We start from the raw sequence: 99,644 nt of genomic DNA on the forward strand, positions 1-99,644 counted from the left end.
GTGGAAGAGAACGGCGAGAAGTTCATGCTGTTCTACGGCATGAGCTCCGAGTCGGCGATGAAGCGCCACGTCGGTGGCGTAGCGGAGTATCGCGCGGCTGAAGGGAAAACCGTCAAGCTGCCGCTGCGGGGCGAGGTGGAGTTTACCGTGCGCGATATCCTCGGCGGCCTGCGTTCCGCCTGCACCTACGTCGGCGCCGAGCGTCTGAAAGAGCTGACCAAGCGCACCACCTTTATCCGCGTGGCGGAGCAGGAAAACCGCGTCTTCGGCAGCAAATAAGCCGCAGCTTGCATTCGGGCGCCGCGCACCGCGGCGCCCGCTATCCTCTTCTTTATCCCAGCACGCTGCCCAGTTGAAAGATAGGCAGATACATGGCGATCACCAAAGCGCCGACAATCCCGCCCACCACCAGCATCAGCAGCGGCTCCAGCGTTTGCGCCAGCGTATCGGCCAGCTCGTGCGTCTGCCGTTCATACCACTGCGCCAACTTATCCAGCAAGGCGTCCAGCGAACCGGACTCCTCGCCCACCCGCACCAGCTGCCGGCACAGTGGCGGAAACAGCGGTTGCAGACCCAGGGCCTGATGAAACGCTTCGCCTTCGGCGATCTGCCGTTGCACCTGCTCCAGCGCCTGCCGGTACAGCAGATGATCCGCCGCCAGCGCCGCCGCGTTCAAGCCTTCCACCAGCGTCAGCCCCGCGCGTTGGGTCATGGTCAGGATACGAAACGTTTGGCTCAGCGCGCCGCCGTTCACCAGCCGGGCAATCAGCGGCAGGCGCAGCAAGGCGGCCTGTTCGCGTTGGCGCCACGGAGGGCGCGGATGCAACCAGCGGAAGTAGCCGAACAGCGACGCGCCGAGCAGCAGCGCCAAATAGGGGCCAACGGCGATCAGCAGCGCGGACAGCCCCAATAACCCTTGGGTAAACCAGGGCAGCGGCGCATCGAACGACTGATAAACCTTGGCAAATTCCGGCAGCACCATCACCAGCATCAGCACGCTGACCAGCAGCGCCACCGCACAGATGAAAAGGGGATACCGCAGCGCTTTGGTCACTTTGCGGCGCAGCAGGTGCTGAGCCTCCTGCTGTTGCGCCAACTGCAGGCAGCAGCGATCGAGGTTGCCGGTCAGTTCGCCGATGGCGATCAGTTGGCGATAGATCGGTGGAAAAACGCCTGGTTGCGCGGCAAGGCTTTCGGAGAGCGGCTGCCCTTCGCGCACCTGTTCTGCCAACAGGCGCAACAGGCAACGCCAGGCTGCCGAAGGGTGCTCTGCCGCCAGAAGCTGCAGCGTATTGACCAGCGGCAGCCCGGCCTGCAACAAGGTAGCGAGCTGGCGGGTGAAGTGGATTAAGGGTTCTCCGCGCCATTGGCCGGGCGTGACGCGTTTGCCGTGCCCGATCCGCCAAGGTTGCAGGCCTTGTTCGATCAGCAACCTGCTCACCTGCCGTTTTTCATCGCTCATCAATTCGCCGCGGCGTAAGGCGCCCTGAGCGTCGAAGGCCTGCCACAGAAACAACCGGCGCGCTTTCATGGCGTGGTTACGCCGAGCCGGACGACGTCGATGACGCGGTACAGTTCTTCCAGCGAGGTCGTACCTTCGGCGGCCAGCGCCAGACCCGCCTGCAGCAGCGAAAGCTGCCCCTGTTCGCGGGCGATATCCGCCAGCAGACTGGGAGCGGCGTTCGCCAGCAATGCTGCCTGAATTTCCGGCGTAATGGCCAACAGTTCATACACGCCGATGCGCCCATAGTAGCCGCCGAAGCAGTGCTCGCAGCCGTCGGCACGCCAGGCAGTCAGCGGTTCCGGCCAGATCGCGGTGGGAAAATGCGTCGGCTGGCTGTGCGGGTAGCGGCAGTGGCGACACAGCCTGCGCACCAGCCGCTGGGCGACGACCAGCTTTAGGCAGCCGGCAAGCAGGTAGCCGGGGATACCCATGTGCATCAGCCGCGTCAGGGTCTCGCCGGTGGAGTTGGTATGCAGCGTCGACAGTACCAGGTGGCCGGTTTGCGCGGCCTTGACCGCGATCTCGGCGGTTTCCGCATCGCGGATCTCGCCGATCATGATGACGTCCGGATCCTGGCGCAGCAGGGCGCGCAGCACTCGGGCGAAGCTCAGCTCGGTTTTGGCGTTGATCTGGGTCTGATTAACGCCGAACAGCGGGATCTCGACCGGATCCTCGACGCTGCACAGGTTGCTCTGCGCATCGTTCAACTGGCGCAGACCGCTGTACAGCGTCACCGTCTTGCCGCTGCCGGTCGGGCCAGTCACTAGGATCAACCCTTGCGGGCAGGCCAGCGCCGTCGCGTAGCGCGCCAGATCCGCCCGGCTCATGCCTAGCTGATCCAGCGGCAGTTCTTGTTGCTCGCTCTGCTGAATGCGCAGCACCACCTTTTCGCCGTGCAACGTCGGCAGGGTGGCGATACGCATGGCATAGCGCGCGCTGTCCAGCGTCAGGCTGAGCTGCCCGTCCTGAGGCTGACGGCGCTCGGCGATATCCAACTGGCCGAGGATCTTCAGCCGGGCGATGAGGCGCGCGGCCAGCTGCTGCGGCGGTGAGGCGAGGGTTTGCAGCACGCCGTCGATGCGCAGGCGAATGCGAAAATGTTGCCGAAAGGGCTCGAAGTGGATGTCCGAGGCGCGGCGCTGAATAGCCAGGCGCAGCGTCTGGTTGATGAACTGTACCACCGGCGCATCGCCGTCGTCGGGGTAGGCGATGTCGGTCGTGTCCTCTTCGGCCGTCAATGGCGCCGGGAGCGGCTCGTGGTGCTGGTTCAGCGCCATCTCCAGCCTGGCCGCCGGCCATTGTTCCAAATGGATGCGCTTGCCGGTGGCGAAACGCAGCGCCGCCAGCAGCCCCTGCGACGCTTCTTCGCTGAGCGCGACCGTCAGGGTGGTCGGGTCTTCGCTCAGCGCCAGCGCTTGATAGCGCCGGCACAGGGCGTGAACCTCTTCGCTGATTTGCGCGTTCATCGCCGTTACTCCGCCGCGTTGTCGAAGCGGAAGACTTCCTGGCACACCTCAACCAGCGTCGCGTTTTCGCTGCTGCACAGCCGGGTCCAGCGGGTCAGTCCATCGGCGTTCGACTTGGGGGTTAATGCCACCGCCAGGCCCTGCAGCGTTTGGCTGCCGGTCAGCGTGATCACGCCTTTGACGACTTTCACCCCGCTGACATAGCGCGATGTGCCGCCGGTGGGAATGCCTTTGCTGCCGGCCTCGCAGCCGGCGGGCGTGCCTTCGTCCAGCACGCACAGCTCGACCGCCATTTTATACGGCGCCATGGTTTGCAGCATGTCGGTCATCGCCGCTTTCTGGATGTAGCGCTGGTAGGCGGGAATGCCGATGGCGCTGAGGATGGCGATGATGGCGATCACCACCATCAGTTCTATCAGGGTAAAGCCGCGTTGCGTTTCCATGCGTTGTTTCCTCCATTGGGGTGTGGAAGACAACGGTAGCGGCTTGCTCGGGGGCACGGCGAGGGGCTTTTGCGCGTTTCTCGGCGCGCCTCCATCAGTAATGATGTGGTTTGCAGCGGTGAAAAAAACGGTGAGAGGGGGTTCGCAATTTTACGGTGACGCCCCCGGCGGCGGCCGGGGGCGAGGGGATCATTTGAAGCGCATCGACAGATCGAGTGCAGTGATGTGCTTAGTCAGCGCGCCGACCGAAATGTAATCTACGCCGGTGTCGGCGAAGGTGCGCAGCGTCTCACTGGTGACGTTGCCGGACACTTCCAGCTGGGCGCGGCCCTGGGTTTGGGCGACCGCCTGACGCATCATCTCGACGCTGAAGTTGTCCAGCATGATGATGTCGGCGCCGGCATCCAGCGCCTGCTGCAGTTCATCGAGCGATTCGACTTCCACTTCCACCGGCACGTCGGCGTGCAGCCAGAAGGCTTTTTCCACCGCGTTTTTGATCGAGCCGGAGGCGATGATGTGGTTTTCCTTGATCAGGAAGGCATCGGACAGCCCCAGCCGGTGGTTGCTCCCGCCCCCGCACAGCACGGCGTATTTCAGCGCGGTGCGCAGGCCGGGCAAGGTTTTGCGGGTATCGAGCAGGCGAGTCCGGGTCCCTTCCAGCAGGGCCACGTAGCGGCTGACCTCGGTCGCCACGCCGGAGAGCGTCTGCACGAAGTTCAGCGCGGTGCGCTCGCCGGTCAGCATCACCCGCGCCGGGCCGCGCAGCCGGCAGAGCGGTTGGTTCGGCGTCAGACGGTCGCCGTCCGCCACCAGCCACTCCACCTGCACCTGATTGCCCAACTGAATAAAGACTTCGTTCAGCCAGCGGCGGCCACAGAACACGCCGGCTTCGCGGGTGATGACGGTGGCTTCGGCCTGTTTGTCTGCCGGTAACAATTGCGCGGTAATATCGCGCCCGGCGTCGACTTCCCCCCCCAGGTCTTCGCGCAGCGCCTGGGCGACGGCATAGGGAATATCACTTTCAATTCGTTCAAGAAGCTCGGTGCGGCGACTGTCGGCACTGTAGCGGCGTGTCGGCATGGAAAACTCCGAAATGGACGGTTAGATCGTAGGGGAACATGCTACTCTGTTGCAGGAATAAGTACCACCGCAGAGAGGTGTCTGATGCAGTTGGAAAATGGCTGGATTGTCGGGGTGACGCGAGTGCTCTCGCCGCACTGCGATCGGCGCCCGGATGACGAGCCGCCCTCGCTGTTGGTCATCCACAACATCAGCTTGCCGCCCGGCGAATTCGGTGGCCCCTATATCGACCAGCTGTTCACCGGCACGCTCGACCCTGCGCAGCACCCTTATTTCGCCGATATCCATCAGCTGCGGGTGTCGGCGCATTGCCTGATTCGCCGCGGCGGAGAGATCGTGCAGTATGTGCCCTTCGACCAACGCGCCTGGCACGCGGGCGTTTCCCTGTATCAGGGGCGCGATCGGTGCAATGATTTCTCCATCGGCATCGAGCTGGAAGGGACTGACCAGTTGCCCTACACCGAGGCGCAATATCGCACGCTGCAGGCGGTCACCGTGCTGCTGGCCGAACATTACCCACCGCTGGCGGCCAATATCGCCGGGCATTGCGATATCGCCCCCGGCCGCAAGACCGATCCCGGGCCGGCGTTCGATTGGGATCGCTATCTGGCATCTCTGGAACAACGCGGCGCGCCCGCCGACGCTATGCTTGAGACAAGAAAAAGGGAGAGGAATCGCTAATGACGCTGTTTACGCTGTTGCTGGTTTTGGCCTGGGAACGCCTGTTCAAGCTGGGAGAGCACTGGCAGCTGGATCATCGCCTCGAAGTGGTATTTCAGCGGCTGCATCGGGTTTCGCTGGCGCAGACACTGGCGATGACCGCCGCCTGGATGGTGATCGTCTGGGGCGTTCTGTGGCTGTCGCACGGGCTGTTCTTCGGCGTGGTGACGCTGCTGCTGTGGATCGTCATCGATCTGCTGTGTGTCGGCGCCGGCATCAAGCGCAAACACTACCGCGCCTACCTGAAAGCGGCGCGGCAGGGTGATATCCACGCCAGCGATCAGATGGCGGAAGAGCTGGCGTTGATCCACGGCTTGCCGGTGGACTGCAGCGAAGAGCTGCGCCTGCGCGAGCTGCAAAACGCGCTGCTATGGATTAACTTCCGTTATTACCTGGCGCCGCTGTTCTGGTTCGTGGTCTTTGGGCCGTACGGGCCGATCGCGCTGGCGGGGTATGCCTTCCTGCGCGCCTATCAAACCTGGCTGGCGCGCCACAATACGCCGCTGGAGCGTTCGCAATCGGGCATCGATCACCTGTTGAACTGGCTGGACTGGATCCCGGTGCGTTTGGCCGGGGTGGCCTATGCGCTGTTCGGCCACGGCGAACGCGCGTTGCCGGCCTGGTTCGCCTCGCTGGGGGATCGGCATTCGTCGTCGTATCAGGTGCTGACGCGGCTGGCCCAGTTCTCGCTGGCGCGCGATCCGCATATGGATCCGGTGCAAACGCCGCGGGCGGCGGTGACGCTGGCGCGCAAGGTGACGATGATCATCGTGGTGGTGGTGGCGCTGTTGACCATTTACGGCACGCTGCTTTAAGCCGCAGAGAAAAACAAAACGGGCGCCGAGGCGCCCGTTTTGTTTGGCCATTCGGCCGGGATTACAGCTTGGCGAAGCAGCGACGCGCGGCGTCGATGGTGCGCTGGATGTCTTCCTTGCTGTGCGCCACGGACATGAAGCCCGCTTCGAAGGCGGACGGCGCCAGATACACCCCTTCTTCCAGCATCAGGTGGAAGAAACGCTTGAAGCGTTCCACGTCGCACTGCATCACGTCCTGGTAGCAGGTGACCGCCGGCGCGTCGGTGAAGAACAGGCCGAACATGCCGCCAACGTTGTTGACCACCAGCGGAATATTCTCCTCCTGCGCCGCGTGCAGCAGGCCAGCGGCCAGCATCTCGGTCAGTTCGGTCAGCGTCTGGTGCACGCCGACCTGTGAGACTTCGGTCAAACAAGCGTAGCCCGCCGCCATGGCGATCGGGTTGCCGGACAGGGTGCCGGCCTGGTAGACCGGGCCGGTGGGCGCCAGCGCGTCCATCACCTCGCGACGGCCGCCGAAGGCGCCCACCGGCATGCCGCCGCCGATGATTTTGCCGAGGCAGGTCAGATCCGGTTCGACGCCGTAATAGGATTGCGCGCCGGCCAGCGCGACGCGGAAGCCGGTCATCACTTCGTCGATGATCAAGAGCGCGCCGTACTTGTCGCACAGGGCGCGCAGGCCCGGCAGGAATTCTGGCAGCGGCGGCACGCAGTTCATGTTGCCGGCGACCGGCTCGACGATAATACAGGCGATCTCGGACGGGTACTGTTCGAAGGCGGCGCGCACCGAGTCCAGATCGTTATAGGTGCAGGTCAGAGTGTGCTTGGCGAAGTCGGCCGGCACGCCCGGTGAGTTCGGCTGGCCGAGGGTCAGCGCGCCGGAGCCGGCTTTCACCAGCAGGCAGTCGGCGTGGCCGTGATAGCAGCCTTCGAACTTGATGATTTTATCGCGGTTGGTGTAGCCGCGCGCCAGGCGGATGGCGCTCATGGTGGCTTCGGTGCCCGAGTTCACCATGCGCACCATATCCATCGTCGGCACCAGCTCGGTGACCAGCTGCGCCATTTTGACTTCCATCTCGGTCGGCGCGCCGAAGCTCAGGCCGCGCTGCGCCGCTTCGATCACCGCGTCGCGGATCGCCGGATGGTTATGCCCCAGCACCATCGGCCCCCAGGAACCGACATAGTCGATATAGGCCTTGCCGTCGGCATCGAACAGGTAAGCCCCGTCTGCCCGCTCGATAAACAGCGGCACACCGCCCACGCCGGTGAATGCACGCACCGGAGAGTTTACCCCGCCGGGGATCAACTGTTGCGCCTGGGCGTACAGACTTTCGGACTTGCTGTGTAGGCTCATAAATCGGCTCCTGGATTCTCTTTTGAATGATTTGACCGCGCTATTCTAGAGGAGAGCGCCGCGTTATGAAACGATCACAGTCAGATACCATTAACGGCAGCGTCCGCCGCCAGGTTGGGGTAGAATTATCGCCCTGCCTATTTGTATTACAAATTACCTGACGAATCACTCGCGATGACAGAATCACAATCACAGCCAGTCGGGACGTTGAGCCCGCGTCTGCGCCGCAGCGATGCGGTGCGTCAGTTTATTCGCCGCGATAAAACCCCGGTGGCGATCCTGGTGATGGCCGCGCTGGTGGGGGCGCTGGCCGGTTTGCTCGGCGTGGCCTTCGATAAAGCGGTGGAGTGGGTGCAGCAGCAGCGGTTGGCTTCGCTGGCGCAGGTCGCCGACTCCTGGCTTCTGGTGTGGCCCCTGGCGTTTATCCTGTCCGCCGCGCTGGCGGCGCTGGGCTATTACCTGGTACGGCGCTTTGCGCCTGAGGCGGGCGGCTCGGGCATTCCGGAAATCGAAGGCGCGCTGGAAGAGCTGCGGCCGGTACGCTGGTGGCGCGTGATCCCGGTAAAATTCATCGGCGGTATGGGCACCCTGGGGGCGGGCATGGTGCTGGGGCGCGAAGGGCCCACGGTGCAAATGGGCGGCAACGTCGGGCGAATGGTATTGGACGTGCTGCGCATTCGCGGCGCCGAGGCGCGTCATACGTTGCTGGCGACCGGGGCCGCCGCCGGGTTGTCCGCCGCGTTCAACGCGCCGCTGGCCGGCATCTTGTTCATCATCGAAGAGATGCGGCCGCAGTTCCGCTACAACCTGATCTCGATTAAAGCGGTGTTTATCGGCGTTATCATGTCGAGCGTGGTGTTCCAGCTGTTTAACGGCCAGGGGGCGGTGATCGCGGTCAACAAACTTTCTTCGGCGCCCATCAATACCCTGTGGCTCTATCTGGTGTTGGGGGCAATCTTCGGCGCGGTGGGCGTGGGGTTCAACGCGCTGATCTTCCGCACCCAAGACATGTTCGCGCGCCTGCACGGCGGCAGAATGCGCAATGTCTTGCTGATGGGCGGGCTGCTCGGCGGCGTGTGCGGCATTCTGGGGCTGATCCAGCCGGAGGCGGCGGGCGGCGGCTTTGGGCTGATCCCGATCGCCGCGGCGGGCAACTACAGCGTCGGCATGTTGATGTTTATCTTTATCACCCGCATCTTCACCACGCTGCTGTGCTTCGGTTCCGGCGCGCCGGGCGGCATCTTCGCGCCGATGCTGGCGTTGGGCACGCTGTTCGGCACCGCCTTCGGGCTGGCGGGGGCACATCTGTTCCCGCAGTACGGCATCGAGGCGGGCACCTTCGCCATCGCCGGCATGGGGGCGCTGTTCGCCGCCACGGTGCGCGCCCCGCTGACCGGCATCGTGCTGGTGCTGGAAATGACCGACAACTACCAGCTTATTTTACCGATGATCATTACCTGCCTCGGCGCCACGGTGGTGGCGCAGCTGCTCGGCGGCAAGCCGCTGTATTCGTCGATCCTGGCCCGCACGCTGCAAAAGCAGGAGGCGCAGCTGGCGCGGGAGGCGGCGCAGAAAACAAGTAAGGAAAATACAACAAATGCGGTGAATACTTGAACGCAACACTCAGGTATCGGATAATCGTTAATATTAATCAGGCAGCCATAGTCGCGATCTGATGCTGAACAATGTTGGGAGTAAAGAGTATGAGTGATCAAACGGCACTGCCCCTGCAATTTACCGAGGCAGCAGCAAACAAGGTTAAGTTCCTGATTGCTGACGAAGAAAACCCGAACCTGAAGTTGCGGGTTTACATTACCGGCGGCGGCTGCAGCGGATTCCAGTACGGCTTCACTTTTGACGACAAGGTCAACGATGGCGACATGACCATCGAGAAGCAGGGCGTGGCGCTGGTGGTCGATCCGATGAGCCTGCAGTATCTGGTCGGCGGTTCGGTGGACTACACCGAAGGGCTGGAAGGATCGCGCTTTGTGGTGACCAACCCGAATGCCAAAACCACCTGCGGTTGCGGTTCGTCGTTCAGCATCTGAGTTTGCCTGTCAGAACATCAACCCGCTCGCCTTACGGCCGGCGGGTTTTTTTATGCCTACCCTTCCACGAGAATGACTGCCGTGCCGTTCTCCTGCGCCGGACGGCCGCGAGTGATGCGCGGCTGCTCAGCGTTCGAGAATAAAGGCGGGCAGCTTGAGATGCCAGCGAATGGCCGCCAGCCGAATGGCCAGGGTGATGAGCATGCCCAGCATCATGGCCTGTTGCAGCGGCATGTTGAAGGTGTAGAACGCCGTGGCATGCACGATGCCGCCGATGATGCAGGCGGTGGCGTAAATTTCGGTGCGCAGGATCATCGGGATCTCGCGCGCCAGCACGTCGCGGATAATGCCGCCGCCGACGCCGGTGATCACCCCCATGCAGATCGCCACCAGCGGGCCGGTGCCGGCCGCGAAGGCCTTGTTGACGCCGATGCCGACGAACACCGCCAGCCCGACGGCGTCCAGCACCGGCAGCACCCACTTCGGCAGGCGGCGCGGCTGGCGCACCAGCAGCAGCGTCAAGACGCAGGTGATCATCGCCACAACCAGATCGGTGGGATCCTTGACCCAAAATACCGGGCCGTTGGCCAGCGCCATGTCGCGGATGGTGCCGCCGCCGACCGCGGTGACCACGCCCAATACCAGCACGCCGAACGGATCCATGCGCAGCTTGCCGGCCAATAGCACGCCGGAGACGGCGAACACCGCCGTGCCGAGAATATCCAGCCAGAACACCAGCATCAGCGGATCTCCGCCAGCTGGCGGCACAGCTGCTGCGCCGCCAACAGGATGCGCGGCCCGCCGCGATTGAACCAGTCTTCGTTCAGCGCGATCACCGGCACCTGCAGCTGCGGTGCCCAGAAGGCCTTCACATTGGCGGCCTCTTTCTCGCCGCCGGTGATGACGATGGCCTGCGGCTGACGTGCCAGCACCTGCTCGCGGCTGATCTGCGGCCAAGGGGTGCGGCTGTCGGCGAAGACGTTCTGCCCGCCGCACAGTGCCAGCACCTGGCTTTGCAATGTGGCGCCGGAGCTGGTGAACAGCGGCTGGGTGCCGAACTGCAGCAGCACACGCCGTGGCGAGTTAGCGGCGTACTGTTGCTTGAGAGAGGCGAACTGGCGGCGAAGGCCGTCCGCCGCCTGATGCGCCTGCTCCGGGTGCGGGCTGTAGCGCGCCAGCTTATCCAGCAAGCCGGCGATCCCTTCGAGATTGTCGGCGTCCGCATAGAAGATCGGGATGCCGAACGCGGCGAGCTGATCCAACGCGCGTTGTGGATTACCGCCGCGCCAGGCGAGGATCAGATCCGGCTTGAGCGCCAGCACCCGCTCCAGATTGATGCCCTGCCAGGAGGCTACCTGCTCCAGCCTGGCGGCCTGCGGCGGGTAATCGGAATAGGCGCTCGCCGCCACCAGCACCTCGCCCATGCCAGCGGCATAGGCGAGTTCGGTGGCGTTGGGCGCCAGGCTGATCACCCGCTGGGCGGCGCCGACCGGCAGGGCCAGCCAGAGCGCCAACAGACAGAGCATCGAGGTGAAGCGCTGCCTCACATCAACCGCGCTTGGCCAGGGTTTGCAGCATGGCGTTGACCATCAGCGTGGACTGCTTGGCCGCTACCACCAGGAACTCGTCAAAGCTCATGTGCGATTCGCTGTCGGCGACGTCGGAAATGGCGCGCACCACCACGAACGGCGTGCCGAACAGATGGCAGACGTGGGCGATCGCCGCGGCTTCCATTTCCACGGCGGCGACGCGCGGGAAGGTGGCGCGGATGCGCGCCAGCGGCTCGGCGCCGTTGATGAAGGCGTCACCGCTGCAGATCAGGCCGCGCACCGCGTGCAGATCCAGCTGTTTGATACAGCTTTCCGCCAGCGCGATCAGCGCATCATCGGCGACGAACGCCGCCGGGCAGCCGGCCATCTGGCCCGGCTCGTAGCCGAAGGCGGTGACGTCGGCGTCGTGGTAGCGCACTTCTTCCGACACCACGATGTCGCCCACGCGCAGCGTGCTGGCCAGGCCGCCGGCGGAGCCGGTATTGATCACCACGTCGGGGCTGCAGTGCTCCAGCAACAGGGTGGTGCCCATGGCCGCAGAGGCTTTGCCGATGCCGGATTTCAGCAGGGCCACGTCAACGCCGCCGATCTGGCCGGTGTAGATTTCGCAGCCCGCGCGCTGGATGGTTTGACGGTTTTCGATTTGATCGCGCAGCAGGGTGACTTCCTGCTCCATTGCGCCGATGATGCCTACTTTCATAAATAACACTCGCTGATTGGCCGTGAGAATTGCGGCATAGTCTATCATGGCTGTGTATCAGAGATAATGCGTTGCATCCGCTGCCGGGAATTGTTATCACGGGGGCAGGGCGCAACGGCGGAGAAACAGATGTCCGGGATCGACTTCAAGCAAAAAATCAGCTTCCAACGGCCTTTCAGCAAACCGATCGAGGCCGAGGAAGAGTACGACATCGTGCGGCAGTTCGAGAGCGATCGCGGGCGCATCGTCAACTCGGCCGCCATTCGCCGTCTGCAGCAAAAAACCCAGGTGTTTCCGCTGGAGCGCAACGCGGCGGTGCGCAGTCGCCTGACGCACTCGATGGAGGTGCAGCAGGTCGGGCGCCATATCGCCAAAGAGATCCTCAACCGCTTCAAACAGGCGGGGAAGATCGACGAACTCGGCCTGACCCGGCTGCTCGATCCGTTTGAAAGCATCGTGGAAATGGCCTGCCTGATGCACGACATCGGCAATCCGCCGTTCGGTCATTTCGGCGAATCGGCGATCAATGACTGGTTCGCCCAGCGGCTCGATCCCGCCAGCTGCGGCAGTGAGCCGGGCAGCCACGATCGCTGCCAGGTGGCGACGCTGCGCCTGCATGAAGGGGAGAGCGATCTGAACCGGCTGCGCAGCCGGATCCGTCAGGATCTCAGCCACTTCGAGGGCAACGCCCAGGCGATCCGCATGGTGTACAGCCTGCTCAAGCTCAACCTGACCTACGCGCAGGTCGGCTGCATTTTGAAATACACCCGCCCGGCCTACTGGGCGAGCGACATCCCCGCCAGCCACAGTTACCTGATGAAAAAGCCCGGCTACTATCTGGCGGAAGAAGCCTTCGTCGATCGGCTGCGGCGTGAGCTGCATATGGGCGAGTTCGATCGTTTCCCGCTGACCTACATTATGGAGGCCGCCGACGATATCTCGTACTGCGTGGCCGATCTGGAAGACGCGGTGGAGAAGAGCATTTTCACCGTCGAGCAGCTGTATCAGCACCTGATTCAGGAATGGGGCGAGGTGGCGCCGGGCGATCTGTTCGACAAGACCGTCGCCAGCGCGTTTCGCAAGATCGATCGCGGCGGCGCGCGGCGCAGCGCGGAAGATCAGTTCTTCATGTATCTGCGGGTGTTTACCGTGGCGCGGCTGGTGCCGCACGCGGCGCAGCGCTTTATCGACAATCTGGACGCGGTATATCAGGGCAGCTTCAATCAGGCACTGCTGGAGGATTCCAGCCCGGCCTACCGGCTGCTGAAAATATTTAAAAATGTGGCGTTCAAGCACGTGTTCAACCACCCGGAGGTCGAGCAGCTCGAGCTGCAAGGCTATCGGGTGATCAGCGGCCTGCTGGACATTTACAGTCCGCTGTTGGCGATGTCGCTGGCGGACTTCACCCTGCTGGTGCGTGAAGACAGCCACCGCGCGTACCCGATCGAAACGCGTCTGTTCCACAAGCTGTCCACCAAGCATCGGCTGGCGTATGCGGAGGCGGTAGAAGGGCTGCAGCATTTATCGCCGGAGCAGCAAGCCATTCGGGAATATTATTTCCGCGCGCGTTTATTGCAGGACTATATCAGCGGAATGACCGACCTTTATGCCTATGATGAATATCGTCGATTAATGGCGGCGGAATAATTAAGCTGAGGAATAATTATCAGCAATTCCAACCGGTTGGCTGTCTTGATTTTTGTAAAGACGGACAATATTTGTTTACTATTGCCAATCATCTGTGCCGGAACTTCAGGCTATTAATTAACTCTGAATAAGCACGCAAGACGGCCATTCTTTTTTGAACGACTTTATAAGAGACACACAGATGAAAAAAACCGCATTAGTTCTGAGCGCATTGGCATTCAGCATCGGCATGGCGATGGGCCCGGTGACGGCCAGCGCCGCTGAAACCGCCTCTTCCTCCACCCAACAGCTGCCGAGTCTGGCGCCGATGCTGGAAAAGGTGATGCCTTCCGTGGTGAGCATTAACGTTGAGGGCAGCACCACGGTCAATACGCCGCGCATGCCGCAGCAGTTCCAACAGTTCTTCGGTGAAGATTCGCCGTTCTGCCAGGACGGTTCGCCGTTCCAGGGCTCGCCGATGTGTCAGGGCGGTGAACAGCCTGGGCCGGATGGCCAGCCGCAGGGCACGCAGCAGAAATTCCAGGCGCTGGGCGCCGGGGTGGTCATCGATGCCGCCAAGGGCTATGTGGTGACCAATAACCACGTGGTGGATAACGCCAACAAGATCCAGGTGCAGCTGAGTGACGGCCGCCGCTTCGACGCCAAGGTGATCGGCAAGGATCCGCGCTCGGACATCGCCCTGATCCAGCTGAAAGACTTCAAGAATCTGACGGCGATCAAGATGGCGGATTCCGATCAGCTGCGCGTCGGCGATTACACCGTGGCGATCGGCAACCCGTACGGGCTGGGCGAAACCGCCACTTCGGGCATCGTTTCCGCCCTGGGGCGCAGCGGCCTAAACATCGAAAACTACGAAAACTTTATCCAGACCGATGCGGCGATCAACCGCGGCAATTCCGGCGGCGCGCTGGTTAACCTGAACGGCGAGCTGATCGGCATCAACACCGCGATCCTGGCGCCGGACGGCGGCAACATCGGTATCGGCTTCGCCATTCCGAGCAACATGGTGAAAAACCTGACGGCGCAAATGGTCGAGTATGGCCAGGTGAAACGCGGCGAGCTCGGCATCATGGGCACCGAGCTGAACTCTGAGCTGGCCAAGGCGATGAAGGTTGATGCGCAGCGCGGGGCCTTTGTCAGCCAGGTGATGCCGAAGTCTTCCGCCGCGAAGGCGGGCATTAAAGCCGGTGACGTGATCGTCACCATGAACGGCAAGGCCATCTCCAGCTTCGCCTCATTCCGGGCGGAGATCGGCACGCTGCCCGTCGGCAGCAAAATGTCGCTGGGCATTATCCGCGACGGCAAACCGGTGACCATTGATGTCACGCTGGAGCAAAGCGCGCAGACCCAGGTGGCCTCGGGCAATATTTACACCGGCATCGAGGGCGCCGAGCTGAGCAACACCCAGGTCGGCAACCAGAAAGGCGTCAAGGTCGACAGCGTGAAAGCCGGCAGCGCCGCGGCGCGCATCGGCTTGAAAAAAGGCGATGTGATCCTGGGCGTGAACCAACAGCCGATACAGAACCTGGGCGAGCTGCGTAAGATTCTCGACAGCAAGCCGTCGGTGCTGGCGTTGAATATTCAGCGCGGCGAGAGCCAATTGTACCTGCTGGCGCAGTGATAAACGTCAGGCGCTAAAAGAAAAAGGCACGCTGCGGCGTGCCTTTTTGCGTAACGGCCTGCGAATTCAGGCAGGCTGCGTCAGATGCGCGTGCGCCGCGTGGATCACCAGTTCAATCTCATCCAGCAGCTCCAGCCATTCCGGCTCCAGTTCGTCGTTGGTGACGCCCTGGCGCAGTTGCCGCTCGAGGTAGAAACACAGCTGCTTGAGGCGTGGCACGCCGCTGTAGCTGCAGCTGCCGTGCAGCTTATGGACCAGATCGAGGATTTCGTCGTCATGCTGGCCGTCGAGCAGCGCCTGCACCCGTTCGCGCACCTGCGGCAAGAAATCGAGCAGCATTTGCAGCAGATCGCGCGCCAGATCCGGTTTATTGGCTGCCTGACGCAACGCCAGCGGCCAGTCGAGCGACAGCGGTGCGTCGTCGGCGACGGCGTTTTCCATTTCGCCACTGTGATAGCGCGACAGCACGCGGGTCAGCATTTTCTCGTCGATCGGCTTGGCCAGGTAGTCGTCCATCCCGGCCTGCAACAGGTGCTCGCGCTCGCCGCTGGCTGCATGGGCGGTGACGGCGACGATCGGCGTGGAGTTGTGATGCGGCAGTTGGCGGATCAGCTCGCTGGCGTGAATGCCGTCCATCTTCGGCATTTGAATGTCCATCAGGATCAGATCCAGCACGTTGTCGCGCGCCAGCGCCAGCGCTTCCTCGCCGCTCTCGCACAACAGGGTTTTTTCTACCTGTTCCCCCAACAACGTACCGATCAGCTTCAGGTTAGCCGGGTTGTCGTCAACCGCCATCACCGTGAGCGGCAGGCGTTTACGCTCAGGCTGCGCGGTGAGGCGTGCCGGCGCCTCCATCCGGAGCATCGGGAACAGTCGGGTGCTGGTGATCGGCTTGATCAGGCAGCCGAGCGCGCCTTGTTGTTTAAGCAGCTCGGCATCGATTTGCGCCTGGCACGGCAGCGCCAGAATGACCCGATCGGCCAGCTTCAGCGAGGCCAGCAATTTGTCTTCGTGCTGCGCCATGTTGTCGCGGAACGGGATGGGCACGCCGGCCAGCAGGAAATCATAGTGGCTTGGCGGCAACTGGCCCAGCGTCGGCGAGTGGGTGATCACCAGTTGCGTGACGCTGAGCATGTTGAGCGTCGCCTGCGCCGCCGTCGGGTTGGACTCGATATAGGCCAGCGTTTTGCCGTTCAGATCCGGCAGGCTCGGCGCCAGCGACAGCATGCCCTCGTTCAGATCCAGCGTGATGTGGAACCAGAAGGTCGAGCCGCGGTTCAACTGGCTGTGGAAGCAGATATCGCCCCCCATCTCTTTCACCAGCTTTTGCGTGATCACCAGCCCCAGCCCGGTGCCGCCGTGGCGGCGGGAGATGCTGGCGTCCGCCTGGCGGAATGCCTGGAACAGCTGCGACTGCTGGCGTTCGGAGATGCCGATGCCGGTATCGTGGATCTGCACTTCCACTTCCACCCGGCGCTCCAGCTGTTTGCGCAGCTCGACGCGAATATCGATATTGCCGGTTTCGGTGAACTTGATGGCGTTGCCCAGCAGGTTGGTGATGATTTGCTGCAGGCGCAGCGAGTCGCCGATCACCTGCTCCGGCACGTCGTTGTGCACATCCAGCGTCAGCTCCAACCCTTTGTCATGTGCGCTGGGCGCCAGCAGCACCACCACTTCGTCCAGCGTTTCACGCAGGGCGAACGGAATATGCTCCAGCACCAGCTTGCCGGCCTCCAGCTTGGAGAAATCCAGCACGTCGTTGATGATGGTCAGCAGGTTGTTGGCCGAGCGCTCGATGGTCTGCAAATAGTCGGTCTGGGTTGCGCTCAGGTCGGTTTTCAGCATCTGGCGGGTGAAGCCGATCACGCCGTTGAGCGGAGTACGCAGCTCATGCGACATGTTGGCCAGGAATTCGGACTTGATGCGCGCCGCCTCCTGCGCGCGTTTTTTCGCCAGATCCAGCTCGACGTTCTGGATCTCCATCTGCTCCAGCGTTTCGCGCAGGTCTGACGTAGCCTGATCGATGTTCTGCTGCATCTCTTCGTGATAGGCGGTAAGCGACATCGCCATCGAGTTGATGCCGTTTTTCAGCATGTGCAGCTCGCCGAGCATGTAACCTTCCACGCGGCTGTCGAGCTGGCCGCGGCGGATGCGGTCGACGGTGTTCACCATATTGCGGATCGGGCCGGTCACGTCGCGCATCAGCCGGTAAGCGAACAGGATGGCGATGCACATGCACAGCAGCAGCAGCAAGGTGGAGACGAAGACCTCTTTATACTGCTGCAGCCGCACCGACTGCAGATCCAGCTCGATCGCCACATAGCCCAGGTTGTTGTCGGGATGGCTGCCGCCGTCGGCGGTTTCATCCGGATACTGGCTTTCCGACAGGATCGGCGTGCGCAGGATCAGCGAATCGCCGCGTCGGGTGAGCATCAGCTCGGTGGGCAACGGCACGCCTTTCGGCAACTGCAGCTGAGCGAAGTTGTGGTGATAATTTGAGGTGACGAACAGGTTGTTCTGCGCATCAAACACGGTGATCGAACGTACGATGTCCGAATGGCGGCGGTGCAAAAGGCTGACCAACTGCCTGACCGATTCGCGGCTGCGGAACGTCATGCCGTACTCGCTGGCCACCGCCAGCGGCTCGATGATGCTGGCGCCGGCGTCGACCAGTTGCTCCTGCAGCTCATTATAGCGGTGCACCACGAAGAAGGTGCTGAGCAGCAAACCAATCAGCAAGGTCGGGGCCAGAATCAGGATCATCATGCGCGCACGCAGGCTGTATTTGGTCATGGGATTCCAATGTGGGAGAATTGACAGCTGACACTAGCTTAATGAACCAGCACACAATCGACAAATATGGCGCAATTCTACTCTCCCAAACGCCGCGTGACGACCCGGCAGAGCTCACAAATCTTCACCGTGACGGTGAGCGATCTCGATCCTTTTGGCCAGGGCGTGGCGCGCCACGACGGCAAAGCGGTGTTCGTGCCGGGCGTATTGCCGGGCGAGCAGGCGGAAATCCAGTTGACCGAAGACAAGCGCCAGTTCGCCAAAGGCAAGCTCAAACGCCTGCTGAGCCGCAGCCCGCAGCGGGTAGAACCGCGCTGCCCGCATTTTGGCGTGTGCGGCGGCTGCCAGCAGCAACATGCTGATGAGGCGCTGCAACAGCAGAGCAAGGCGGCGGCGCTGGTGCGCATGATCGCCCGCGAAACCGGCGTAACCCCGCAACAGGAACCGGTGATCGCCGGCCCGGAATACGGCTATCGCCGCCGCGCCCGCCTGAGCCTGGCATGGCAGCCGAAGCTGCAGCGCCTGATGATGGGCTTTCGCCAGGCGGCCTCCAGCGAGCTGGTGGCGGTGGAGCACTGCCCGGTGCTGCGGCCGGAGCTGGAACAGCTGCTGGCGCCGGTGCGCGCCTGCCTGAGCGGGCTGCAGGCGGTGCGGCGGCTGGGGCATGTGGAGCTGGTGCTGGCGGATAACGGCCCGCTGCTGGTGCTGCGTCATCTCGACGCGCTGAAAGAGGCGGATCGGCAGGCGCTGTTGGCGTTTGGCGAGCGGGAAAAGGTCGCCGTTTATCTGGCGCCGGACAGCGATCGGGTGGAAAAACTGTGCGGTGAAACGCCGTATTATCAGGTTGACGGGCTACGCTTAGACTTCAGTCCGCGCGACTTTATTCAGGTCAATGACGCCGTAAACCAACAAATGGTGGCGCAGGCCCTTGAATGGCTCGATATTCAACCCAATGATCGGGTGCTGGACCTGTTCTGCGGCATGGGCAACTTCACCCTGCCGCTGGCGCGCCGCGCCGCCGCGGTGGTGGGCATCGAAGGTGTTGCCACGCTGGTAGCGAATGGGCAATATAATGCACATAAGAATAAGCTGAATAATGCGTCGTTCTTCCATGAGAATCTGGAGGACAACGTTGCGCGGCAACCTTGGGCAGCACAAGGGTTTGATAAGGTGATGCTGGATCCCGCCCGCGCCGGTGCGGCCGGGGTGATGTCACACATTGTAAAACTGGCGCCGGCGCGGGTGGTGTATGTTTCCTGTAACCCCACCACGCTGGCTCGCGACAGCAACGTGCTGTTGAATGCCGGTTATCGTCTTGCGCGCGTGCGGATGTTGGATATGTTTCCGCACACGGGGCATCTTGAATCAATGGCGCTGTTTATCAACGAGCGTGCGCCAGAGGTCGCTGCAAAGTAGGGAGAAGTTATGGTTGCGGTAAGAAGTGCACATCTGAATACGGCGGGTGAGTTCGCTCTCGATGAGTGGATCGCCGGCTTGGGGCTACCTAACCCGCAGTCATGTGAGCGATTGGCCGCAACCTGGCGTTATTGTGAGCAGCAGACCCAAAACCATCCCGACGCCTCGCTGCTGCTGTGGCGCGGCCTGGAGATGGTGGAAATTCTCTCGACGCTGAGCATGGACAATGACAGCATGCGCGCCGCGCTGCTGTTCCCGCTGGTGGACGCCGGCATCGTGCAGGAAGAGACCCTGACCGAAGCGTTCGGCAAGGGGATCGTCGCGCTGGTGCACGGCGTGCGCGATATGGACGCCATTCGCCAACTGAAAGCCACCCAAAACGACTCGATGGCCTCCGAACAGGTCGACAACGTGCGCCGCATGCTGTTGGCGATGGTGGAGGATTTCCGCTGCGTGGTCATCAAGCTGGCGGAGCGCATCGCCCACCTGCGCGAGGTGAAAGACGCGCCGGAAGACGAACGCGTGCTGGCGGCGAAAGAGTGTTCCAACATCTACGCCCCGCTGGCCAACCGGCTCGGCATCGGCCAGTTGAAGTGGGAGCTGGAGGATTTCTGCTTCCGCTACCTGCATCCGGAAGAATACAAGCGCATCGCCAAGCTGTTGCATGAGCGCCGCATCGATCGCGAACAGTTCATTGACGATTTCGTCGCCGGGCTGCGCGCAGAAATGGCCAACGAAGGCATTCGGGTGGAGATCTACGGCCGGCCGAAACACATCTACAGCATCTGGCGCAAGATGCAGAAAAAACACCTGGCGTTCGACGAACTGTTCGACGTGCGTGCGGTGCGCATCGTGGCGGAGCGCCTGCAGGATTGCTACGCGGCGTTGGGCATCGTGCATACCCACTTCCGCCATTTGCCGGATGAGTTCGACGACTACGTCGCCAACCCGAAACCCAACGGCTACCAGTCGATCCACACCGTGGTGCTGGGGCCGCGCGGCAAGACCGTCGAGATTCAGATCCGCACCCGGCAAATGCACGAAGACGCCGAGCTGGGCGTGGCCGCGCACTGGAAGTACAAAGAGGGCGCGGGCGTAACCGTGCGCTCCGGCTACGAAGAACGCATCGCCTGGCTGCGCAAGCTCATCGCCTGGCAGGAAGAAATGGCGGACTCCGGCGAGATGCTCGACGAAGTGCGCAGCCAGGTGTTCGACGATCGGGTCTATGTATTTACCCCGAAAGGCGACGTGGTGGATCTGCCGGCCGGCTCCACGCCGCTCGATTTCGCCTACCACATTCACAGCGACGTCGGTCACCGCTGTATCGGCGCCAAGATCGGCGGCCGCATTGTGCCGTTTACCTATCAGCTGAAGATGGGCGATCAGATTGAGATCATCACCCAGAAACAGCCGAACCCGAGCCGCGACTGGCTGAACCCGAACCTGGGGTATGTCACCACCAGCCGCGGGCGCTCGAAGATCCACAACTGGTTCCGCAAGCAGGATCGCGACAAGAACATTCTCGCCGGCCGCCAGATGCTGGACAACGAACTGGAACACCTCGGCATCAGCCTGAAAGAGGCCGAAAAGCTGCTGATCCCGCGCTACAACATGAACTCGCTGGACGAGGTGTTGGCGGCGATCGGCGGCGGGGACATTCGCCTGAACCAGATGGTGAATTACCTGCAGGGCAAGTTCAACAAACCGAGCGCCGAAGAGCAGGATCGCGAGGCATTGCGCCAGCTGGTGCAGCAGAAAGCGCCGCCGCCGGCCCGCAACAAGGACAACGGCCGCGTGGTGGTGGAGGGCGTGGGCAACCTGATGCACCACATCGCCCGCTGCTGCCAGCCGATCCCGGGCGACGACATCGTCGGCTTTATCACCCAGGGGCGCGGTATTTCGATCCACCGTGCGGACTGCGATCAGCTGGTCGATTTGCAATCGCACGCGCCGGAGCGCATCGTCGATGCGGTATGGGGTGAAAGCTACTCCAGCGGTTATTCGCTGGTGGTGCGCGTGATGGCCAACGATCGCAGCGGGCTGCTGCGCGACATTACCACCATTTTGGCCAACGAAAAGGTCAACGTGCTGGGCGTCGCCAGCCGCAGCGACACCAAGAAACAGTTGGCCACCATCGACATGGATATCGAAATCTACAACCAGCAGGTGCTGAGCCGGGTGCTGGCGAAGCTGAACCAGCTGCCGGACGTGATAGACGCCAAGCGTCTGCACGGCAACTAAGCCCACATCGCCTTTCGGGCCGTATGCGCCATCGATACGGCCCGAGATCCATGAATTCGGTGGGCGCTCCCATGCGCCCTCATTCTTTCTCAGAGATTTTTTATGACCCAATCCACTCCGCTGCAGCGCCTGCTGAACATCATGAAAACGCTGCGCGATCCGCAGGTCGGTTGCTCATGGGACCGCAAGCAAACTTTCGCCACCATCGCGCCCTACACGCTGGAAGAGACTTACGAAGTGCTGGACGCCATCGAGCGGCAGGACTACGCCGATCTGCGCGACGAACTGGGTGATTTGCTGTTCCAGGTGGTGTTCTATGCCCAGATGGGGCAGGAGCAGGGGCTGTTCGATTTCGATGAGGTGTGCACCGCCATCAGCGACAAGCTGGAGCGCCGTCACCCGCATATCTTCGGCGACGCCGAGGCGGGAGACAGCGAAGCCGTGGCGGCGCGCTGGGAGCAGCTGAAGGCCGGCGAGCGCGCCGAAAAAGCGCTGCACTCGGTGCTGGACGACATTCCGCAGGCGCTGCCGGCGTTGATGAAGGCGCACAAGATCCAAAAACGCTGCGCCTCGGTCGGCTTCGACTGGAACACCCTGGGGCCGGTGCTGGACAAAGTGTATGAAGAGCTCGACGAAGTGATGCACGAAGCCCGCCAGGCGGTGGTCGATGAGAGCAAGCTGGAAGAGGAGATCGGCGATCTGCTGTTCGCCACGGTGAACCTGTCGCGCCATTTGGGGCACAAGGCAGAGAATGCGCTGCAGACGGCGAACCGCAAGTTCGAACGTCGCTTCCGCCAGGTGGAAGCGATCGTCCAGCAACGCGGGCTGCGGCTTGAAGACGCCACGCTGGAGCAGATGGAAGACGCCTGGCAGCAGGTGAAGCGCCAGGAAAGTTGAATCGCTGCGACGACAATGTTGATCGCAAACAAGGTTCACTTGGGCTGAAACGGTTAAGCTTGCGGTCAGGTCACAGGCGCATGGCTGCCGTCGGCAGCAAAAGGCCAACAAACTGAAATCTAAGGCGTTTTATCGCTCGAGAGGGGCGGTAAAAAGAAACTTTCTCCGCTAACTCTTTGTATTTCCTGGAGGGTTTATGCGGCGCCGGCGGAGTAAACCCTGATGAACACGGGAGGGCGGCCGAGATGATGGACAGCAAAACGATCGTTTGTAGGTCAGGAGAGGTTCGGGTATACTACTTTCCCGTCCTGGTTCTTCCATCGTCTTTAAACCTAAACTCTCAGGTTCAGCATGACAACTAATTATATTTTTGTGACCGGCGGGGTCGTATCCTCTCTGGGTAAAGGCATTGCCGCAGCCTCTCTGGCGGCTATTCTTGAAGCCCGTGGCCTCAACGTTACCATCATGAAACTGGACCCGTACATCAACGTGGATCCGGGCACCATGAGCCCGATTCAGCATGGGGAAGTTTTCGTCACCGAAGACGGCGCAGAAACCGATCTGGATTTGGGTCACTACGAGCGCTTCATCCGCACCAAAATGTCGCGTCGCAACAACTTCACCACCGGCCGCATCTACTCCGACGTGCTGCGTAAAGAACGCCGCGGCGACTATCTGGGCGCGACCGTGCAGGTCATTCCGCACATCACCAACGCGATCAAAGAGCGCATCATCGAAGGCGGCGAAGGCCACGATGTGGTGCTGGTGGAAATCGGCGGCACCGTCGGCGATATCGAATCGCTGCCGTTCCTCGAAGCCATCCGTCAGATGGCGGTGGAAGTGGGCCGCGAGCACACTCTGTACATGCACTTGACGCTGGTGCCGTACATGGCGGCGGCGGGCGAAGTGAAAACCAAGCCGACCCAGCATTCCGTAAAAGAGCTGCTTTCCATCGGTATTCAGCCTGATGTGCTGATTTGTCGTTCCGATCGCGCGGTTCCTGCTAACGAACGCGCTAAAATCGCGCTTTTCTGCAACGTGCCGGAAAAAGCGGTTATCTCTCTGAAAGACGTTGATTCTATTTATAAAATCCCAGGCCTATTGAAATCTCAGGGGCTGGACGATTATATTTGTAAACGATTCAGCCTGAACGCGCCGGAAGCCAACCTGGCCGAATGGGAACAGGTGATCTACGAAGAAGCCAATCCGGGCGGCGAAGTGACCATCGGTATGGTCGGCAAATACGTTGAGCTGCCGGACGCCTACAAGTCGGTAATCGAAGCGCTGAAGCACGGCGGGCTGAAAAACCGTTTGACCGTGAACATCAAGCTGATCGACTCGCAGGACGTGGAAACGCGCGGCGTGGAAGTGCTGAAAGGGCTGGATGCGATCCTGATCCCGGGCGGCTTCGGCTACCGCGGCGTGGAAGGCAAAGTGATGACCGCGCGCTATGCGCGCGAGAACAACATTCCTTACCTGGGTATTTGCCTGGGCATGCAGGTGGCGTTGATGGAGTTCGCTCGCAACGTGGCGGGGATGGAAAACGCCAACTCCACCGAGTTTATGCCAGACTGTAAGTACCCGGTGGTGGCGTTGATCACCGAATGGCGCGACGAAGACGGCAACGTCGAAGTGCGCAGCGAAGAAAGCGATTTGGGCGGCACGATGCGCGTAGGTGGCCAACAGTGCAACCTGAGCGACAACAGCCTGGTGCGTCAGCTGTACGGCGAACCGACCATTGTCGAGCGTCACCGTCACCGTTACGAAGTTAACAACATGCTGTTGAAGCAGATCGAAGCCGCAGGGCTGCGTGTCGCCGGTCGTTCCGCCGACAACAAGCTGGTTGAGATCATTGAACTGCCGAATCACCCGTGGTTTGTAGCCTGTCAGTTCCACCCGGAATTTACGTCTACACCGCGTGATGGGCATCCGCTGTTCGCCGGCTTCGTGAAAGCCGCAGGCGAGCATCAGAAGCGCCAGGTGAAATAACATATTTGGTAGGCGGCGCGCGGTGAGAACCGCGCGCTGTTTGTCTGGAGTTTTAGTTTAACTTGTACTGAGGAAAACCTAATGTCCAAAATCGTTAAAGTCATCGGTCGTGAAATCATCGACTCCCGCGGTAACCCGACTGTTGAAGCCGAAGTTCATCTGGAAGGCGGTTTCGTAGGCCTGGCTGCTGCGCCGTCAGGTGCTTCTACCGGTTCCCGCGAAGCGCTGGAACTGCGTGACGGTGACAAGTCTCGTTTCCTGGGTAAAGGCGTACTGAAAGCCGTTGCCGCAGTAAACGGTCCGATTGCTCAGGCAGTACTGGGTAAAGATGCCAAAGACCAGGCGAACATCGACAAGATCATGATCGAGCTGGACGGCACCGAGAACAAATCCAACTTCGGCGCCAACGCCATTCTGGCGGTTTCCCTGGCAGCAGCGAAAGCAGCCGCAGCCTCTAAAGGCATGCCGCTGTACGAGCACATCGCTGAACTGAACGGCACCCCAGGCAAATTCTCCATGCCACTGCCGATGATGAACATCATCAACGGCGGCGAGCACGCTGACAACAACGTCGACATTCAGGAATTCATGATTCAGCCGGTTGGCGCGAAAACCCTGAAAGAAGCGGTGCGCATCGGTTCCGAAGTGTTCCACCACCTGGCGAAAGTTCTGAAAGCCAAAGGCATGAACACCGCCGTGGGCGACGAAGGCGGCTACGCGCCAAACCTGGGTTCCAACGCCGAAGCGCTGGCGGTTATCGCTGAAGCGGTAAAAGCGGCGGGCTACGAGCTGGGCAAAGACGTCACTCTGGCGATGGACTGCGCGGCTTCCGAGTTCTACAAAGACGGTAAATATGTGCTGGCCGGCGAAGGCAACAAGGCCTTCACTTCCGAAGAGTTCACGCACTTCCTGGAAGAGCTGACCAAACAGTACCCAATCGTGTCTATCGAAGATGGCCTGGATGAATCCGACTGGGCAGGCTTCGCTTACCAGACCAAAGTTCTGGGCGACAAAATCCAGCTGGTGGGTGACGATCTGTTCGTAACCAACACCAAGATCCTGAAAGAAGGCATCGAGAAAGGCATCGCTAACTCCATCCTGATCAAGTTCAACCAGATCGGTTCTCTGACCGAAACCCTGGCAGCTATCAAGATGGCGAAAGACGCCGGTTACACCGCGGTGATCTCTCACCGTTCCGGTGAAACCGAAGACGCGACCATCGCCGACCTGGCGGTAGGGACTGCGGCTGGCCAGATCAAAACCGGTTCCATGAGCCGTTCTGACCGCGTTGCCAAGTACAACCAACTGATCCGTATCGAAGAAGCGCTGGGTGACCGTGCGCCGTTCAACGGCCTGAAAGAAGTTAAAGGCCAATAAGTTCGACCGATTCGGTTGCTAAATAAAAACCCGCTGCGGCGGGTTTTTTTATGTTTTAAATTCGTGATGATTGTCAGTTTAATAATAAGTTTTTCATTGAAAGCGCGGTTTTGTTTAACCCGATAATTTCATTAAAGATAGTAAATGCGTTTATTTTATATTCCCATTTTATTTGCTTTATAACTATTCGTTACTAGACTGCCAATAAGGCAGTTTATTTTTCGCCGTTCTGCCGTAGACCTTCATCATCACCATACCTTAATACTGCCGGCTTGCTGGCCGGTTGAGCGAGGGCTTGATGCGACAGCGAATCATCATTGTCGGCGGCGGAACCGGCGGCACTATCCTGGCTAATTTATTGGCCGCAAAATTGCACCGGGAAATTATTAATAATAAAGTCGAGTTATTAATGATATCGGATTCACCGCTGCATTATTACAAGCCGGCGTTTATGTATGTGGCGTTCAATACTTTTTTCAAGCAAGAGCTCACGCGCTCACAGCGGAGTTTATTGCGGCCCGAAATACAGTTTATTATTGATAAGGCGGAATCTTTCGATTTAAAACAGCGAAGCATAGCTACGCAAAGCGGTAAATTTTATTCCTATGATTTTCTGGTTTTCGCCACCGGCTGCGTACCTTGGCCAGAGCGCATCGAAGGATTGGTGCAGGCGGGCGATCATTTTTACCAGTATCAGGCCGCCAGGCGGTTAGCGCATAAATTGGCGACGATCGAGAAAGGCCGCATTTTCATCACCGTGTCCTTCCCTGAAACGCCCAATGTGCCCCATCAGTGCGGCATCGCACCGATCGAAACCACCCTGATGCTGGATGACTATCTGCGGCGGCGCGGCGTGCGCAAGGCGGTGGAGATTGTGTACACCTATCCGACCATTTCTCAACTCTTGCGTAACTGCCTGTTTTTACAGCGCCCGACCGGTGAAGCGCTGCCCGCCATTTTTGCCGCGCGCGACATTCGCCACCAGCGAGGGTTTACCCTCAGCCGGGTAGACGCCCAGCGTAACGTCGCCTATTCCGCTGAGGGGGAAGAGCAGCCGTTCGACATTCTGATGGCGACGCCGCCGATTCGCGCAGTCGAGGCGGTGCGCAATACCGGGTTGAGCGAGAGTCAAAACGGTGAAGGCTGGCTGCCGACCGATCATCAAACGCTGCAGGTCTACGGCCAGCAGGGCGTGTATGTCATAGGCGATACCGTGGATTTGCCGGTCAGCAAGGCCGGCGGCTCTTGCCATAATCAGGCGCCGGTCATTGCCGACAACATCGTGGCGGAAATGCGGCTGGGCCACACAGTGAGCCATTATGACGGCAAGGTGCAGGCGGTTGCGCAAATGGGGCTGAATGCCGGCATGCCGCTGGTGTACGACTACCGTCACGACGTGCTGCCGACGCCCGCCACCAAGGTGGGCGGCATGCTGCGCAATGGGTTTAACCGCGGCCTTTACTGGGCCACGGTAAGGGGGCTGATATGACGGAAAGCACGGTGCATGCGGCGGACCTGCAATCATTGGCGGCGTTGCTCGAGAAACTGCAGCCGCTGCTGTCGGGCGGCCGGTTGGATAACGTGGTCGATCTGTTGTCGCTGTTGTCGGACGTGGTGGATATTGCCGACAACGCGCTGGTGGAGAAACTGGCCGGCGTCTTTGAAGGTTTGGTGACCCTCGGCTGGGAAGGCGGAACGGCGCTGCAGATGGCGCACAGCGAGCTGCAGTTGAATCCTCCGCCGGCCAGTTTTCGCGCGCTGTACGCCTTGCTGAAGCAGCCGGATACCCTGCTGGGGTTAACGTTGCTGCTGCGTACTTTACAAATCATCGGCAAGCGCGCGCGAGACAGCGCGTTGCCGTCAGCCCTTCCAGATGAATCGTCGAATTAAGCTTCACCCACTCAGGTAAGGAGTTGTGTTATGTCCGCTACAGCAGTTGGCCACGACTTTGCCACCCGGGCTATTCATTACGGCTACGATCCTCAGCGGTATCAGGGGGCACTGTCTCCACCGGTGTTTATGAGCTCTACGTTTGCTTTTCCCACGGCGGAATACGGTGGCGCCTGCTTTGCCGGCACCGAGCCGGGGTACTTTTATTCGCGCATCGCCAACCCGACGTTAAACCTGCTCGAGCAACGCATCGCCAACCTGGAGGAGGGGGAGGCGGCGGTGGCGTTCGCTTCCGGTATGGGGGCGATCACCGCGTGTTGTTGGACGCTGCTCAGACCGGGTGATGAGCTGATTGTCGATGAAACCGTCTATGGTTGCACCTTCAGCTATTTTCATCATGGTCTGGCGCGCTTTGGCGTCAAGATAACCCACGTTGACCTGACCCGGCCGGAGCGGCTGGCGTCGGCCATGGGGCCGCATACCCGGCTGGTGTATTGCGAAACGCCGGCCAATCCCAACATGCGCTTGATCGATATCGCCGCCGTGGCGGAGATCGCCCATCGGCATCAGGCGCTGCTGCTGGTGGACAACACCTACTGTACGCCCTATCTGCAGCGGCCTCTGGCGTTAGGCGCCGATATCGTGGTGCACTCGGCGACCAAGTACCTCGGCGGGCACGGCGATCTCCTGGCCGGGATAGCGGTGACGCGTCAGGCGTTGGCCGAGGCGATCCGTCTGGAGGGGCTAAAGGACATGAACGGGGCGGTACTGTCGGCGCAGGATGCCGCGCTGGTGCTGCGTGGGATGAAAACCTTGCCGCTGCGCATGGATCGTCATTGCGATAACGCGCAGCGCCTGGCGGAGATGCTGACGGAGCATCCGGCGATCGAGCGGGTGTATTACCCCGGCCTGGCGAACTTCCCGCAGCATGCGTTGGCACGGCGGCAAATGGCGCGCCCCGGCGGCATGCTGGCGTTTGAACTGCGGGGCGGAATACGTGCGGGCATTCGCTTCCTCAATGCGCTGCAGCTCATCTTGCGCGCGGTCAGCCTGGGCGATTGCGAAAGCCTGGCGCAACACCCGGCCAGCATGACGCACTCGGCCTACACGCCGGAAGAGCGGAAACGGCACCACATCAGCGAGGGGCTGGTGCGGCTGTCCGCCGGGCTGGAGGCGTTTGACGATCTGCAGGCGGATATCCTGCAGGCGCTGGCGCAGGCGCAATAAAAAAACCCGCCGCAGCGGGTTTTGGCCGAAGCGAGCGTTACATCTGTTGCGTCGCGGTGGTCACCGGCGAACCGCCGCCTTTCTTGCGCACCCACAGCCAGTAAGCCACGGTGAGGAACGCGATCCACACCAGCCCGACGTACAGCGCGATGCGGCTCTCTTCGAAGTAGCCGAGCAGGCCGATGACGAACGCCATAAAGGCGGTCGCCAATGCCGGCGCGACCGGCCACCACGGCACCGGGAAGCTCAACTGACGCGTTTCTTCCGGCGACAGCGTGCGGCGCATGACGATCTGTGACAGCAGGATCATCAGCCACACCCAGACGGTGGCGAAGGTGGCGATCGAGGCGATGATCATGAAGACCTTCTCCGGGATCAGGTAGTTGAGCACCACCGCCAGCAGCAGGGCGACCGACATCACCAGCACCGTCATCCACGGCACGCCGCTGGCGGTCAGTTTGGTGAAGCTGCGCGGCGCCTGGCCGTCCTGCGCCATGCCGTACATCATGCGGCCGGCGCCGAAGATGTCGCTGTTGATGGCCGAAATGGCGGCGGTGATCACCACCACGTTCAGCACGTTGGCGGCGGAGCTGATGCCGAGGTTGCTGAAGATCTCAACGAACGGGCTGCCGTTCTGGCCGATGCTGTTCCACGGATAGATCGCCATCAGCACCGTCAGCGTCAGCACGTAAAACAGCAGGATGCGCACCGGCACGGCGTTGATCGCCTTCGGCAGCACTTTGGCGGGGTCTTTCGCCTCGCTGGCGGTGATGCCGATGATCTCGATGCCGCCGAAGGCGAACATCACTACCGCTAATGACGCGACCACGCCGCCGATGCCGTTAGGCATAAAGCCGCCGTGCTGCCACAGGTTGCTGATGCCGGTGGCGTGCTGGGCTTGCCCGAAACCGAACAGCATCACCGCCGCACCGCCGACGATCATCGCCACGATGGCGGCGACCTTGACCAGCGACAGCCAGAACTCCAGCTCGCCGAAAACCTTGACACTGCACAGGTTGAGCGCGCCGATAAACAGGATGATGCTGAGCACCCAGACCCACTGGGCGACGTCCGGGAACCACAGCCCCATATAGATGCCGAAGGCGGTGACGTCCGCCAGGGCGACGATCACCATTTCAAAGGTGTAGGTCCAGCCGGTGAGGAACCCGGCCAGCGGGCCGAGATAGTGGCTGGCGTAGTGGCCGAACGAGCCGGAAACCGGCTGATGCACCGCCATTTCACCCAGCGCGCGCATCACCATGAATACCGCCGCGCCGCCCACCAGGTAGGCCAGCAGCACCGCCGGGCCGGCCAGCTGGATGGCGCCGGCGGAGCCGTAGAACAGGCCGGTGCCGATCGCCGAGCCGAGAGCCATGAAACGGATATGCCGCGCGTTTAGTCCGCGTCTGAGTTGTGTCGTTTCGTTACGCATGTTGCTTCCCGTTAAGTGTTTGCCGAACAGGCACGCGCTGCCCGCGCCGGGTGGAACGCACCCGGCGGGGCAGAACAAACTGCGTGATTCAGTGTGTAATGATTATGCCTGGCTAGGCAGCAGCGCCGCAGGCAGCAGCGATGTCAGGTGACCGGCCGCCAATAGCTGGCTGGCGGCTTCAATGTCGGGGGCGAAGAAACGATCCTTGTCGTAGAAACTGACATGCTCGCGCAGCAGACGGCGCGCCTGCTCCAGACCTTCCGAGGTCTTCAGGCCGTTGCGGAAATCCAGGCCCTGGCAGGCGGCCAGCCACTCGACCGCCAGAATGCCGCGCACGTTGTCCGCCATGCTCCACAGACGGCGGCCGGCGGCCGGCGCCATGGAAACGTGGTCCTCCTGGTTGGCGGAGGTCGGAATGCTGTCGACGCTCGATGGATGCGCCAGCGCTTTGTTTTCGCTGGCCAGCGCCGCGGCGGTGACCTGAGCGATCATGAAGCCGGAGTTCACGCCGCCGTTCTCCACCAGGAACGGTGGCAACTGAGACATGTGTTTGTCCATCATCAGCGAGATGCGGCGCTCGGACAGCGAACCGATTTCGGCGAATGCCAGCGCCAGGTTATCGGCGGCCATCGCCACCGGTTCGGCGTGGAAGTTGCCACCTGACAGCACGTCACCCTGCTCGGCGAACACCAGCGGGTTATCGGAGACGGCGTTGGCTTCGATCTCCAGCACCTCGGCGGCCTGACGGATCTGCGTCAGGCAGGCGCCCATTACCTGCGGCTGGCAGCGCAGGGAGTAAGGATCCTGCACTTTTTCACAGTTGCGGTGCGAGTCGGAGACTTCGCTGCGCGCGCCGAGCAGGTGGCGGTAGGCGAGGGCGGCGTCGATCTGGCCGCGCTGGCCACGCACCTCGTGGATGCGCGCATCGAACGGGCTGCGGGAGCCCAGCGCCGCTTCCACCGTCAGGCTGCCCGCCACGGTCGCGGCGGCGAACAGGTCTTCCGCGTCGAACAGGCCGCGCAGCGCGAAGGCGGCGGAGACTTGGGTGCCGTTCAGCAATGCCAGGCCCTCTTTCGCCGCCAGCGTCAGCGGTTTCAGGCCGGCTTTGGCCAGCGCTTCGGTTGCCGGCAGCCATTGGCCCTGATGGCGCGCTTGGCCTTCGCCCAGCAGCACCAGGCTCATGTGCGCCAGCGGCGCCAGATCGCCGGAGGCGCCGACTGAGCCTTTCAGCGGGATATGCGGATAGACTTCGGCGTTGACCAGCGCGATCAGCGCCTGGATAACTTCCAGGCGAATGCCGGAGAAGCCGCGCGACAGGCTGTTGATCTTCAGCACCATGATCAGGCGCACCAGATTGTCGTCGGTCGGCTCGCCCACGCCGGCGGCGTGTGACAGCACGATCGAGCGCTGCAGATTTTCCAGATCGTCGCGGGCGATGCGCGTCGAAGCCAGCAGGCCAAACCCGGTGTTGATGCCGTATGTGGTGCGGTTTTCTTCAACGATGCGTTCCACGCAGGCCACGCTTCGCTGGATTGGGGCATAGGCGTTGTCGTCCAGCGTCAGCGTCACCGGGTGTTGATACACGTCGCGTAGCTGGGCCAGCGTCAGTTTGCCCGGGCGAATAGTCAGCGCTTTCATGCTTTTTCTCCTTGGGTCGCGGCAACCATCGGCAGGTTCAGGCCTTGCTCGCGGGCGCAGTCGATAGCGATATCGTAACCGGCGTCGGCGTGACGCATGACCCCGGTAGCCGGGTCATTGTGCAGCACGCGGGCGATGCGCTCGGCGGCTTCGTCGGTGCCGTCGCAGACGATCACCATGCCGGAGTGTTGGGAGAAGCCCATGCCGACGCCGCCGCCGTGGTGCAGGGAAACCCAGGTGGCGCCGCTGGCGGTGTTCAGCAGGGCGTTCAGCAGCGGCCAGTCGGAAACCGCATCGGAACCGTCTTTCATCGCTTCGGTTTCACGGTTCGGGCTGGAAACGGAGCCGGAATCCAGGTGGTCGCGGCCGATGACGATCGGGGCGGACAGTTCGCCGCGGCGAACCATCTCGTTGAACGCCAGACCCAGCTTGGCGCGCTGGCCGAGGCCAACCCAGCAGATGCGCGCCGGCAGGCCCTGGAAGCTGATGCGCTCGCGCGCCATGTCCAGCCAGCGGTGCAGGTGTTCGTCATCCGGGATCAGCTCTTTCACCATGGCGTCGGTTTTGTAGATGTCCTGCGGATCGCCGGACAGCGCCGCCCAGCGGAACGGCCCGATGCCGCGGCAGAACAGCGGACGGATGTAGGCCGGCACGAAGCCCGGGAAGTCGAAGGCATTGTCGACGCCGGTTTCTTTCGCCATCTGGCGAATGTTGTTGCCGTAGTCGAAGGTCGGCACGCCCATCTGCTGGAACGCCAGCATGGCTTTGACGTGATCGGCCATCGACTGCTTGGCGGCGGCGACCACCTTGGCCGGCTCGGTCTGGGCGCGCTGGCGATACTCTTCCCAGCTCCAGCCTTTCGGCAGATAGCCGTTCAGCGGATCGTGGGCGCTGGTCTGATCGGTGACCATGTCCGGGCGCACGCCGCGGCGCACCAGCTCAGGCAGGATTTCCGCCGCGTTGCCGCACAGGGCGATGGAGATGGCTTTGCCTTCTGAGGTGTATTTTTTGATGCGGGCCAGCGCGTCGTCCAGATCTTTGGCCTGCTCATCGACGTAGCGGGTTTTCAGACGGAAATCGATGCGGCTCTGCTGACATTCGATGTTCAGCGAGCAGGCGCCCGCCAGCGTGGCGGCCAGCGGCTGCGCGCCGCCCATGCCGCCCAGACCGGCGGTCAGCACCCAGCGCCCCTGCAGGCTGCCGTCGTAATGCTGGCGGCCCGCTTCGACGAAGGTCTCATAGGTGCCCTGAACGATGCCCTGGCTGCCGATGTAGATCCAGCTACCGGCGGTCATCTGGCCGTACATGGCCAGGCCTTTGGCGTCCAGTTCGTTGAAGTGTTCCCAGGTCGCCCAGTGCGGCACCAGGTTGGAGTTGGCGATCAGCACGCGCGGCGCGTTGCTGTGGGTTTTGAATACGCCGACCGGCTTGCCGGACTGCACCAGCAGGGTTTCGTCCTCTTCCAGCGTTTTCAGGGTTTCGACGATCTTGTCGTAGCAATCCCAGTCGCGCGCGGCGCGGCCGATGCCGCCGTACACCACCAGCTCATGTGGGTTCTCCGCAACTTCAGGATCGAGGTTGTTCATCAGCATGCGTAACGGCGCTTCGGTCAGCCAGCTTTTTGCGTTTAATTGTGTGCCGCGTGGCGCGCGTACATCGACATTGCGAACTTTGTTATTTGTAGTCACAGCATTTTCCTCAAACAGTATCGGTGCAGATTCCATGCCGCGGTGGGGATGAGTACCACGGCATAACAATGCGTAGGGCTTATTAACATATACTTGTATGTACAAGCATATGCAACACTGACCAGTTGCCGCTGAAAAGTGGCATAAGAAAAAGTTATTTTCTTTTTATATCAGGTTGATATGCGATTTTTTATCACCGGCTTCATGTGCGAAAAGCCGGAGAAAAGTGAGCTGTTCGGCAAAAATGAATTAAAATTGACTCATTTTTGGGCGGCTAGTCACAATATTTTTACAGACTGATTACAGTTGGCGGCGGAGGATAAACAAGCCCTATCACCGCGGGAAGAAAGCCCGCCGTGGGCGGGCTTGCCAGGCTCAGGCGGCCGGTTGCAGCATCGGCTTGCGGCTCATCTTGCACACCGTGGCGATGGCGGCGATCAGCGCCGGTACGCACAGGAACATCAGGATGCTCTGCACTTCCCACTGCATCGCCAGCAGTTGGGCGCCCATCATGGTGCCGGCGACGCCGCCGAAGCGGCCGATGCCCTGCATCCAGGCGATGCCGGTGGCGCGGCTGTGGGTCGGGTAGAAGGTGGCCGCCAGCGTTTGCAGCCCGGACTGCGCGCCGTTCATGGTGACGCCCATCAGGAAGATGAAGGCGCCCAGCAGCACGATCTGCTTGTCTTCGGTGGCCATCGCCACGATCAGCAGGGCGGTGACGACAAAGCCACTCGAGACCACTTTGTGCGCATTCCAGCGGTCCATCAGCCAGCCGGCCACCAGGATGCCCAGCGTGCCGCCGAAGGTGAACAGCGAGGTGAGCATCGCCGACTGTTCCAGCTGATAGCCCAGCCCCTGCATCAGGATTGGCATCCAGCTCAGCAGCACGTAATAGATCACCAGCCCCATGAAGTAGGTCACCCACAGCATCAGCGTGCCGAGCAGGTAAGGGCGGCTGAACAGCAGGCCGACGCTGGTCTTGGCCTGCGTCAGCTTCTCTTCGTACAGGTAAAAACGCGTCACGCCGTCGAGGCTCTGGCTGACGAAGCGTTGCGTGATGCGTTTGATCTTCGCCGCATCCTGCCCGCGGTTGACCATATATTTGACCGATTCCGGCAGCAGCAGGATCAGCAAAACCGTCAACGCCAGCGGCGCAATGGCGCCGAGCAACAGCACGCTGTGCCAGCCGTAGCTCGGGATCAGCCACGATGAAATGGCGCCGCCGCCGGCCGCGCCCAGCGGAAAGCCGCAATACATGGTATTGATCGCCAGCGAACGGCAGCGCTGCGGCGCGTATTCGGAGATCAAGGTAATGGCGTTGGGCATCGCCGCCCCCAGCCCGAGACCGGTGAGGAAGCGCCACAGCGTCAGGCTGTTGAGCGAACCGGCGTAGGCGGTGGCCAGGCTCGACAGGCCGAAGAACAGGCAGGAAAACACCAGCACGCGCTTGCGGCCGATGCGGTCGGAGATTGGCCCGGCTATCAGCGCGCCGAGCGACAGCCCCAGCAGCGCGGCGCTCAGCACCGGCCCCAGATCCTGCTTCACGATGCCCCAGTCTTTGGCGACCGAGGGGGCGATATAGCCCATGGCGGCGGTATCGAAACCGTCGATGGCGAGGATCAGGAATCCGAGAACGATCAGTGTCCAGTGAAACAGCGAAAACTTGCTGTCGTCGATGGCCTGTTGAATGTTTAACTCGCTGGTGGAATGAGTCATGGCACCCTCTAAACGCAGATGTAGTCGTGATGAATAGTATGTGGCCGAAACTGATGCTCGGCTTGTGTTTGCTTGTATATACATCTGCGCGTCGGCGCTTTATGTCAAATATAATTATCTTATTTGTTAACTTCGTGTTGTTTTCTGTGGAGCAGGTTGCACCGCGGATGAAAGGCCTAATACCGGTTAACAAATTAAATGAACGCCATTGGCGGTGAGATATGCTGGCGGCGGCGCGGAGGAAAAAATTTAATACAATTTTGGCCGTTTGGTCGCCGAGGCGGAATCTGCGATAATCGTTTTTTACTTTTCCAGATTGAGAAACCGATGCAGTACCCGATCAACGAGATGTTCCAAACCTTGCAGGGCGAAGGCTTTTTCACCGGCGTGCCGGCCATTTTCATCCGCCTGCAGGGCTGCCCGGTAGGGTGCAGCTGGTGCGACACCAAACATACCTGGGAAAAGGAAGCCCATCGGGAAGTAGACCTGCAACGGATCCTGGTCAAAACAGAAGAGAGCGACGCCTGGGGCAATGCCAGCGCCGAGCAGCTGTTGGCGGTGATGCGCCAACAAGGCTACACCGCGCGCCATGTGGTGATCACCGGCGGCGAACCCTGCATTTACGATCTGGCGCCGCTGACCGAGCTGTTCGAACAGCACGGCTACCGTTGCCAGATTGAAACCAGCGGCACCCACGAAATTCGCTGTTCCGCCAACACCTGGGTGACGGTTTCGCCCAAGGTGAATATGCGCGGCGGCATGAAGGTGTTGGATCAGGCGCTGCGGCGCGCCGACGAGGTGAAGCATCCGGTGGCGCGCGAGCGCGACATCGAGGCGCTGGATGCGCTGCTGGCGACGTTGCAGGATGACAAGGCGCGCATTATCGCGCTGCAGCCGATCAGCCAGAAAGAAGAGGCGACCCGTCTGTGTATTGAAACCTGTATCGCGCGCAATTGGCGGCTGTCGATGCAGACCCACAAGTATCTGAACATCGCCTGAGTTTTTTATTGGCCGCAGGCCTTCGAACGGGACGGGAGTTACGGTGAAAATTATATCGCGTGCATTCGAGGCGGTGACGGAAGCGGAATTGCGGTCGATTCGCTCGCTGTTGTCCGACGCTTTCCCCGAGATAACCGACGGATTTTATCGGCGGCAGGTGCCGGCTTGCCTGGTGACCGCCACGGAAGGCGAGGCGATCGTCGGACAACTGGCGGTGCATGAGCGGCCGGTGTTGATTGACGGTGAGGCCGAGGTGATCGGCATCATCGGGCTGGTGGCCGTGGCACACACGCATCGGCGCCGCGGCGTGGCCGCAAACATGCTGGTGAAGGCGCATGACTATTTGCGCAGTAAAGGGATCGCGTATTCCATACTGTTTGCGGTAAGCGAAAAGTACTATACCGGCGCCGGCTATTGGGCGATGGAAAACGAGACGGCGTTCATTGAGGATGGCGAGAGCAAAACGTTTGTCTATCGAGGGGGAATGGCGCTGAGCCTGTCGGAAAGGCCCTGGACGGCGCGGCGTCTGGATCTGCAAGGCGAGGTAGTGTGAGGGTATCTGCACATACCCTCACGGCATCAACCTTTATATACGCATCCCGCCGTACAGGTCTCTTTCACCATCACCGCAGTCAGTTCCGGTAACTGGGGCTTGAGCTGCTGCCAAATCCAGGCGGCGAGCACTTCGCTGGTGGGATTTTCCAATCCTGGAATATCGTTCAGATAATGGTGATCCAGCCGTTCCCAGATCGGGGAAAACACAGCCTTGAGCTCGGCGAAATCCATCACCCAACCGGTGTGGGGATCCACTTCACCGGTCACTTCCAGACGCACCATAAACGAATGCCCATGCAGACGGCCGCATTTATGGCCCTCCGGCACGTGCGGCAAGCGGTGTGCGGCTTCAAACTGAAAATCTTTAAACAGCGTGGTTGCCATTATTACGGCCTCATTGACTCAAAAACCGCCGCATAGTACCGGAAAGCGCGTCTGCTTGCCATTTATACCGTTATGGTCTACCGCCGCGGTAACCGCGCCCGGTTAACACTTTTTTTGTTTGGTGTTTGCGGCACCTATCGGCTGGGGTTATGAGTCGAAATGTTGAACGGTGAAAAAATGATGAAAAAAAGCGCTTTAATTTCATCTGGATAAAAAACTTTGTTTAACGGTTTAAGCGTTATCCCTTACCAGAAAAACAGCTTAGTCATTTTGGTTATGATTTATTGCTATCCCTTATTTAATCGTTGCTATTCTGCTCGGTAACCTTACAAACTCTCCTGATCTTTTCCGCACACCCGACGCAGCGAAGAGACAGCGACTGGCACTGGCGCGCGCCTGGCAGGAAAGGCGCTAAGTATAGGAAATAAGTACAGCAATGACGACTCAGGCTCCTCCAACATCTTTGCTCCCGCTGACGCCCGAACAGCTGGCACGCCTGCAGGCGACGATCGGCGACTATTCGCCGACGCAGCTGGCGTGGCTGTCCGGTTATTTTTGGGGCATGGTCAATCAACAGCCCGGAGCCGTGGCCATGGCGCCTGTCGCCCCTGCGGCTGCCGCCGGCATCACTATCATTTCCGCTTCGCAGACCGGCAATGCGCGCCGCCTGGCGGAGCAGCTGCGCGACGATCTGCTGGCCGCCAATCTGAGCGCCACGCTGATCAACGCCGGCGACTACAAGTTCAAGCAGATAGCTCAAGAGCGCCTGCTGGTGATCGTCGCCTCCACGCAAGGGGAAGGCGAGCCGGCGGAAGAAGCGGTGGCGCTGCATAAATTCCTATTTTCGAAGAAGGCGCCGAAGCTCAATGACACCGCGTTTGCGGTGTTCGGGCTGGGCGACACCTCTTATGAGAATTTCTGCCAGTCAGGTAAAGATTTCGACGGCAAGCTGGCCGAGCTGGGTGCCGAGCGCCTGGTGGAGCGCGTGGATGCCGACGTGGAGTACCAGGAGCTGGCCGCCGCCTGGCGCAAACAGGTGGTGTCGGTGCTGAAGGCGCGCGCGCCGGCGGAAAGCACCGCGCCGGGCGTGTTGGCCAGCGGCGCGGTTGACCTGATCGACAGCAGTCCGTACAGCAAGGAACAACCGCTCACCGCCCAACTGGCGGTCAAGCAGAAAATTACCGGCCGCGCGTCGGATAAAGACGTGCGCCATATCGAGATCGATCTGGGCGACTCCGGCCTGCGCTATCAGCCGGGCGATGCGCTCGGCGTATGGTTCGACAACGATCCGGCGCTGGTGGACGAACTGGTGCAGCTGTTGTGGCTGAAAGGCGACGAGCCGGTCGAGGTGGAAGGGCAGACCCTGCCGCTGGCGCAGGCGCTGCGCAGCCATTTCGAGCTGACGCAGAACACCACGCCGATCGTCGATAAATACGCCGCGCTGTCGCGCGACGAAACGCTGATCGGCCTGCTGGCGGATAAAGCCGCGCTGCAGCATTACGCGCACAACACGCCGATCGTCGACATGGTGCGCCAGGCGCCGGCGGATCTGAGCGCCGAACAGCTGATCGGTCTGCTGCGTCCGCTGACGCCGCGCCTGTACTCCATCGCCTCTTCGCAGGCGGAGAACGAAAGCGAAGTGCACATCACCGTGGGCGTGGTGCGTTACGACATCGACGGGCGCGCCCGCAGCGGCGGCGCCTCCGGCTTCCTGGCGGATCGCCTGGAGGAGGACGGCGACGTGCGGGTGTTTATCGAGCACAACGACAACTTCCGTCTGCCGGCCAACCCGGAAACGCCGGTGATCATGATCGGCCCGGGCACCGGCATCGCGCCGTTCCGCGCCTTTATGCAGCAGCGCGACGCCGACGGCGCCGGCGGCAAAAACTGGCTGTTTTTCGGCAACCCGCACTTTACCGAAGATTTCCTGTACCAGGTTGAATGGCAGCGCTACGTGAAAGACGGCCTGCTGACCCGCATCGATCTGGCCTGGTCCCGCGACCAGCAACATAAAATATACGTACAAGACAAACTGCGCGAACAGGGCGCGGAAGTGTGGCGCTGGATTCAGGAAGGCGCGCACATTTACGTCTGCGGCGATGCCAATCGCATGGCGAAAGACGTGGAAAACACATTACTGGAACTGGTGGCCGAGCACGGTGGCATGGATACCGAGCAGGCGGATGAATTTTTAAGTGAGCTGCGCCTTGAGCGCCGTTATCAGCGAGATGTTTACTGATGAGTGATAAACACCCCGGGCCTTTGGTAGTCGAAGGCAAACTGGCCGATGCGGAGCGCATGAAGAAGGAAAGCAACTTCCTGCGCGGCACTATCGCCGAAGATTTGAACGACGGCCTGACCGGCGGCTTCAACGGCGACAACTTCCTGCTGATCCGTTTTCACGGCATGTACCAGCAAGATGACCGCGACATTCGCGCCGAACGCGCCGAGCAGAAGCTGGAGCCGCGCCACGCCATGATGCTGCGCTGTCGCCTGCCGGGCGGCATCATCAGCCCGCAGCAGTGGCTGGGCATCGACAAGTTCGCGCAGGAGAGCACGCTGTACGGCAGTATTCGCATCACCAACCGCCAAACGTTCCAGTTTCACGGCATTCTGAAAGGCAACGTCAAACCGGTGCACCAGCTGCTGAACCGCTTGGGGCTGGACGCGCTGGCGACCGCCAACGACGTGAACCGCAATGTGCTGTGCACCTCCAACCCGGTGGAGTCCGAGCTGCATCAGGAAGCCTACGAGTGGGCGAAGAAGATCTCCGAACACCTGCTGCCGCGCACCCGCGCCTACGCAGAGGTGTGGCTGGATCAGGAGAAGGTGGCCACTACCGACGAAGAGCCGATTCTGGGGCCGACCTACCTGCCGCGCAAATTCAAAACCACGGTGGTGATCCCGCCGCAGAACGACGTCGATCTGCACGCCAACGACATGAACTTCGTGGCGATCGCCGAAAACGGCAAGCTGGTGGGCTTCAACCTGCTGGTGGGCGGCGGGCTGTCCATTGAGCACGGCAACAAGAAAACCTACGCGCGTCAGGCCAGCGAGTTCGGCTACATTCCGCTCGAGCATACGCTGGCGGTGGCTGAAGCGGTGGTGACCACACAGCGCGACTGGGGCAACCGTACCGATCGCAAGAACGCCAAAACCAAATACACGCTGGAGCGCGTCGGGGTGGACGTTTTCCGCGCCGAAGTGGAAAAGCGCGCCGGCATCACCTTCGCGCCGATTCGGCCGTATGAATTCACCGGCCGCGGCGATCGCATCGGTTGGGTGAAGGGCATCGACGATCAGTGGCACCTGACGCTGTTTATCGAGAACGGCCGCCTGCTGGACTATCCGGGGCGCCCGCTGAAGACCGGTATGGCGGAGATCGCCAAGATCCATAAAGGCGACTTCCGCCTGACGGCGAACCAAAACGTGATCATCGCCGGCGTGCCGGAAAGCGAAAAGGCGAAGATCGAAGCCTTGGCGCGCGATCATGGCCTGATCGACGACGAGATCAGCGAGCAACGCAAAAACTCGATGGCCTGCGTGTCGTTCCCGACCTGCCCGCTGGCGATGGCGGAGGCCGAGCGTTTCCTGCCGCAGTTTGTCACCAAGGTGGAAGGGATCATGCATCGGCACGGGGTGGGTGACGAGCATATCGTGCTGCGCATCACCGGCTGCCCGAACGGCTGTGGCCGCGCGCTACTGGCGGAGCTGGGGCTGGTGGGCAAGGCGGTCGGCCGCTATAACCTGCATTTGGGCGGCAACCGCGAAGGCACGCGCATTCCGCGCATGTACCGCGAGAACATCAACGAAGATGAGATCCTGAGCGAGATCGATCTGCTGGTGGGGCGCTGGGCGAAGGAGCGCAACGCCGGCGAAGGTTTCGGCGACTTCACCGTTCGCGCGGGCATCGTCAAACCGGTGCTGGATCCGGCGCGAGATTTTTGGGAGTGAGGCCGGCGGCCCCTGGGCAGAGGCCCCTGGGCAGAGGGGCCGCACAGGTCATTTCAAGTATCAGGAGAGACAACATGGCTGAATTCGATCTGGCGGCGCTGAACGCGTTGCCCAAATCCGGGCAGGCGCTGGCATTAGCGGTGGTCAATGGCCAACTGGAGACCCTCAGCGCCGAACAGCGCGTTGCATGGGCGCTGGAGCATCTGCCCGGCGAATTCGTACTCTCGTCCAGTTTCGGCATTCAGGCGGCGGTATGCCTGCACCTGGTGACGCGTATCCGGCCGGATATCCCGGTGATCCTGACCGACACCGGTTATCTGTTCCCGGAAACCTATCGCTTTATCGATCAACTGACCGACCAACTGAAGCTGAATCTGCAGGTGTTCCGCGCGGAGCAGTCTCCCGCCTGGCAAGAGGCGCGCTATGGCAAACTGTGGGAGCAGGGCGTGGAAGGGATTGAAAAATACAACCAGATCAATAAGGTCGAGCCTATGAACCGCGCGCTGGAGACGCTGGGCGCGCAGAGCTGGTTCGCCGGCCTGCGGCGCGAGCAGTCAGGCAGCCGCGCCAATCTGCCGGTACTGGCGGTGCAGCGTGGGGTGTTCAAGATCCTGCCGATCATCGACTGGGACAACCGCAAGATTTACCAGTATCTGACCGAACACGGGCTGAATTATCACCCGCTGTGGGAGCAGGGTTACCTGTCGGTCGGCGATACCCACACCACCCAGAAGTGGGAGCCGGGCATGAGCGAGGAAGAGACGCGTTTCTTCGGCCTGAAGCGCGAGTGCGGCCTGCACGAAGGCTAAACGGCGCGATCAACATGACAGGGCTCAGCAATGCTGGGCCCTGTTTTTTTGCGGGCTACTTTTTCTTCTGCGCTTTCGGCGGGTGCGCCTGCGCCAGCTCTTTGATCAGCGGCAGCAGGATCTGCACGCTGTCGCGGCTGCGTTTGTCGATCCGCCCCGGCAGGTAGCGATCCAGATACTGCAGATTGTCATACTGCGGACGGTGCCAGGTGATGCCCTGCGGGAAGTGCGGGCTGACGGCGCGCTGTTGGTAGCCATCTTTGTCGCCCAGCGACCAGTTGGTGGCCTCCACCGACAGCACCGGGATGCCAGCAGCGTCGAACACCTCTTGATCAGAGCAGCAGCCGGTGCCTTTCGGATGCTGTGCGCTGCCCGGATTGGTGGCGGCGGCGATGCCGTAGCGGTGGGCGATATCCAGCGCGCGATCGCGGGAACGCTTCGCCATTTGCGGCGGCGTGTTGCGCCCGGCGTTGAAATACAGACGATCGCCGGTGATCAGGCTGTCGAGGTTGATCACCAGCACGGTGTTGCTTTTCTCTTCCGCACTCATGCGTTGCAGGTAGTTCTGCGCCCCCAGTGAACCGATCTCTTCGGCGCTGGTGGCGACGAAGCGCAGGCCGTAGGCGGTGGGAATGTTCTTCAGGCGTTCCGCCAGTTCCAGCATCACGCCGATGCCGGAGGCGTTGTCGTCGACGCCCTGCAGCGTCAAGCCGCCGAGGTTGTTATCCAGATCCTCATCGCTCTGCGGCGTATAGGTGTCGAAGTGGGCGACGACCACGATCTGTTTTGGGCTGTCGCCGTTGCGGGCGGCGATCACCGAGCTGGCGGTGACGTTGTTCCAGTTCTTCTTGCCGTCTTTGCTGGTGTAGAGATAGCGCGTATTGACGCTGCGAATGTCGCTTTGGTAACCCATCTTGCTGAATTGCTGCTTCAGATAGTCGGCGGTGAGCAATTCTGCCGGGCTGCCCGCCATGCGGCCGGGGAAGTAAGTGGCGATGTGGCGGGTCTGTTCGGCGGCGAAACGGCCCATTGGCGCGTCTTTTACGGGCTGTGCGGCACAAACGCTGAAGACGCCGCCGAGTGCGAGGGCCAGCAGGCTGGTCTTCAGGTAAAAACGGGAAAACATACCGAAAAATCCTTCTTTGCTATCGGCGCTGCCGATCATTTTTCTTCGGCACCCAGTATGAGACGCCGGGCGGCATTACACAATTTCCCTGTCTCTTAATTTCGCACGAACGCGCAAACCGCCGCCGTGAGTATTACCGTTTGCTTCCTGCGTTGCGGCCTATATTCCATAAAGGAACTAATCATTCCTTTTCGTCATTTCAGAGGCTAAATCTCAGCCCGTATAGTCACACTATCTTTCTGTTATATGAAAAGGCTGTTGTGGACTATCTACCAATATTCGCCGACCTGAAACAACGCCCGGTGCTGGTCGTTGGCGGTGGTGACGTGGCTGCGCGCAAAGTCGATCTGCTTCAGCGCGCCGGGGCTGAAATACGGATAGTTGCGCAGTCGCTCTCACCGGAACTGGAACAACAACGTCAGCAAGGGCAGGTGCTCTGGCTGGGGAAAAGCTTTGATCCGCAGCAGTTGGACGACGTGTTTCTGGCGATCGCCGCCACGGACGACAACGCGCTGAACGCCGCGGTGTTCGCCGAGGCGGATAAACGCCGGGTGTTGGCCAACGTGGTGGACGATCAGCCGCGCTGCTCATTCATTTTCCCGTCGATCATCGATCGCTCGCCGCTGGTGGTGGCGGTGTCGTCCAGCGGCCAGGCGCCGGTGCTGGCGCGACTGCTGCGCGAAAAGCTGGAGGCGTTGCTGCCCGCCAGTTTGGGGCAGATGGCGCAGGTGGCGGGCCGTTGGCGCGGCCAGGTCAAACGGCGGTTGGCTTCGATCGGCGAACGTCGCCGTTTCTGGGAGAAAACCTTCGGCGGCCGTTTCGCCACGCTGGTGGCCAACGGCCAGACGGCGCAGGCGGAACGGCAGCTGGAGCAGGATTTACACCGCTTCGCCGCAGGCGATGAAGGCGCACAGGGCGAGATCGCCCTGGTGGGCGCCGGGCCGGGCGACGTGGGGCTGTTGACCCTGCGCGGGCTGCAGGTGATGCAGCAGGCGGACGTGGTGCTGTATGACCATCTGGTCAGCGGCGAGATCCTCGATCTGGTGCGCCGCGACGCCGAGCGCATCTGCGTGGGCAAGCGCGCCGGCGCGCACTCGGTGATCCAGGAAGAGACCAACCGGCTGCTGGTGGAGCTGGCGCAGCAGGGCAAACGCGTGGTGCGCCTCAAGGGCGGCGATCCGTTCATCTTTGGCCGCGGCGGCGAAGAGCTGCAGGTGGCCGCCGCCGCCGGCATTCCGTTCCAGGTGGTGCCGGGCGTCACGGCCGCCGCGGGGGCGACCGCCTACGCCGGCATTCCGCTGACGCATCGCGATCACGCGCAGAGCGTGACCTTTATCACCGGCCACTGCCGCCCGGACGGCGATGGTCTGGACTGGGCCGATCTGGCCCGGGCGCGGCAGACGCTGGCTATCTACATGGGCACTATGAAGGCGGCGGACATCAGCCAACGTCTGATCGCCCACGGTCGCGACGCCGCGACGCCGGTAGCGGTGATCAGCCGCGGCACGCGCGCCGATCAGCAGGTGCAGATCGGCACGCTGGAACACCTGGAACACCTGGCCCAACGGGCGCCGCTGCCGGCGCTGCTGGTGATTGGCGAAGTGGTGGAACTGCACCATCAAATCGCCTGGTTCGGGCATCAATCGCAGACGGAAGGGGCCGCGCGCCCGGCCGTCGTGAATTTGGCATAGGCAAGGCTTTTAAGGATCTGTTATGGACGAAAAACGACTCACTCATTTGCGGCAATTGGAGGCGGAGAGTATCCATATCATCCGTGAAGTCGCCGCTGAATTCGCCAACCCGGTGATGCTGTATTCCATCGGCAAAGACTCTTCCGTGATGCTGCATTTGGCGCGCAAGGCGTTCTTCCCCGGCACGCTGCCGTTCCCGCTGCTGCATGTCGATACCGGCTGGAAGTTCCGCGAAATGTACGAATTCCGCGATCGCACCGCGAAGGAGTACGGCTTCGAGCTGCTGGTGCATAAAAACCCGGAAGGGGTGGCGATGGGCATCAACCCGTTCGTGCACGGCAGCGCCAAGCATACCGATATCATGAAAACCGAGGGCCTGAAGCAGGCGTTGAACAAGTACGGTTTCGACGCTGCCTTCGGCGGTGCGCGGCGCGACGAGGAGAAATCGCGCGCCAAAGAGCGCATCTATTCGTTCCGCGATCGCTTCCACCGCTGGGATCCGAAAAACCAGCGGCCGGAGCTGTGGCACAACTACAACGGCCAGATCAACAAAGGGGAGAGCATCCGCGTGTTCCCGCTGTCGAACTGGACCGAGCTGGATATCTGGCAGTATATCTTCCTGGAAAAGATCGACATCGTGCCGCTGTACCTGGCGAAACCTCGCCCGGTGGTGGAGCGCGACGGCATGCTGATGATGGTGGACGACGATCGCATCGATCTGCAGCCGGGTGAAGTGATCAGCCAGCGCATGGTGCGTTTCCGCACCCTGGGGTGCTGGCCGCTTACCGGCGCGGTGGATTCGCAGGCGCAAACCCTGCCGGAGATCATCGAAGAGATGCTGGTCTCCACCACCAGCGAACGCCAGGGGCGGATGATCGATCGCGATCAGTCCGGCTCGATGGAGCTGAAAAAGCGTCAAGGGTATTTCTAAGGAGCCGCCGGATGAACAACGCAATTGCACAACAAATCGCTGACCAGGGCGGCGTCGAGTCCTACCTGCACGCGCAGCAGCACAAGAGCCTGCTGCGCTTTCTGACCTGCGGCAGCGTCGATGACGGCAAAAGCACCCTGATTGGCCGCCTGCTGCACGATACCCGCCAGATCTACGAGGATCAGCTGTCGACGCTGCACAGCGACAGCAAACGCATCGGTACTCAGGGCGAAAAGCTCGACCTGGCGCTGCTGGTGGACGGCCTGCAGGCCGAGCGCGAGCAGGGCATCACCATCGACGTGGCCTATCGCTATTTCTCGACCGAAAAACGTAAATTTATCATTGCCGATACCCCGGGGCATGAGCAGTACACCCGCAACATGGCCACCGGCGCCTCGACCTGCGATCTGGCGATCCTGTTGATCGACGCGCGTAAAGGGGTGCTGGATCAGACTCGCCGCCACAGCTTTATCGCGACCCTGCTGGGCATTCGCCATCTGGTGGTCGCGGTAAACAAAATGGATCTGGTGGACTATCAGGAAGCGGTGTTCGAGCAGTTCAAACAGGATTACCTGACCTTCGCCCAGCAGTTGCCTGGCGATCTGGACATCAAGTTCGTGCCGTTGTCGGCGCTGGACGGCGACAACGTGGCGAGCGAAAGCGCCCATATGCCGTGGTACAGCGGCCCGACGCTGCTGGAAGTGCTGGAGAGCGTTGATGTGATCAGCGAGCGAGAAAACCAGCCGCTGCGTTTCCCGGTACAGTACGTCAACCGCCCGAACCTCGATTTTCGCGGTTATGCCGGCACGCTGTCCGCCGGCGTGGTGCGGGTGGGGCAACGCATCAAAGTGCTGCCTTCCGGCGTGGAGTCCAGCGTGGCGCGCATCGTGACTTTTGACGGCGATCTGCAAGAAGCGGTGCCGGGCGAGGCGATTACGCTGGTGCTGAAAGATGAAGTGGACATCAGCCGCGGCGATTTGCTGGTCGACGCCGGCGAAAACCTGCAGGCGGCGCAGAGCGCGCGGGTGGACGTGGTATGGATGGCCGAGCAGCCGCTGGTGCCGGGCCAGAGCTACGACATCAAGATCGCCGGCAAAAAGACCCGCGCCCGCGTGGAGAGCATCCGCCATCAGGTGGAGATCAACACGCTGGCGCAGCATCCGGCTGACACATTGCCGCTCAACGGCATCGGGTTGGTGGAGCTGACCTTCGACGAACCGCTGGTGCTGGACAGCTACCAGAGCAACCACGACACCGGCGGGCTGATCTTCATCGATCGCATGAGCAACGTGACGGTTGGCGCCGGTCTGGTGCGTGAAACGCTGCAGGCCGCATCGGCGGCGCGCGGAGAATTCAGCGCCTTCGAGCTGGAGCTGAATGCGCTGGTGCGCAAGCACTTCCCGCACTGGGGCGCCCGCGATCTGCTCGGTGGCCAATAAGGTGGCCGCTGAACTGAGGGCGACCGGGCCGGACGATGAGAACGTGGTTTGGCATCCGCACGCGGTCACGCGCGCGGATCGCGAAGCGCGCAACGGCCACCGCGGCGCGGTGCTGTGGTTTACCGGGCTGTCCGGCTCGGGCAAATCCACCGTCGCCGGCGCGCTGGAGCAAGCGCTGCATGGGCTTGGCGTCAGCACCTATCTGCTGGACGGCGATAACGTGCGCCACGGTTTGTGCCGCGATCTCGGTTTTTCCGACGAGGATCGGCGCGAGAACATCCGCCGGGTGGGCGAAGTGGCCAAACTGATGGTGGATGCCGGGCTGGTGGTGCTGACCGCGTTCATTTCGCCGCACCGCGCCGAGCGGCAACTGGTGCGCGAGATGCTCGGCGACGATCGCTTTATCGAGGTGTTCGTCGACACGCCGTTGGCGATCTGTGAGGCGCGCGATCCGAAGGGATTGTATAAGAAAGCGCGCGCCGGCGAGCTGCGCAATTTCACCGGTATCGACGCGGTTTATGAGGCGCCGCAGCAGCCGGAAATCCACCTCGACGGCCAACAATTGGTAACAAATTTGATTGCGCAATTGTTAGACGTGTTGCGTGGTCAGGCTATTATCAAACCCTGAATTCAAAAAAAGCGTGTGGCGTTTTTCGCCATGCGCTTTTTACTCTAAGCCGCCGCAGAGCGAGCCGAATAACCAGGGATCACTATGCAAAATGTCACGCCTATCTTGATCGACTCCAAGCAGTCAAAACAGGAGAGAGAGGAGCCTTCTTATTCTTTCCTGGGCGGCGTCAGCGGCTTTGTTTTCTACTGGCTGGCGTTCGCGTTGCCGTTTCTGGTTTACGGTTCCAACACGCTGTTTTTCCTGCTCTATACCTGGCCGTTTTTCCTGGCGCTGATGCCGCTGTCGGTGCTGATCGGCATCACTCTCAGCATGCTGCTGCGCGGCCGTCTGATCTTGACGCTGCTGCTGACCGGCGCCGTTGTGCTGTGCCTGTTCTGGCTGGTGTTCAGCTTCCTGACCGGGTGGTGAGAGAGTGGGCGCCGATGCCGGCGCCCGCAGGATTGCAAAGCCGTGCCGAAGGTTACAAAACTTTGCTCAAAAATGCCTGAGTGCGCGGATTGGACGGGTGACTGAAGATCTGCTGCGGCTGCCCCTCTTCCTGAATGATCCCCTGATCGATAAACAGTACCCGGTCGGCCACCTCGCGGGCAAAGCCCATCTCATGCGTCACCACCACCATGGTCATGCCCTCGAGGGCCAGTGATTTCATCACCGCCAACACTTCGCCCACCAGCTCAGGATCGAGCGCGGAGGTCGGTTCGTCGAACAACATGATCTTCGGCTCCATCGCCAGCGCGCGGGCGATGGCCACCCGCTGCTGCTGGCCGCCGGACAGACTGTTGGGATAGGCGTCGATCTTGTCGAGCAGGCCAACCTTGAGCAGCAGCTGCTCGGCTTGTGCGATGGCTTCAGCGCGCGGCTGTTTCTTCACGCTCACCGGCGCCATGATGATATTTTCCAACACCGTCATGTGTGGGAACAGGTTGAAGCGCTGGAACACCATGCCCACGCTTTCACGCATTTTGTTCAGGTCGGTTTTCTGATCGTGGACGGCGAAGCCGTTCACCTCGATCTCGCCGCCGGAGAGCGTTTCCAGCGCATTGATGCAGCGCAGGAAGGTGCTTTTTCCCGAGCCGGAAGGGCCGATGACGCACACCACTTCGTTGGCGGCGATCTGGCAAGAAATGCCGCGCAGCACATGGCTTTCGCCGAACTGTTTTTGCAGGTTATGTACGCGAATCACTTTTACCGAACCTCTTTTCCATGTGCTGCACCAGCAGCGAGAGCAGGAAGGTGATGACCCAATAGACCAGCGAAATGGTCAGATAGGGCTCCCAGTAGGTGGCGTAGGCGCCGGAGACGGTACGGGCGGCATAGGCCAGATCCGCCAGGCCGATGGCGGAGGCCAGCGACGAATCCTTGACGATGGCGATGGCGTTGTTGCCCAGCGGCGGCAGCATGCGGCGGAAAGCCTGCGGCAGGATCACCTGACGCATGGTCTTGCCATAGCTCATGCCCAGCGAGCGCGATGCCTCCATCTGGCCGCGATCGATCGACTGGATCCCGGCGCGGAAGATTTCCGACACATAGGCGCCGGCGTTGAGCGTGATCGCCACCACGCAGGAGAGAAAGGCGCCGTAGTCGGCGCGCAGCGCGCGAGCGAAATCGACGCTCATCAGGCCGCTGGTGACCAGCAGACCGTCACGCGGGTTGATGAACAGCGGCACCAGCGCGAAGTGCACCACCATGATCTGCACGAACAGCGGCGTGCCGCGAAAGGCGCTGATGTAGATGCGCACCGGCCACTGAACGCCGTAATGCAGGATGGGTTTCCAGATGCCGTGCGGCGCCTGCGCCAAACGGCCCAGCCCGAGGATCAAGCCCCAGGTGGTGCCCAGCAGCACGCAGATAATGGTGCATTTGATGGTCATCCAGGCGCCTTCCATAAACAGCGGCGCGTATTCCTGGATGATCTCCCAGCGGAAGTTCAAGGGGTATTCCTTCTTGGTAGGCTGAAACGGTGGCGCGCCGACGCTCTTGCGGGCGCCGGCGACTGGGGATTATTCCGCCGGCAGCGTCGGTACGTTACTGTCGAACCAGGTTTGGTAGATCTTGGCGTAGGTGCCGTCGGCGACGATTTTCTTCAGGCCGGCGTTGATCTTGTTGCGCAGTTCATCGTTGCCTTTGGCGACGGCGATGCCGAAATACTGGCGCTCGAACTTGGCGTCGGGCACCAGCTTGAAGGCTTTCTCAGGGTGGGTTTTGATATAGAACTTGGCCACGCCGACGTCGCCGACCGCCGCGCCGATGCCGTCTTCATACAGCTCCTGCAGCATCAGCGGGGTGTTGTCAAAGCGCTTGATGGCGGTGCTGTTTTTACCCAGCGCGTCGGACACCACGATGTCGCCGGTGCTGGAGTTTACCACGCCGACCTTCAGCGCTTTCAGCGCGGCGATGGAGTCCACCGTCGAGTCTTGCGGCACCACGATAGCCTGCTCAGCCGGGAAGTAAGGCGCTGAGAAATCAACCATTTGCTTGCGCTTGTCGGTGATGGTGATGCCGGAAATGATGATGTCGCGATCGCCGGAGTTCAGCGTGGCGAAGATCCCTTCCCACGGCGTATTGATCAGTTTGATTTGGAAGCCTTCAGCCTTGGCCACCGCCTTGATGATGTCGATGTCGAAACCTTCCAGCTGCTTTTGGCTGTTTTCAAATTCGAACGGCCGATAGGTGCCGCCGGAGCCGACGACGTAGGTTGGTTCAGCCGCCAACGCGGCGATGGAGAAGGTGGCGGCCAGGCAGGCGCCGATCAGAACTAAACGTTTTAACATCGCGATCCCCGATAATGAATGGTTATATATTGGAATTATTTATGCACTATGAGTGCATAAAAATAAGCTTCAATGAATGAAAGTGCAACCGCTGCATGAGGATTATTCTCTCTATGGTGTTAAATATTCACTTTTTGCTTTGCTGTGGCGTAAGCGATGGGTCAGGAAGCGGTGATGCAGTGATTCTTGCTGCATAATGGAGGTGGGGCAGCGTGTGTCTCATTGGAAAACGCGGCGCGCGCGCCGAGCCAAAGGGGCGTTTTTTGCCGCTTTCACAGCGGAATTAGGCGATAAACACGGGAACCCTTCATCCGTATTCTGAATTTGGCGCTGAAATGCCGCTCTCAGTGTGGAGTCCAACGAGAAGTTGTGGGATGATTGGTCGGTTTTTCAGGGGGCGGAGATGGGAAAACTTACGCTGCTATTGCTGGCATTGCTCGGTTGGTTACAGTATTCACTGTGGCTGGGCAAAAATGGTATTCACGATTACGTGCGGGTCAATGAAGACGTTGCGGTCCAGCAGGGCAACAACGCCAAGTTGAAAGCGCGTAACGATCAGCTGTTTGCCGAAATCGATGATTTGAACGGCGGACAGGAAGCGATCGAAGAGCGTGCGCGTAATGAGCTGGGCATGATCAAGCCCGGTGAGACTTTCTATCGTCTGGTTCCTGACCAATCCAGACGCAACGCGGCGTCTTCTTCGCAAAACAACGCACAAAAATAACGCATGAATCACTCCGCAGGTACCTTTCCCTCGGTGATTGCCGTCCTGCCCGCTGCCGGTATCGGCAGCCGCATGCAGGCGGAATGCCCGAAGCAATATTTAACCATCGGCCGGCACAGCATCGTCGAACACGCCATTCACGCCCTGTTGCGCCACCCGCGCATTGAACGGGTGATCGTGGCGATCGGCCCCGAAGATCGCCAGTTCGAACAGTTGCCGATCGCCCAGGATCCGCGGGTGATCGTCACCGAAGGCGGCAAGCAGCGCGCCGATTCGGTGATGGCCGGGCTGAAACTGGCGGGTGATGCGGACTGGGTGCTGGTGCATGACGCCGCGCGCCCCTGCCTGCACGCCGACGATCTCGAGCGCCTGCTGGCGATCACCGCACATAGCAAGGTCGGCGGCATTCTCGCCGCGCCGGTGCGCGACACCATGAAACGCGCCGAACCTGGTCGCGAAACCATCGCCCACACCGTCGAACGGCAGGATCTGTGGCATGCGCTGACGCCGCAGCTGTTTCCGCTGCCGCTGCTCAAGCTGTGCCTGCAGCGCGCGCTGGATGAAGGCGCGAACGTCACCGACGAAGCCTCGGCGCTGGAACATTGCGGCTATCATCCGCTGCTGATCGCCGGCCGGGCGGACAACATTAAAGTAACGCGGCCGGAGGATTTGGCGCTGGCGGCGTTCTATTTGACCCAGTTAGACAATTAAGGAGCGCATCATGCGTATCGGTCACGGTTTTGATGTACATAAATTCGGCGGCGAAGGCCCGTTGGTGATCGGTGGTGTTCGCATCCCTTACGACAAAGGCTTGCTGGCCCACTCCGACGGTGACGTCGCGCTGCATGCCGCCACCGACGCCCTGTTGGGGGCGGCGGCGCTGGGCGATATCGGCAAGCTGTTCCCCGATACCGATCCGGCTTTCAAGGGCGCGGACAGCCGCGAGCTGCTACGCGAAGCCTGGAAACGCATCCGCGCCAAAGGGTACCGCCTCGGCAATCTCGACATCACGATTATTGCCCAGGCGCCGAAAATGGCGCCGCACATCCCGCAGATGCGCGTCTTCCTGGCGGAAGATTTGCAGTGCCATATGGATGACGTCAACGTGAAGGCCACGACCACCGAGCAGCTCGGTTTCACCGGGCGCGGCGAGGGCATCGCGTGCGAAGCGGTCGCCTTGCTGATCAAGGAATAACCGCATGGATATGGCGAATCTGACCTGGCTGCATGGCCGGCCGCAGAGCACCGGGGTGTTGAAAGCCAATCCGGAAGATTTCGTGGTGGTCGAAGATCTGGGCTTTGCGCCGGACGGCGAAGGCGAGCACGTGCTGGTGAATATCCGTAAAAACGGCTGCAATACCCAGTTCGTGGCCGATTACCTGGCGCGCTTCGCCGGTATTCACGCCCGTTCCGTCAGCTATGCCGGTTTGAAGGATCGCCACGCGGTGACCGAACAGTGGTTCTGCCTGCATATGCCGGGCAAAGACACGCCGGATTTCTCCCGGTTTACGCTGGAAGGCTGCGAGGTGCTCTCGACAGCCCGCCACCTGCGTAAAATGCGCATCGGCAACCTGAAGGGCAACCACTTTACGTTGGTGCTGCGCCAGATTTCCGATCGGCAGGACGTGGAACGTCGCCTGCAGGCCATCGCTGCGCAGGGCGTGCCGAACTACTTCGGCAGCCAGCGTTTCGGCCGCGGCGGCAACAATCTGGCGATGGCGCGCCGCTGGGCGAATGATGAAATTCGTGTCAAAGAGCGCAGCAAGCGCAGTTTCTATCTGTCCGCCAGCCGCAGCGCGCTGTTCAATCTGATCGCGAGCCAACGCCTGGCCGACGGCCTGCAGCGCACCGCGCTGGAGGGGGACGCCCTGCAGCTGAGCGGCCGCGGCAGCTGGTTCGTCGCCAAAGCCGATGAGCTGGAGGCATTGCAGCAGCGGCTGGATGCCGGTGAGCTGGTGGTTACGGCTCCCTTACCGGGCGACGGTGAGCCAGGCACCGCCGGCAAAGCCTTGGCTTTTGAACAACAATGCTTGGCGGAACAGCCGGAATTGCTTACGCTTTTAAAGCGCGAGCGTGTCGATCCCGCTCGCCGGGCCCTGCTGTTGCAGCCGCAAAATTTGCAGTGGAACTGGTGGGATGACGTTACCGTAGAATTGCGCTTCTGGCTGCCGGCAGGCAGCTTCGCGACCAGCGTGGTGCGTGAAATTATGCAGCAGGATGACAGTGATGCGGATATTGCTGAGTAACGATGACGGCGTCAGCGCCCCGGGCATTCAGGCGCTGGCGGCGGCGCTGCGGGAATTCGCCGAAGTGCAGGTCGTGGCGCCGGATCGTAACCGCAGCGGCTCTTCCAACGCCTTAACGCTGGAGTCGCCTTTGCGCACGCAGACGCTGGCCAACGGGGATATTGCGGTGTTGCAAGGGACGCCGACCGACTGCGTTTACCTTGGCGTCAACGCATTGATGCGCCCGGCGCCCGATATCGTGGTCTCCGGCATTAATGCCGGGCCGAATTTGGGTGACGACGTTATCTATTCCGGCACCGTCGCGGCGGCGATGGAGGGCCGGCACCTGGGGCTGCCCGCGCTGGCGGTGTCTCTGAACGGTCACCAACACTACGCGACCGCAGCGGCCATTACCTGCCGCATCCTGCGCGCGCTGCAGCGTGAACCGTTACGTACCGGAAAAATCCTGAATATTAACGTACCGGATCTGCCGCTGGCTGAGATCAAAGGCCTGCGCGTTACCCGCTGCGGCAGCCGCCATCCTGCCGACAAGGTCTTCTGCCAGCAGGATCCGCGCGGACAAAATATCTACTGGATCGGGCCGCCTGGTGATAAATTTGATGCCGGGCCGGATACCGACTTTGCGGCGGTGGAACAAGGCTATGTGGCGATAACGCCGCTACAGGTGGATTTAACCGCCTACGCGGCGCAAGAAGTCGTGAAAACATGGTTAACCAAGGCAGAGGTTAGCGGGGAATGGTGAATAAGCGCATGCAAACATTGCTGACGCAGCTGCGGCAGCAGGGGATCCGGGACGAAAAGCTGCTGCGGGCGATCGAAGCGGTGCCGCGCGAGCGTTTTGTCGATGAAGCGCTGGATCACAAAGCCTACGAAAACACCGCATTGCCGATCGGTTCCGGTCAGACCATTTCCCAGCCTTATATGGTGGCGCGGATGACCGAGCTGCTGAATCTGAAGCCCACCTCAAGGGTGTTGGAGATCGGCACCGGTTCCGGTTATCAAACCGCTATCCTGGCACATCTGGTGCAACACGTTTGTTCCGTCGAACGCATCAAGGGGCTGCAGTGGCAGGCCAAGCGCCGCCTGAAACAGCTCGATCTTCACAATGTTTCCACCCGCCACGGCGACGGCTGGCAGGGTTGGGCGTCGCGCGGCCCGTTCGATGCGATCATCGTCACTGCCGCGCCGCCGGAGATCCCGCAGGCGCTGGTGGAGCAGCTGGACGATGGCGGCATTTTGGTGTTGCCGGTGGGCGAGCAGGCTCAAACCCTCAAACGCATTCAGCGTCATGGCAACGATTTCGTTGTCGATGCGGTCGAGGCAGTGCGCTTTGTGCCGTTGGTGAAAGGCGAATTGGCCTAGCGATTGTCTGAATTTTCGACCGTCTGCAAAATCTGTTGCACTTTCATCATGGCCGGATAAGGTTTTCTCGTTCCAATCAGGCTAATTTTCACTAGAATTGGCCTTTCTACGTAGTTGTCTTATGGTGCGGCAACGCCAATGTGGTTAGCATTGGCGCGCGTTTTGATGCTCCGGCGCGAGATGACCTGGCGTTCAGGGATCGGCCGGCGGCGCCTTTACATCGCAGAAACTGGGAAGTGGCAAAAGCTCGGCTACGATGTAAAGGGTATTTTGGATATATCACTGATATTGCTGTCATGGGGGAAGCATGAGCACGGGAAGCCCAATGATTACGTTACGCCGGGTAGCGGTGTGTACGATGGTAAGTTTGTGGTTGGCGGGTTGTACGAATACGGCCTCGACGTCGGCTCCTATCAGCAGCGTGGGGGGCGGCGGTGCCGCTCCATCCGGCAATAATAATGGCGGAGTGCAGCAGGCCAGCCCAGAGGGCCGCATTGTCTATAACCGCAGTTATAACGCCATCCCCAAAGGGAGCTACAGCGGCGGCGAAACTTATACGGTCAAGCGCGGCGACACGCTGTTTTATATTGCCTGGATCACCGGCAATGATTTCCGCGACCTGGCGCAGCGCAACAATATTCCCGAGCCATACAGCCTGAATGTTGGCCAAACCATTCAGCTTGGTAATGGTTCTGCCAACGGCGGCGGCGGCATGTTGGCGACGACAGACGCGACCAAAGGCGGTGTTCCGAAGCCACCTTCCAGCTCCCAGATCCAGACGGCAACGGTTGATTCTCAATCAACTAACGCGTATTCTGAAAACTCGGGTAAACAGAATGTAGGTAAGATGTTACCTGCAGCAGGTGCCGCAGCGGTTGGGACCGCGACTGCGCCTGTTACCGCGCCGGAAGCCGCTCCACCTGTGAGCAGCACCGTCAGCAACAGCGCTCCGGTCAGTACCTGGAGATGGCCGACTGACGGTAAGGTTATTGATAACTTTTCCTCATCAGAAGGTGGGAATAAGGGTGTCGATATCGCCGGTTCCCGTGGGCAGCCTATCTTCGCTACCGCCGATGGCCGCGTAGTGTATGCCGGCAACGCTTTACGGGGTTACGGTAATCTAATCATCATCAAACATAATGATGATTACCTGAGCGCCTACGCTCATAACGACACAATGCTGGTCCGGGAACAACAAGAAGTGAAGGCGGGTCAAAAAATAGCCACCATGGGTAGCACCGGTACCAGTTCAGTACGTTTGCATTTTGAAATTCGTTACAAGGGGAAATCCGTAAACCCGCTGCGTTATCTTCCGCAGCGATAGATTGGGCAGAATACGCTGAGATTCTGCTCGCGGTATCACGGGTAGGAGCAGCATATGAGCCAAAATACGCTGAAAGTTAACGAGTTACATGATGATGCGGATTTCGACGAGAATGGAGCTGAGGCCGAGTCGTTTGATGAAAAAGCGCTGGTAGAAGAAGAGACCAGCGAGAACGATTTAGCGGAAGAAGAGCTGTTGTCTCAAGGCGTTACGCAACGCGTATTGGATGCGACGCAGCTCTATCTGGGTGAGATCGGTTATTCACCTCTGCTGACCGCAGAGGAAGAAGTCTATTTTGCGCGGCGTGCTCTGCGCGGTGACGTGCCGTCCCGCCGCCGCATGATTGAAAGCAACCTGCGGCTGGTGGTGAAAATCGCTCGCCGCTACAGCAACCGCGGTCTGGCGCTGCTGGATCTGATCGAAGAGGGTAACCTCGGTCTGATTCGCGCAGTGGAAAAATTCGACCCGGAACGCGGTTTCCGCTTCTCCACTTATGCAACCTGGTGGATCCGTCAGACGATTGAACGGGCGATCATGAACCAAACCCGTACCATTCGTTTGCCTATCCATATCGTCAAAGAACTGAATGTCTATCTGCGCACCGCGCGCGAGCTTTCTCACAAGCTGGATCATGAACCGAGCGCTGAAGAAATTGCCGAGCAACTCGACAAGCCGGTGGATGACGTCAGCCGCATGCTGCGCCTGAATGAGCGCATCACCTCGGTGGATACGCCGCTGGGCGGGGATTCGGAGAAAGCGCTGCTGGACATTCTGGCCGACGAGAAGGACAACGGGCCTGAAGACACCACGCAAGATGACGATATGAAGCAAAGCATCGTCAAATGGCTGTTCGAATTGAACGCCAAACAGCGTGAAGTGTTGGCGCGTCGTTTCGGCCTGTTGGGCTATGAAGCGGCGACGCTGGAAGACGTGGGCCGGGAGATTGGCCTGACGCGCGAGCGCGTCCGTCAGATTCAGGTAGAAGGTCTGCGCCGTCTGCGTGAGATTTTGCAGATGCAGGGCCTGAGCATTGAGGCGCTGTTCCGCGAATAACGCCGGTTGTTGAACCGCATCAAATAAAAACGGTGAGCATGATGCTCACCGTTTTTTTATGCCCGCGTTTGGCGCCAGACTACACCATATTTTTCAGTCGGTAGAGCCATTCCAGCGCCTGTCGCGGCGACAGGGAATCCGGATCCAGCGCCTCCAGGGCTTCTACCGCCGGCGAGGTCTCTTCCTGCAGCAGCGTCATCTGGGTGGCATCGACGCTGCCCGATGCGGTGTGGCTGGAAATAGACTCCAGCTCGCGCAGTTTCTGACGGGCGCGTTTGATGACGTCGCGCGGCACGCCGGCCAGCGCGGCGACCGCCAGGCCATAGCTTTTGCTGGCGGCACCGTCTTGCACGCTGTGCATGAAGGCGATGGTGTCGCCGTGTTCAAGCGCATCCAGATGCACGTTGACCACGCCTTCCATTTTCTCCGGCAGGGTCGTCAGCTCGAAGTAGTGGGTGGCGAACAGCGTCATCGCCTTGATGCGGTTGGCCAGGTTCTCGGCGCAGGCCCAGGCCAGCGACAGGCCGTCGTAGGTGGAGGTGCCGCGGCCGATTTCATCCATCAACACCAGGCTGTGCTCGGTGGCGTTGTGCAGAATGTTGGCGGTTTCGGTCATCTCCACCATGAAGGTGGAGCGGCCGGAAGCCAGATCGTCCGCCGCGCCGACGCGAGTGAAGATGCGATCCACCGGGCCGATGGTGGCCTTGGTGGCCGGCACGTAGCTGCCGATGTGCGCCATCAGCACAATCAGCGCCGTTTGCCGCATATAGGTGCTTTTACCGCCCATGTTCGGACCGGTTATGATCAGCATGCGGCGCTGCGGCGACAGGGTGAGCGGGTTGGAGATAAACGGCTCGCTTAGCACCTGCTCCACTACCGGATGGCGGCCTTCGGTAATGCGGATCCCCGGCTGCTCGCTCATGGTCGGGCAAGCGTAGTTCAGGGTATCGGCGCGCTCGGCCAGGTTGGCCAGCACGTCCAGCTCGGCCAGCGCGGCGGCGCTTTGTTGCAGTTCCGCCAGGTGCGGCAGCAGCAGATCGAATAGCTCGTCGTACAGGCTTTTCTCGATCGCCAGCGCCTTACCCTTGGAGGTGAGCACTTTGTCTTCGTACTCTTTCAGTTCCGGGATGATGTAGCGCTCGGCGTTTTTCAGCGTCTGACGGCGTACATAGTGGATCGGCACCAGGTGGCTCTGACCGCGGCTGACCTGAATATAATAGCCGTGTACGCCGTTGAAGCCGACCTTGAGCGTATCCAGCCCCAACTTTTCACGCTCGCGGATCTCCAGCCGATCGAGATAGTCGCTGGCGCCGTCGGCCAGTGCCCGCCACTCGTCCAGTTCGCTGTTGTAACCGGGGGCGATCACGCCGCCATCGCGCACCAGCACCGGCGGTGATTCAATGACCGCGCGTTCCAGCAGCTCGCGCAGTTCGTCGAACTGGCCTACCTGCGACAGCAACTGCTGCACGTGCGGCGTTTTCACATCCTGCAGCAGCGCGCGGATGTCCGGCAGTTGCTGGAAAGCATGGCGCATGCGCGCCAGATCTCGCGGCCGGGCGGTGCGCAGCGCCAGACGCGCCAAAATACGTTCCTGATCGCCTACCTGACGCAGCGAAGGCTGCAGATCCGCGAACAGCGCCTGCAATGCGCCGATCGCCTGCTGGCGGGCAGTCAGGACCTTGATGTCGCGGGTTGGCATGTGCAGCCAGCGTTTCAGCATGCGGCTGCCCATCGGCGTGACTGTACGATCGAGGATCGCCGCCAGCGTGTTGTCGCTGCCGCCGGACAGGCTCTGCGTCAGCTCCAGGTTGCGGCGGGTGGCGGCATCCATGATGATGCCGTCCTGCTGGCGTTCCATGGTGATGCCGCGAATGTGCGGCAGCGAAGTGCGTTGGGTATCTTTGACGTACTGCAGCAGGCAGCCGGCGGCGCGCAGCGCCTGGTGCGCCTGTTCGACGCCGAAGCCGGTCAAGTCGCGGGTGCCGAACTGCAGGTTGAGCTGCTGACGCGCTGTCTCCAGCTCGAATTCCCACAGCGGGCGGCGGCGCAGGCCGTGGCGCTGTTCGATCAGCGCCATGTGTTCGAAGGTTTCCGGATAGAGCAGCTCGGCCGGATTGGTGCGCTGCAGCTCGGCGGCCATGGTTTCCAGATCCTGCGGCTCGGCGACGCGGAAGCGGCCGGAGCTGACGTCCAGCGTGGCGTAGCCGAAGCCGCGCGCGTCCTGCCAGATCGCCGCCAGCAGGTTATCCTGGCGCTCTTGCAGCAGCGCTTCGTCGGTGATGGTGCCGGGGGTGACGATGCGCACCACTTTGCGCTCGACCGGCCCTTTACTGGTGGCCGGATCGCCGATCTGCTCGCAGATGGCGACGGATTCGCCGAGCTGCACCAGCTTGGCCAGGTAGTTCTCCACCGCGTGGTGCGGCACGCCGGCCATCGGGATCGGCTCGCCCGCCGAGGCGCCGCGTTTGGTCAGCGAGATATCCAGCAGTTGAGAAGCGCGCTTGGCGTCGTCGTAAAATAGCTCGTAGAAGTCGCCCATGCGGTAGAACAGCAGGATTTCAGGATGCTGGGCCTTGAGGCGCAGGTACTGCTGCATCATCGGCGTGTGCGAATCGAGTTTATCGGTGCTATTCATGCGATTATTTTTCCAATCCATTGAATGTAAAGGGAACTGTGATTTTCATTGTCATCATTCGCTATCACATTGTTTCAGCAGGCGTCGCCCCATTCAGCGCTTGGCGGGCGGCGCAAATCAAATCATCAAAACGCCAAACGGCGCGCTTAAACCCGAGGTTTGCACAGACGCTTATACTAGCCCAGCGGGCAATCGGCTGTCACAGGTAAAAATGGGAAGTGCTGCGCAAGGCCGGTTTGCAACGAAGCGAGATTGTCGTTCGCCTGCGGGCAACAACGCAAGTCGCCGCCCGCAGTGGTGGTGGAAAGGTTATTGCGCGGCGGTGAGAGGCAAAGGAAGTTGATAGAGGCGGAAGCTGTCGGGCACTTCGGTTTCATGGCCGGGCAGCAGGCGGTGGCGGATGCGCGATTCGCTGACGAAGGCGCAGCCTTGTGGCGTGATAGTCAGGTTGACCGGCGATTCCATGCCTTCGCGCAAGATCTCAATCCGGTGCATGCCTGCCGCCTTGGGGGAAGGGATCCGCAGGATCCGCCCCTGGCCGCTCTGGATCCCGTTTTCCAGCACGATCAGCGCGCCGTCCGGTGCCAACCCCATCCCGTCCGGGTTTTCGATGAGGCGCGGCAGCTGCATTTCCGTCAGCTGCGGCTTTGGATCGTTATAGCTGAGGGCGTAGAGCTTACCGGTGCCGAAATTGGCGACTGCCATCAGCCGGTCGTCGAGCAGCACGATCCCGGCGGCCCCCAACCCGCTGGGGGCCGCTAGTTGCGGATCCTGATATAGCGTACGGAATGCCGCTTCGCCTGGCCGCAGGCGCAGGATGCCGCCGCCGCGGGTTTCCGTCACATACACCGTACCGTCTGCGCCGAGCACGATATCGTTGCCCATTTCTCCCGCCGGCAGCGCCAGGCTGCGGTTGAGCGTGCCATCCGCGACGTTCAGCGCATAGATGCGGTTGGCGCGCGTTTTGCCGCCGGAGAGAAAGTCCGGCGAATTGCCCCACAGCAGCCCGCGCCGTTCGTCCAGCCGTAGCGCGTTTGAGGCGAACACCGTGTCGGCGCCGGGGAAAAAGGTTTCCCACGCTTGACCCGGCCGCTTGCGCAGCACGTTGCCGCTGGTGATCAGGCCGACATACAGCGTACCGTCCGTCGCGCGGGCGATGCCGTTGGGGTAAAGCGCGCCAGGCGGCAGCGTCATGCTGCTTTCTGTGCAGTCTGCGCTGGCGGCGGCCTGCGCCGGAGCGCTAAGGGTGAATGCGGCAGCGAGGGCGAGCAACGCCGCTCGCGCGGTAACAGCGTATGACATGTTTATCTCCGGGAATGGGGGAAAGGGGGCTACCAGCGCTCAGGGCGGGCAGCGTGCGCCATTGGCGCCTCCAGCGCGGCCACGTCTTCCGGTGATAGCCTGAGCTCGAGCGCCGCCAGCGCATCCTGCAGATGGTGCGGCTTGGACATGCCCACCAGCGGCGACGCCACGCCGGGTTTGGCCAACAGCCAGGCCAGCGCGATTTGCGCCGGTGGAACGCCGCGCGCGGCCGCCACCTCCGCGACCGCCGCGACGGTGCGTTCTACCTCGTTTCTGCCGCCGTACCAACGGGGCGCCTGTTCGTCGGTGGCGGCGCGCAGCGTGCCGCCGCTGCCGGAGCCGGCCAGCACGCCGCGGGCCAGCGGCGACCAGGGCGTCAGACCAAGCCCCTCCTCCAGGCACAGCGGGATCAGCTCCTCTTCATCTTCACGCGTCACCAGGTTGTATTGGCTTTGCAGCGAAATAAACGGCGCCAGGCGGTGCTGACGTTGAAAGGCCAGCATTTTCATCAGGCGCCAGGCGTGCAGCGAGGAGGCGCCGAGATAGCGGATCTTGCCCGCCCGCACCAGGCCGTCGAGGGTGTCGGCGGTTTCTTCGAGCGGCGTTTCGGTGTCGAAGCGGTGCAGCACGAACAGATCGAGGTAATCCGTTCCCAGCCGCTGCAAGGAGGCGTCGACGCTGTGCAGCAGGTGCTTGCGCGAGAGCCCCCGGCTGTTCGGCTGCGCGTCGATTGGAAAATAGGCCTTGGTGGCGATCACCACGTCTTCACGGCGGGCAAACGCCTTCAGCGCGCGGCCGAGAATGCGCTCGCTTTCTCCGCCGGAGTAAATGTTGGCGGTATCGAAAAAATTGATGCCCGATTCCAGCGCCTCGCGGATAAAGGGGCGCGCTTCGTCTTCCTTCAGCACCCAGGGCCGCCAGGCCGGATCGCCGTAGGTCATGCAACCCAGGCAGAGGCGAGACACTTTCAGGCCACTGTCGCCAAGCCGAACGTAGTTCATGGCCTCGTCTCCTCAACGCATGCCGGCGATGGTGTAACCGCCGTCCACCAGCAGGCTTTGGCCGGTGATGAAGCGGGCTTCGTCCGTCGCCAGCCACAGCGCCACATCGCCGATGTCTTCCGATTCGCCCAGGCGGCCGGCGGGCGTGTGGGCGATAAAGGGCGCGAAGGCCGCGCTGTCAGCCACGCTGCCGCGCGCCATCGGCGTGTCGATGATGCCGGGGTTGATGTTGTTGACGCGGATGCCCTGGCCGCTGTATTCGAGCGCCACTGCGCGGATCATCGCATCGAGCGCACCCTTGCTGGCGGAGTAGCTGGATGAGCCGGCCAGCGCGCCGTGGGTCAGCCAGGAGGAGGTGTTGATGATCACGCCGCCCGAGCGCTGAGCCAGAAAGGTTTCAATCTCGTATTTCATCGCCAGCCAGACGCCTCTGAGGTTAATGGCGATTACCCGGTCAAAATCCTCGCTGCTCTGTTCGGTGATGGGGGCGAAGTTGCCGATGATGCCGGCGTTGTTGAAGGCGACGTCGAGCCGGCCATAATGGGCGGTCACCGTGGCGATCAGTTGGCGGATATCGTCTTCCTGGGAGACGTCGGCCACGATGGGCAGGGCGTCGCCGCCGGCCAGCGCGATGTCGCGCGCCGTGGCTTCGATTTCCGCCGCGCGTCGGCCGGCCAGCGCGACTTTGGCGCCTTCGCGGGCATAGGCCAGCGCGGCGGCGCGGCCGATGCCGGTGCCGCCGCCGCTCACCAGTACGACTTTGCCCGCCAGACGGCGCGGCGTTTCATGAGTTGGAGCTGTAGCATTAATCATCGTATCGATACCTGGTAATGGGGTCGATCGCAATGCTATGTTGTTAGATGACGGATAACTATCCGCTAAAAATTCATCTCACTATTAGATAATTTATATCAATAGCATGAAAAAACCTGAACTGTCCGGCCTGGCGGCCTTTGTGGCTATCGCCAGTGAACGCAGCTTCCGCCGCGCCGCCGCCCGATTGGGCGTGACGCCGCCGACGCTCACCCACACCCTGCGCGAATTGGAAGCGCAGGTGGGCATTCGCCTGCTGAATCGCACCACCCGCAACGTCTCGCCGACGGAGGCCGGAGAGCACCTGCTGGCGCAGTTGGTGCCGGCTTTTACCGACATCGACGCCGCGCTGGAGAGCCTGAATGCGTTTCGTGCAGGGCCGCGAGGCCTGGTGCGCATCAACGCGCCGCGTTCGGCCATCGAGCTCGCCATCGTGCCGCATCTGGGGCGGTTGGCCTGCGAGTACCCCGGCATTACGCTGGAAGTGGTGGCGGACGAGGGGTTCGCCAACATTGTCGAGCAGGGCTTTGACGCCGGCATTAGGCTCGGCGAGGATCTGCACAACGATATGCGCGCGGTGCGTCTGACGCCGGATCTGCGTTTCGCCATCGTCGCCACGCCGGATTATTTTCAACGGCACGGCGAACCGATGCATCCGCAGGATTTGCTGCAGCACCGCTGCATCGGTTGGCGTAAGGCCTCTTCGGGCGAGCGCTACAAATGGGCATTTCAGCAGGGCGAGCAGCGGTTTTCCGTGGCGGTTAACAGCCCGTTGATACTCGATGACGGCAGGATGATGGTGCAGGCGGCGCTGGCGCACGTCGGCATCGCTTTCGCCATCGAACAAGAAGTAGAAGAACACCTGGCGAGCGGGCGGCTGCGGCGGGTGTTGACCGACTGGTGCGTGCCGTTTACCGGTTTTTACCTCTATTATCCCAACCGCAGGAATCATTCCGTGGCGCTGAGCACGGTGATCGAGTTGCTGCGTCTGCCCACCTAATCCTCTTCACCGGTTATCGCGTTCGGATGGCCGTAGGTGAATCAAGCTTGAACTATTTTTATTCCCTTTTCGTTTGTTCAGGCGCAAATAACCCCTTAAATTCTCGGTGAGTTTGTAACTTGCTGTTTATAATTGTTATTTGAATATTTATTGCGAATATTCCGAGTTTTTATCGGTTATTTGAGAGCCCGGTCACACTATTTTTTTGTGCGAAATGTGAAGGGGGTCAATCCGTCAGGTCAATGAGAGACGGTTATGTCTTCCCCTGGCTTACCGATCCGTTTTTCATGCTCCGTATACTGTCCATAACCAGGGCAACGTGACGGAAATTTTCATAAGGAATGTGCGTGAAGCAATCGTGATTGCATCTGGCATACAAATAACACGGGGTTTTTTTGATTATCTGAGGTGCTTGGTATGGAAAAGAAAAAAATCTATCTGTTTTGTTCTGCCGGTATGTCCACTTCCCTGTTGGTATCAAAAATGAAGGCGCAGGCCGAAAAATATGAAGTACCGGTGATCATCGCCGCCTATCCGGAAGCGTTGGCCGCAGAGAAGGGCGTTGAGGCGGATCTGATCCTGCTGGGGCCGCAGATCGCCTACACCTTGGCGGAAGTGCAAAAACAGCTGCCCAATAAACCCGTTGAGGTCATCGATCCGCTGCTGTACGGCAAGGTCGATGGGCTGGGCGTGCTGAAGGCCGCGGTGGCCGCCATCAAGAAAGCCAATCAATAACAGGAGGCCGCCGTGAATACCCTCATTGCCTCGCTCGAGAAGGTTATCCTGCCTTTCGCCGTAAAAATCGGTAAGCAGCCCCACGTCAACGCCATCAAGAATGGCTTTATCCGCCTGATGCCGCTGACCTTGACCGGGGCGATGTTCGTGTTGATCAACAACGTGTTTCTGAGCTTCGGCGAAGGATCGTTCTTCTATTCTCTGGGCGTAAGGTTAGATGCCTCTACCATAGAGACGCTGAATAGTCTGAAGAGCATCGGCGGCAGCGTTTACAACGGCACGCTGGGGATCATGTCCCTGATGACGCCGTTCTTTATCAGCATGGCGTTGGCGGAAGAGCGAAAGGTCGATCCGCTCGCTTCGGCGCTGCTGGCGGTGGCGGCCTTTATGACCGTCACACCGTTCAATGTCGGCGAGGCCTATGCGGTGGGAGCCAACTGGTTGGGCGGCGCCAACATCATTTCCGGTATGGTGATTGGGCTGGCGGTGGCCGAGATGTTTGCCTTCATCGTGCGGCGCAACTGGGTGATTAGCCTGCCGGACAGCGTGCCGGCTTCGGTGTCGCGTTCCTTCTCGGCGCTGATCCCCGGTTTCATCATCCTCTCCATCATGGGGCTGGTGGCGTTCGCGCTGGCGCACTGGGGCACCAACTTCCACCAGATCATCATGGACGGCATTTCGGCGCCGCTGGCCAAGATGGGCAGCGTGGTGGGCTGGGTGTACGTGCTGTTCTCCTCGCTGCTGTGGTTCTTTGGGGTGCACGGCTCCATGGCGCTGGCGGCCCTGGACAGCGGCATCATGACGCCGTTCGCGCTGGAAAACGTGGAGCTGTACAACAAATACGGTTCGGTCGAAGCGGCGGTGGCCGCCGGAAAAGAGTTCCACATGTGGGCGAAACCGTTCGTCGATTCCTACATCTACCTCGGCGGCACCGGCTCGACGCTGGGCTTGATCATCGCCATCTTCATCGCCTCGCGCCGCGAAGATTACCGCCAGGTCGCCAAACTGGCGACGCCATCCGGCATCTTCCAGATTAACGAACCGATACTGTTTGGTCTGCCGGTGATCATGAACCCGGTGATGTTCATTCCGTTCATCCTGGTGCAGCCGGTGCTGACCATTATCACCTCCCTGGCCTACTACTCCGGGCTGATCCCGCCGATCACCAACATTGCGCCCTGGACCATGCCGGTCGGCCTGGGGGCGTTCTTCAACACCAACGGCAGCATCATGGCCATGTTGCTGAGCCTGTTCAACCTGGCGGTCGCCACCGTGATCTATCTGCCGTTCGTGGCGATTTCCAACAAGGCGCAAAGCCAGATCGACGCGGCGACGGAAAGCGAAGAAGACATCGCCAAGGCGCTGAAATTCTAACTGTGGAACGGGGCGGCGCGGCCGCCCCGCGAGGGACGCGAGTATGGAATATCAATTTGCCGACGGGTTCTGGTGGGGCAGCGCCACCTCCGCGCCGCAGTCTGAAGGGGCGGCCGCGCGGGACGGCAAGAGTCGCAACATCTTCGACTATTGGTACGAGATCGCGCCCGAGCGCTTTCACGGACGGGTGGGGCCGACCGAGGCCTCGACCTTTTATGACCATTTCCGCACCGATATCGGGCTGCTCAAAACGCTGGGCCATAATACTTTCAGAACCTCGATCTCGTGGTCGCGGCTGATCCCGGACGGCGACGGTGAAGTGAACCCGCAGGCGGTGGCGTTCTATAACGCGATGATCGACGAGCTGCTGGCGCAGGGCATCACCCCGTTTATCAATCTCTATCACTTCGATATGCCGCTGTGCATGCAACAGCGCGGCGGTTGGGAAAGCCGGGCGGTGGTCGAAGCCTATGCGCGTTACGCCGATACCTGTTTCGGCCTGTTTGGCGATCGGGTCACCCACTGGTTCACCTTCAACGAGCCGATCGTGCCGGTGGAAGCCGGTTACCTGAATGACCTGCACTACCCTTGCGTGGTGGACTTCAAACGGGCGGTCACCGTGGCGTATCACAGCGTACTGGCGCACGCCATGGCGGTGCAGCGTTTCAGAGCGCGGAGGCTGCCGGGGAGCATCGGCATCATTCTGAATCTGAGCCCGACCTATCCGCGCTCCGACGCGCCGGAGGATCGGCAGGCCGCACACGACGCCGATCTGCTGCTCAACCGCAGTTTCCTCGATCCGGTCGCCAAAGGGCGTTACCCGGCCGCATTGCTGCACCTGTTGGAGCGACATGGGCTGATGCCCTACTGCGAACCGCAGGACGCGCAGCTGATCGAAGGCGGCGTGGTGGATATCCTTGGCGTCAACTATTACCAGCCGCGCAGGGTGCAGGCGAAAGCGGGACGGCGCGCCGAGGGGCCGATCGCATCGCCGGAGGATTTGTTCAGTTACTATGCAATGCCGGGCCGCAAAATCAATCCGCACCGCGGCTGGGAGATCTACGAGAAGGGGCTGTACGACATCCTGATGGATCTGAAAGAGAACTACGGCAATCTGCCCTGTTATATTTCGGAAAATGGTATGGGCGTCGAGGGCGAAGAGGCGTTTATCGGCGCCGATGGGCGGGTGGAGGACGATTACCGCATCGACTTTATTCGCGAGCACCTGAAGTGGCTGCACCACGCGCTGGCGGAAGGCTCGCAGTGCAAAGGCTATCATCTGTGGACCTTTATCGACTGCTGGTCCTGGCTGAACGCCTACAAGAATCGTTATGGGCTGGTGCGGCTGGATCGGGCGGATCAGCGGCGCACCATTAAAAAAAGCGGTTACTGGTTTGCCGAGGCGGCCAGACGCAACGGATTTGACTAACGGGAGGCCGGCGCTGTGTCCGATAACCGAATTTCGCTGAGTGCCAACGACGTGAAGCTGATTCGCGAGCAGGATTTCTTTAACTGCAAAGACTTTCACCTGTTCATCTACAACAAGGTGGAAAGCGCCACCGGGCTGCATCAGCACGACTATTACGAGTTCACCATCGTGCTGAGCGGCAAATGCTATCAGGAGATCAACGGCAAGCGGGTGCTGCTGGAACGCGGGGATTTCGTCTTTATCCCTATCGGTTCCTACCACCAGAGCTTTTACGAGTTCGGCGCGACGAAAATTTTCAACGTGGCGGTCAGCAAAGCGTTTTTTGAAGAGCATTACTTGCAACAGTTGCCGCGCTGCTTTGTCGCCTCGCAGGCTTACAGCCTGAGAAGCGAGTTTTTGGCCTATATCGAATCGGTGGTGAGTTCCCCGCAGTTTCGTGAGGACGACTTCGCCGAATTCCTCGAAACATTGACCTTCTACGTGATCAGCCGCATCCGACATTATAAAGAAGAAAACGACGGCGGCGATGATATCCCGCAGTGGCTGAAGAACACCCTGGCCGGCATGCATGACAAGGCGATGTTCGGCGAAAAGGCGTTGGCGAACATGGTGGCGCTGTCGGGGAAAACCCAGGAGTACCTGACCCGGGCGATGCGGCGTTACTACCATAAAACGCCGATGCAGGTGATCAATGAGATCCGCATCAACTTCGCCAAGACGCAGCTGGAGGTCACCAACTATTCGGTTTCCGATATCGCCTTCGATTCCGGCTATGGCGACGTCAGCCTGTTCATTAAAAACTTCAAGCGGCTCACCGACGTGACCCCGGGCAATTACCGAAAAAAGTGTTACGGCCCTCTTTAGGGCCGCTCCCGATCAGTATCAACGCCGATATGCCGATGAGCTTCAGGGCGCCGGTCGGTTAATCATTTGATTTTTACCTTAACGAGGGGGAATGCCGCGCCGAGCGGTCGGCCTTCCCTTGCCAAAAATCTATCCCGCGGGAGCCTCTATGGAAAAACTACTGATCGTAAATGCCGACGATTTCGGCCTGAGCAAAGGGCAGAACTATGGCGTCATCGAGGCGTATCAGCATGGCGTCGTTTCCTCCACCACGGCGATGGTGAACGGCGGCGGCGCGCAGCACGCGGCGGCGCTCAGCCGGCAATATCCGGGGTTGCCGATCGGGCTGCATTTCGTTTTGACCCATGGCAAGCCGCTGGGCGCCATGCCTTCGTTGGTCAACGAACATGGCGAACTGGGCAAATGGCTGTGGCGCCGCGCCGAGGCCGGCGAGCTGTCGCTGGACGAAATTCACGAGGAGCTGCAGCGCCAGTTCGCGCGGTTTGTGACGCTGTTCGGCCGCCCGCCGACGCATATCGACAGTCATCACCATGTGCATATGCAGCCGCAAATTTATCCGTTGGTGGAGGCGTTCGCGCAAGCGCAGGGTCTGCCGTTGCGTCTCGATCGCGAAGAGGCGAAACGGCGCGAACTGGCGTTGCAGACTCCCTGCAGCACCGACGCGTTTGACGCGGGATTCTACGGTGAAATGATTTCCGAAGCCTTGTTCTTGCAGCGGTTGGCGCGCGCCGACGAGCAGGGCGCAGAGTCATTGGAAATGATGTGCCACCCGGCGTTCCTCGACGCGACGATCCTGCAGAGCAAATACTGCCACCCGCGCCTCGTCGAGCTGGATGTGTTGACCGCGCCGACGCTGAAAGCGGCGATCGCCGAACGCGGTTTTATGCTGGGCTCTTTCCGGGATCTGTAACGCAGTCATTTACAGCATGGCGTGCGCCTTTTTCAGACCGGTGTCTTCTTCAGGATCGGCGCCTTGAGGCAAGGGCTCCGCCTCTTGTGCTTCAGGCTGTGGCTCGTCGACCTCGGGCGCCGCTTCCGGCGGCGGCATGGTGTCGTGAATGATCTGCTCATCGAAGGTCGGATTGAGCGCCGGCGACAGCGGCGAGCTGGCGAGGCTGTCTGGCAGCGGGATGTGGGGCACCGGCGCGTCCTGCGCCAGCTGCGGTTCTTCCGCTTTCGCCGTGCGGCTGAGGGCCGCCAGCAGCACGCCGCACAGGGCGAAAAAGGCGTACAGGATATTGCCGCCCAGCGGTTCGATCAGCGCGCCGACCGCCAATGGCCCGATGCTGGCGCCGACGCCGAACGCCATCAGCAGACAGGCGGCCAGCGAGACGCGACGTTCCGGCTCGATCAGATCGTTGGCCAGCGCCACCGCCAGCGGGTAGAGCGTAAATTGCAACATGCTGACGACGAACCCGACCGCCAGCAGCAGCGGGAAATCGATGTGCGGCAGTAGCGCCAGCGGCAGCGCCGCCACGATCAGCAAAATGGCGTTGAGGCGCATCAGCAACGGGCGATTATAGCGATCCGACAGCCAACTGAGCGGGAACTGCGCGATCAGCCCGGCGAAGATGGCCAGCGCCATGAACAGGCCTGTTTGCTGAGTGGTTAAGGATTGCAGGCTGGCGTAGACCGGCGCCAGGCCGTAAAACGAGCCCACCACCATGCCGATCACCAGCGTGGTGGCCAGCACCTTGGGAATGGCGCCGACAAAGTAACGCAGCTCCATCGGGGCCGGCGACATGTGGCGCGCATTGGTGCGGGTGGTAAGCGCGATCGGCACCAGACAAAGCGCGAAGCACAGCGCGATCACCAGCAGCGTGGTGATGCCCAGGTTGCTCTGCAGCATCAGCACGATCTGGCCCAGCGACATGCCAAGATAGGTCGCCGCCATATAGAAGCCGAACACCATGCCGCGCTGGTTGGATTCCGCCTGGTCGTTCAGCCAGCTTTCCAGCACCATATACTGGCACATCATGCACAACCCGATCACCAGACGCAGCGCAACCCAGGCGGGAATGAACGCCGTCAGGCCGTGCCCCAGCACCGCAGCGGTGATGATGCCGGCGCAGGCCACGTAGGCGCGGATATGCCCGACGCGGGCGATGAGAAAGTGGCCGACCTTGCCGCCGATCACCAACCCGATGTAGTTGGCGGCGATGATGGCGCCGATCAGCGCGCTGCTGACGTGGATGGAGGTCAGCCGCAGCGAGACGTAGGTGGTGAGCAGGCCCGAGCCCAACAGCAGCAGCAGGGTGGTGGTGTACAACGGCAAGAATACGCCCAACGTTTTTTTCACGCTATCATCCTAATCTCTTCTGGTGCGCCCTGAGGCCGCCGCAGCGTGCCGCCTCCGTGATGTTCCTTGTGCTGGTGCGCCGCCGCTCGATGGGGCGCTTCTTTTGATACTAGCAGCTTGGCCGGGCGCTTAAAACCGCACCTCCTGCGAGACGCTGCGCATTTCCACGCGCCAGCCGCTGCAGCGCCTTGATAAATGCTACTATCGGGCGCATATATCTGAATTCGCAAGGGAGGGGTTATGAGTGAAAACCAACTGCGCCGGCTCAGCGTGCTGGCAGGGGAGAAACTGAAGGCTCAGGGCCGCTGGATCACCTGCGCGGAATCCTGCACCGGCGGCGGCATCGCCAAGGCCATTACCGATATCGCCGGCAGCTCCGCCTATTTCGATCGCGGTTTCGTCACCTACAGCAATGCGGCGAAACATGATCTGCTGGGGGTGAGCGAAGCGACGTTGGCGGCGCACGGCGCGGTCAGCGAAGAGGTGGTGCGCGAGATGGCCATAGGGGCGCTGCGGGCGGCGCAGGCCGATCTGGCGCTGTCGGTGAGCGGCATCGCCGGCCCGGACGGCGGCAGCGCGGAAAAGCCGGTCGGCACCGTGTGGTTCGGCTTCGCCGGCAGCGATGGCCGGGGGCTGTCGCGCAAGATGCAATTCGAGGGCGACCGCGACGCGGTGCGGCTGCAGGCGACGATTTTCGCGCTGCAAACCGCCATCGACGAATTTTTGTAAATTAGGCTTGATACTGTATGACCATACAGTATAATTAGTGACATTTCCTGCACAACATACATTCAGTGGCAGTGTGGGGTAACACCGGCATTGCGAAACGAAGGAGCAAAAATGGCTATTGATGAGAACAAGCAAAAGGCGTTAGCTGCGGCACTGGGCCAGATTGAGAAACAGTTCGGCAAAGGCTCCATCATGCGCCTGGGTGAAGACCGCTCCATGGACGTGGAAACGATCTCCACCGGCTCACTGTCACTCGATATCGCTCTGGGCGCCGGCGGCCTGCCAATGGGCCGCATCGTCGAAATTTACGGCCCGGAATCCTCCGGTAAAACCACTCTGACGCTGCAGGTGATCGCCGCCGCGCAGCGCGAAGGCAAAACCTGTGCGTTCATCGATGCCGAGCACGCGCTGGATCCTATCTATGCGAAAAAGCTGGGCGTCGATATCGACAACCTGCTGTGCTCCCAGCCGGACACCGGCGAGCAGGCGCTGGAAATCTGTGATGCGCTGACCCGCTCCGGCGCGGTTGACGTCATCATCGTCGACTCCGTGGCGGCGCTGACGCCGAAGGCGGAAATCGAAGGTGAAATCGGCGATTCGCACATGGGGTTGGCGGCGCGCATGATGAGCCAGGCGATGCGTAAGCTGGCCGGCAACCTGAAAAACGCTAATACTCTGCTGATCTTCATCAACCAGATCCGTATGAAAATTGGTGTGATGTTCGGCAACCCGGAAACCACGACCGGCGGTAACGCCCTGAAGTTCTACGCTTCGGTGCGTCTGGATATCCGTCGTATCGGCGCCATCAAAGAAGGCGACGAAGTGGTGGGCAGCGAAACCCGCGTGAAAGTGGTGAAGAACAAAATCGCTGCGCCGTTCAAACAGGCTGAGTTCCAAATCATGTACGGCGAAGGCATCAACAGCCGTGGCGAACTGGTCGATCTGGGCGTGAAGCACAAGATGATCGAAAAAGCCGGCGCCTGGTACAGCTATAACGGCGAGAAGATCGGTCAGGGCAAGGCGAATGCCTGTAACTTCCTGAAAGAAAACCCGGCTATCGCCGCCGAGCTGGATAAGAAGCTGCGCGACCTGCTGCTGCACAGCGGCGGTGAGCTGGTGGCTGCCTCCGGTGACGACTTCGAAGATGACGAAGCGGAAACCAGCGAGCAGTTCTAATCGCTGAAGATGTGCGCCGCCGTTTATGTGGCGCATATCCTCTGAATTCAGGCTTGAATGATGAATGACTTGCTAAGCCGCGCCATGCGCCTGCTGTCGCAACGCGATCATAGTGAAGCTGAACTGCGCCGCAAACTTGCGGCGCAGCCGTTTGTGGCGAAAGCCCGGTTTGGCGGCAAGGGGCCGCATGCGCCGACATCGCCGACGGTGGCCGAAGAGCCGGTGGATCCTGCGCTGATCGATCAGGTTATCGTCTACTGTTACCAGCACAACTGGCTGGACGATAAGCGTTTCGCCCACAGCTACATCGGCAGCCGCAGCCGCAAAGGTTATGGCGCGCAGCGCATCCGCAGCGAACTGATGCAAAAGGGCGTGGATAAAGCGCTGGTGCAGGACGCGCTGGCGGAATGCGATATCGACTGGTGCGAGCAGGCGAAACAGGTGGCGCAGCGAAAATTTGGCGATGCGTTGCCAACTGACTGGAAAGAGAAAGCCAAAGTGCAGCGTTATCTGCTCTATCGCGGCTTCTTCCAGGAAGAAATTCAGTCAATTTACCGTGATTTTGCGCAATGAGCGCACACGGGGTTTTACTTCCCTCTGAAGAAAATTTATCTTATCCCCACTTTTTGTTCGTGAGCTGGTTGTCATCGTCGGGATGACGCGCCACCGGCTCACGTGTCGTTATTCTAGCCTTTCCAGGAAAATTATGAGCAAGAGCACCGCTGAGATCCGTCAAGCGTTTCTCGATTTCTTTCATAGTAAGGGTCATCAGGTTGTAGCAAGCAGCTCCCTGGTGCCTAACAATGATCCGACATTGCTGTTTACCAATGCCGGCATGAACCAATTTAAGGATGTTTTCCTGGGGCTCGACAAACGCGCCTATTCCCGCGCCACCACCTCGCAGCGCTGCGTGCGCGCAGGCGGCAAGCATAACGACCTGGAAAACGTCGGTTATACCGCTCGTCACCACACCTTCTTTGAAATGCTGGGCAACTTCAGCTTCGGCGATTACTTCAAGCACGACGCGATCAGCTACGCGTGGGAACTGCTGACCGGTGAAAACTGGTTCAACCTGCCGAAAGAGAGACTGTGGGTCACCGTGTATGAAACCGATGACGAAGCGTTCGACATCTGGCAGAAGCAAATCGGCGTACCGACGGAGCGCATTATCCGCATCGGCGACAACAAGGGCGCGCCTTTCGCTTCCGATAACTTCTGGCAGATGGGCGACACCGGTCCATGCGGCCCGTGCACCGAGATTTTCTACGATCACGGCGATCACATCTGGGGCGGCCCTCCAGGCAGCCCGGAAGAAGACGGCGACCGTTACATCGAGATCTGGAACATCGTTTTCATGCAGTTCAACCGTCAGTCCGACGGCACCATGCTGCCGCTGCCGAAACCTTCGGTGGATACCGGCATGGGTCTGGAACGCATCGCGGCGGTGTTGCAGCATGTGAACTCCAACTATGAGATCGACCTGTTCCGCACCCTGATCGCCGCCGTGGCGAAAGTGACCGGCGCGACCGATCTGGACAACAAATCTCTGCGCGTTATTGCCGACCACATCCGTTCCTGCGCTTTCCTGGTGTCTGACGGCGTGATCCCCTCTAACGAAAACCGCGGCTACGTGCTGCGTCGCATCATTCGTCGCGCGATCCGCCATGGCAACATGCTGGGCGCGAAAGATACCTTCTTCTACAAGCTGGTAGCGCCGCTGATCGAAGTGATGGGCCCGGCGGCCGACGAGCTGAAACGCCAGCAATCGCTGGTGGAACAGGTGCTGAAAACCGAAGAGGAGCAGTTTGCCCGCACGCTGGAGCGTGGTCTGGCGCTGCTGGACGAAGAGCTGGCCAAGCTGCAAGGCGATACTCTGGACGGCGAGACTGCTTTCCGTCTGTACGATACCTACGGTTTCCCGGTGGATCTGACCGCTGACGTCTGCCGCGAACGCGGTCTGAAAGTCGACGAAGCGGGCTTTGAAGAAGCGATGGAAGCGCAGCGTCGCCGCGCGCGCGAATCCAGCGGCTTCGGCGCCGACTACAACAGCCTGATCCGCGTGGACGGCAGCAGCCAGTTCAGCGGCTACGATCACGACGAGCAGCAGGCGACGGTCATCGCACTGTTCCGCGACGGCCAGCCTGTCGATCAGATCAACGCCGGCGAAGAGGCGGTGGTGGTGCTGGACGAGACGCCGTTCTACGGTGAATCCGGCGGCCAGGTCGGCGATAAAGGCGTGCTGAAAGCCGCCGGCGCCGAGTTTGTGGTCAACGACACCCAGAAATACGGTCAGGCTATCGGCCATCAAGGCAAGCTGGCGCAAGGTTCGCTGAAGCTGAACGATCGCGTGGACGCGCAGATCGACACTGAGCGCCGCAACAGCATCCGTCTGAACCACTCCGCGACCCACCTGCTGCACGCCGCGCTGCGCCAAACGTTGGGCGAGCACGTTGCGCAGAAAGGCTCTCTGGTTAACGACAAATACCTGCGCTTCGACTTCTCGCATTTTGAAGCGATGAAGCCGGAACAAATTCGCGCGGTGGAAGATCTGGTTAACCAGCAGGTGCGTCGTAACCTGCCGGTGCAGACCGAGCTGATGGCGTTGGAAGATGCCAAAGAGAAGGGGGCGATGGCGCTGTTCGGCGAGAAGTACGACGACAACGTGCGCGTACTGACCATGGGCGACTTCTCCACCGAGCTGTGCGGCGGCACCCACGCCAGCCGCACCGGTGATATCGGCCTGTTCCGCATTCTGAGCGAATCGGGCACCGCGGCGGGCATCCGCCGTATTGAAGCGGTGACCGGCGCTGGCGCTATCGCTACGCTGCATCAGCAAAGCGATTTGTTGCAAGACGTTGCTCAGTTGGTGAAGGGCGACAGCAACAACCTGACCGATAAAGTGCGCTCGGTGCTCGATCGTACGCGCGTGCTGGAAAAAGAACTGCAGCAGCTGAAAGATCAGCAGGCGGCGCAGGAAAGCGCTTCGCTGTCCAGCCAGGCGAAAGTGGTTAACGGCGTGAAGCTGTTGGTCAGCCAGTTGGACAATGTCGAAGCCAAAATGCTGCGCACCATGGTGGATGACCTGAAAAATCAATTGGGTTCGGCCATTATCGTGTTGGCGACGACGGCTGATGACAAAGTCAGCCTGGTCGCGGGCGTGACCAAGGATCTGACTGACCGCGTGAAAGCTGGCGAGTTGATCGGCAACGTGGCGCAGCAGGTCGGCGGCAAGGGCGGTGGTCGCCCTGATATGGCGATGGCGGGGGGGACGGATATCAACGCCCTGCCAGCGGCGTTAAACAGCGTAGAAGCCTGGGTGGCCTCAAAGCTGTGAACATAAATAAATAGCACGGACAAACGCCATAATACTTTGTTGATTATGGCGTTTTCATACTGTGCTAACACAATTTAGTTACAATTGCGGGAACAAAGTTTTTCTGGTCGGCTAAACTTACCATTATCTGAGGTGGGACCAAGTCTGCTTACACTTATTGTGGATTGCGCGGCTTACGTTTTCACCACATATGATGGATAATGACGGGGAAACTGAGAGACCCGACTCTTTTAATCTTTCAAGGAGCAAAGAATGTTAATTCTGACTCGTCGAGTTGGTGAAACCCTCATGATTGGCGATGAGGTTACGGTCACTGTGCTAGGGGTAAAAGGCAACCAGGTGCGTATTGGTGTGAACGCCCCCAAAGAGGTTTCAGTTCACCGTGAAGAAATCTATCAGCGCATTCAGGCAGAGAAGTCTCAGCAGACGACTTACTGATTCCGAAGCAGCGTCTCGTTGCCAGACGAGACGCTACTGCATCGTTTTACCCACTTCTTTCGTTCTCCCTCTTCTTTTTCGTGATTATTTTCCCGGTGAGTTTCCTGCTTTATTGCTGCAGACGTTGCGGTTGCCTGTTGATAAAACGCCCTTTTTGCCGTGAAATCGCCCATGTTGGGTGCGAATTGTGCAAACGCGCATGAGTTGGGAAAAATTGTTTGACTTAAAAGTCGGAGAAAGTAATATGTGCGCCACGCAGTGCCGATGAGCTTCTCCAAAGCAAGTTAGGCACAATTCGAAAGAAGCGTATGGTGAGGTGGCCGAGAGGCTGAAGGCGCTCCCCTGCTAAGGGAGTATGCGGTCAAAAGCTGCATCCGGGGTTCGAATCCCCGCCTCACCGCCATTTGCATCCGTAGCTCAGCTGGATAGAGTACTCGGCTACGAACCGAGCGGTCGGAGGTTCGAATCCTCCCGGATGCACCATATTTTGCAGTATGGTGGGGTAGTAACAACGTACCATACGGTATCAAAAAAGAATTCCTGTGCATCCGTAGCTCAGCTGGATAGAGTACTCGGCTACGAACCGAGCGGTCGGAGGTTCGAATCCTCCCGGATGCACCATTCTTCAAGTCTGGCTTTATTAGCAAAGCCGGCATGCGGTAAAAATAGTAATGCATCCGTAGCTCAGCTGGATAGAGTACTCGGCTACGAACCGAGCGGTCGGAGGTTCGAATCCTCCCGGATGCACCATCTAAGAGAAGCCCGCCTTAGCGGGTTTTTGCTTTTCTGTTATTCGTGAAACAGGCAAGCGGCAAAAACAGTCATGCATCCGTAGCTCAGCTGGATAGAGTACTCGGCTACGAACCGAGCGGTCGGAGGTTCGAATCCTCCCGGATGCACCATGTTTAACCTCCCGTATCGCGAAGAGAAATCGTCATGCGGGTGGTAAAAAGAAAGTGTCCTTGGGGAGGATAACGTTGCTTTAGCAACGGCCCGCAGGGTGAGGCGTTGGCGCCGAATCATCCTCCCGGATGCACCATCTAAGAGAAACCCGCTTTGGCGGGTTTTTCGCTTTTCAGCATTTAGCCATTCTCTCTTCACCCCTTTCCTTCTTTGCATCCGGTCGATCACAGCACATTCCGCTATGACGCAGTCAGCGACAACCCAACGGCTTTACGCTAAAGTAGTTTTCTTTCCTCAACGATCATGGAGTAACGATGTACGACCGCTATCAGGGTCTTATTTTCGACATGGACGGCACGATTCTGGACACTGAGTCAACGCACCGTAAAGCGTGGCGCGAAGTGCTGTCCCGTTATGGCATGACGTTTGATGAAGCGGCCATGGTGGCGCTGAGCGGTTCACCGACCTGGCGCATCGCTCAGGCGATTATCGCCAGCCATCAGGCCGATCTCGATCCCCATCACCTTGCGGCGGAGAAAACGCGCGCGGTGGAAGCGATGCTGCTGGATAGCGTGCGTCCATTGCCATTGATCGAGGTGGTGAAGTCCTATCACGGCCGCCGTCCGATGGCGGTCGGCACCGGCAGCGAGCACCGCATGGCGGAAATGCTGCTGCGTCATCTCGGCCTGTTCAACTGCTTCGACGCGATCGTCGGTGCGGACGACGTGCAGCGCCATAAACCGGAGCCGGATACCTTCCTGCGCTGTGCCGAACTGATCGGCGTGCCGCCGGAAAAATGCGTGGTGTTTGAAGACGCCGAGTTTGGCATTCAGGCGGCGAAAAATGCCGGCATGGCTGTGGTAGACGTTCGTACGCTGTGAGTAGTACGCTAGCCGTAATATCGTTATTTGGCAGCAGCTTCCTCAGTGCGACGCTGCTGCCGGGAAATTCAGAAATCGTTCTGGTCGCCTTGCTGACCCAGAGTCGCGTCTCGCCGGAGTTGCTGGTGCTGGCCGCGACCCTGGGCAACACTCTTGGCGGGTTGACCAATGTCATTATCGGGCGCCTGTTACCGGCGTTGAAACCACAGCGGGGGCTGGCAACGGCGCTCGGGTGGCTGCAACGCTTTGGCCCGGCTGCGCTGTTGCTTAGCTGGGTGCCGGTGGTGGGCGATTTGTTGTGCGTGTTGGCAGGTTGGCTGCGCATGCCCTGGGGCTCTGTCGCGCTGTTTCTGTGTATCGGAAAGGCGCTGCGTTACATCGTTTTGGCTATGATAACGGTACAGGGCATCGCCTGGTGGCAGTAACCAAGTGAATATAACTCAATATTCTCTCGGATGCGGATTCAGTATGCTTACGAGTTATTGTTTTTAGAAGCGGGAGGTCAATTTGATCCCGGACGTATCACAGGCGCTTTCTTGGTTGGAAGCCCATCCCCAGGCATTAAAAGGCATTCGTCGCGGCATCGAGCGTGAAACGCTGCGAGTCACGCCGAACGGCACCTTGGCGACCACCGGGCATCCGGAAAAGCTGGGGGCGGCATTGACGCACCACTGGATCACCACGGATTTCGCCGAGGCGCTGTTAGAGTTCATTACGCCGGTTGATGACAATATCGATCACTTGCTGACGTTCCTGCGCGATATTCATCGCTACGTGGCGCGCAACATTGGCGATGAGCGCATGTGGCCGCTCAGCATGCCGTGCTTTATCGAAGCCGAGCAGGACATCGAGCTGGCGCAGTTCGGTTCGTCGAACATTGGCCGCATGAAGACGCTGTACCGTGAAGGGCTGAAGAATCGCTATGGCGCGCTGATGCAGACCATTTCCGGCGTGCACTACAACTTCTCGCTGCCGCTGGAATTTTGGCAGGCCTGGGCCGGCGTGCAGGACGCAGAAAGCGGTAAAGAGCAGATCTCGGCCGGTTATTTCCGCCTGATCCGCAACTATTACCGTTTCGGCTGGGTGATCCCGTATCTGTTCGGCGCATCGCCGGCCATTTGTTCTTCGTTCCTCAAAGGGCGCGAGACCAATCTGCCGTTCGAGCGCACCGAGCAGGGGATGTGCTACCTGCCGTACGCCACTTCGTTGCGCCTGAGCGACTTGGGTTATACCAATAAATCGCAGAGTAATCTGGGCATCACCTTCAACGATCTGCACAGCTATGTGGCCGGTTTGAAGCGGGCGATCGCCACGCCTTCCGAAGAGTTCGCCAAGCTGGGCGTGAAAGAGGGCGATCGCTACCTGCAGCTGAACAGCAACGTTCTGCAAATCGAGAACGAGCTGTATGCGCCGATCCGGCCAAAGCGCGTGACCCAAAGCGGCGAGACGCCGTCGGACGCGCTGCTGCGCGGCGGTATCGAATACATTGAAGTGCGTTCGCTGGACATCAACCCATTCTCGCCGATCGGCGTGGATGCGGTGCAGGCGCGTTTCCTGGATCTGTTCCTGGTGTGGTGCGCGCTGGCGGATGCACCGGAGATGAGCAGCGATGAGCTGCTGTGCACGCGCAAGAACTGGAACCGGGTGATCCTCGAAGGGCGCAAGCCGGGCCAGACCATCGGCATCGGCTGTGGCGCCAGCCATGAGCCGCTGGAGAAAGTCGGCAAGGCGCTGTTCGCCGATCTGCGCCGGGTGGCGGAAGTGCTGGACGGCGAAGCCGGCGATCGTCAATACCAGCAGGTGTGCGATGAGCTGGTCGCCGCGTTTGACGATCCCGAGTTGACCTTCTCCGCGCGCATTCTCAAGGCCATGAAGGCGGAAGGCACCGGGCGCGTCGGTTTGCAGCTGGCGGAGCAGTATCGCCAGACATTGCTGGAAGAACCGTTGGAAATCCTGAACGAAGCCGAGCTGGATAAAGAGCGAGAAGCCTCGTGGCAGCGTCAACGCGACATAGAAGCCAATGATACGCTAAGCTTTGAAGCGTTCCTGAAGCAAAACGGCGGAAGCTGAAAAAGAAAAAGGCCACATCAATGTGGCCAAATATGCATCTCTGATGACAGGGATGATGATAACAAATGCGCGTCTTTCACATACTCAGACTCGCAGGGTTGGAAAAGGTTTCCCGGTTAGGAAAAAAAGTTTCGAAATAAATGCTCTTTTACGAGGAGGTAGCGAAATGCCATTGCTGGATAGCTTTACCGTCGATCATACCCGTATGGCAGCTCCGGCTGTCCGCGTTGCAAAAACCATGAAAACGCCTCATGGCGATACCATCACGGTGTTTGATCTGCGCTTTTGCCGCCCGAACCTGGAAGTGATGCCCGAGCGCGGCATTCACACGCTGGAGCACCTGTTCGCCGGCTTTATGCGTGACCACCTGAACGGCCAGGGCGTGGAAATTATCGACATCTCCCCGATGGGCTGTCGCACCGGTTTCTACATGAGCCTGATCGGCGTGCCGGAAGAGCAGCGCGTTGCCGATGCCTGGAAAGCGGCGATGGCCGACGTGCTGAAAGTGACCGACCAGCGCAAGATCCCTGAGCTTAACGAGTACCAGTGCGGCACCTACCATATGCACTCGCTGGAAGAAGCGCAGGAAATCGCCAAGCACATTCTGGATCACGGCGTGGTGGTGAACCACAACGACGAGCTGGCGCTGCCGAAAGAGAAGCTGCAGGAACTGCATATCTAGTCGTGCGTGGCCCGCAAAATAAAAAAAGACGCGATTTCGCGTCTTTTTTACGTTCTGGCCGAGGGCTAATGATGGCCGACGCTGGACTGCAGCGAGGTGATCGGCGTTACCCGCACCTGTTTAATCATGTTGCCCTGCACGTCGAGGATGTCGATATCGTAATGACCGATGCGCACCCGGGTGCCGATTTCGGGGATCTCTTCCAGCTCTTCCAGCAGCATGCCGTTGACGGTACGAGCCTCGTTGGCCGGCAAGGTCCAGTTGAAGGCCTTGTTCAGCTCGCGTACGTTGGCGGTGCCGTCGATAAAGACCGAACCGTCGCTTTGCGGCGTGACTTCTTCCGCCAGCGTGGGTGACATCGAGGTGGTGAAATCGCCCACGATCTCCTCGAGGATGTCTTCCACCGTGACCAGGCCCTGAATGTCGCCGTACTCGTCGACCACGATGCCGACCTTCTCTTTGTTGCGCTGGAATTTCACCAGCTGCACGTTGAGCGGCGTGCCTTCCGGAACGAAATAGATCTCATCGGCGGCGCGCAGCAGGTTCTCTTTGTTGAACTCTTTTTTCTCGGTCATCAGGCGATAGGCTTCGCGCACGCGCAGCATGCCGATCGCATCGTCCAGCGAGCTGCGATACAGCACGATGCGGCCGTGTGGCGAGTGGGTCAGCTGGCGCATGATTGACTTCCAGTCGTCGTTGACGTCGATGCCGACGATCTCGGTGCGCGGCACCATGATGTCGTTGACCGTCACCTTTTCCAGGTCTAGCACCGAGATCAGCATGTCCTGATTGCGGCGGGAGATCTGCGACTGGGATTCACGCACGATGGTGCGCAGCTCATCCTTGCTGACGGCGTCGCTGATGCGCACGTTGGTGCGAATGCCGAACAGACGCAAGGTCAGGCTGGTGATGCCGTTGAGCAGCCAGACCAGCGGGAACATCACCTTTTGCAACGGCGCCAGCAAGACGCTGCTGGGGAAGGCGATGCGTTCCGGATAGAGCGCGGCGAAGGTTTTCGGCAGCACTTCGGCGAACAGCAGCACGGCGAAAGTCAGTATGCCGGTCGCAATCGCCACGCCCAGATCGCCATACAGCCGCATGCCGACGATGGTCGCCAGCGCCGAGGCAAGGATGTTGACCAGGTTGTTGCCGATCAGCACCAGGCCGATCAGCCGATCCGGTTTTTGCAGCAGCTTCTCCACCCGGCGCGCCGAGCGGTTGCCCTGTTTGGACAGGTGACGCAGGCGATAACGGTTGAGCGTCATCATGCCAGTTTCGGAAGCGGAGAAGTAAGCGGAGACCACGATCATGATCACCAGGATAATGATGAGGGTCCCCGTCGACACATGCTCCAATGCAGTATTCCTTATAGAGAGGGAGAATTGGACCGGGCTGGCCTAGCGCACCATCACCTGCTGAATCAGACGGCTGCCGAAGTAGGCGAGCGTCAGCAGAAAGGCGCCGGCGAAGCTGAACCAGACGACGCGGCGGCCGCGCCAGCCTTCATGGTAATGGCCCCACAACAGCACGATATACACGAACCAGGCCATGATCGACAGCACGGCTTTATGCACGTTCTCTTTGCTGAACAGGTTATCCATGTACAGCAGGCCGGTGCACAGGGTGAGCGTCAGCAGCACCACGCCGATCTGGGTGATATGGAACATCTTGCGCTCGATGCTCATCAGCGGCGGCATGTCGGCACTAAAGGTCAGCTTCTTGTTTTTCAACAGGTAGTCGAGCCAGGCGAGCTGTAAGGCGTAGAGCGCGGCGATGATCAGGGTGGCGTAAGAGAACAGCGCCAGGCCGATATGCACCATCAATTCCGGGCTGGCTTCCAGGTGAGTGATGAACTCGCCGGGCATGAAGCTGGCGAAGGCCAGATTGATCATCGCGAAGCTGTAGACGATCGGCAGCAGGAACCAGCCGCGATCGCGTGAAGCGACGAAGGTCATCACCGAACAGATGATCAGGCTGACGATAGAACCAATGTTCAGCAGGCTGAGATTCTGCCCGGCGCTGACGTCAAAGATGCGCTGCTGCAGCGCGATGGCGTGGCAAATCAGCGCCACCACCGCCGAGACGAGGGCGAGCCGACGGTATGCGCTATTCTTCCGCAACAAACTGGGAATGATCAGTCCAAGGCTGAGCAGGTAGGCCATCAAAGCCACAATGGAGAAAACTGGCATAGCGTTTAATTTTGCTTCGGCGTGGTTAATTGGAGTGTCAGTATAGCGTTGCGCGCGTTTCACTCCAACCTATCTCCAACGCTGAGGCAGAGATCCTGCGCGCTTCGTGTTATCATCGGCGCAATTGTGTCGCCGGAGCGGCCTGTCATTACACGTTGAGCATGAGACGATGTTTGAAAATTTAACCGATCGATTGTCGCGCACGTTGCGCAATATCAGCGGCCGCGGGCGGCTGACCGAAGAGAATATCAAGGAAACCCTGCGTGAAGTGCGTATGGCATTGCTGGAAGCGGACGTTGCGCTGCCGGTGGTGCGCGACTTCATCAACCGCGTCAAAGAGAGCGCGGTTGGCCATGAAGTCAACAAGAGCCTGACGCCGGGGCAGGAGTTCGTCAAGATCGTCAAAGGCGAGCTGATCGCCGCGATGGGCGAAGTCAACACCGAGCTGAATCTGGCGGCTCAGCCGCCGGCCGTGGTGCTGATGGCGGGCCTGCAGGGCGCCGGTAAAACCACCAGCGTCGGTAAGCTCGGCAAGTTCCTGAAAGAAAAACAGAAGAAGAAAGTGTTGGTGGTTTCCGCGGACGTTTATCGCCCGGCGGCGATCAAACAGCTGGAAACGCTGGCGGAAGGCGTCGGCATCGACTTCTTCCCGTCTGACGTCAAAGAAAAACCGATCGACATCGTCAATCGCGCGCTGCAACAGGCTAAGCTGAAGTTCTACGATGTCCTTATTGTCGATACCGCCGGCCGTCTGCACGTTGACGAAGCGATGATGGACGAGATCAAACAGGTGCACGCGGCGATCAAGCCGGTGGAAACCCTGTTCGTGGTCGACGCCATGACCGGCCAGGACGCCGCCAATACCGCCAAGGCGTTTAACGAAGCGCTGCCGCTGACCGGCGTGGTGCTGACCAAGGTCGACGGCGATGCGCGCGGCGGTGCGGCGTTGTCCATCCGCCATATCACTGGCAAGCCGATCAAGTTCCTCGGCGTCGGCGAGAAGACCGAAGCGCTGGAGCCGTTTTACCCGGATCGCGTGGCATCGCGCATCCTGGGCATGGGCGACGTGCTGTCGCTGATCGAAGATATCGAAAGCAAGGTCGACCGCGAGCAGGCGGAGAAGCTGGCCAACAAGCTGAAGAAGGGTGACGGTTTCGATCTGACCGACTTCCTGGAGCAGCTCAAGCAGATGCGCAACATGGGCGGCATGGCCAACATGCTGAGCAAGCTGCCGGGCGCGGGCCAGCTGCCGGATAACGTCAAGTCGCAGATGGACGACAAAGTGCTGGTGCGCATGGAGGCGATCATCAACTCGATGACGCTGAAAGAGCGCGCCAAACCGGAAATCATCAAGGGCTCGCGCAAGCGCCGCATCGCGATGGGGGCCGGCATGCAGGTGCAGGACGTCAACCGCTTGCTGAAGCAGTTCGACGAAATGCAGCGTATGATGAAGAAGATGAAGAAAGGCGGTATGGCGAAGATGATGCGCGGCATGAAAGGCATGATGCCGCCGGGCTTCCCAGGCCGCTGACGGGCCCCCGCACGCTGAGTGCGGGCGCTTTCAGCATTCGCCGTTCGCGGTGAAAACCGCCCGAAATTTGACAGGCTGCAAAAGTTGTCCCCTGCGATCGACGCTTTAGATTGCTTTTTGCGCCAAAATGAGTAAAATTTTCGGGCTTTTTATATTGCAACCGGGCCCCGTCCCTCAATGGGGCCCGGCTGTTTTATTAACTAAAGAGGATGTTATGGTAACAATTCGTTTGGCACGTGGCGGCGCTAAAAAGCGTCCGTTCTATCAAGTAGTAGTGACCGACAGCCGCAACGCTCGTGATGGTCGTTTCATCGAGCGCGTAGGCTTCTTCAACCCGATCGCTTCTGGTCAGGCTGAAGCACTGCGTCTGGACCTGGACCGCATCGAGCACTGGGTTGGTCTGGGTGCAACCGTTTCTGATCGCGTTCACGCGCTGATCAAAGACGCTAAGAAAGCAGCTTAATCTGTCGCGGTGGTGGCAATGAGCAAGCAACTCAAACCGGTAGCGCCTAAGCAGCCGATTGTACTCGGTAAAATGGGGTCCGCTTACGGCATTCGTGGTTGGCTCAGAGTGTTTTCATCCACCGAGAACGCCGAAAGCATTTTTGACTATCAGCCGTGGTTTATCCAGCAGGCGGGTCAGTGGCAGCATATCGAGTTGGAAGACTGGAAGCGCCACAGTCAGGATCTGATCATCAAGGTCAAAGGCATTGACGATCGGGACGCGGCGAATCTGCTGACTAATCGCGAGATTATGGTGGATTCTGAGCAACTTCCTCCGCTGGAGGGTGACGATTACTACTGGAAAGACCTGATGGGCTGCCAGGTAGTCACCACCGCCGGCTACGAGCTGGGTAAAGTCATCGATATGATGGAAACCGGCTCGAACGATGTGATGGTTGTGAAAGCGAACCTGAAAGATGCGTTCGGCATGAAGGAGCGGTTGATTCCGTTTCTTCATGGGCAGGTTATCAAGAAAGTCGATCTCACTGCCCGCGTGATTGAGGCAGATTGGGATCCTGGTTTTTGACCCCCGGATCAAACGGTCGAAGCAAGTGGAATAACGGTAAGGGGATTGGCTTGTGTTCATCGGTATTGTAAGCCTGTTTCCTGAGATGTTCCGTGCTATCACCGATTACGGGGTGACTGGCCGGGCAGTAAAAAATGGCCTGCTGAGCGTGCAGTGTTGGAGTCCGCGCGACTTCACCTACGACCGGCATCGTACCGTGGACGATCGCCCTTACGGCGGCGGCCCGGGAATGCTGATGATGGTGCAACCTTTACGGGAAGCCATTCATGCGGCGAAAGCAGCGGCAGGCGAGGGAGCAAAGGTGATTTATCTGTCACCTCAGGGGCGCAAGCTGGATCAAACCGGCGTGTGCGAACTGGCGGCCAATCAGAAGATGATTCTGGTGTGCGGCCGTTACGAAGGGATAGACGAGCGCGTAATCCAAACCGAAATTGACGAAGAATGGTCAATCGGCGATTACGTTCTCAGCGGCGGGGAACTGCCGGCGATGACCCTGATTGATTCAGTCGCCCGTTTCATACCGGGTGTGCTGGGCCATCAGGCCTCAGCGGAGGAAGACTCCTTCGCCGACGGATTGCTGGACTGCCCGCACTATACCCGCCCCGAGGTGTTGGAAGGGATGGAGGTACCGCCGGTTCTGCTGTCGGGCAACCATGCCGAGATACGTCGCTGGCGCTTAAAGCAGTCGCTGGGCCGAACCTGGCTTAGAAGACCTGAACTTCTAGAAAGCCTAGCTCTGACTGACGAGCAAGCGGTGTTGCTGGCTGAGTTCCAACGGGAACATCAGACCAGGCAACAGGACTATGAAGGAAGCGTCTGACATCAGACGGGACCGATATATCAGTTTACCTAGGGTAAGAGACATATTATGAGCAACATTATTAAGCAACTTGAACAAGAGCAGATGAAACAAGACGTACCTGCATTCCGTCCGGGTGATTCCGTGGAAGTGAAGGTATGGGTCGTTGAAGGTAGCAAAAAACGTCTGCAGGCATTCGAGGGCGTGGTTATCGCTATCCGTAACCGCGGTCTGCACTCTGCATTCACTGTTCGTAAGATTTCCAACGGCGAAGGTGTTGAGCGCGTATTCCAGACTCACTCCCCAGTAATCGACAGCATTACTGTTAAACGTCGTGGTGCCGTTCGTAAAGCTAAACTGTACTACCTGCGTGAACGTACTGGTAAGGCTGCTCGTATCAAAGAGCGTCTGAACCGCGTTAACTAACGCTGCATCCAAAAGTTAATAGTTATCAGGGGTTGGCATTGTGCCAACCCCTTTTTTTTATCTGAAAAATCTATCACGTTGCATTTGAGAGGCTTAGCTGCCTGGCCGTGACATTAAAAAGCCTCCGTCAGCGGGCTTTTGGCATTACAGCGCGGCGGCGCTTTGTTTATGTTGATTTTCCGGCGGGTGCGGCTGCGCCGGGACAATGTCATCGCCAGGTTTGACGATCACCCGTGCAACGGACTCGTGCGTGGCGAACGTGCAACTGCAATTGATGTTGCGGCATTGATGGTAACGCTCTTTGGTCGACTCGCTCAAATAGCGGCTGGAGCGAGTGTGGGCCACGTGACCGCATAGTGGACAGTGCATCATAAGAACCCCCTTGAACAAATTAAGTGAAATTGGTGTGGCATCATCCTTTGGCGAGCGAACTCGTCATCATGAGGCAATGCCTTGCAAGCACAGTGCGCGTTCCATGGCGCGTCGCTGTTCCAGCCCTTTGTTTTTCTTTCCGTTTACGTAAACCCAGCGTGGCAGCTGATCGCAGGCCTGCCGCCACTGGCGCTGTTGCAGCAGCGCGACCAGCGTAGAGCGGCAGGCTGCGCTGACGCCCACATTGAAGGCGAAAGCGATCGCCGCATCATAGGTTTGTTGCGAGAGCGTATCCGGCAGGCAGGTGGCCATGCCGCGCTCGGTGCGGCGAACATCGTCGACCAAATCCATCGCGGCTTTGCGTTCATCGATCGCTTTACCAGGGATGACGCCAGCGGTGTGCCCAATGCCCTGCGTCCACACCCCGGCGCTGCACTGGTAAGGCGACAGGCGGCAACCTTCGAGATCGGCGATCAGCCTGAGACCGGCTTCTGAGGTTTGCAGCTCGCCAAATGACGGCAACAGCACGGCGATGGCCAAAACGGCGGCGACGCTGCAGCGCTTAACGGTTGCACTCATCGTAAATTTTCCTCCGAGATGTCGCATTGCGCTCAATGGCCTTCAAGATCTGCAGGCTTTTACGTCGGTAGTACCAGTTCACCAGAAACGTGCCGATGCCTACCGCCGCACCGACTAAAAAGGCAATGTCCTGCGGAGACAGCTTGCCGAGCCAGGCGAGAAACAGCGCCATGGCGTAGGTGATGAATGAGGTGATTTTCTCCATAGCCTTATGCTCGCTTCGTTTACAGAATCTCGGGAGCCGGAGGCATCGATGCGTGAGAGCTCGCTATCGATATCCATCATGCTCCTGGTCTGTATGATAATTACTGTATATGCATACAGTATTAAGCTATTTGCTAAAGTCGTCAATGGGTGGGATGAATATTTTTAGCAGATTGTGCAAAAGAGGGCGGCCGGCATAAAAAAAGCCCATCAATGATGGGCTTCGAGAAATAATTGGGGGGATATTATAGGCCGTAGACCAGCGTGACCGAGGTCGTCGTGTCGGTGTTCTTCGGCGCCGAGGCCGGCGGTTTGCTGTTGTAGGTCACGGTGTAAGCTACGCGCAATGAGAAGCGATCGTTGATCGCCACGTTCAACGCGCTTTCCGAGTTCAGCGTGGTTTCTTCGTTCGCCAGCGCGGAAACGCCCTGAATGAACTTGGTGTTATCGGTCAACTGATAGGAATAGTTGGCCGCACCATAGGCTAGCCCCTTGGTTGCACGGCCGCCGCCATGGTACTCGTCATGGCGCACGCCGGGACCGAATTCCACCCGCAGGTCACTGAGCGGCCCGTTAAGGAGCTGACGGCCGTAGCCGCCGGTCAGCGTGGAGCGTGAGTCGTAACCGTTGAAACGGTCACTCAGCCAGCTGGCCTGACCGAACAGGTAGTTGCGATCGGTCAGGTTATAGCGCGTACGGCCACCGGCCTGGTATTTTTCGGACGAGCGCACGTTGGAGGAGGTGGTGTTGTTGGCCGCCCCCCACAGGCTGTACGCCGCGTCGCTATTGAACCAGGTCATGTTGGTGTTGGCCAACAGGGTGGAGCTCTGCGAGTTGCCTGACTGGGCGTTGTAGCCCGCCTGCACGTTGCCTTCGAACGGTTTCTTGGCGGTGGCCGGATCGTCCATCGCGGTGAAAAGCGTATTGTCGGCAAGGGCTGAAACACTGGTGAAAGTCGTTAAGCAGCAAATATACAGCGGAAAAGCGCGACGAGCGCGAGAAGAGAGCATCTTGGATCCAGTTGTTAAGGGGAATTATTGTTGATGACGATCACATTATATCGGTTCATTTCGGCGACAAAAATAGCCGTCATTAGCTTAAGTTTTTAATTTTTATCCCTCATTTATTCGCTTTTCTTCTACTTAAAATCATCGCTTTTGGCGGCATTTCGTGCTGATCCTGCTTCGCACAGGCGTCGGTGCCGAGATCGGCGGCGTATCTTCGCTGTAAAATCATGTGTACAAATAAATTTACATGTGTTCATTTTTCTTAGACCGGGTGGCTAAGGTGTGGTGAAGGTTTTTTTGATTTATTAAATGCATGTATTTACTGTATTTATGTTGGTTTTTTCAACTCTTTTTCAAAGGTGATTTAATCAGAATAATTGCGGTAATTTTTTATTTACGGAAAATGGATTGAAAACTTTACATATCGTGATAGGGTAGAGCCCTGAAACGCTCAATGTTCCATTTCAACGCATAACGCCAAACGACAGGAATAGCATCATGCAAAAAGACGCGCTCAATAACGTACACATCAGTGCAGAACAGGTTCTCATCACGCCGGAGGAGCTGAAGAACCAGTTCCCGCTCAGCGCCGACGACGAAAATGAGATCGCCACTGCGCGCAACACTATCGCCAACATTTTGCAGGGGCGCGATCATCGCCTGTTGGTGGTGTGTGGGCCTTGTTCGATCCACGATCCGGACGCGGCGCTGGACTACGCCCGTCGTTTGAAAACCCTGGCGGCTGACTTGAGCGATCAGCTGTATATCGTTATGCGCGTCTACTTTGAAAAACCCAGAACCACTGTCGGCTGGAAAGGTTTGATCAACGATCCGTACATGGACGGTTCGTTTGACGTTGAAGCAGGCTTGCATATCGCGCGTCGCCTGTTGCTGGATTTAGTGGGCATGGGCTTGCCTTTGGCTACCGAAGCGTTGGATCCGAACAGCCCGCAGTACCTGGGGGACTTGTTCAGTTGGTCGGCGATCGGTGCGCGCACCACCGAATCTCAGACCCACCGCGAAATGGCCTCCGGCCTGTCGATGCCGGTCGGCTTCAAAAACGGCACCGACGGCAGCTTGGGCACCGCCATCAACGCCATGCGCGCCGCCGCTATGCCGCACCGCTTCGTCGGCATCAACCAGGCAGGCCAGGTTTGCCTGCTGCAGACGCAGGGCAACCCGGACGGACACGTGATCCTGCGCGGCGGCAAAACCCCGAACTACAGCGCTGAGCACGTTGCGGCCTGTGAAAAACAGATGCTTGAGGCGGGACTCCATCCGTCCTTGATGATAGATTGCAGCCATGGCAACTCGAATAAAGACTATCGCCGTCAGCCGGCGGTTGCCGAGTCCGTGGTGGAGCAGATCAAGGCGGGTAACCGTTCGATCACCGGCATCATGCTGGAGAGCCATCTGCATGAGGGCAACCAGTCTTCCGAACAGCCGCGTGCAGACATGCGTTACGGGGTGTCCGTCACCGATGCCTGCATCAACTGGGAGAGCACGGAAACTCTGCTGCGTCATATGCATCAGGAACTCGGCGCTGCGCTGACGGCTCGCACGGGAGAAAAGTAAGTTATGGTGGCAGAACTGACCGCGCTGCGCGATCAAATCGATGAGGTGGATAAAGCGCTGCTGGATCTGCTGGCGAAACGCCTGCATCTGGTAGCGGAAGTGGGCGAAGTCAAAAGCCGTCATGGCCTGCCGGTTTACGTACCGGAGCGCGAAGCCGCGATGCTGGCCTCGCGTCGCCAGGAGGCGGAAAACCTCGGGGTGCCGCCGGATCTGATCGAGGACGTCTTGCGCCGCGTGATGCGCGAATCGTACGTCAGCGAGAATGATAAAGGCTTTAAAACTCTGTGTCCGCAGCTGCGGCCGATCGTCATCATCGGCGGCAACGGCCAGATGGGCCGGCTGTTCAACCGCTTGCTGACGCTGTCGGGTTATCAGGTCAGGGTATTGGATCAGGAAGATTGGCCGCAGGCGGAACAGCTGCTGGCAGACGCCGGCATGGTGATCGTCAGCGTGCCGATCCATGTGACCGAGCAGGTGATAAGCCGCCTGCCGACGCTGCCTGCCGACTGTATTCTGGTGGATTTGGCGTCGGTGAAGAACCGTCCGCTGCATGCGATGTTGGCGGCGCACAGCGGCCCTGTGGTGGGATTGCACCCGATGTTCGGCCCGGACGTGGGCAGCGTGGCGAAGCAGGTAGTGGTTTACTGCGACGGCCGCCAGCCGGAGGCTTACCAATGGTTGCTTGAGCAGCTGCAGGTGTGGGGCGCGCGGCTGCATCGCATCAGCGCGGTCGAACACGATCAGAACATGGCGTTTATTCAGGCGCTGCGGCACTTCGCCACCTTCGCCTACGGGTTGCATCTGGCGGAAGAGAACGTGCAACTGGAGCAGTTGCTGGCGCTCTCCTCGCCGATCTACCGGTTGGAGCTGGCGATGGTTGGCCGCCTGTTTGCGCAGGATCCGCAACTTTACGCCGATATCATCATGTCGTCGGAAGAAAACGTGGCGCTGATTAAGCGTTACTACCAGCGCTTCGGCGAGGCGATAAAGCTGTTGGAGCATGGCGACAAACAGGCGTTTATCGACAGTTTCCGCAAGGTGGAGCACTGGTTCGGCGATTACGCCCAACGCTTCCTGGTGGAGAGCCGCACGCTGTTGCGGCAGGCTAACGACAGCCGACAGTAAAACGCGGGCGGTAAACGTAAAGGGTTCGGCTTGGCCGAACCTTTTTTTATGGTTTCAGGATGGGTTGACCGGCACCACGGTGTCGCTTGGGTAACAGCCCAGTACCTTCAGCGAGCGGGTGATTGGCGCCAGATCGCGCAGCGCTTTTTGCATCGCGTCGGCACGCAGATTGGCTTGCACATCGATATAAAACATCTCTTCCCACGGATTGCCGTTGATCGGGCGTGATTCCAGTTTGGTCATGATGATGCCGTTGTCGCGCAGAACCAGCAGCGCTTCGACCAACGCGCCGGATTGCTGGCCGGTCGCCATAATCAGCGTGGTTTTGGCCGGCACCTGTTCAGATACGTCGATCGCTTTGCGCGCCAGGACGATGAAGCGAGTGATGTTCTGCTGTTGGTTGGCGAGGTTGTGTTCCAGCACCTGCAGCCCGTATAACGCGCCGCCGGCCTCGCTGCCCAGCGCCGCCACCTTCGGCGAATTCAGCTTGGCGACTTTCTCCATCGCCGCGGCGGTGCTTTCGGTGTACTCGATTTTCCAGTGCGGGAAGCGGTTAAGGAACTGGCTGCACTGTTGGAACGGCTGCGGATGGCTGTAGACGGTTTCAATCTGGCTCAGGTCGCTATCGCCGGCCACCAGAACACAGTGGTCGATCGGGTTGGTCAGTTCGCCGACGATCGACAGGCTGGTGTGCTGCAGCAGATCGTACACCTCGTTAATCGAACCGGAACTGGTATTCTCGATCGGCAAAATTGCGTAGTCCGCCTGGCCGGTTTCCACCTGGGCGAAGATATCCTGAAACTTCTGGCAACCGCATTCGATCAGCCGATCGAAATGGCGGGCGGCATATTGGCGTGCCGCCAGATGTGAATAAGAGCCTTTCGGGCCGAGGAAGGCGATGCGTGCGGCGTGTTGGCTGACAGGGTTGAGCTGGTGCTGCAGCAGCGCCTGCTGGGTCAGGACGGAATCTTCGATAATCAGTTGGAACAGGCGGGTGACGTAGAAGCCGTCCAGGTCGTAGGGTTTGGCGGCGGCGATCAGCGCATCCAGCAGATCGCGTTCGCGCTCTTTGTCGCGGATCGGACGGTGAGAGTGCAGCTTGGTCTTGCCGACTTCGATCGCCAGTTCACGGCGTTCCGCCAGCAGGGCCAACAGTTTCAAGTCCAGTGTGCTGATGCGCTCGCGCAGCACCAATAACGGGTTGTCAGTCATAATCAGCTTCCGCCTTCAATTCTTATTCGTTGTAAAACAGCCATAAAAAAAGCCTCCTGTTTCCAGGAGGCCTTGTTGTTCGTCTTCGCATTCTTTCTTACACGACGAAACGCCTCCCAGTCAGGGGAAGGTAAAAAAGAATGCGAAGAAAAACGGTGTGCGTGGCATGGTCTACCTAAGGTTAATGCGAACAGGTTTTAAAGTAACCGCTGGCTTTTACCCCGTCAACAAAAATACCCGACAAAAAACGCGCCCTCGGGCGCGTTTGATGCGGCAACCGCAGTCGGAGGGTTATTCCTGCTCTTGCGTGACTTCCGGCACGATGTCTTTCACGCTGGCATTGCAGCGGCGCGCTTCGCCTTTGTGCTGCACCTTGTTCAGCTGGCGCTCCAGCTTGGCGATCAGCTCATTAACGGCGGTATACATGTCATCATGTTTGGCGCTGGCGACCAGCGGGCCGTTAGGCGTGGTAATGGTAGCATCGGCGACAAACCCTTGCGGTTCTTTGGATAAGACGATATGTGGGTTAATCAGCTGGGTCTGCCATTTTTCCAGTTTGGTGAGACGGTCTTCGACGTGATTGCGGATTGCGGGAGTGATATCCATTTGTTTGCTGGTAATGTTCAATGTCATATAACTTACCTCTCTGTCTTTCCGTCTTGGTGAATCCAGCATACCCCGCTTTTTGTTTAAATGCGTGATGTAAATCACGATTTTTTGTCACTTTTTGCAAAGTTAGTTCAATCTGTGATTCAGCATTTGAATTGGCTATCTAATGCTTGAGAGTTGTCGCCGGATGGCGCATTATTGATGAGTTGACCGGTGAGGAGCACTAGCTAACACCGTGTTTTTACTTGTGTATTTTTCCAGTGAAAACCAGGTCGACGCCAATGAAAACGGCAGCCGAGGCTGCCGTTTTGCTTTTCTGCCGTTGCCGACGCGCGCTTATTGCGGGTTGGCGGCGATCACTTTGGCCACTTTGTCAGCCTGGCCGTTCAGCTGCAGCTGCTTGTAGGCATTTTCCATCAGCGGCAACACGTCGTGCGTCGCTTTGGTATCCGGGAATTCACGCAACATCTGCTCGGCGCGATTAACGACCGCGACGTAAGCACCGCGTTTAGTGTAGTATTCCGCCACCGAAAGCTCATACTTGGCCAAGCGGTCTTTCAGATACACCAAACGCTTGTTGGCGTCGGTCGCGTATTGGCTGTTCGGGTATTGCTGAATCAACTGGCTGAAGTCGCGGAACGCAGCGCGAGCGTGCTGAGGATCGCGGTCAGAACGGTCAACCCCGAAGAAGCCCTGCAGAGCGCTGTCATCGAGCGCCATGTCGGTCAGGCCGCGCATGTACATCACGTAATCGATGTTCGGGTGCGTCGGGTTCAGACGCATGAAGCGATCGATGGATGCCTGAGCCATCGGCAAGTCGGCGGCCTTATAGTAGGCGTAAATCAAATCCAGCTGGACCTGCTGGGAATACGGCCCGAAAGGATAGCGGTTATCTAACGCTTCGAGTTGCGTAATCGCGCCCTTGAAGTTACCGTCCTGCAGTTTTTGCTGCGCGGTAGCATAGATTTCCGAAGGTGGGTTGTCGGGAACCGCATCCTTGGATGTGGAGCAACCTGCCAGCGCCAGGCTCAACGTGGCTGCCGCCACCAGATATTTCATACGCGTCATGACGTTTTGATTATCCTCAGGGTGTTATTCCGGGAGACTGTCCGTTAAGCTCCCGACAAAGACCAGGTACAATAGCACATTATATTAAACGGCATCGCCGTGAAAACCCAACGTTAACGAAGAAGCTGCATATGGCACAACAAGTACAACTCACCGCAACGGTGGCCGAATCTCAACTCGGACAACGTTTAGATCAGGCTTTGGCCGAATTGTTCCCTGATTATTCACGATCTCGCATAAAAGAGTGGATCCTGGGCGATCGGGTGAAGGTCAATGGCAAAACGTCAAACAAACCGAAAGAGAAGGTGCTGGGCGGAGAGACCGTCGCCATCGATGCACAGATTGAAGAAGAGGCGCGTTGGGAGCCACAGGATATCGCGCTGGATATCGTCTATGAAGACAGCGACATCCTGGTGATCAACAAACCGCGCGATTTGGTGGTGCACCCTGGCGCCGGTAACCCGGACGGCACGGTGCTCAATGCGCTGCTGTACCACTACCCGGAAATCGCCGACGTGCCGCGTGCCGGCATCGTGCACCGTCTGGACAAAGACACCACCGGCCTGATGGTGGTGGCGAAAACCGTGCCGGCCCAAACCCGGCTGGTGGAAGCGCTGCAGGCGCGTGAAATCACCCGTGAATACGAAGCGGTGGCGATCGGCACCATGACCGCCGGCGGCACGGTAGAAGAGCCTATCGCGCGTCATTCCACCAAGCGTACCCATATGGCGGTGCACCCGATGGGTAAACCGGCGGTAACGCACTACCGCATCATGGAACACTTCCGCGCGCACACCCGCCTGCGCCTGCGCCTGGAAACCGGCCGTACTCACCAGATCCGCGTGCACATGGCCTATATCAGCCATCCGCTGGTGGGCGATCCGCTGTACGGCGGTCGTCCGCGTCCGCCGAAAGGCGCTTCGGAAGCCTTCATCAATACGCTGCGCGGTTTTGACCGTCAGGCGCTGCACGCCACTATGCTGCGTTTGTATCATCCGATTAGCGGTATTCAGATGGAGTGGCATTCGCCGCTGCCGCAGGACATGGTCGATCTGATCAACGCGCTGAAGGCGGACACCGAAGAATTCAAAGATCAGATGGACTGGTAATGAGCTCGCTCATTCTGCCTGACTGGCCGTTGCCTGCCGGCGTTAAGGCCTGCAGCACCACGCGTCGCGGCGGCGTCAGCCTGCCGCCTTATGACTCGCTGAACCTCGGCGCTCACGTCGGTGACGAGGAGCAAACGGTGAAGCGCAATCGGGAACGATTGGTTATCGCCGCCGGCTTGCCGCAGATGCCGGTGTGGCTCGAGCAGGTGCACGGCACTCGCGTGGTGACGTTGACGGGACAAGCGCCCGCCGATCTGCGGGCGGATGCGGTGTACAGCAACGTGCCGGGGCAGGTGTGTGCCGTGATGACGGCGGATTGTCTGCCGGTGCTGTTCTGCTCGCAGCACGGCGACGAAGTGGCCGCCGCTCACGCCGGCTGGCGTGGGCTATGCCACGGCGTACTGGAGCAAACCGTGGCGGCGTTCAGCGCCGCGCCGGGCCAAATTAGCGCCTGGCTGGGGCCGGCGATCGGCCCGCAGCAGTTTGAGGTCGGGCCGGAGGTGCGCGCCGCTTTCATGGCGGAAGACGCTGAGGCCGCAGCGGCATTTACCCCGCACGGCGATAAGTTTTTGGCTAATATCTACTTGCTGGCTCGCCAACGCTTGTTGCGTGCGGGCGTTCAGGCCATCTACGGCGGCGACCGCTGTACGGTTAACGAAATGAGCCATTTTTTCTCCTATCGGCGCGACGGAATAACCGGACGTCTGGCAAGTTTAATCTGGCTGATATAACCTATTGAATTAGGACGATCCAACGACGCATGGCGTTGTACCGAAAATTTAGCGTCGAGATAACCTTGAAAATTTGAGGGATGACCTCATTTAATCTCCAGTAGCAATTTCGACCCATCTTGGAGGTGTTATGCGTCTGGATCGTCTTACCAACAAATTCCAGCTTGCCCTCGCCGATGCCCAGTCACTAGCCCTTGGGCACGACAACCAGTTTATTGAACCGCTACATCTGATGAGCGCCCTGCTCAATCAGGAAGGGGGCACGGTTCGTCCACTATTAACTTCCGCAGGTATCGATGCCGGGCGCGTGCGCACCGAGATCGAACAGGCGCTGTCCCGTTTACCGCAGGTAGAAGGCACCGGTGGCGACGTTCAACCGTCCCATGAGCTGGTGCGCGTTCTGAACCTGTGCGACAAGCTGGCGCAGAAGCGCGCGGACAAATTCATTTCTTCCGAGCTGTTTGTGCTTGCGGTGCTGGAAGACCGCGGCTCGTTGACCGACTTGTTGAAAGCGGCCGGCGCGACGGCCGACAAAATCAGCAAAGCCATTGAACAAATGAGAGGCGGTGACAGCGTGGAAGACCAAGGCGCCGAAGACCAACGGCAGGCATTGAAGAAATACACGATCGATCTGACCGAACGCGCCGAGCAGGGCAAGCTTGACCCGGTGATCGGCCGTGACGAAGAGATCCGTCGTACCATTCAGGTGCTGCAACGCCGCACCAAAAACAACCCGGTGCTGATCGGCGAACCTGGCGTAGGTAAAACCGCCATCGTCGAAGGCCTGGCGCAGCGCATCATCAACGGCGAAGTGCCGGAAGGGCTGAAGCACAAGCGCGTATTGTCCCTCGATATGGGCGCTTTGATCGCCGGCGCCAAATACCGCGGCGAGTTTGAAGAGCGTCTGAAAGGCGTGCTCAACGATCTGGCCAAGCAGGAAGGCAGCGTTATCCTGTTTATCGACGAACTGCACACCATGGTCGGCGCCGGTAAGGCGGATGGCGCGATGGATGCGGGTAATATGCTCAAGCCGGCGCTGGCGCGCGGCGAGCTGCACTGCGTCGGTGCCACCACGCTGGATGAGTATCGTCAATATATAGAGAAGGATGCGGCGCTCGAGCGTCGTTTCCAGAAAGTGTATGTGGCGGAGCCAAGCGTGGAAGACACTATCGCTATTCTGCGCGGCCTGAAAGAGCGTTACGAACTGCACCACCACGTGCAGATCACCGATCCGGCCATCGTGGCGGCGGCAACGCTTTCGCACCGTTATATCGCCGATCGTCAATTGCCGGACAAGGCTATCGACCTGATCGACGAAGCGGCGTCCAGCATTCGCATGCAGATGGACTCCAAGCCTGAATCGCTCGATCGGCTTGAGCGCCGCATCATTCAGTTGAAGCTGGAACAGCAGGCGCTGAATAAAGAGTCGGACGACGCCAGTAAGAAACGCCTGGACATGCTCAGCGATGAGCTGGGGCAGAAAGAACGCGAATATTCGGAGCTGGAAGAAGAGTGGAAAGCGGAAAAAGCGTCGCTCTCCGGTACTCAGAACATCAAGGCGGAACTCGAGCAGGCCAAAATCACCCTGGAGCAGGCGCGCCGCGTCGGCGATCTGGGGCGGATGTCGGAACTGCAGTACGGCAAGATCCCTGAGCTGGAGAAACAGCTCGCCGCCGCCACGCAGGCCGAAGGCAAGAGCATGAAGCTGCTGCGCAACCGGGTGACCGATGCGGAGATTGCTGAAGTGCTGGCGCGCGCCACAGGGATCCCGGTGGCCAGAATGCTGGAAGGCGAGCGCGACAAGCTGCTGCGTCTGGAGCAAGAGCTGCATTCGCGAGTGATTGGCCAGGACGAAGCGGTCAGCGCGGTCTCTAACGCTATCCGCCGCAGCCGCGCCGGGTTGTCCGATCCTAACCGGCCGATCGGTTCGTTCCTGTTCCTTGGCCCGACCGGGGTGGGGAAAACCGAGCTCTGCAAGGCACTGGCTTCGTTCCTGTTCGACAGCGACGACGCCATGGTGCGTATCGACATGTCCGAGTTTATGGAGAAACACTCCGTTTCGCGTCTGGTCGGCGCGCCTCCGGGTTATGTCGGCTATGAAGAGGGCGGCTACCTGACGGAAGCCGTGCGCCGCCGGCCTTACTCGGTGATCCTGCTGGATGAAGTCGAGAAAGCGCACCCGGACGTATTCAATATTCTGTTGCAGGTGTTGGATGACGGCCGCCTGACCGATGGCCAGGGCCGCACCGTCGATTTCCGCAATACTGTAGTGATCATGACGTCCAACCTGGGGTCCGATCTGATCCAGGAGCATTTCGGTCAGATGAACTACGCGCAGATGAAAGAGTCGGTGATGGAGATGGTGAGTCACCACTTCCGTCCGGAGTTCATCAACCGTATCGATGAAGTGGTGGTGTTCCATCCGCTGGGCGAGAAACACATCGCTGCGATCGCCAAGATTCAGCTGTCGCGTCTGTACAAGCGTTTGGAAGAGCGCGGTTACGAAGTGACCATGACCGAACCGGCCCTGGCACTGTTGAGCAAAACCGGTTACGACCCTGTGTATGGTGCGCGTCCGTTGAAACGTGCTATTCAGCAGGAGATCGAGAACCCGCTGGCGCAGCAAATCCTGTCTGGCAAGCTGATCCCCGGCAAGCTGGTAACGCTGGATGTGGAAAACGACCATATCGTTGCACGCCAATAACGACAGTTAAGCCTATTAAAGATGAAAGGGAGCGGGTGACCGCTCCCTTTTCTTTATCTTCGTTTGCTCCTGTTTGCAGGGTTTGCCGCTATTACTGCGCTAAAACCGGTGTTTTTTGACTAATAAACATCCTAAAAAGGCATTTTTGGTGATTATTTGAACGCTTGAAAAGTTTTTTGCAATTAGGGGTTGCGGCCTGCCGAGAACTCCCTATAATGCGCCTCCACTGACCGGGAACAACGACTGACAAGCCGCCGGGTCAGCGAGAAGAAAGCGAAATAAACGCTTGACTCTCCGGGCGAAAAGCGTAGTATACGCAGCCCGCGCCGATGAGTTTCTCGGCACTGCTCTTTAACAATTTATCAGACAATCTGTGTGGGCACTCCACAAGACGATATCCAGCATCTTCGGATGCAAAAAAATATCAAGTCTTGAAGAGTGACTAACTGAAGTAAAATTCA

Annotated in this window: 92 protein-coding genes, 5 tRNA genes and 1 other annotated feature (1 of these 98 running past the window's edge); of the genes, 63 read left to right on the forward strand and 34 right to left on the reverse strand. The window is 59.8% G+C overall.

The window, feature by feature from the left end; genetic code table 11:
• On the forward strand, positions 1–279 hold the 3' portion of the coding sequence (locus ACJ8KE_RS15735) for a GMP reductase (RefSeq protein WP_033641262.1). Its footprint begins 765 nt before the window's first position; only the last 279 of its 1,044 coding nucleotides appear in the window; its start codon lies beyond the left edge, outside the window; it ends in the stop codon at positions 277–279.
• 52 nt (positions 280–331) lie between these two features.
• Here ACJ8KE_RS15735 and hofC read toward each other — a convergent pair whose 3' ends face one another.
• The 4 genes from hofC to nadC form a co-directional block, all read right to left on the reverse strand.
• Positions 332–1,531: a protein transport protein HofC gene (gene hofC, locus ACJ8KE_RS15740; protein WP_016929077.1), complete on the reverse strand. Its 1,200-nt coding sequence runs from the start codon at positions 1,529–1,531 to the stop codon at positions 332–334.
• On the reverse strand, positions 1,528–2,970 hold the full coding sequence (gene gspE / locus ACJ8KE_RS15745) for a type II secretion system protein GspE (protein ID WP_442517306.1): 1,443 nt from the start codon (positions 2,968–2,970) through the stop codon (positions 1,528–1,530). Before gspE ends, hofC begins: the two co-directional genes overlap by 4 nt.
• Before the next feature lie 5 nt (positions 2,971–2,975).
• A complete protein-coding gene (gene ppdD, locus ACJ8KE_RS15750) occupies positions 2,976–3,413 on the reverse strand; it encodes a prepilin peptidase-dependent pilin (protein WP_016929075.1) in 438 nt (145 codons plus the stop codon).
• Between the two features lie 189 nt (positions 3,414–3,602).
• On the reverse strand, positions 3,603–4,493 hold the full coding sequence (gene nadC / locus ACJ8KE_RS15755; protein WP_016929074.1) for a carboxylating nicotinate-nucleotide diphosphorylase: 891 nt from the start codon (positions 4,491–4,493) through the stop codon (positions 3,603–3,605).
• A gap of 84 nt (positions 4,494–4,577) precedes the next feature.
• Here nadC and ampD point away from each other — a divergent pair, with 84 nt between their 5' ends.
• Both ampD and ampE read left to right on the forward strand, forming a co-directional pair.
• A complete protein-coding gene (ampD, locus tag ACJ8KE_RS15760) occupies positions 4,578–5,174 on the forward strand; it encodes a 1,6-anhydro-N-acetylmuramyl-L-alanine amidase AmpD (RefSeq protein WP_049300177.1) in 597 nt (198 codons plus the stop codon).
• Complete coding sequence (gene ampE, locus ACJ8KE_RS15765) at positions 5,174–6,028, forward strand: beta-lactamase regulator AmpE (RefSeq protein WP_004932714.1); 855 nt, start codon at positions 5,174–5,176, stop codon at positions 6,026–6,028. Before ampD ends, ampE begins: the two co-directional genes overlap by 1 nt.
• A 61-nt stretch (positions 6,029–6,089) precedes the next feature.
• Here ampE and hemL read toward each other — a convergent pair whose 3' ends face one another.
• Positions 6,090–7,379: a glutamate-1-semialdehyde 2,1-aminomutase gene (gene hemL, locus ACJ8KE_RS15770; protein ID WP_015376661.1), complete on the reverse strand. Its 1,290-nt coding sequence runs from the start codon at positions 7,377–7,379 to the stop codon at positions 6,090–6,092.
• 174 nt (positions 7,380–7,553) lie between these two features.
• Here hemL and clcA point away from each other — a divergent pair, with 174 nt between their 5' ends.
• Both clcA and erpA read left to right on the forward strand, forming a co-directional pair.
• Complete coding sequence (gene clcA, locus ACJ8KE_RS15775) at positions 7,554–8,993, forward strand: H(+)/Cl(-) exchange transporter ClcA (protein WP_442517307.1); 1,440 nt, start codon at positions 7,554–7,556, stop codon at positions 8,991–8,993.
• An 89-nt stretch (positions 8,994–9,082) separates the two neighbouring features.
• The gene (erpA, locus tag ACJ8KE_RS15780; RefSeq protein WP_004932708.1) at positions 9,083–9,427 is read left to right on the forward strand and encodes an iron-sulfur cluster insertion protein ErpA; all 345 of its coding nucleotides are present in this window, start codon (positions 9,083–9,085) and stop codon (positions 9,425–9,427) included.
• A gap of 126 nt (positions 9,428–9,553) precedes the next feature.
• Here erpA and ACJ8KE_RS15785 read toward each other — a convergent pair whose 3' ends face one another.
• The 3 genes from ACJ8KE_RS15785 to mtnN are packed head-to-tail and all read right to left on the reverse strand — an operon-like array spanning position 9,554 to position 11,677.
• Complete coding sequence (locus ACJ8KE_RS15785; RefSeq protein ID WP_015376663.1) at positions 9,554–10,168, reverse strand: TRIC cation channel family protein; 615 nt, start codon at positions 10,166–10,168, stop codon at positions 9,554–9,556.
• Positions 10,168–10,953, reverse strand: a complete 786-nt coding sequence (gene btuF, locus ACJ8KE_RS15790) for a vitamin B12 ABC transporter substrate-binding protein BtuF (RefSeq protein WP_394817504.1) — start codon at positions 10,951–10,953, stop codon at positions 10,168–10,170. Before btuF ends, ACJ8KE_RS15785 begins: the two co-directional genes overlap by 1 nt.
• Before the next feature lie 22 nt (positions 10,954–10,975).
• On the reverse strand, positions 10,976–11,677 hold the full coding sequence (gene mtnN / locus ACJ8KE_RS15795; protein WP_442517308.1) for a 5'-methylthioadenosine/S-adenosylhomocysteine nucleosidase: 702 nt from the start codon (positions 11,675–11,677) through the stop codon (positions 10,976–10,978).
• A gap of 129 nt (positions 11,678–11,806) precedes the next feature.
• Here mtnN and dgt point away from each other — a divergent pair, with 129 nt between their 5' ends.
• Entirely contained in the window at positions 11,807–13,324 is a 1,518-nt protein-coding gene (gene dgt, locus ACJ8KE_RS15800) for a dGTPase (RefSeq protein ID WP_016929068.1), read from the forward strand.
• A 181-nt stretch (positions 13,325–13,505) separates the two neighbouring features.
• A complete protein-coding gene (gene degP / locus ACJ8KE_RS15805) occupies positions 13,506–14,945 on the forward strand; it encodes a serine endoprotease DegP (protein ID WP_033641270.1) in 1,440 nt (479 codons plus the stop codon).
• A gap of 66 nt (positions 14,946–15,011) precedes the next feature.
• On the opposite strand, the gene barA is transcribed toward degP, so the two are convergent.
• Positions 15,012–17,738 carry a two-component sensor histidine kinase BarA gene (barA, locus tag ACJ8KE_RS15810; RefSeq protein WP_016929066.1) on the reverse strand — a complete coding sequence of 909 codons (2,727 nt, stop codon included), beginning with the start codon at positions 17,736–17,738 and terminating at the stop codon, positions 15,012–15,014.
• A 66-nt stretch (positions 17,739–17,804) separates the two neighbouring features.
• Here barA and rlmD point away from each other — a divergent pair, with 66 nt between their 5' ends.
• The 8 genes from rlmD to ACJ8KE_RS15850 all read left to right on the forward strand — a co-directional run bounded on the left by rlmD (position 17,805) and on the right by ACJ8KE_RS15850 (position 28,775).
• On the forward strand, positions 17,805–19,154 hold the full coding sequence (rlmD, locus tag ACJ8KE_RS15815) for a 23S rRNA (uracil(1939)-C(5))-methyltransferase RlmD (protein WP_016929065.1): 1,350 nt from the start codon (positions 17,805–17,807) through the stop codon (positions 19,152–19,154).
• Between the two features lie 9 nt (positions 19,155–19,163).
• Positions 19,164–21,395: a GTP diphosphokinase gene (gene relA, locus ACJ8KE_RS15820; protein ID WP_004932686.1), complete on the forward strand. Its 2,232-nt coding sequence runs from the start codon at positions 19,164–19,166 to the stop codon at positions 21,393–21,395.
• A gap of 102 nt (positions 21,396–21,497) precedes the next feature.
• Positions 21,498–22,292, forward strand: coding sequence for a nucleoside triphosphate pyrophosphohydrolase (mazG, locus tag ACJ8KE_RS15825; protein ID WP_016929063.1), 795 nt, complete (start codon positions 21,498–21,500; stop codon positions 22,290–22,292).
• Between the two features lie 351 nt (positions 22,293–22,643).
• Positions 22,644–24,281 (forward strand): glutamine hydrolyzing CTP synthase, encoded by a 1,638-nt coding sequence (gene pyrG, locus ACJ8KE_RS15830; RefSeq protein WP_004932674.1) that lies wholly within the window; start codon positions 22,644–22,646, stop codon positions 24,279–24,281.
• Positions 24,282–24,362: 81 nt separating this feature from the next.
• On the forward strand, positions 24,363–25,658 hold the full coding sequence (gene eno, locus ACJ8KE_RS15835) for a phosphopyruvate hydratase (protein ID WP_004932670.1): 1,296 nt from the start codon (positions 24,363–24,365) through the stop codon (positions 25,656–25,658).
• 298 nt (positions 25,659–25,956) lie between these two features.
• Entirely contained in the window at positions 25,957–27,147 is a 1,191-nt protein-coding gene (locus tag ACJ8KE_RS15840) for an FAD/NAD(P)-binding oxidoreductase (RefSeq protein ID WP_397609390.1), read from the forward strand.
• A complete protein-coding gene (locus ACJ8KE_RS15845; protein WP_016929060.1) occupies positions 27,144–27,548 on the forward strand; it encodes a hypothetical protein in 405 nt (134 codons plus the stop codon). The genes ACJ8KE_RS15840 and ACJ8KE_RS15845 overlap by 4 nt, the downstream gene beginning before the upstream one ends.
• A 30-nt stretch (positions 27,549–27,578) precedes the next feature.
• Positions 27,579–28,775, forward strand: coding sequence for a methionine gamma-lyase (locus ACJ8KE_RS15850; RefSeq protein ID WP_110146699.1), 1,197 nt, complete (start codon positions 27,579–27,581; stop codon positions 28,773–28,775).
• A 37-nt stretch (positions 28,776–28,812) separates the two neighbouring features.
• Here ACJ8KE_RS15850 and ACJ8KE_RS15855 read toward each other — a convergent pair whose 3' ends face one another.
• The 4 genes from ACJ8KE_RS15855 to ACJ8KE_RS15870 form a co-directional block, all read right to left on the reverse strand.
• The gene (locus ACJ8KE_RS15855) at positions 28,813–30,207 is read right to left on the reverse strand and encodes an amino acid permease (protein ID WP_234213773.1); all 1,395 of its coding nucleotides are present in this window, start codon (positions 30,205–30,207) and stop codon (positions 28,813–28,815) included.
• Between the two features lie 102 nt (positions 30,208–30,309).
• Positions 30,310–31,845, reverse strand: a complete 1,536-nt coding sequence (gene hutH / locus ACJ8KE_RS15860; RefSeq protein WP_016929057.1) for a histidine ammonia-lyase — start codon at positions 31,843–31,845, stop codon at positions 30,310–30,312.
• Entirely contained in the window at positions 31,842–33,533 is a 1,692-nt protein-coding gene (hutU, locus tag ACJ8KE_RS15865; RefSeq protein WP_025159649.1) for a urocanate hydratase, read from the reverse strand. Before hutU ends, hutH begins: the two co-directional genes overlap by 4 nt.
• A 375-nt stretch (positions 33,534–33,908) precedes the next feature.
• Complete coding sequence (locus ACJ8KE_RS15870; RefSeq protein ID WP_442517309.1) at positions 33,909–35,249, reverse strand: MFS transporter; 1,341 nt, start codon at positions 35,247–35,249, stop codon at positions 33,909–33,911.
• A gap of 327 nt (positions 35,250–35,576) precedes the next feature.
• Between ACJ8KE_RS15870 and queE the strand changes: the two genes are divergently transcribed.
• Positions 35,577–36,248, forward strand: coding sequence for a 7-carboxy-7-deazaguanine synthase QueE (gene queE / locus ACJ8KE_RS15875; protein ID WP_004932641.1), 672 nt, complete (start codon positions 35,577–35,579; stop codon positions 36,246–36,248).
• Positions 36,249–36,291: 43 nt separating this feature from the next.
• Complete coding sequence (locus tag ACJ8KE_RS15880) at positions 36,292–36,801, forward strand: GNAT family N-acetyltransferase (protein ID WP_442517310.1); 510 nt, start codon at positions 36,292–36,294, stop codon at positions 36,799–36,801.
• A gap of 26 nt (positions 36,802–36,827) precedes the next feature.
• Here ACJ8KE_RS15880 and queD read toward each other — a convergent pair whose 3' ends face one another.
• The gene (gene queD / locus ACJ8KE_RS15885) at positions 36,828–37,187 is read right to left on the reverse strand and encodes a 6-carboxytetrahydropterin synthase QueD (protein WP_004932638.1); all 360 of its coding nucleotides are present in this window, start codon (positions 37,185–37,187) and stop codon (positions 36,828–36,830) included.
• A gap of 436 nt (positions 37,188–37,623) precedes the next feature.
• On the opposite strand from queD, the gene cysJ reads away from it, so the two are divergent.
• The 3 genes from cysJ (at position 37,624) to ACJ8KE_RS15900 (ending at position 41,950) form a co-directional block, all read left to right on the forward strand.
• Positions 37,624–39,426 carry an NADPH-dependent assimilatory sulfite reductase flavoprotein subunit gene (cysJ, locus tag ACJ8KE_RS15890; protein WP_028127846.1) on the forward strand — a complete coding sequence of 601 codons (1,803 nt, stop codon included), beginning with the start codon at positions 37,624–37,626 and terminating at the stop codon, positions 39,424–39,426.
• Positions 39,426–41,141, forward strand: coding sequence for an assimilatory sulfite reductase (NADPH) hemoprotein subunit (gene cysI / locus ACJ8KE_RS15895; protein WP_016929053.1), 1,716 nt, complete (start codon positions 39,426–39,428; stop codon positions 41,139–41,141). Before cysJ ends, cysI begins: the two co-directional genes overlap by 1 nt.
• Before the next feature lie 74 nt (positions 41,142–41,215).
• Positions 41,216–41,950, forward strand: coding sequence for a phosphoadenylyl-sulfate reductase (locus tag ACJ8KE_RS15900; RefSeq protein WP_060440758.1), 735 nt, complete (start codon positions 41,216–41,218; stop codon positions 41,948–41,950).
• Positions 41,951–42,005: 55 nt separating this feature from the next.
• On the opposite strand, the gene ACJ8KE_RS15905 is transcribed toward ACJ8KE_RS15900, so the two are convergent.
• A complete protein-coding gene (locus ACJ8KE_RS15905; RefSeq protein WP_028127845.1) occupies positions 42,006–43,076 on the reverse strand; it encodes an aminopeptidase in 1,071 nt (356 codons plus the stop codon).
• Between the two features lie 260 nt (positions 43,077–43,336).
• Here ACJ8KE_RS15905 and cysG point away from each other — a divergent pair, with 260 nt between their 5' ends.
• The 5 genes from cysG to ACJ8KE_RS15930 all read left to right on the forward strand — a co-directional run bounded on the left by cysG (position 43,337) and on the right by ACJ8KE_RS15930 (position 48,176).
• The gene (gene cysG, locus ACJ8KE_RS15910; protein ID WP_016929050.1) at positions 43,337–44,767 is read left to right on the forward strand and encodes a siroheme synthase CysG; all 1,431 of its coding nucleotides are present in this window, start codon (positions 43,337–43,339) and stop codon (positions 44,765–44,767) included.
• Positions 44,768–44,789: 22 nt separating this feature from the next.
• On the forward strand, positions 44,790–45,698 hold the full coding sequence (gene cysD, locus ACJ8KE_RS15915; RefSeq protein ID WP_004932620.1) for a sulfate adenylyltransferase subunit CysD: 909 nt from the start codon (positions 44,790–44,792) through the stop codon (positions 45,696–45,698).
• A gap of 11 nt (positions 45,699–45,709) precedes the next feature.
• A complete protein-coding gene (gene cysN, locus ACJ8KE_RS15920) occupies positions 45,710–47,137 on the forward strand; it encodes a sulfate adenylyltransferase subunit CysN (RefSeq protein WP_151254344.1) in 1,428 nt (475 codons plus the stop codon).
• Positions 47,076–47,765: an adenylyl-sulfate kinase gene (cysC, locus tag ACJ8KE_RS15925; protein ID WP_151254345.1), complete on the forward strand. Its 690-nt coding sequence runs from the start codon at positions 47,076–47,078 to the stop codon at positions 47,763–47,765. Before cysN ends, cysC begins: the two co-directional genes overlap by 62 nt.
• 84 nt (positions 47,766–47,849) lie before the next feature.
• Complete coding sequence (locus ACJ8KE_RS15930) at positions 47,850–48,176, forward strand: DUF3561 family protein (protein ID WP_016929047.1); 327 nt, start codon at positions 47,850–47,852, stop codon at positions 48,174–48,176.
• A 52-nt stretch (positions 48,177–48,228) separates the two neighbouring features.
• On the opposite strand, the gene ACJ8KE_RS15935 is transcribed toward ACJ8KE_RS15930, so the two are convergent.
• From ACJ8KE_RS15935 to ACJ8KE_RS15945, 3 genes are all read right to left on the reverse strand, one after another.
• Positions 48,229–48,951, reverse strand: a complete 723-nt coding sequence (locus tag ACJ8KE_RS15935) for an amino acid ABC transporter ATP-binding protein (protein ID WP_016929046.1) — start codon at positions 48,949–48,951, stop codon at positions 48,229–48,231.
• Positions 48,935–49,654 (reverse strand): amino acid ABC transporter permease, encoded by a 720-nt coding sequence (locus ACJ8KE_RS15940; protein WP_042706788.1) that lies wholly within the window; start codon positions 49,652–49,654, stop codon positions 48,935–48,937. The genes ACJ8KE_RS15935 and ACJ8KE_RS15940 overlap by 17 nt, the downstream gene beginning before the upstream one ends.
• Before the next feature lie 114 nt (positions 49,655–49,768).
• Positions 49,769–50,539 (reverse strand): basic amino acid ABC transporter substrate-binding protein, encoded by a 771-nt coding sequence (locus ACJ8KE_RS15945; RefSeq protein ID WP_015376687.1) that lies wholly within the window; start codon positions 50,537–50,539, stop codon positions 49,769–49,771.
• A 403-nt stretch (positions 50,540–50,942) separates the two neighbouring features.
• Between ACJ8KE_RS15945 and ftsB the strand changes: the two genes are divergently transcribed.
• The 8 genes from ftsB (at position 50,943) to rpoS (ending at position 57,248) form a co-directional block, all read left to right on the forward strand.
• Positions 50,943–51,263, forward strand: coding sequence for a cell division protein FtsB (ftsB, locus tag ACJ8KE_RS15950; protein WP_016929043.1), 321 nt, complete (start codon positions 50,943–50,945; stop codon positions 51,261–51,263).
• 3 nt (positions 51,264–51,266) lie between these two features.
• Positions 51,267–51,974: a 2-C-methyl-D-erythritol 4-phosphate cytidylyltransferase gene (gene ispD, locus ACJ8KE_RS15955; protein ID WP_097102739.1), complete on the forward strand. Its 708-nt coding sequence runs from the start codon at positions 51,267–51,269 to the stop codon at positions 51,972–51,974.
• 10 nt (positions 51,975–51,984) lie between these two features.
• Positions 51,985–52,458, forward strand: coding sequence for a 2-C-methyl-D-erythritol 2,4-cyclodiphosphate synthase (ispF, locus tag ACJ8KE_RS15960; RefSeq protein WP_004932594.1), 474 nt, complete (start codon positions 51,985–51,987; stop codon positions 52,456–52,458).
• Positions 52,459–52,462: 4 nt separating this feature from the next.
• Positions 52,463–53,509 carry a tRNA pseudouridine(13) synthase TruD gene (gene truD, locus ACJ8KE_RS15965; protein WP_261420164.1) on the forward strand — a complete coding sequence of 349 codons (1,047 nt, stop codon included), beginning with the start codon at positions 52,463–52,465 and terminating at the stop codon, positions 53,507–53,509.
• Positions 53,490–54,251 carry a 5'/3'-nucleotidase SurE gene (gene surE, locus ACJ8KE_RS15970; RefSeq protein WP_161544409.1) on the forward strand — a complete coding sequence of 254 codons (762 nt, stop codon included), beginning with the start codon at positions 53,490–53,492 and terminating at the stop codon, positions 54,249–54,251. The genes truD and surE overlap by 20 nt, the downstream gene beginning before the upstream one ends.
• Positions 54,245–54,871 carry a protein-L-isoaspartate(D-aspartate) O-methyltransferase gene (locus ACJ8KE_RS15975; protein WP_004932585.1) on the forward strand — a complete coding sequence of 209 codons (627 nt, stop codon included), beginning with the start codon at positions 54,245–54,247 and terminating at the stop codon, positions 54,869–54,871. Before surE ends, ACJ8KE_RS15975 begins: the two co-directional genes overlap by 7 nt.
• 325 nt (positions 54,872–55,196) lie before the next feature.
• Positions 55,197–56,195 (forward strand): murein hydrolase activator NlpD, encoded by a 999-nt coding sequence (nlpD, locus tag ACJ8KE_RS15980; RefSeq protein WP_015376692.1) that lies wholly within the window; start codon positions 55,197–55,199, stop codon positions 56,193–56,195.
• A 54-nt stretch (positions 56,196–56,249) separates the two neighbouring features.
• A complete protein-coding gene (gene rpoS, locus ACJ8KE_RS15985; RefSeq protein WP_004932578.1) occupies positions 56,250–57,248 on the forward strand; it encodes an RNA polymerase sigma factor RpoS in 999 nt (332 codons plus the stop codon).
• A 79-nt stretch (positions 57,249–57,327) separates the two neighbouring features.
• On the opposite strand, the gene mutS is transcribed toward rpoS, so the two are convergent.
• The 4 genes from mutS to ACJ8KE_RS16005 all read right to left on the reverse strand — a co-directional run bounded on the left by mutS (position 57,328) and on the right by ACJ8KE_RS16005 (position 62,999).
• Complete coding sequence (mutS, locus tag ACJ8KE_RS15990; RefSeq protein WP_261420167.1) at positions 57,328–59,883, reverse strand: DNA mismatch repair protein MutS; 2,556 nt, start codon at positions 59,881–59,883, stop codon at positions 57,328–57,330.
• A 309-nt stretch (positions 59,884–60,192) separates the two neighbouring features.
• Positions 60,193–61,185, reverse strand: coding sequence for a Vgb family protein (locus ACJ8KE_RS15995; RefSeq protein WP_261420168.1), 993 nt, complete (start codon positions 61,183–61,185; stop codon positions 60,193–60,195).
• Positions 61,186–61,214: 29 nt separating this feature from the next.
• Complete coding sequence (locus ACJ8KE_RS16000) at positions 61,215–62,186, reverse strand: aldo/keto reductase (protein ID WP_016929037.1); 972 nt, start codon at positions 62,184–62,186, stop codon at positions 61,215–61,217.
• 12 nt (positions 62,187–62,198) lie between these two features.
• Positions 62,199–62,999 (reverse strand): SDR family NAD(P)-dependent oxidoreductase, encoded by an 801-nt coding sequence (locus ACJ8KE_RS16005; protein WP_049300195.1) that lies wholly within the window; start codon positions 62,997–62,999, stop codon positions 62,199–62,201.
• A gap of 106 nt (positions 63,000–63,105) precedes the next feature.
• Between ACJ8KE_RS16005 and ACJ8KE_RS16010 the strand changes: the two genes are divergently transcribed.
• The 6 genes from ACJ8KE_RS16010 (at position 63,106) to chbG (ending at position 69,311) form a co-directional block, all read left to right on the forward strand.
• A complete protein-coding gene (locus ACJ8KE_RS16010) occupies positions 63,106–63,999 on the forward strand; it encodes a LysR family transcriptional regulator (RefSeq protein ID WP_079450102.1) in 894 nt (297 codons plus the stop codon).
• A gap of 417 nt (positions 64,000–64,416) precedes the next feature.
• Positions 64,417–64,734, forward strand: coding sequence for a PTS sugar transporter subunit IIB (locus ACJ8KE_RS16015; RefSeq protein ID WP_442517311.1), 318 nt, complete (start codon positions 64,417–64,419; stop codon positions 64,732–64,734).
• Positions 64,735–64,746: 12 nt separating this feature from the next.
• Positions 64,747–66,108 (forward strand): PTS N,N'-diacetylchitobiose transporter subunit IIC, encoded by a 1,362-nt coding sequence (gene chbC, locus ACJ8KE_RS16020; RefSeq protein WP_016929034.1) that lies wholly within the window; start codon positions 64,747–64,749, stop codon positions 66,106–66,108.
• A gap of 43 nt (positions 66,109–66,151) precedes the next feature.
• Complete coding sequence (locus ACJ8KE_RS16025) at positions 66,152–67,537, forward strand: glycoside hydrolase family 1 protein (protein ID WP_261460039.1); 1,386 nt, start codon at positions 66,152–66,154, stop codon at positions 67,535–67,537.
• A gap of 15 nt (positions 67,538–67,552) precedes the next feature.
• On the forward strand, positions 67,553–68,401 hold the full coding sequence (gene chbR / locus ACJ8KE_RS16030; RefSeq protein WP_016929032.1) for a transcriptional regulator ChbR: 849 nt from the start codon (positions 67,553–67,555) through the stop codon (positions 68,399–68,401).
• Between the two features lie 148 nt (positions 68,402–68,549).
• On the forward strand, positions 68,550–69,311 hold the full coding sequence (gene chbG / locus ACJ8KE_RS16035) for a chitin disaccharide deacetylase (RefSeq protein WP_079450104.1): 762 nt from the start codon (positions 68,550–68,552) through the stop codon (positions 69,309–69,311).
• A gap of 9 nt (positions 69,312–69,320) precedes the next feature.
• Here the strand turns inward: chbG and ACJ8KE_RS16040 are convergent, their stop codons facing one another.
• Positions 69,321–70,700: an MFS transporter gene (locus tag ACJ8KE_RS16040; RefSeq protein WP_033641286.1), complete on the reverse strand. Its 1,380-nt coding sequence runs from the start codon at positions 70,698–70,700 to the stop codon at positions 69,321–69,323.
• Positions 70,701–70,940: 240 nt separating this feature from the next.
• On the opposite strand from ACJ8KE_RS16040, the gene pncC reads away from it, so the two are divergent.
• The 3 genes from pncC to recX all read left to right on the forward strand — a co-directional run bounded on the left by pncC (position 70,941) and on the right by recX (position 73,178).
• Positions 70,941–71,429, forward strand: a complete 489-nt coding sequence (gene pncC, locus ACJ8KE_RS16045) for a nicotinamide-nucleotide amidase (protein ID WP_048794685.1) — start codon at positions 70,941–70,943, stop codon at positions 71,427–71,429.
• Between the two features lie 111 nt (positions 71,430–71,540).
• Positions 71,541–72,605, forward strand: coding sequence for a recombinase RecA (gene recA, locus ACJ8KE_RS16050; RefSeq protein WP_004932541.1), 1,065 nt, complete (start codon positions 71,541–71,543; stop codon positions 72,603–72,605).
• Between the two features lie 60 nt (positions 72,606–72,665).
• Positions 72,666–73,178 carry a recombination regulator RecX gene (gene recX / locus ACJ8KE_RS16055; protein ID WP_028127836.1) on the forward strand — a complete coding sequence of 171 codons (513 nt, stop codon included), beginning with the start codon at positions 72,666–72,668 and terminating at the stop codon, positions 73,176–73,178.
• Positions 73,179–73,218: 40 nt separating this feature from the next.
• Here the strand turns inward: recX and ACJ8KE_RS16060 are convergent, their stop codons facing one another.
• Positions 73,219–73,362, reverse strand: a complete 144-nt coding sequence (locus ACJ8KE_RS16060; RefSeq protein WP_162180460.1) for a hypothetical protein — start codon at positions 73,360–73,362, stop codon at positions 73,219–73,221.
• Here ACJ8KE_RS16060 and alaS point away from each other — a divergent pair.
• The 11 genes from alaS (at position 73,312) to luxS (ending at position 80,913) form a co-directional block, all read left to right on the forward strand.
• Positions 73,312–75,939, forward strand: coding sequence for an alanine--tRNA ligase (gene alaS, locus ACJ8KE_RS16065; RefSeq protein ID WP_261420172.1), 2,628 nt, complete (start codon positions 73,312–73,314; stop codon positions 75,937–75,939). The genes ACJ8KE_RS16060 and alaS overlap by 51 nt on opposite strands.
• A 252-nt stretch (positions 75,940–76,191) precedes the next feature.
• Positions 76,192–76,377 (forward strand): carbon storage regulator CsrA, encoded by a 186-nt coding sequence (csrA, locus tag ACJ8KE_RS16070; protein ID WP_004091602.1) that lies wholly within the window; start codon positions 76,192–76,194, stop codon positions 76,375–76,377.
• A gap of 310 nt (positions 76,378–76,687) precedes the next feature.
• A tRNA-Ser gene (locus tag ACJ8KE_RS16075) sits at positions 76,688–76,780 on the forward strand.
• Positions 76,781–76,783: 3 nt separating this feature from the next.
• Positions 76,784–76,860, forward strand: a tRNA-Arg gene (locus ACJ8KE_RS16080).
• 61 nt (positions 76,861–76,921) lie between these two features.
• A tRNA-Arg gene (locus ACJ8KE_RS16085) sits at positions 76,922–76,998 on the forward strand.
• 52 nt (positions 76,999–77,050) lie between these two features.
• A tRNA-Arg gene (locus ACJ8KE_RS16090) sits at positions 77,051–77,127 on the forward strand.
• Positions 77,128–77,202: 75 nt separating this feature from the next.
• A tRNA-Arg gene (locus ACJ8KE_RS16095) sits at positions 77,203–77,279 on the forward strand.
• A gap of 315 nt (positions 77,280–77,594) precedes the next feature.
• Positions 77,595–78,161, forward strand: a complete 567-nt coding sequence (gene yqaB, locus ACJ8KE_RS16100; protein ID WP_042783715.1) for a fructose-1-phosphate/6-phosphogluconate phosphatase — start codon at positions 77,595–77,597, stop codon at positions 78,159–78,161.
• The gene (locus ACJ8KE_RS16105; RefSeq protein WP_004932520.1) at positions 78,158–78,586 is read left to right on the forward strand and encodes a YqaA family protein; all 429 of its coding nucleotides are present in this window, start codon (positions 78,158–78,160) and stop codon (positions 78,584–78,586) included. The genes yqaB and ACJ8KE_RS16105 overlap by 4 nt, the downstream gene beginning before the upstream one ends.
• A gap of 82 nt (positions 78,587–78,668) precedes the next feature.
• Positions 78,669–80,231: a glutamate--cysteine ligase gene (gshA, locus tag ACJ8KE_RS16110; RefSeq protein ID WP_033641909.1), complete on the forward strand. Its 1,563-nt coding sequence runs from the start codon at positions 78,669–78,671 to the stop codon at positions 80,229–80,231.
• 166 nt (positions 80,232–80,397) lie between these two features.
• Positions 80,398–80,913 carry an S-ribosylhomocysteine lyase gene (gene luxS, locus ACJ8KE_RS16115; protein WP_033641910.1) on the forward strand — a complete coding sequence of 172 codons (516 nt, stop codon included), beginning with the start codon at positions 80,398–80,400 and terminating at the stop codon, positions 80,911–80,913.
• Positions 80,914–80,978: 65 nt separating this feature from the next.
• On the opposite strand, the gene ACJ8KE_RS16120 is transcribed toward luxS, so the two are convergent.
• Positions 80,979–82,268 (reverse strand): HlyC/CorC family transporter, encoded by a 1,290-nt coding sequence (locus ACJ8KE_RS16120; protein WP_442517312.1) that lies wholly within the window; start codon positions 82,266–82,268, stop codon positions 80,979–80,981.
• A 42-nt stretch (positions 82,269–82,310) separates the two neighbouring features.
• Positions 82,311–83,102 (reverse strand): cytochrome C assembly family protein, encoded by a 792-nt coding sequence (locus ACJ8KE_RS16125; RefSeq protein WP_004932506.1) that lies wholly within the window; start codon positions 83,100–83,102, stop codon positions 82,311–82,313.
• Positions 83,103–83,271: 169 nt separating this feature from the next.
• On the opposite strand from ACJ8KE_RS16125, the gene ffh reads away from it, so the two are divergent.
• The 5 genes from ffh to rplS all read left to right on the forward strand — a co-directional run bounded on the left by ffh (position 83,272) and on the right by rplS (position 86,888).
• Positions 83,272–84,633, forward strand: a complete 1,362-nt coding sequence (gene ffh / locus ACJ8KE_RS16130; protein WP_004932504.1) for a signal recognition particle protein — start codon at positions 83,272–83,274, stop codon at positions 84,631–84,633.
• 214 nt (positions 84,634–84,847) lie between these two features.
• Complete coding sequence (gene rpsP, locus ACJ8KE_RS16135; RefSeq protein ID WP_004932501.1) at positions 84,848–85,096, forward strand: 30S ribosomal protein S16; 249 nt, start codon at positions 84,848–84,850, stop codon at positions 85,094–85,096.
• Between the two features lie 18 nt (positions 85,097–85,114).
• Positions 85,115–85,663, forward strand: a complete 549-nt coding sequence (gene rimM, locus ACJ8KE_RS16140; protein ID WP_019455135.1) for a ribosome maturation factor RimM — start codon at positions 85,115–85,117, stop codon at positions 85,661–85,663.
• Between the two features lie 52 nt (positions 85,664–85,715).
• Positions 85,716–86,483, forward strand: a complete 768-nt coding sequence (trmD, locus tag ACJ8KE_RS16145) for a tRNA (guanosine(37)-N1)-methyltransferase TrmD (protein WP_016929022.1) — start codon at positions 85,716–85,718, stop codon at positions 86,481–86,483.
• A 48-nt stretch (positions 86,484–86,531) separates the two neighbouring features.
• Entirely contained in the window at positions 86,532–86,888 is a 357-nt protein-coding gene (gene rplS / locus ACJ8KE_RS16150) for a 50S ribosomal protein L19 (protein ID WP_015376707.1), read from the forward strand.
• Between the two features lie 144 nt (positions 86,889–87,032).
• On the opposite strand, the gene ACJ8KE_RS16155 is transcribed toward rplS, so the two are convergent.
• The 4 genes from ACJ8KE_RS16155 to ACJ8KE_RS16170 form a co-directional block, all read right to left on the reverse strand.
• Positions 87,033–87,260, reverse strand: coding sequence for an ogr/Delta-like zinc finger family protein (locus ACJ8KE_RS16155; protein WP_016929021.1), 228 nt, complete (start codon positions 87,258–87,260; stop codon positions 87,033–87,035).
• A 66-nt stretch (positions 87,261–87,326) separates the two neighbouring features.
• A complete protein-coding gene (locus tag ACJ8KE_RS16160; protein WP_016929020.1) occupies positions 87,327–87,839 on the reverse strand; it encodes a lysozyme in 513 nt (170 codons plus the stop codon).
• The gene (locus ACJ8KE_RS16165; protein ID WP_004932472.1) at positions 87,823–88,044 is read right to left on the reverse strand and encodes an HP1 family phage holin; all 222 of its coding nucleotides are present in this window, start codon (positions 88,042–88,044) and stop codon (positions 87,823–87,825) included. The genes ACJ8KE_RS16160 and ACJ8KE_RS16165 overlap by 17 nt, the downstream gene beginning before the upstream one ends.
• A 244-nt stretch (positions 88,045–88,288) precedes the next feature.
• Complete coding sequence (locus tag ACJ8KE_RS16170) at positions 88,289–89,053, reverse strand: DUF481 domain-containing protein (protein WP_028127834.1); 765 nt, start codon at positions 89,051–89,053, stop codon at positions 88,289–88,291.
• 495 nt (positions 89,054–89,548) lie between these two features.
• On the opposite strand from ACJ8KE_RS16170, the gene ACJ8KE_RS16175 reads away from it, so the two are divergent.
• Positions 89,549–90,625: a 3-deoxy-7-phosphoheptulonate synthase gene (locus ACJ8KE_RS16175; RefSeq protein WP_016929016.1), complete on the forward strand. Its 1,077-nt coding sequence runs from the start codon at positions 89,549–89,551 to the stop codon at positions 90,623–90,625.
• A 3-nt stretch (positions 90,626–90,628) separates the two neighbouring features.
• Positions 90,629–91,750, forward strand: a complete 1,122-nt coding sequence (tyrA, locus tag ACJ8KE_RS16180) for a bifunctional chorismate mutase/prephenate dehydrogenase (RefSeq protein WP_033641292.1) — start codon at positions 90,629–90,631, stop codon at positions 91,748–91,750.
• 54 nt (positions 91,751–91,804) lie between these two features.
• On the opposite strand, the gene pheA is transcribed toward tyrA, so the two are convergent.
• The 4 genes from pheA to bamD form a co-directional block, all read right to left on the reverse strand.
• Positions 91,805–92,962, reverse strand: coding sequence for a bifunctional chorismate mutase/prephenate dehydratase (gene pheA, locus ACJ8KE_RS16185; protein ID WP_284065469.1), 1,158 nt, complete (start codon positions 92,960–92,962; stop codon positions 91,805–91,807).
• Between the two features lie 42 nt (positions 92,963–93,004).
• Positions 93,005–93,131: a sequence feature (Phe leader region), on the reverse strand.
• Positions 93,083–93,130 (reverse strand): hypothetical protein, encoded by a 48-nt coding sequence (locus tag ACJ8KE_RS16190; protein ID WP_101428074.1) that lies wholly within the window; start codon positions 93,128–93,130, stop codon positions 93,083–93,085. It overlaps the preceding feature by 48 nt.
• Positions 93,132–93,253: 122 nt before the next feature.
• Positions 93,254–93,595, reverse strand: coding sequence for a ribosome-associated translation inhibitor RaiA (raiA, locus tag ACJ8KE_RS16195; RefSeq protein ID WP_004932457.1), 342 nt, complete (start codon positions 93,593–93,595; stop codon positions 93,254–93,256).
• Positions 93,596–93,907: 312 nt separating this feature from the next.
• Positions 93,908–94,639 (reverse strand): outer membrane protein assembly factor BamD, encoded by a 732-nt coding sequence (gene bamD, locus ACJ8KE_RS16200; protein WP_004932456.1) that lies wholly within the window; start codon positions 94,637–94,639, stop codon positions 93,908–93,910.
• Between the two features lie 131 nt (positions 94,640–94,770).
• On the opposite strand from bamD, the gene rluD reads away from it, so the two are divergent.
• From rluD to clpB, 3 genes are all read left to right on the forward strand, one after another.
• Positions 94,771–95,748, forward strand: coding sequence for a 23S rRNA pseudouridine(1911/1915/1917) synthase RluD (rluD, locus tag ACJ8KE_RS16205; RefSeq protein WP_274985224.1), 978 nt, complete (start codon positions 94,771–94,773; stop codon positions 95,746–95,748).
• Positions 95,748–96,479 (forward strand): purine nucleoside phosphorylase YfiH, encoded by a 732-nt coding sequence (gene yfiH / locus ACJ8KE_RS16210; RefSeq protein WP_016929011.1) that lies wholly within the window; start codon positions 95,748–95,750, stop codon positions 96,477–96,479. The genes rluD and yfiH overlap by 1 nt, the downstream gene beginning before the upstream one ends.
• A gap of 130 nt (positions 96,480–96,609) precedes the next feature.
• Positions 96,610–99,183 carry an ATP-dependent chaperone ClpB gene (gene clpB / locus ACJ8KE_RS16215; protein ID WP_025301647.1) on the forward strand — a complete coding sequence of 858 codons (2,574 nt, stop codon included), beginning with the start codon at positions 96,610–96,612 and terminating at the stop codon, positions 99,181–99,183.
• The last annotated feature ends 461 nt before the right edge of the window (positions 99,184–99,644 follow it).

Origin of the sequence: Serratia sp. CY56464, from assembly GCF_052168435.1 — a bacterium.
In the GTDB taxonomy this organism is placed as follows: domain Bacteria; phylum Pseudomonadota; class Gammaproteobacteria; order Enterobacterales; family Enterobacteriaceae; genus Serratia; species Serratia marcescens.

Bases quoted from the DNA above. Each gene is read 5' to 3' on its own strand.
- hofC (WP_016929077.1), bottom strand. From the start codon at position 1,531: ATGAAAGCGCGCCGGTTGTTTCTGTGGCAGGCCTTCGACGCTCAGGGC.
- gspE (WP_442517306.1), bottom strand. From the start codon at position 2,970: ATGAACGCGCAAATCAGCGAAGAGGTTCACGCCCTGTGCCGGCGCTAT.
- ppdD (WP_016929075.1), bottom strand. From the start codon at position 3,413: ATGGAAACGCAACGCGGCTTTACCCTGATAGAACTGATGGTGGTGATC.
- nadC (WP_016929074.1), bottom strand. From the start codon at position 4,493: ATGCCGACACGCCGCTACAGTGCCGACAGTCGCCGCACCGAGCTTCTT.
- ampD (WP_049300177.1), top strand. From the start codon at position 4,578: ATGCAGTTGGAAAATGGCTGGATTGTCGGGGTGACGCGAGTGCTCTCG.
- ampE (WP_004932714.1), top strand. From the start codon at position 5,174: ATGACGCTGTTTACGCTGTTGCTGGTTTTGGCCTGGGAACGCCTGTTC.
- hemL (WP_015376661.1), bottom strand. From the start codon at position 7,379: ATGAGCCTACACAGCAAGTCCGAAAGTCTGTACGCCCAGGCGCAACAG.
- clcA (WP_442517307.1), top strand. From the start codon at position 7,554: ATGACAGAATCACAATCACAGCCAGTCGGGACGTTGAGCCCGCGTCTG.
- erpA (WP_004932708.1), top strand. From the start codon at position 9,083: ATGAGTGATCAAACGGCACTGCCCCTGCAATTTACCGAGGCAGCAGCA.
- ACJ8KE_RS15785 (WP_015376663.1), bottom strand. From the start codon at position 10,168: ATGCTGGTGTTCTGGCTGGATATTCTCGGCACGGCGGTGTTCGCCGTC.
- btuF (WP_394817504.1), bottom strand. From the start codon at position 10,953: ATGCTCTGTCTGTTGGCGCTCTGGCTGGCCCTGCCGGTCGGCGCCGCC.
- mtnN (WP_442517308.1), bottom strand. From the start codon at position 11,677: ATGAAAGTAGGCATCATCGGCGCAATGGAGCAGGAAGTCACCCTGCTG.
- dgt (WP_016929068.1), top strand. From the start codon at position 11,807: ATGTCCGGGATCGACTTCAAGCAAAAAATCAGCTTCCAACGGCCTTTC.
- degP (WP_033641270.1), top strand. From the start codon at position 13,506: ATGAAAAAAACCGCATTAGTTCTGAGCGCATTGGCATTCAGCATCGGC.
- barA (WP_016929066.1), bottom strand. From the start codon at position 17,738: ATGACCAAATACAGCCTGCGTGCGCGCATGATGATCCTGATTCTGGCC.
- rlmD (WP_016929065.1), top strand. From the start codon at position 17,805: ATGGCGCAATTCTACTCTCCCAAACGCCGCGTGACGACCCGGCAGAGC.
- relA (WP_004932686.1), top strand. From the start codon at position 19,164: ATGGTTGCGGTAAGAAGTGCACATCTGAATACGGCGGGTGAGTTCGCT.
- mazG (WP_016929063.1), top strand. From the start codon at position 21,498: ATGACCCAATCCACTCCGCTGCAGCGCCTGCTGAACATCATGAAAACG.
- pyrG (WP_004932674.1), top strand. From the start codon at position 22,644: ATGACAACTAATTATATTTTTGTGACCGGCGGGGTCGTATCCTCTCTG.
- eno (WP_004932670.1), top strand. From the start codon at position 24,363: ATGTCCAAAATCGTTAAAGTCATCGGTCGTGAAATCATCGACTCCCGC.
- ACJ8KE_RS15840 (WP_397609390.1), top strand. From the start codon at position 25,957: ATGCGACAGCGAATCATCATTGTCGGCGGCGGAACCGGCGGCACTATC.
- ACJ8KE_RS15845 (WP_016929060.1), top strand. From the start codon at position 27,144: ATGACGGAAAGCACGGTGCATGCGGCGGACCTGCAATCATTGGCGGCG.
- ACJ8KE_RS15850 (WP_110146699.1), top strand. From the start codon at position 27,579: ATGTCCGCTACAGCAGTTGGCCACGACTTTGCCACCCGGGCTATTCAT.
- ACJ8KE_RS15855 (WP_234213773.1), bottom strand. From the start codon at position 30,207: ATGCGTAACGAAACGACACAACTCAGACGCGGACTAAACGCGCGGCAT.
- hutH (WP_016929057.1), bottom strand. From the start codon at position 31,845: ATGAAAGCGCTGACTATTCGCCCGGGCAAACTGACGCTGGCCCAGCTA.
- ACJ8KE_RS15870 (WP_442517309.1), bottom strand. From the start codon at position 35,249: ATGACTCATTCCACCAGCGAGTTAAACATTCAACAGGCCATCGACGAC.
- queE (WP_004932641.1), top strand. From the start codon at position 35,577: ATGCAGTACCCGATCAACGAGATGTTCCAAACCTTGCAGGGCGAAGGC.
- queD (WP_004932638.1), bottom strand. From the start codon at position 37,187: ATGGCAACCACGCTGTTTAAAGATTTTCAGTTTGAAGCCGCACACCGC.
- cysJ (WP_028127846.1), top strand. From the start codon at position 37,624: ATGACGACTCAGGCTCCTCCAACATCTTTGCTCCCGCTGACGCCCGAA.
- cysI (WP_016929053.1), top strand. From the start codon at position 39,426: ATGAGTGATAAACACCCCGGGCCTTTGGTAGTCGAAGGCAAACTGGCC.
- ACJ8KE_RS15900 (WP_060440758.1), top strand. From the start codon at position 41,216: ATGGCTGAATTCGATCTGGCGGCGCTGAACGCGTTGCCCAAATCCGGG.
- ACJ8KE_RS15905 (WP_028127845.1), bottom strand. From the start codon at position 43,076: ATGTTTTCCCGTTTTTACCTGAAGACCAGCCTGCTGGCCCTCGCACTC.
- cysD (WP_004932620.1), top strand. From the start codon at position 44,790: ATGGACGAAAAACGACTCACTCATTTGCGGCAATTGGAGGCGGAGAGT.
- cysN (WP_151254344.1), top strand. From the start codon at position 45,710: ATGAACAACGCAATTGCACAACAAATCGCTGACCAGGGCGGCGTCGAG.
- cysC (WP_151254345.1), top strand. From the start codon at position 47,076: ATGCGCTGGTGCGCAAGCACTTCCCGCACTGGGGCGCCCGCGATCTGC.
- ACJ8KE_RS15930 (WP_016929047.1), top strand. From the start codon at position 47,850: ATGCAAAATGTCACGCCTATCTTGATCGACTCCAAGCAGTCAAAACAG.
- ACJ8KE_RS15940 (WP_042706788.1), bottom strand. From the start codon at position 49,654: ATGGAAGGCGCCTGGATGACCATCAAATGCACCATTATCTGCGTGCTG.
- ACJ8KE_RS15945 (WP_015376687.1), bottom strand. From the start codon at position 50,539: ATGTTAAAACGTTTAGTTCTGATCGGCGCCTGCCTGGCCGCCACCTTC.
- ftsB (WP_016929043.1), top strand. From the start codon at position 50,943: ATGGGAAAACTTACGCTGCTATTGCTGGCATTGCTCGGTTGGTTACAG.
- ispD (WP_097102739.1), top strand. From the start codon at position 51,267: ATGAATCACTCCGCAGGTACCTTTCCCTCGGTGATTGCCGTCCTGCCC.
- ispF (WP_004932594.1), top strand. From the start codon at position 51,985: ATGCGTATCGGTCACGGTTTTGATGTACATAAATTCGGCGGCGAAGGC.
- truD (WP_261420164.1), top strand. From the start codon at position 52,463: ATGGATATGGCGAATCTGACCTGGCTGCATGGCCGGCCGCAGAGCACC.
- surE (WP_161544409.1), top strand. From the start codon at position 53,490: ATGCGGATATTGCTGAGTAACGATGACGGCGTCAGCGCCCCGGGCATT.
- ACJ8KE_RS15975 (WP_004932585.1), top strand. From the start codon at position 54,245: ATGGTGAATAAGCGCATGCAAACATTGCTGACGCAGCTGCGGCAGCAG.
- nlpD (WP_015376692.1), top strand. From the start codon at position 55,197: ATGATTACGTTACGCCGGGTAGCGGTGTGTACGATGGTAAGTTTGTGG.
- rpoS (WP_004932578.1), top strand. From the start codon at position 56,250: ATGAGCCAAAATACGCTGAAAGTTAACGAGTTACATGATGATGCGGAT.
- mutS (WP_261420167.1), bottom strand. From the start codon at position 59,883: ATGAATAGCACCGATAAACTCGATTCGCACACGCCGATGATGCAGCAG.
- ACJ8KE_RS15995 (WP_261420168.1), bottom strand. From the start codon at position 61,185: ATGTCATACGCTGTTACCGCGCGAGCGGCGTTGCTCGCCCTCGCTGCC.
- ACJ8KE_RS16000 (WP_016929037.1), bottom strand. From the start codon at position 62,186: ATGAACTACGTTCGGCTTGGCGACAGTGGCCTGAAAGTGTCTCGCCTC.
- ACJ8KE_RS16005 (WP_049300195.1), bottom strand. From the start codon at position 62,999: ATGATTAATGCTACAGCTCCAACTCATGAAACGCCGCGCCGTCTGGCG.
- ACJ8KE_RS16010 (WP_079450102.1), top strand. From the start codon at position 63,106: ATGAAAAAACCTGAACTGTCCGGCCTGGCGGCCTTTGTGGCTATCGCC.
- ACJ8KE_RS16015 (WP_442517311.1), top strand. From the start codon at position 64,417: ATGGAAAAGAAAAAAATCTATCTGTTTTGTTCTGCCGGTATGTCCACT.
- ACJ8KE_RS16025 (WP_261460039.1), top strand. From the start codon at position 66,152: ATGGAATATCAATTTGCCGACGGGTTCTGGTGGGGCAGCGCCACCTCC.
- chbG (WP_079450104.1), top strand. From the start codon at position 68,550: ATGGAAAAACTACTGATCGTAAATGCCGACGATTTCGGCCTGAGCAAA.
- pncC (WP_048794685.1), top strand. From the start codon at position 70,941: ATGAGTGAAAACCAACTGCGCCGGCTCAGCGTGCTGGCAGGGGAGAAA.
- recA (WP_004932541.1), top strand. From the start codon at position 71,541: ATGGCTATTGATGAGAACAAGCAAAAGGCGTTAGCTGCGGCACTGGGC.
- recX (WP_028127836.1), top strand. From the start codon at position 72,666: ATGAATGACTTGCTAAGCCGCGCCATGCGCCTGCTGTCGCAACGCGAT.
- alaS (WP_261420172.1), top strand. From the start codon at position 73,312: ATGAGCAAGAGCACCGCTGAGATCCGTCAAGCGTTTCTCGATTTCTTT.
- ACJ8KE_RS16060 (WP_162180460.1), bottom strand. From the start codon at position 73,362: ATGAAAGAAATCGAGAAACGCTTGACGGATCTCAGCGGTGCTCTTGCT.
- csrA (WP_004091602.1), top strand. From the start codon at position 76,192: ATGTTAATTCTGACTCGTCGAGTTGGTGAAACCCTCATGATTGGCGAT.
- yqaB (WP_042783715.1), top strand. From the start codon at position 77,595: ATGTACGACCGCTATCAGGGTCTTATTTTCGACATGGACGGCACGATT.
- luxS (WP_033641910.1), top strand. From the start codon at position 80,398: ATGCCATTGCTGGATAGCTTTACCGTCGATCATACCCGTATGGCAGCT.
- ACJ8KE_RS16125 (WP_004932506.1), bottom strand. From the start codon at position 83,102: ATGCCAGTTTTCTCCATTGTGGCTTTGATGGCCTACCTGCTCAGCCTT.
- ffh (WP_004932504.1), top strand. From the start codon at position 83,272: ATGTTTGAAAATTTAACCGATCGATTGTCGCGCACGTTGCGCAATATC.
- rpsP (WP_004932501.1), top strand. From the start codon at position 84,848: ATGGTAACAATTCGTTTGGCACGTGGCGGCGCTAAAAAGCGTCCGTTC.
- rimM (WP_019455135.1), top strand. From the start codon at position 85,115: ATGAGCAAGCAACTCAAACCGGTAGCGCCTAAGCAGCCGATTGTACTC.
- rplS (WP_015376707.1), top strand. From the start codon at position 86,532: ATGAGCAACATTATTAAGCAACTTGAACAAGAGCAGATGAAACAAGAC.
- ACJ8KE_RS16155 (WP_016929021.1), bottom strand. From the start codon at position 87,260: ATGATGCACTGTCCACTATGCGGTCACGTGGCCCACACTCGCTCCAGC.
- ACJ8KE_RS16160 (WP_016929020.1), bottom strand. From the start codon at position 87,839: ATGAGTGCAACCGTTAAGCGCTGCAGCGTCGCCGCCGTTTTGGCCATC.
- ACJ8KE_RS16165 (WP_004932472.1), bottom strand. From the start codon at position 88,044: ATGGAGAAAATCACCTCATTCATCACCTACGCCATGGCGCTGTTTCTC.
- ACJ8KE_RS16170 (WP_028127834.1), bottom strand. From the start codon at position 89,053: ATGCTCTCTTCTCGCGCTCGTCGCGCTTTTCCGCTGTATATTTGCTGC.
- ACJ8KE_RS16175 (WP_016929016.1), top strand. From the start codon at position 89,549: ATGCAAAAAGACGCGCTCAATAACGTACACATCAGTGCAGAACAGGTT.
- tyrA (WP_033641292.1), top strand. From the start codon at position 90,629: ATGGTGGCAGAACTGACCGCGCTGCGCGATCAAATCGATGAGGTGGAT.
- pheA (WP_284065469.1), bottom strand. From the start codon at position 92,962: ATGACTGACAACCCGTTATTGGTGCTGCGCGAGCGCATCAGCACACTG.
- raiA (WP_004932457.1), bottom strand. From the start codon at position 93,595: ATGACATTGAACATTACCAGCAAACAAATGGATATCACTCCCGCAATC.
- bamD (WP_004932456.1), bottom strand. From the start codon at position 94,639: ATGACGCGTATGAAATATCTGGTGGCGGCAGCCACGTTGAGCCTGGCG.
- rluD (WP_274985224.1), top strand. From the start codon at position 94,771: ATGGCACAACAAGTACAACTCACCGCAACGGTGGCCGAATCTCAACTC.
- yfiH (WP_016929011.1), top strand. From the start codon at position 95,748: ATGAGCTCGCTCATTCTGCCTGACTGGCCGTTGCCTGCCGGCGTTAAG.
- clpB (WP_025301647.1), top strand. From the start codon at position 96,610: ATGCGTCTGGATCGTCTTACCAACAAATTCCAGCTTGCCCTCGCCGAT.